Origin of the sequence: Caulobacter endophyticus (assembly GCF_003116815.1) — a bacterium.
GTDB classification, from domain to species: domain Bacteria; phylum Pseudomonadota; class Alphaproteobacteria; order Caulobacterales; family Caulobacteraceae; genus Caulobacter; species Caulobacter endophyticus.
Genome location: NZ_QDKQ01000053.1, coordinates 1 through 90,077 on the forward strand (window position 1 = coordinate 1; position 90,077 = coordinate 90,077).

The 90,077-nt window shown below is 69.1% G+C and carries 77 protein-coding genes, 1 tRNA gene and 4 pseudogenes; 37 read left to right on the plus strand and 45 right to left on the minus strand.

From position 1 onward, the window contains the following. The 8 genes and pseudogenes from DDF67_RS14610 to DDF67_RS14645 form a co-directional block, all read right to left on the minus strand. Positions 1–353 (minus strand): annotated as a pseudogene (locus tag DDF67_RS14610) (hypothetical protein); the annotation flags it as partial. Then, the gene (locus tag DDF67_RS14615) at positions 350–907 is read right to left on the minus strand and encodes a hypothetical protein (protein ID WP_109101604.1); all 558 of its coding nucleotides are present in this window, start codon (positions 905–907) and stop codon (positions 350–352) included. The gene DDF67_RS14615 and the pseudogene DDF67_RS14610, both read right to left, overlap by 4 nt. Before the next feature lie 21 nt (positions 908–928). Further along, positions 929–1,645 (minus strand): hypothetical protein, encoded by a 717-nt coding sequence (locus DDF67_RS14620; protein WP_199229244.1) that lies wholly within the window; start codon positions 1,643–1,645, stop codon positions 929–931. Between the two features lie 66 nt (positions 1,646–1,711). After that, positions 1,712–2,188, minus strand: a complete 477-nt coding sequence (locus tag DDF67_RS14625) for a hypothetical protein (RefSeq protein WP_109101605.1) — start codon at positions 2,186–2,188, stop codon at positions 1,712–1,714. Next, positions 2,185–3,984 (minus strand): OmpA family protein, encoded by a 1,800-nt coding sequence (locus tag DDF67_RS14630; protein ID WP_109101606.1) that lies wholly within the window; start codon positions 3,982–3,984, stop codon positions 2,185–2,187. Before DDF67_RS14630 ends, DDF67_RS14625 begins: the two co-directional genes overlap by 4 nt. After that, positions 3,977–4,546 (minus strand): peptidylprolyl isomerase, encoded by a 570-nt coding sequence (locus DDF67_RS14635; protein ID WP_109101607.1) that lies wholly within the window; start codon positions 4,544–4,546, stop codon positions 3,977–3,979. The genes DDF67_RS14630 and DDF67_RS14635 overlap by 8 nt, the downstream gene beginning before the upstream one ends. Then, complete coding sequence (locus DDF67_RS14640) at positions 4,543–5,625, minus strand: hypothetical protein (RefSeq protein WP_109101608.1); 1,083 nt, start codon at positions 5,623–5,625, stop codon at positions 4,543–4,545. The genes DDF67_RS14635 and DDF67_RS14640 overlap by 4 nt, the downstream gene beginning before the upstream one ends. A gap of 157 nt (positions 5,626–5,782) precedes the next feature. Beyond that, positions 5,783–7,018 carry an MFS transporter gene (locus tag DDF67_RS14645; RefSeq protein ID WP_109101609.1) on the minus strand — a complete coding sequence of 412 codons (1,236 nt, stop codon included), beginning with the start codon at positions 7,016–7,018 and terminating at the stop codon, positions 5,783–5,785. 97 nt (positions 7,019–7,115) lie between these two features. Here DDF67_RS14645 and DDF67_RS14650 point away from each other — a divergent pair, with 97 nt between their 5' ends. The 8 genes from DDF67_RS14650 to DDF67_RS14685 all read left to right on the plus strand — a co-directional run bounded on the left by DDF67_RS14650 (position 7,116) and on the right by DDF67_RS14685 (position 20,804). After that, positions 7,116–8,159, plus strand: coding sequence for a LacI family DNA-binding transcriptional regulator (locus DDF67_RS14650; RefSeq protein WP_109101610.1), 1,044 nt, complete (start codon positions 7,116–7,118; stop codon positions 8,157–8,159). Between the two features lie 147 nt (positions 8,160–8,306). Further along, positions 8,307–11,057, plus strand: a complete 2,751-nt coding sequence (locus DDF67_RS14655) for a TonB-dependent receptor (protein WP_233247665.1) — start codon at positions 8,307–8,309, stop codon at positions 11,055–11,057. 137 nt (positions 11,058–11,194) lie between these two features. Next, positions 11,195–13,480 (plus strand): beta-glucosidase family protein, encoded by a 2,286-nt coding sequence (locus tag DDF67_RS14660; protein ID WP_109101611.1) that lies wholly within the window; start codon positions 11,195–11,197, stop codon positions 13,478–13,480. Beyond that, positions 13,480–14,898 (plus strand): glycoside hydrolase family 30 protein, encoded by a 1,419-nt coding sequence (locus DDF67_RS14665; protein ID WP_109101612.1) that lies wholly within the window; start codon positions 13,480–13,482, stop codon positions 14,896–14,898. The genes DDF67_RS14660 and DDF67_RS14665 overlap by 1 nt, the downstream gene beginning before the upstream one ends. 130 nt (positions 14,899–15,028) lie before the next feature. Further along, positions 15,029–15,535: an RNA polymerase sigma factor gene (locus tag DDF67_RS14670; RefSeq protein WP_109101613.1), complete on the plus strand. Its 507-nt coding sequence runs from the start codon at positions 15,029–15,031 to the stop codon at positions 15,533–15,535. Continuing rightward, complete coding sequence (locus tag DDF67_RS14675; RefSeq protein ID WP_109101614.1) at positions 15,532–16,470, plus strand: FecR family protein; 939 nt, start codon at positions 15,532–15,534, stop codon at positions 16,468–16,470. Before DDF67_RS14670 ends, DDF67_RS14675 begins: the two co-directional genes overlap by 4 nt. Positions 16,471–16,580: 110 nt before the next feature. Then, a complete protein-coding gene (locus DDF67_RS14680) occupies positions 16,581–19,484 on the plus strand; it encodes a TonB-dependent receptor (protein ID WP_109101615.1) in 2,904 nt (967 codons plus the stop codon). 84 nt (positions 19,485–19,568) lie between these two features. After that, positions 19,569–20,804, plus strand: a complete 1,236-nt coding sequence (locus DDF67_RS14685) for a histidine-type phosphatase (protein ID WP_109101616.1) — start codon at positions 19,569–19,571, stop codon at positions 20,802–20,804. 137 nt (positions 20,805–20,941) lie between these two features. On the opposite strand, the gene DDF67_RS14690 is transcribed toward DDF67_RS14685, so the two are convergent. From DDF67_RS14690 to DDF67_RS14700, 3 genes are read right to left on the minus strand one after another with little or no spacing between them, the layout of a single operon-like run. Beyond that, complete coding sequence (locus DDF67_RS14690) at positions 20,942–22,495, minus strand: DHA2 family efflux MFS transporter permease subunit (RefSeq protein ID WP_109101617.1); 1,554 nt, start codon at positions 22,493–22,495, stop codon at positions 20,942–20,944. Between the two features lie 24 nt (positions 22,496–22,519). Next, positions 22,520–23,680, minus strand: a complete 1,161-nt coding sequence (locus DDF67_RS14695; RefSeq protein WP_109101618.1) for an HlyD family secretion protein — start codon at positions 23,678–23,680, stop codon at positions 22,520–22,522. 23 nt (positions 23,681–23,703) lie between these two features. Beyond that, positions 23,704–25,143 carry an efflux transporter outer membrane subunit gene (locus tag DDF67_RS14700; RefSeq protein WP_109101619.1) on the minus strand — a complete coding sequence of 480 codons (1,440 nt, stop codon included), beginning with the start codon at positions 25,141–25,143 and terminating at the stop codon, positions 23,704–23,706. Positions 25,144–25,281: 138 nt separating this feature from the next. Here DDF67_RS14700 and DDF67_RS14705 point away from each other — a divergent pair, with 138 nt between their 5' ends. Beyond that, positions 25,282–25,896: a TetR/AcrR family transcriptional regulator gene (locus tag DDF67_RS14705; protein WP_109101620.1), complete on the plus strand. Its 615-nt coding sequence runs from the start codon at positions 25,282–25,284 to the stop codon at positions 25,894–25,896. A 92-nt stretch (positions 25,897–25,988) separates the two neighbouring features. Then, positions 25,989–26,453 carry a hypothetical protein gene (locus DDF67_RS14710; RefSeq protein ID WP_146198037.1) on the plus strand — a complete coding sequence of 155 codons (465 nt, stop codon included), beginning with the start codon at positions 25,989–25,991 and terminating at the stop codon, positions 26,451–26,453. Here the strand turns inward: DDF67_RS14710 and DDF67_RS14715 are convergent. From DDF67_RS14715 to DDF67_RS25755, 6 genes are all read right to left on the minus strand, one after another. Further along, the gene (locus DDF67_RS14715; protein WP_109101622.1) at positions 26,450–27,091 is read right to left on the minus strand and encodes an isochorismatase family protein; all 642 of its coding nucleotides are present in this window, start codon (positions 27,089–27,091) and stop codon (positions 26,450–26,452) included. The two genes, DDF67_RS14710 and DDF67_RS14715, sit on opposite strands and share 4 nt — an antisense overlap. Before the next feature lie 220 nt (positions 27,092–27,311). Then, positions 27,312–28,505 carry a CaiB/BaiF CoA transferase family protein gene (locus DDF67_RS14720; RefSeq protein ID WP_109101623.1) on the minus strand — a complete coding sequence of 398 codons (1,194 nt, stop codon included), beginning with the start codon at positions 28,503–28,505 and terminating at the stop codon, positions 27,312–27,314. 8 nt (positions 28,506–28,513) lie between these two features. Next, positions 28,514–30,397 (minus strand): hydantoinase B/oxoprolinase family protein, encoded by a 1,884-nt coding sequence (locus DDF67_RS14725; protein WP_109101624.1) that lies wholly within the window; start codon positions 30,395–30,397, stop codon positions 28,514–28,516. A 3-nt stretch (positions 30,398–30,400) separates the two neighbouring features. After that, positions 30,401–32,458, minus strand: a complete 2,058-nt coding sequence (locus tag DDF67_RS14730; protein WP_109101625.1) for a hydantoinase/oxoprolinase family protein — start codon at positions 32,456–32,458, stop codon at positions 30,401–30,403. Positions 32,459–32,599: 141 nt separating this feature from the next. Further along, the gene (locus DDF67_RS14735) at positions 32,600–34,291 is read right to left on the minus strand and encodes a TonB-dependent receptor (RefSeq protein WP_199229245.1); all 1,692 of its coding nucleotides are present in this window, start codon (positions 34,289–34,291) and stop codon (positions 32,600–32,602) included. Positions 34,292–34,393: 102 nt separating this feature from the next. Next, entirely contained in the window at positions 34,394–35,083 is a 690-nt protein-coding gene (locus DDF67_RS25755; protein WP_199229246.1) for a TonB-dependent receptor plug domain-containing protein, read from the minus strand. 181 nt (positions 35,084–35,264) lie between these two features. Here DDF67_RS25755 and DDF67_RS14740 point away from each other — a divergent pair, with 181 nt between their 5' ends. Beyond that, the gene (locus DDF67_RS14740; RefSeq protein WP_109101626.1) at positions 35,265–36,179 is read left to right on the plus strand and encodes a hydroxymethylglutaryl-CoA lyase; all 915 of its coding nucleotides are present in this window, start codon (positions 35,265–35,267) and stop codon (positions 36,177–36,179) included. 152 nt (positions 36,180–36,331) lie between these two features. Here the strand turns inward: DDF67_RS14740 and DDF67_RS14745 are convergent, their stop codons facing one another. The 5 genes from DDF67_RS14745 to DDF67_RS14760 form a co-directional block, all read right to left on the minus strand. Then, the gene (locus tag DDF67_RS14745; protein WP_109101627.1) at positions 36,332–36,745 is read right to left on the minus strand and encodes a DUF2141 domain-containing protein; all 414 of its coding nucleotides are present in this window, start codon (positions 36,743–36,745) and stop codon (positions 36,332–36,334) included. 14 nt (positions 36,746–36,759) lie between these two features. Continuing rightward, positions 36,760–37,935, minus strand: coding sequence for an aromatic ring-hydroxylating dioxygenase subunit alpha (locus tag DDF67_RS14750; protein WP_109101628.1), 1,176 nt, complete (start codon positions 37,933–37,935; stop codon positions 36,760–36,762). Further along, complete coding sequence (locus DDF67_RS14755; RefSeq protein ID WP_158278056.1) at positions 37,932–39,143, minus strand: serine hydrolase domain-containing protein; 1,212 nt, start codon at positions 39,141–39,143, stop codon at positions 37,932–37,934. The genes DDF67_RS14750 and DDF67_RS14755 overlap by 4 nt, the downstream gene beginning before the upstream one ends. 2 nt (positions 39,144–39,145) lie before the next feature. Further along, positions 39,146–40,039, minus strand: a complete 894-nt coding sequence (locus tag DDF67_RS25560) for an SMP-30/gluconolactonase/LRE family protein (protein WP_158278057.1) — start codon at positions 40,037–40,039, stop codon at positions 39,146–39,148. Between the two features lie 79 nt (positions 40,040–40,118). Beyond that, positions 40,119–40,673, minus strand: a complete 555-nt coding sequence (locus DDF67_RS14760; protein WP_158278058.1) for a TetR/AcrR family transcriptional regulator — start codon at positions 40,671–40,673, stop codon at positions 40,119–40,121. Between the two features lie 373 nt (positions 40,674–41,046). On the opposite strand from DDF67_RS14760, the gene DDF67_RS14765 reads away from it, so the two are divergent. Together DDF67_RS14765 and DDF67_RS14770 are read left to right on the plus strand one after the other, a co-directional pair. After that, positions 41,047–43,587, plus strand: coding sequence for a TonB-dependent receptor (locus DDF67_RS14765; protein ID WP_158278059.1), 2,541 nt, complete (start codon positions 41,047–41,049; stop codon positions 43,585–43,587). 86 nt (positions 43,588–43,673) lie between these two features. After that, on the plus strand, positions 43,674–44,987 hold the full coding sequence (locus DDF67_RS14770) for an MFS transporter (protein WP_109101632.1): 1,314 nt from the start codon (positions 43,674–43,676) through the stop codon (positions 44,985–44,987). Here the strand turns inward: DDF67_RS14770 and ku are convergent. The 6 genes from ku to DDF67_RS14800 all read right to left on the minus strand — a co-directional run bounded on the left by ku (position 44,984) and on the right by DDF67_RS14800 (position 53,372). Next, entirely contained in the window at positions 44,984–45,835 is an 852-nt protein-coding gene (gene ku / locus DDF67_RS14775) for a non-homologous end joining protein Ku (protein ID WP_109101633.1), read from the minus strand. The genes DDF67_RS14770 and ku overlap by 4 nt on opposite strands. A 13-nt stretch (positions 45,836–45,848) precedes the next feature. Continuing rightward, a complete protein-coding gene (otsA, locus tag DDF67_RS14780) occupies positions 45,849–47,306 on the minus strand; it encodes an alpha,alpha-trehalose-phosphate synthase (UDP-forming) (RefSeq protein WP_109101634.1) in 1,458 nt (485 codons plus the stop codon). Further along, on the minus strand, positions 47,303–48,082 hold the full coding sequence (gene otsB, locus DDF67_RS14785) for a trehalose-phosphatase (protein WP_109101635.1): 780 nt from the start codon (positions 48,080–48,082) through the stop codon (positions 47,303–47,305). Before otsB ends, otsA begins: the two co-directional genes overlap by 4 nt. 133 nt (positions 48,083–48,215) lie before the next feature. Then, a complete protein-coding gene (locus DDF67_RS14790) occupies positions 48,216–50,012 on the minus strand; it encodes a glycoside hydrolase family 15 protein (protein ID WP_109101636.1) in 1,797 nt (598 codons plus the stop codon). A 29-nt stretch (positions 50,013–50,041) separates the two neighbouring features. Continuing rightward, on the minus strand, positions 50,042–52,195 hold the full coding sequence (locus DDF67_RS14795) for an amylo-alpha-1,6-glucosidase (protein WP_109101637.1): 2,154 nt from the start codon (positions 52,193–52,195) through the stop codon (positions 50,042–50,044). 112 nt (positions 52,196–52,307) lie between these two features. Further along, entirely contained in the window at positions 52,308–53,372 is a 1,065-nt protein-coding gene (locus DDF67_RS14800) for a glycosyltransferase family 4 protein (protein ID WP_109101638.1), read from the minus strand. Positions 53,373–53,643: 271 nt separating this feature from the next. Here DDF67_RS14800 and DDF67_RS14805 point away from each other — a divergent pair, with 271 nt between their 5' ends. From DDF67_RS14805 to DDF67_RS14815, 3 genes are all read left to right on the plus strand, one after another. Then, a complete protein-coding gene (locus DDF67_RS14805) occupies positions 53,644–55,080 on the plus strand; it encodes a L,D-transpeptidase family protein (protein WP_109101639.1) in 1,437 nt (478 codons plus the stop codon). Positions 55,081–55,313: 233 nt separating this feature from the next. Continuing rightward, a complete protein-coding gene (locus tag DDF67_RS14810) occupies positions 55,314–55,994 on the plus strand; it encodes a DUF882 domain-containing protein (protein ID WP_109101640.1) in 681 nt (226 codons plus the stop codon). A 30-nt stretch (positions 55,995–56,024) separates the two neighbouring features. After that, positions 56,025–56,375: a hypothetical protein gene (locus DDF67_RS14815; protein ID WP_109101641.1), complete on the plus strand. Its 351-nt coding sequence runs from the start codon at positions 56,025–56,027 to the stop codon at positions 56,373–56,375. Between the two features lie 3 nt (positions 56,376–56,378). Here the strand turns inward: DDF67_RS14815 and hfsH are convergent, their stop codons facing one another. Genes hfsH through hfsE form a run of 4 tightly spaced genes read right to left on the minus strand, consistent with a single transcriptional unit; the run spans position 56,379 to position 60,977 of the window. Next, positions 56,379–57,161: an oligosaccharide deacetylase HfsH gene (gene hfsH / locus DDF67_RS14820; protein WP_109101642.1), complete on the minus strand. Its 783-nt coding sequence runs from the start codon at positions 57,159–57,161 to the stop codon at positions 56,379–56,381. Next, a complete protein-coding gene (hfsG, locus tag DDF67_RS14825) occupies positions 57,161–58,090 on the minus strand; it encodes a polysaccharide biosynthesis protein HfsG (RefSeq protein WP_109101643.1) in 930 nt (309 codons plus the stop codon). The genes hfsH and hfsG overlap by 1 nt, the downstream gene beginning before the upstream one ends. Then, positions 58,087–59,526 (minus strand): polysaccharide biosynthesis protein HfsF, encoded by a 1,440-nt coding sequence (gene hfsF, locus DDF67_RS14830; protein ID WP_109101644.1) that lies wholly within the window; start codon positions 59,524–59,526, stop codon positions 58,087–58,089. Before hfsF ends, hfsG begins: the two co-directional genes overlap by 4 nt. Before the next feature lie 2 nt (positions 59,527–59,528). After that, a complete protein-coding gene (gene hfsE, locus DDF67_RS14835; RefSeq protein ID WP_109101645.1) occupies positions 59,529–60,977 on the minus strand; it encodes a polysaccharide biosynthesis protein HfsE in 1,449 nt (482 codons plus the stop codon). Positions 60,978–61,117: 140 nt separating this feature from the next. Between hfsE and DDF67_RS14840 the strand changes: the two genes are divergently transcribed. From DDF67_RS14840 to DDF67_RS14875, 8 genes and pseudogenes are all read left to right on the plus strand, one after another. Then, positions 61,118–61,208: transfer RNA gene (locus tag DDF67_RS14840), tRNA-Ser, on the plus strand. A 273-nt stretch (positions 61,209–61,481) separates the two neighbouring features. After that, a pseudogene (locus DDF67_RS14845) lies at positions 61,482–61,643 on the plus strand (phage integrase central domain-containing protein); the annotation flags it as partial. Positions 61,644–61,841: 198 nt separating this feature from the next. After that, positions 61,842–62,207, plus strand: coding sequence for an MmcQ/YjbR family DNA-binding protein (locus DDF67_RS14850; protein WP_146198038.1), 366 nt, complete (start codon positions 61,842–61,844; stop codon positions 62,205–62,207). Next, entirely contained in the window at positions 62,207–62,506 is a 300-nt protein-coding gene (locus DDF67_RS14855) for a putative quinol monooxygenase (RefSeq protein ID WP_109101647.1), read from the plus strand. The genes DDF67_RS14850 and DDF67_RS14855 overlap by 1 nt, the downstream gene beginning before the upstream one ends. Before the next feature lie 268 nt (positions 62,507–62,774). Then, positions 62,775–63,614 (plus strand): DUF1206 domain-containing protein, encoded by an 840-nt coding sequence (locus DDF67_RS14860; protein ID WP_109101648.1) that lies wholly within the window; start codon positions 62,775–62,777, stop codon positions 63,612–63,614. A 231-nt stretch (positions 63,615–63,845) separates the two neighbouring features. Further along, positions 63,846–64,151, plus strand: coding sequence for a PadR family transcriptional regulator (locus DDF67_RS14865; protein ID WP_109101649.1), 306 nt, complete (start codon positions 63,846–63,848; stop codon positions 64,149–64,151). Next, the gene (locus DDF67_RS14870; protein ID WP_109101650.1) at positions 64,151–64,768 is read left to right on the plus strand and encodes a hypothetical protein; all 618 of its coding nucleotides are present in this window, start codon (positions 64,151–64,153) and stop codon (positions 64,766–64,768) included. The genes DDF67_RS14865 and DDF67_RS14870 overlap by 1 nt, the downstream gene beginning before the upstream one ends. Positions 64,769–64,854: 86 nt before the next feature. Then, positions 64,855–65,612: pseudogene (locus DDF67_RS14875) on the plus strand (IS5 family transposase). Between the two features lie 354 nt (positions 65,613–65,966). On the opposite strand, the gene DDF67_RS14880 reads toward DDF67_RS14875, so the two are convergent. Then, positions 65,967–66,272, minus strand: coding sequence for a hypothetical protein (locus DDF67_RS14880; protein WP_109101652.1), 306 nt, complete (start codon positions 66,270–66,272; stop codon positions 65,967–65,969). A gap of 211 nt (positions 66,273–66,483) precedes the next feature. On the opposite strand from DDF67_RS14880, the gene DDF67_RS14885 reads away from it, so the two are divergent. Beyond that, positions 66,484–66,768 (plus strand): hypothetical protein, encoded by a 285-nt coding sequence (locus tag DDF67_RS14885; RefSeq protein ID WP_109101653.1) that lies wholly within the window; start codon positions 66,484–66,486, stop codon positions 66,766–66,768. Positions 66,769–66,966: 198 nt separating this feature from the next. Here the strand turns inward: DDF67_RS14885 and DDF67_RS14890 are convergent, their stop codons facing one another. The 4 genes and pseudogenes from DDF67_RS14890 to DDF67_RS14905 all read right to left on the minus strand — a co-directional run. Then, complete coding sequence (locus tag DDF67_RS14890) at positions 66,967–68,874, minus strand: BCCT family transporter (protein WP_109101654.1); 1,908 nt, start codon at positions 68,872–68,874, stop codon at positions 66,967–66,969. Positions 68,875–68,959: 85 nt separating this feature from the next. Beyond that, complete coding sequence (locus DDF67_RS14895) at positions 68,960–69,856, minus strand: ankyrin repeat domain-containing protein (RefSeq protein WP_146198039.1); 897 nt, start codon at positions 69,854–69,856, stop codon at positions 68,960–68,962. 5 nt (positions 69,857–69,861) lie between these two features. Beyond that, positions 69,862–70,800: a DUF2974 domain-containing protein gene (locus tag DDF67_RS14900; RefSeq protein ID WP_109101656.1), complete on the minus strand. Its 939-nt coding sequence runs from the start codon at positions 70,798–70,800 to the stop codon at positions 69,862–69,864. Between the two features lie 113 nt (positions 70,801–70,913). Continuing rightward, a pseudogene (locus tag DDF67_RS14905) lies at positions 70,914–71,591 on the minus strand (ArsR/SmtB family transcription factor); the annotation flags it as partial. Positions 71,592–71,663: 72 nt separating this feature from the next. Here DDF67_RS14905 and DDF67_RS14910 point away from each other — a divergent pair. Beyond that, complete coding sequence (locus DDF67_RS14910; protein WP_109101658.1) at positions 71,664–73,028, plus strand: MFS transporter; 1,365 nt, start codon at positions 71,664–71,666, stop codon at positions 73,026–73,028. Between the two features lie 49 nt (positions 73,029–73,077). Continuing rightward, entirely contained in the window at positions 73,078–73,260 is a 183-nt protein-coding gene (locus tag DDF67_RS14915) for a hypothetical protein (protein ID WP_109101659.1), read from the plus strand. 6 nt (positions 73,261–73,266) lie between these two features. Here the strand turns inward: DDF67_RS14915 and DDF67_RS14920 are convergent, their stop codons facing one another. Continuing rightward, entirely contained in the window at positions 73,267–73,587 is a 321-nt protein-coding gene (locus tag DDF67_RS14920) for an immunity protein YezG family protein (RefSeq protein WP_109101660.1), read from the minus strand. Between the two features lie 29 nt (positions 73,588–73,616). Beyond that, the gene (locus DDF67_RS14925) at positions 73,617–74,756 is read right to left on the minus strand and encodes a DNA/RNA non-specific endonuclease (RefSeq protein ID WP_199229247.1); all 1,140 of its coding nucleotides are present in this window, start codon (positions 74,754–74,756) and stop codon (positions 73,617–73,619) included. 158 nt (positions 74,757–74,914) lie between these two features. Between DDF67_RS14925 and DDF67_RS14930 the strand changes: the two genes are divergently transcribed. The 3 genes from DDF67_RS14930 (at position 74,915) to DDF67_RS14940 (ending at position 77,943) form a co-directional block, all read left to right on the plus strand. Next, complete coding sequence (locus tag DDF67_RS14930; protein ID WP_109101661.1) at positions 74,915–76,645, plus strand: VgrG-related protein; 1,731 nt, start codon at positions 74,915–74,917, stop codon at positions 76,643–76,645. 144 nt (positions 76,646–76,789) lie between these two features. Then, positions 76,790–77,434, plus strand: coding sequence for a hypothetical protein (locus DDF67_RS14935; protein WP_109101662.1), 645 nt, complete (start codon positions 76,790–76,792; stop codon positions 77,432–77,434). After that, entirely contained in the window at positions 77,431–77,943 is a 513-nt protein-coding gene (locus DDF67_RS14940) for a hypothetical protein (protein ID WP_109101663.1), read from the plus strand. The genes DDF67_RS14935 and DDF67_RS14940 overlap by 4 nt, the downstream gene beginning before the upstream one ends. On the opposite strand, the gene DDF67_RS14945 is transcribed toward DDF67_RS14940, so the two are convergent. The 6 genes from DDF67_RS14945 to sctU all read right to left on the minus strand — a co-directional run bounded on the left by DDF67_RS14945 (position 77,940) and on the right by sctU (position 82,370). Then, the gene (locus tag DDF67_RS14945; protein ID WP_109101664.1) at positions 77,940–78,677 is read right to left on the minus strand and encodes a DUF6683 family protein; all 738 of its coding nucleotides are present in this window, start codon (positions 78,675–78,677) and stop codon (positions 77,940–77,942) included. The two genes, DDF67_RS14940 and DDF67_RS14945, sit on opposite strands and share 4 nt — an antisense overlap. Further along, a complete protein-coding gene (locus DDF67_RS14950) occupies positions 78,674–79,171 on the minus strand; it encodes a hypothetical protein (protein WP_109101665.1) in 498 nt (165 codons plus the stop codon). Before DDF67_RS14950 ends, DDF67_RS14945 begins: the two co-directional genes overlap by 4 nt. Positions 79,172–79,243: 72 nt before the next feature. Beyond that, the gene (locus DDF67_RS14955) at positions 79,244–80,008 is read right to left on the minus strand and encodes a DUF6683 family protein (RefSeq protein WP_109101666.1); all 765 of its coding nucleotides are present in this window, start codon (positions 80,006–80,008) and stop codon (positions 79,244–79,246) included. A gap of 101 nt (positions 80,009–80,109) precedes the next feature. After that, positions 80,110–80,748 (minus strand): hypothetical protein, encoded by a 639-nt coding sequence (locus DDF67_RS14960; RefSeq protein ID WP_109101667.1) that lies wholly within the window; start codon positions 80,746–80,748, stop codon positions 80,110–80,112. 92 nt (positions 80,749–80,840) lie between these two features. Continuing rightward, positions 80,841–81,212 (minus strand): flagellar biosynthetic protein FliO, encoded by a 372-nt coding sequence (fliO, locus tag DDF67_RS14965; RefSeq protein ID WP_101712223.1) that lies wholly within the window; start codon positions 81,210–81,212, stop codon positions 80,841–80,843. An 18-nt stretch (positions 81,213–81,230) separates the two neighbouring features. Continuing rightward, on the minus strand, positions 81,231–82,370 hold the full coding sequence (gene sctU / locus DDF67_RS14970) for a type III secretion system export apparatus subunit SctU (protein WP_109101668.1): 1,140 nt from the start codon (positions 82,368–82,370) through the stop codon (positions 81,231–81,233). 474 nt (positions 82,371–82,844) lie between these two features. On the opposite strand from sctU, the gene DDF67_RS14975 reads away from it, so the two are divergent. The 7 genes from DDF67_RS14975 to sctJ are packed head-to-tail and all read left to right on the plus strand — an operon-like array spanning position 82,845 to position 89,993. After that, positions 82,845–83,333 carry a lytic transglycosylase domain-containing protein gene (locus tag DDF67_RS14975; protein WP_199229248.1) on the plus strand — a complete coding sequence of 163 codons (489 nt, stop codon included), beginning with the start codon at positions 82,845–82,847 and terminating at the stop codon, positions 83,331–83,333. A gap of 12 nt (positions 83,334–83,345) precedes the next feature. Further along, a complete protein-coding gene (locus tag DDF67_RS14980) occupies positions 83,346–85,355 on the plus strand; it encodes a flagellar biosynthesis protein FlhA (protein ID WP_109101670.1) in 2,010 nt (669 codons plus the stop codon). A gap of 13 nt (positions 85,356–85,368) precedes the next feature. Further along, positions 85,369–87,291, plus strand: a complete 1,923-nt coding sequence (gene sctC / locus DDF67_RS14985) for a type III secretion system outer membrane ring subunit SctC (RefSeq protein ID WP_109101671.1) — start codon at positions 85,369–85,371, stop codon at positions 87,289–87,291. A 4-nt stretch (positions 87,292–87,295) separates the two neighbouring features. Then, positions 87,296–88,477, plus strand: a complete 1,182-nt coding sequence (locus DDF67_RS14990) for a SctD/MshK family protein (protein WP_109101672.1) — start codon at positions 87,296–87,298, stop codon at positions 88,475–88,477. Between the two features lie 30 nt (positions 88,478–88,507). Beyond that, positions 88,508–88,813, plus strand: coding sequence for a hypothetical protein (locus tag DDF67_RS14995; RefSeq protein ID WP_109101673.1), 306 nt, complete (start codon positions 88,508–88,510; stop codon positions 88,811–88,813). A gap of 24 nt (positions 88,814–88,837) precedes the next feature. Further along, on the plus strand, positions 88,838–89,239 hold the full coding sequence (locus tag DDF67_RS15000) for a hypothetical protein (RefSeq protein ID WP_058348260.1): 402 nt from the start codon (positions 88,838–88,840) through the stop codon (positions 89,237–89,239). Between the two features lie 10 nt (positions 89,240–89,249). Beyond that, positions 89,250–89,993, plus strand: coding sequence for a type III secretion system inner membrane ring lipoprotein SctJ (gene sctJ, locus DDF67_RS15005; protein ID WP_109101677.1), 744 nt, complete (start codon positions 89,250–89,252; stop codon positions 89,991–89,993). The last annotated feature ends 84 nt before the right edge of the window (positions 89,994–90,077 follow it).

A 90,077-nucleotide genomic window follows, 5' to 3' on the forward strand; every position in this document is an offset into this window, starting at 1 on the left:
GTGCCGCGCAGCGCCGGCGGCAGGGCGGGCGGGTGCGGATCGGGGCGCGGCGCGACGGTGGCCCGCGCGGCGTCGCGTCCCGCGCCCCAGCGTTCGAGCTCGGCCCGGCGCTGGTCCAGCGGCGTGACGGCGTAGCGCGGATCGCCCAGCCCGTCCTGGCCTGTCAGCTGGGCCATCCGGCTTTCCAGCGCCTGTCGCTCGGCCATCAGACGCGCCAGGTTGGGAGACAGCGCGGCCGGATCGGCGCCCGGCGACGAGCCGCGGGACGGGGAGGGCGCCGCGCGGATCGGCGCGGGCGCCGGCGTCGGCGACTTCGCGCGACGCAGGGCGTCCTTCCAGGGCGGATCGCTCATCCGTCGTCTTCTTCCTCGGCCGCCCGTCGCTTCTCCATCAGCGCCCGCACGCGTTCCTCGAACAGCGCCGGCGGCGGGATCGGCACCAGCTTGGTGCGCATCAGGCTCGAGCCTTCGGCGCTGTACTGGTACTTGGCCGCGTAGCTGGCGCTGACGCTGCTGGCGCTGACCGCCCCGCCGCCGCCGAACGGCGTCCAGAAGCCGCCGGCCTTGACCGTCGTGGCGCTGCTGCTGCGCTTGATCTCGGTCTCGGACTTGAACGAGATCGACATCTTCAGCTCGATCACGGTGTCGACGAACTGGTAGAAGGTCGGAGTGAAGCCCAGCTCCAGCAGGCTGTATTCCTTGCCGTCGCCGAACTTGACCATGTAGGTCTTCGACTTGGCGCCGTCGCCTTCCTTCTCCTCGTCGGCGTCCTCGTCGTAGCCGGCCATCAGCCGGGCGATGCGCAACGACACCATGTCCAGCTGCAGCTGGGCGGTCGCGATGCCCACGCCCAGGCGCTGGACCATCTCGGGAAAGGGGACGGCAAGCAGTTCGGTGCCCACGCTCATGGCGCGTTCTCCGTCCGGGGGTTACGGGGTCGGGGGCGAGGGGTTCTGCGTACCCAGCTTCTTGTCGAGCAGGCGGCGGCGGCGCTCGACCTCTTCGTCCAGCTGCCGGCGGATGCGTTCTTCCAGTATGGCCGGAGGCGGGATCGGCACCAGCTTGGTGCGCAGCAGGCTCGAGCCCTCGGCCGAGTAGCTGTATTTCGACGAGTAGCTGGCGTCGACCTGGCTCGTGGAGACCTGGGTCGTGTTGGTCGTGCCGGCCTTGCCGCGGAACAGGCTCCAGCTGAAGCTCGAGCCCTTGGTGGTCACCTGGTTGGTGGCCTTGGAGGTGCGCGTCGTCTCGCTGCTGTAGGTGATCTTGATGGCGATCTTCACCTCGATGATCGTGTCGACGAACTGGTAGAAGGTTGGCGAGAAGCCCAGTTCCAGCATCGACAGGCGGGTGGGCACCCGGATCAGGGTGGTGTCGGCGTTCTCGCCGTTGTCCTCGGCGGCCTTCTTCTGGTCCTTGACGACCTTTTCCAGCGCCTTGGTGTCGCCGCCCGAGATGGCGTTGTCGGCGGCGATGTAGGCCAGGGCGTCGGAGGCGGTCATCAGGTCGTAGCCGAAGAAGATCCGGCTGTCGTCGAAGGTGGTCTTGCCGTCCTCATCGGTCACGGCCTGCAGGCCGCCCATCATCTCGGCCACTTCGATGCTGTTGGCGTCGAGCTTGATCTGGCCCTCGGCGATGGCGAAGGCCATCTGGCGTATCATGTCCCCCATGGGGACGTTCAGAAGCTCTCTCCCGATCGACATGTCTGGTCCTTCCTAGGGATTGGGCGCGGGGGCGGCTTCGCTGATCTTGCGAAGCAGGTTTTCGAGATTTTCGGGGGGCGGCAGGCTGACTAGCCGGGCCGCGATCGAGCTCATGCCCTCGGCGCTGACCGAGAACTTGCGCGCGTAGCTGACGTTGACCGAAGCGGCGACCATGACGAAGCCGGCCTGCACGCCGACCGTGGCGCCGGCCGAGACGCCGAACTCCGTGCTCTCGGTCATGCTGAACGAGAGCTTGGCCTCCACCGTGGCCTCGGTGAAGCTGTAGAAGGTGGGGGTGAAACCAAGGGAGATCAGATTGTGGGTCTCCCCACCCAGCTCGATCTCGGCCTCGGCCATGGCCTTGGCGGTCTCGATGCTGTTGCGGTCGAGCGCCGACTGGGCCTGGGCGATGGCGATGCCCAGGCGCTCGATGATCTGCGGCAACGGCGCGGACAGCAACTGCCGGGTGACGGACGCGGTCTCGCTCATGGGGTGGGCGTCGGCGTGGGCGTGGGGGTCGAGCCGCTGGCCGGGGTCAGGTAGGTCTTGATCTCCTCAAGGAACTCGACCGGGGCCGGCACCGCGACGATGCGGGCCGAGATGCTGCTGTTGCCGTTCACCGACTGCTCGAACTGTCGGCTGGAGCGGTAATCGACGGCCAGGCCGACGGCGACCGAGACCTTGGGCCGGTCGCCGCTGGCGGTCGGCCCGGCGGCGATGCCGGCCAGGGCGCGGGTGATGCTGGCGCCGCCGTCCGCCGACAGGGCGATGTCGTTGGCCGATAGGGTGACGAGGTTGATCAACACCACGTCGCTGGCGTTGACGAAGCTGACCACGCCGCCCTGCCGGGTGGCGCGCACGCCATGGGTGGCGCTGCCGGCGTTGACGTCGCGCGCCAGGTTGAAGGCATAGGCCTCCGGGGTGTCGGCGGCGAAGGTCGAGCCGCCCGAATTGACCGCCGCCCCGCTGACCGCCACCGAAGTCTCCGAAGCGCCGACCTTGACCGCGGTGGCGTCTACGGCCTGGGCGGTGAAGTGGCGCACGATGATGAAGCCGTTGCCGCTGGCCGAGCCGCCGGTCCTGTCGGGCGTTGGGGTGGCCTGCAGCTGGGTTCCGGCGGAGTCGACGACGATCAGCAGGTCGTCGGAGTCGGCCAGCAGCACCTCGGCGCGCCGGAACTGCTGGTTGGCCACCTCGTCGGTGGCGCCGACCCAGCGGTCCTCGCCGCGCGTCTCGGTGCGGCGGATCTGGGCGGGCGGCACGCCGTTGGCCCGCAGGTAATTGGCGACGGCGTCGGCGCGATCCTGGCCCAACTGGGTGTTGTAGGCCTGAGAGGCGACGCGGTCGGTGAAGCCGATGACGTCGACCACAGAGCCGCTGTCGCGCAGGGCGCGGGCCAGCAGCCGAAGCTCCTCGGTGGCGGCGGGCTTGAGCGCCGAGCTGCCGCTGTCGAACAGCGCCAGGCCCAGGGTTCCGCCGCCGGCCGGCAGGGTCGAGCCCGGCGGATCGCGCACCAGCCGGGCGCGAAAGCCGCCCAGGGCGTTGATCTGGGTGACCACGGCGCGGGCGTAGAGCAGGGCGTTGGCCTGACTGCCGACGGTGGCGGTCTTGCCCGAGGCCAGGACGAAGGCCTCGCTGGCGCCGGCCGTCGGCGTCTCGACGATGCGGATGACGCCGAAGCTGGCCTCGCCGCCGGCGTAGAAGGCCACGCCGGTGTCGGTCTTGATCGGGTTGCGGGCGTTGTCGGGGTCGAGCTTGAACTGCGCCCGGGTGTGCTGGGCGACGACATAGGCCCGCTCGAACTTGCCGGTCGGGCTCCGCAACGCCTGGGCCAGGCCCTCGGCGGCGGCTTCCAGATCGGCGCCCGCCGCATCGGTTTTTGTCCCGTCGACCGTGACGCTGGCGGGCAGGCTGCGCAGGGTGATCTGGGCCTCGCGGGCGTTGGCCGGGGCTTGGGGACCGCCCTGGCCGAAGCCGAAGTCCAGCTTGGCGCCGATGCCGAAGGCGCTGGCCTCGCCGACCTTCATGGTCAACTGCATCGAGACCGTCAGGTCGGCGTGCTGGTAGTGATAGAACGGCGGCGACAGGCCCAGCTGCAGCAGGCTCTTGCCGCCGAGGCCCGGACGCGGCTCCACATACTCGCCGACCTGGGCCAGGCTGTTGAGGTCGAGCGCTTTCTGGGCGTCGGCGATCGACAGGCCCATGGCCTTGATGAACTCGGCGACGCTGGCGTCGGCCAGGATCTGGCCGGGCGTCATCCGCTCGATGGGGTTCTCGTCAGCCATGCATCGGCTCCTTCATAAGCGCCGGGGAGTCACAGGCGCGCGCCCTGTCGACGGTGTCGGCGCGCACGGTCCAGTAGCCGTGGACGCGCTGGGCCTCGGCCAGCCGGGCGGCGGGAACGCCGAGCCCGCGGGCTGTCCAGGCCAGTAGATCGCGAGACAGAGGCAGGGCCTCGTCCAAGGCGATGGCGGCTTCGAGGCTCTCGCGCGCCCCGGCCGTATCGCCGGCCTTCAGGCGATTGACGCCGCACCGCTCCAGCAGGCAGGCGCGGTCGCGGCGCTGGAAGTCGCTGGGCGTTCCGTCGCCCAGTTCCGCGGCGGCGCTGCAGGCGGCCTCATGAGCCAGGACCGCGGCCTGCTCGTTGGCGCCGGTGCGCTCCAGGCTTTCCAGCACGCAGTGCAGGTAGTGCCGGGCGAAGATCTGCGGCGCGCGCACGCCATGGGCCAGGCGCAACGCCTCGCGGTACTTGGCCAGGGCCTGGTCGTGGCGGCCCTTCAGCGCCAGAACCTTGCCGGCTTCGGCGACGCCGGCGTGCAGCCGGTGGACGTCGAGAACGGCGGTCACGCGCGGATCTCGGCGAACAGCACCTCGGCGCCGGCCGTCTCCAGGCGATGGCGCAGCAGCTGGGCGCGAGGGCGCGGCATCAGCTCCGTCGACAGGGGAGCTGCGCCGGCCAGGCCCATTCGCGCCAGCACTCCCTCGGGGGCGGACAGGATGTCGAGCGCCTGGTGCGAGAAGGTCTCCAGCTCGGCTCGCACCGTCAGGTTCGCTTCGACGTAGGCCGCCATGCGGCCTTCCAGGTCGGCGAAGGCCACGCCGGCCTCGATCGGGATTGGCAGGGCCTGGCGTAGCAGCTGGAAATCCTCGGCCGGAACGCCGGCCAGCATCTCCAGCGCCGCGGCGCTTTCCGGCGGGGCCGCGACGAGTTCGAGGGTGAAGCGCAGGAAGGCCTGGTCGACGATCCGCACCTGCTCGGGCGCCTTGAGCCGCCGCCACAGGCCGTCGGCCTCGCTGCGGCTCAGATCGAAGACGGTGGCCGAGCCGCCGGGCGCGATGTCGGCGCCGGCGGGCAGGCGCTGGCGCAGGATCCCGACCTGCAGGTGCGACAGGTTGCTGGCGAAGAGGGCGAAGCGAGCTTCGTCGGGGCGGCTGGCGGTCAGGCGCACGGCGCCGGCGGGCAGAGCCGCTTCGAGAGCGCGCACGGTGGCTTCGGTGACCGCCCCCAGGATCACGCCCGGCGGGGTAAGCAGCAGGTCGAGCGCGGCCGCCGGATCCATCCCGAGGAACCGCCCGAGCGCGACGCCCACGGCGTCGGCGGCGTCGAGGTCGATGAGCTCGCCGGCCAGGTCCATCGACGGCGCGCGGGCCGGGGCGGGGCCGGCTGGCGTGACGGCGGCCTCGACGCCGAGGGTTCCGATTAGCTCCGCCAGGCGCGCGGCGTCGGCAGCGGGCAGGCCGGCCAGCAGGCGCGCGGGGGCGCGATAGAGGGCGTCGACCACCGTCTCGACGGGAAGGTCGAGGGCCTGGCTGAGCACCGAGGCGGCGCGAGGCGAGGCGTTGCCGATGCTGGTGATCAGCAGGTCGGCCGCCTCCGGGTTTACGCTTGGGTACGCTACGCTTGGGAACACCGACGACTCGAGCACCAACACCTCCCTCAAGGCTGGTTTCGACCGGGCGATCCACGCTTTAGTAGGCGCGGCGCAGGACTCGTGTCAGAGTTGTAACTCTTTGTAAAGCTCCGAAGCATTGCACGTGGTGAATCTGCGCCATGTGCGATCGGTCGTATGCGGAAGATCGAGGCTAGCGCCTTGCCAGCAAGGCTCCAGCGCCGGCCAGGGCCGCCAGCACGGCGGCCGCGAATACGCCGCGAAGGTCGCCGCCGCCCGAGGCCACGGCTATGCCGAGCAGCGGGCCCAGCGCCTGCGAGGCCGCCACGGCCACGTTCATCACGCCCAGGTCGCGGCCATTACCGGCGCTGTCGGGCAGCACCTCGGCCACGAGGGCGAGGTTGCTGGTCGAATAGACCCCATGGCCGATGCCGAAGACGACCTGGGCGACCAGCGGGCCGGGCCAGCCCGAAACCAGCAGCAGCAAGGCGACGCCCGTCGCGATCAATACGCCGCCGGCGATGACCACCGGTCGCCGGCCCAGCCGGTCCGACAGGACGCCGCTCACCGCCCCGGCCGCCAGCATGCCCAGGGTGGAGGCCGTCAGCAGCAGGCCGAAGGCGGCCTCGGGGGTGACGCCCGGCAGGCGGCTGGCCAGATCGCCCCGGTCCTTGAGGTAGAAGAACAGGTAGAGGGTGTGCAGCGCCACGGCCGTCTCGATCAGCAGGCGCGAGGCGAACACCATCCGGAAGCGGCCATCGGCGAAGGCGGTCAGCCTCAGGCTGGGCCAGGCGATGGGCGCGCGGGCGGGGGCGGGCGGCTCGCGCAGGGTCACGGCGAAGGGCAGAACGAGCAGGGCCGCGGCGGCGATGACGGCGATATAGCGGCTGGTCGCCGACACCAGCAGGGCGCCGACGACCAGGGCCGTGAACAGCTTTGAGGCAGGCAGGGCCAGGCCCGCCCAGGCTGCCGCCGCGCCCTTCTGGTGGTCCGGCACGAGGTCGGGCAGCACTGCGGCCAGCGGCGCGTAGAGGGCGTTGACCGCCAGTTGCAGCACCACGACCGCGCCCAGCATCTGCCACGGGGTTTGGGCCAGGCCTACCAGGGCGAGGCTGAGCGTCGTGGCGATCCAGCCGCCGAGAATCCAGGGCCGACGCCGGCCAAAGCGGCTGCGCGTGGCGTCGCTGAGCGCGCCGAAGGCGATGTGGGCGACGGCTGCGGTGATCGCCCCGACAATGGAGATCTGGCTGAGGGTCAGGTCGCGGGCGTGCGGGGCGACCTCGGCGGCCTTCAGCGGCGCCAGCAGGGTCAGGAACGGTATGAAGGAAACGAAGGCGCCGGCGTTGGCCAGGCCATAGCCGGCGAGGAATAGCCGCGAGCGTCCCGCAGTAGGCTCGGCTTCTGTAAATGGGCGGCCGCCTTGATCCATCCGTGGTTTATGCGATCAGGACAGCCTGCGGTCGAGCTATTGTCAGCCCGGCCATTCGTCACCATCGTGTCGCCCTGCGTTCGGTTCGGAGAGTTCATTGACGGCAAGACGGCCCACCATCGACGACGTGGCGCGCCTTTCGGGCGTCGCGCGGACGACGGTTTCGCGGGTGCTCAACGACGGCCCCAATGTTCGCGACGAGGTGCGGGCCCGGGTGATGGAGGCCGTCAAGGCGCTGGACTACAAGGTCAATCCGCAGGCCCGCTCGCTGGCCGGCGGGGGGAGCCGGCTGCTTGGCCTGGTGTTCGCCTCGGACCTCGAGAGCGAGCCGAACTCGTTCTACCACTCGGCCCTGGAGCTGGGCGCGCTGCGCGGCTGCCTGGAGCTGGGCTATCAGCTGGTCACCCGCCACATCCCGCTGCAGAGCGCCGACCGCGAGCAGCAGGTCTATGACCTGATCGCCACCCAGCGCTGCGAGGGGCTGATCTTCACGCCGCCCTATTCTGACGATGCGGCGCTGATCGCCGAGGTGCTGCGGCGCCGCTGCAGGGTGGTGTCGATCTCGCCGGGCGGGGCGGGCAGGGACCTGGCCGACGGCGTGGGCATGGACGACGAGGCTGGCGGCTACGACATCGCCCGCCGGCTGATCGAGCTGGGCCATCGCCGATTCGCCTTCATGGGCGGCATCCAGGGCCACTTGTCGGCCGACCGGCGCCTCGACGGCCTGATGCGGGCCCTGTCCGAGGCGGGGCTCGGGGCGTCCGACCTGATCCAGGTGCGGGGCGACTTCACCTTCCGTTCGGGGGTGGAGCTGACGCCGCGCCTGCTGGACGATCCGCTGCATCCGACGGCCCTGGTCTGCGCCAATGACGACATGGCCGCCGGAGCGCTTTCGGTGGTTCACGGGCGGGGCGTGAAAGTGCCCCAGGACCTGTCTGTGACCGGCTTTGACGACACGCCGGTGTCGGCCATCGTCTGGCCTCCTCTGACCACCGTGCACCAGCCGCTGAAGGACATGGGCCGCCGCGCCGTGGCCCTGCTGGCCAGCCGCCTGACGGGCGGCCGGGCCGAGGCCGAACCCGAGTTCGACTGCCTCGATCACGCGGTGGTCGAACGGGGCACCGCCGCCTCCGCTCCCTGACCGAACGCTGATCCCCTTGACAAGGCCGACGCGTTGCGGCCTTTGTTGGAAGCGCTTCCAATTTGCGAAAGCGCGGCTTTTCAACGCCGAATCCGCAAGAGACGGGGCGAGGAAGGCCAGGGAAGAGACGCAGTAGGGGAGAGTACCTTGATCCATCACGCCCATTCGGCCGTCCGCGTTCGCGCCGGCGCCCAGCGCTTCAAGCAACTGGCCTACGCCTCGGCCGGGGCTCTTGCCTTGCTGGCCGGCGCCGCCCACGCCCAGGACGCCGCCCCGGCCCAAGACACCGCCGTCGAAGAGGTGGTGGTCACCGGCTATCGCCGCAGCCTGGAGCAGTCGGCCGAGATCAAGCGCCGCGAGGTCGGTGTGGTCGAAGCGGTGTCGGCCGAGGACATCGGCAAGCTGCCCGACGTGTCGATCGCCGAGTCCCTGGCGCGCCTGCCGGGCCTGACTGGCCAGCGCGTCAACGGCCGGGTGCAGGTGATCTCGATCCGCGGCCTGTCGCCCGACTTCTCGACCACGCTGCTGAACGGCCGCCAGCAGGTCAGCGCCGGCGACAACCGCGCCGCCGAGTTCGACCAGTATCCGTCCGAGCTGCTCAACAGCGTCGTCGTCTACAAGACCTCGAACGCCGCCCTGATCGGCCAGGGCCTGTCGGGCACGGTCGACATGCGCACCGTCCGCCCGCTGGACCAGAAGGGCCGGGTGATGACGCTGAACGCCCGCCGCGAGATCAGCGACCTCGACAAGGCCAATCCGGACGGTTCGAAGTCGGGTTACCGCTTCAGCGCCTCCTACATCGACCAGTTCGCCGACGGCACGATCGGCGTGGCGCTGGGCTACGCCCACCTCGACAGCCCTACCCAGGTCCAGCAGTACAAGGCCTGGTACTGGGAGCAGCCGGCCCAGTTCACCGGCGCCAACGCCGGGGCCTACAGCCTGGGCGGCCAGGAAATCTTCGCGACCAACCGCGACCAGGTGCGCGACGGCTACATGGGCGTGCTGGAATGGCGGCCCAACGACAGGCTGCACTCGACGCTGGACCTGTTCTACTCCACCTTCGACCAGACGGAGATCCGCCGCGGCATGCAGTGGTTCTCCAGCCCCAGCACCCCCGACGCCACGGTGTTCCTGAACCCGGGCTTCACCAAGGTCGGCAATTCGATCATCAACACCTCGGGCACGGCGACCAACGTCACCCCGATCGTCCGCAACGACCTGAACACCCGCAAGGATGAGCAGTTCGCCCTGGGCTGGAACACCTCGTACGTCTCCGGTGCGACCACCTACACCGCCGACATCGGCTATTCGAAGGTCGAGCGCCGCGAGCAGATCCTCGAGACCTACGCCGGCTACGGCCCGATCCGCACCTTCGACAACATCGGCTACGACCTGAACTTCAACGGCGTGGGCAAGTACACCACGGGCTTCGACTACGCCGACGCCAGCCGCATGCAACTGGGCGATCCGGCCGCCTGGGGCGGCTGGGGCCACGACGGCGCCATCCGCTTCCCCGAGGTCGAGGACCGTATGTTCACCGGCGACTTCCGCATCGACCACGACGTTTCGGAGACCCGCCTGGGCGGCTTCCTCAGCAGCGTGCAGGCCGGAATCAACTACGCCGACCGCAAGAAGGACAAGACGGTCTCCGACAACGACCTCTTCCTGAAGAACGGCCGCGCCCCGACCACGGTGGCCTCGCAGTACCTGATGACGCCGGCTTCGCTGTCGTTCGCGGGCATCGATCAGGTTCTGGCCATCAACCTGCCCAAGGCCCTGCCGGTCTATTACGACATCGTGCCGATCGGGAACGCCGACGACTACAACAAGGACTGGAAGATCCAGGAGCGCCTGACCACGGCCTACCTGATGGCCAAGATCGACACCCATGTAGGCGTGCTGCCGATCAAGGGCGACATCGGCCTGCAGTACATCTCCACCAAGCAGGAATCGACGGGCTACACCGTCAGCGGCGGCACGGCCCAGGCTCCCAGCCTGGTCACGGTCGAGGACACCTATGACGAGCTGCTGCCAAGCCTGAACCTGACGGCCGAGCCGGTCGAGAACCTCTATGTGCGCTTCGGCGTGGCCAAGACCTCGGCCCGTCCGCGCCTGGACGACATGCGCGCCAGCATCACCGCCGGCGTCGACGCCCTGACCTTCCGCTGGAGCGGCTCGGGCGGCAACCCGTACCTGAAGCCGTGGAAGGCGACCGCCTTCGACCTGTCGATCGAGAAGTACTTCTCGCCGGGCGCCTACATCGCCGTCGCCGGCTACTACAAGGACCTGGAGACCTACATCTACAACAAGTCGGTCGACTACGACTTCTCCAACGTGCCCAACACCGGCACGGTCACGCCGATCGGCAACATCGGCCTCCTGACCCGCCCGGAGAACGGGGAGGGCGGCAAGCTCTACGGCTACGAGATCTCGGGCGCGGTCGACTTCGGCCTGATCAGCCCGTGGCTGAAGGGCTTCGGCTTCGTCGGCAGCATGTCGCACACCAAGACCGACATCCAGCCGGACGGCCCGGGCTCCAGCAACGCGCTGCCCGGCCTGTCGGGCGACGTCTATAACGTCACCGGCTACTACGAGCGGGCGGGCTTCTCGGCCCGGATCAGCAAGCGCCACCGCTCGGCCTTCCGCGGCGAGGTGGTGCAGTTGTTCGCCTATCGCGGCTTCACCCAGGTGCTGGCCGACGAGCAGATCGACGCCCAGATCGGCTACGAGTTCCAGGACGGACCGCTCAAGGGCCTGTCGGCCGTGCTGCAGGTCAACAACCTCGACAACAGTCCCTACCGCACCCGCACCGGCGTGCTCTCGGACGGCACGCTGCTGCCCGAGACCAACGACCAGTATGGCCGGCAGTACATCTTCGGTCTGAACTACAAGTTCTGACCCCTGCTCGCGGAGGGCCGATCCCTTCCCCCGGCCCTCCGCGCTTTTTTCGTTTCGACGCGGCCCGCCTTCGCAAGAGGCGCGGGCCCCCTCGCGCCCGGTTGCGGCGTCCCCCCGATCCCGACACGGAGTAGCCCATGACGACCGCCGCCCAGCCTTCATCTGCCCTGCGGATCCTGCGCCGGACCTCCGCCGCCGCGGCGCTGCTGGCCCTGCTGCCGGCCGCGAGCCTGGCCCAGACCATGCCCACCAAGGACAGCGCGCCGCTGGTCGCGCGCGCCAATGATCCGGTCTGGGCGCGCGCCGACGCGCTGGTGAAGCAGATGACCCTGGACGAGAAGATCACGTACCTGCACGGCCTCTTCCCGCCCAACACCAAGCCCGCGCCGGCCGACATGATCCCCTCGGCCGGCTACGTGCCGGGCGTGCCACGCCTGAAGATCCCGACCCTGCGCGAGAGCGACGCCAGCCTCGGCGTCGCCAATCAGGTCGAGCAGCGCAAGGGCGACACCGCCACGGCCCTGCCGTCGGGCCTGGCGCTGGCCGCGACTTTCGAGCCGCAGCTGGCCTATGAGTCCGGCGCGATGATCGGCGCCGAAGCCCGCGCCAAGACCTTCAACGTGCTGCTGGCCGGCGGCGTCAACCTGACCCGCGATCCCTGGGCGGGCCGTAACTTCGAATATCTCGGCGAGGATCCGTTGCTGGCCGGCGAGATGGCCGGGGCGTCGATCCGCGGCGTGCAGAGCAACCACATCGTCTCGACCATCAAGCACTTCGCCATCAACGCGCAGGAGACCGGCCGCCACGTGATGGACGCCCGCATCGGCGAGGCCGACCTGCGGGAAAGCGACCTCCTGGCCTTCCAGATCGCCATCGAGAAGGGGCAGCCCGCCTCGGTGATGTGCGCCTACAACAAGGTGGGCGGCGACTGGGCCTGCGAGAACGACTTCCTGCTCAACAAGGTGCTCAAGCGCGACTGGAACTATCCGGGCTGGGTGATGTCGGACTGGGGCGCGGTGCACAGCACCACCAAGGCCGCCCTGGCGGGCCTGGACCAGCAGTCGGGCCAGGAGCTGGACAAGCAGATCTACTTCGGCGACGACCTGAAGGCCGCGGTGGCCAAGGGCGAGGTCAGCCAGGCGCGGGTCGACGACATGGTCCGTCGCATCCTTTACGGCGTCATCGCCACCGGCCTGATCGACAACCCGACCCCGGCCAGCGCCCAGCCGATCGACTACGCCAAGAACGCCAAGGTCGCCCAGGCCCTGGCCGAGCGCGGCGCGGTGCTATTGAAGAACGACCGAAACCTGCTTCCCTTGGCGAAGACGGCGAAGAAGATCGTGCTGGTCGGCGCCCATGCCGATGTCGGCGTGCTGTCGGGCGGCGGTTCGTCCCAGGTGCGCTCGGTCGGCGGCGCGCCGGTCGAGATCCCGCTGAATGGCGGCGAGGCGGCCTCGTTCGTCCGCGTCACCTGGCACGCCTCCTCGCCGCTGCAGGCGATCAAGGCGGCCTATCCAAACGCCGAGGTGACCTACATCGACGGCAAGGACCCCGCCGCTGCGGCGGCCGCCGTTAAGGGCGCCGACCTCGCCATCGTCTTCGCCTGGCACTGGCAGACCGAGGCGCAAGATGCGCCGTCGATCGCCTTGCCCGAGAACCAGGACGCGCTGATCGACGCCGTCGCGGGCGCGAACGAGAACTCCCTGGTGGTGCTCGAGACCGGCGGCCCGGTGCTGATGCCCTGGCTGGATAGCGTGGGCGGCGTGTTGCAGGCCTGGTACCCGGGCCAGCGCGGCGGCGAGGCCATCGCCGGCATTCTCAGCGGGGCGGTCAATCCGTCGGGCCGCCTGCCGATGACCTTCCCCAGGACCGAGGACCAGGCCCCGCGCGCCTCGGCCCCCGGCTATGCCGAACAGGCCGCCATCGACGACGCCCGCCGGGCCGGCAAGGAAGCCGGGCCGATCAAGGGCTTCGCGGTCGACTATCCGGAAGGCGCGGCCGTCGGTTATCGCTGGTTCGCCCAGCAGAAGCTGCAGCCGCTCTTTCCGTTCGGCTATGGCCTTTCGTACACGAGCTTCGGCTACAGGAACCTCAAGGTCGAGGACGGCGAGGGGCTGAAGGTCAGCTTCGACGTCATCAACACCGGCAAGGTCGCCGGCGCCGATGCCCCGCAGCTCTACGTCACCGCGGGCAAGCGCAAGCCGATGGTTCGCCTGGCCGGCTTCCAGAAGGTCGACCTGCAGCCGGGCGAGACCAAGCGGGTCACCCTCAGCGTCGATCCGCGCGTGCTGGCCGACTATGACACCGCCAAGCCGGGCTGGACCCTGCCGGCCGGTTCTTATCCGCTCTATGTCGGCGCCCACGCGGGCGACCCGGCCCTGACCGGATCGGCCAAGCTGAAAGCCTGGAGCCGCAAGCCGTGATGCGCATCGCCCTGATCTCGACGGCGGCGGTCCTGGCCCTGGGAGGATGCGTCAGCGTCACCCCAGCGCCCGAACGCGTCGCTCGCGCCTGGGTGACCACCGGCGACAAGACCCAGTTGCTGGCCGAGCAGCCGCCGCTGGCCAGCCTGGCGGCGGGGCAGGGTGGCGACCTGCTGGTCGTGACCGTCGACACCGCCCAGCGCGACCAGTCGATCGTCGGCTTCGGGGCGTCGATCACCGACGCCTCGGCCTGGCTGATCCAGACCAGGATGTCGCCGGCCCAGCGCCAGGCTCTGCTGGCCGAGCTGTTCGGGCGCGGGAAGGGCGGTCTGGGCTTCAGCTTCACCCGCGTGACCATCGGCGCCTCGGACTTCTCGCTCGACCACTACAGCCTGGACGACGCGCCGGGCGGGGCGGCCGATCCGGAGCTGGCGCATTTCTCGACCGCGCGGCCGGAGCAGTACGTTTTTCCGACCGTGCGGGCGGCGCTGAAGATCAATCCGGACCTGAAGGTCATGGCCTCGCCGTGGAGCGCGCCGGCCTGGATGAAGACCACCGGTTCGCTGGTGAAGGGCCAGCTGAAGCCCGACGCCTATCCGGTCTATGCCGAATTCTTCGCCAAGTACGTCAAGGCGGCCAAGGCCAAGGGCGTGCCGACCGACTATCTCAGCATCCAGAACGAGCCGGACTTCGAACCCGAGAACTATCCGGGCATGCGCTGGCCGGCCGCCGACCGGGCGCGGTTCTTCGGCGACAACCTGGGTCCGGTCTTCGCCCGAGAGCGGATCGCGACCAAGGTGCTCGACTGGGACCACAATTGGGACCAACCGCAGCAGCCGATGACCGTGCTGGCCGATCCCAAGGCGAGAGCGTTCGTCGCGGGCGTGGGCTGGCACTGCTATGCCGGCGACGTCGCCGCCCAGGACGAGGTGCGCAAGGCCCATCCCGACAAGGACGTGTTCTTCACCGAATGCTCGGGGGGGCAGTGGGCGGCCAGGTTCGACGAGAGCTTCCTCTGGATGATGGACAAGCTGATCGTCGGCTCCACACGAGGCGGCGCCCGGGGCGTACTGATGTGGAACCTGGCTCTGGACGAAAAGTACGGCCCGCACGCCGGCGGCTGCGGCGACTGCCGGGGCGTGGTGACCATCGACCGGGCCACCGGAGCGGTCGAGCGTAACCAGGAATACTACGCCTTCGGCCACGCCAGTCGCTTCGTGCGGCCGGATGCGGTGCGCGTGGGCTCGCCGGCCGAGGTCGCGGGCCTGAAGACCGTCGCCTTCGTCAATCCCGACGGCGGCCGGGCCCTGATCGTGCTGAACCAGACGGGCGAGGAGAAGGCCTTCGCCATCGTCGACGGCGCCCGGCGCCTGAAGGCGAAGCTTCCCGCGAAGTCGGCGGGGACGTTCACCTGGTGACCTGCCTTCATCCCATGACCTGAAGAGGGGCGGCGGAAGAACTGTCACGAAGCCGTGGTAGCCGCCGCCCCATGCTCCCGAAGGCCGCTTCTTCCGCGCCGGCGCGCCCAGACGCGCCCGATCCCGCGTCATGACCGACCTGGCGTCCCTGCGCGCCCAGCGCGACGAGCTCTATCACTTCATCGTCCGCCGCACCCGTGATCCGGCCGCGGCCGATGATCTGGTGCAGGAGACCTTCGCGCGCCTCTTGACCTACGAGAAGGCGCGCACCGTCGCCGACCGGGCGGCGCTCGGCTATCGCATCGCCCTCAACCTCGTCCGCGACCATTTCCGCAGCCGCAAGCGGCGGCCGACGCAGATGCTGGACGAGGAAATCCCCTGCCAAGCCCCGGCGCCGGAGCAGATCCTCATGCATCGCCAGAAGGTCGAGGTGTTCGGCAAGGTGCTGGACGCCATGCCGCCGCTGCGCCGCGACGTCTTCATCCGCCGGCGCCTGCACGGCCAGTCGACGCGCGAGATCGCTGATGCCCTGGCGATGAACGAGGCCGCCGTCGAAAAGCACGTGGTGCGGGCGCTGGAACAGCTGCACCGCGAGATGAGCAAGGCCGAGCGCCGCGCCGCGGGAGGCCGCCTATGAGCCGCGCCCGCCGCACAGCCGCCCTGTGGGCCGCCCGCCGCATGGACCCCGCCTTCCACGACGAAGCCGGATTCGAGGCCTGGAAGTCGGACGATCCGGCCAACGCCCAGGCCTTCGACCAGGTCTGGGGCGTCAACCAGGACTCGGCCCTGACCGAGGCCATGAGGCTCAGCGAGCAGCGCCGCGCCGCCGGGCGGCGTCGGGCGGGGCCGATCGCCGCCCTGGCCGGCGGGGTGTTGGCCTGCGGTCTGGCCGTGGCGCTGGCCTGGCCTCAATTGCAGCTGATGACCGTGACTCCGGTCGCCTTCGAGACGGCGCGCGGCGAGCATCGCGCGATCGCCCTGGCCGACGGCACCAAGGTCGTGCTCGACGGCGACACGCGGCTGGAGGTGCGCCTGGGCGTTGGCCGCCGCGAGGTGGCGCTGAGCAAGGGCGAGGCCTTCTTCGACGTCGCCCACGATGAAGCCCGGCCCTTCACGGTGAAGACCGCCGCCGGCTCGGCCCGCGTGCTGGGCACGGCCTTCGACCTTGAGGTCAGCGACGAGCGTGGACCCGAGCGGCTGGAGCTGTCGGTGCATCGCGGCCGGGTGCGCCTGGCGCCCGACGGACTGATCCGGCGCACGGCCGTCCTGACGCCCGGCCAGCGCGCCTTCGCCACCGAGGGGCGGTTGTCCAAGGTGCGGACATTCGATCCGTCCGCCGATGACTGGCGCTCGGGCTGGCTGGAGACCGATGGGGTCTCCCTGGGCCGTCTGGTCGAGCGGCTGAACCGCGCTTCGGACCGCCGTATCGTCATCGCCGATACTGAACTGGCCCGTCAGCGCGTGGCCGGCCGGTTCCGGATGGACGAGCCTGCGGCCCTGGTCCGCAACCTGGCTTTGGTCCACGGCTTCGAGGTGCGTGAGGGGCAGGGCGGCTTGGTGCTCAGCCGGTGAGCTGCGTCAGGCGTCGCCGAAACTTCACAAAATTCCCTGTCCTGAACCATGGGGCGGCGACGTCTTCCCCGCCGAAGCCGGCCTGACGCCGCGCATTCGGGGATAGTAAGATGACCTTCAAGACCTGGACCCTGTGGAGCACGGCCTCGGCCGCGGTCCTGATGTCGGCGACGACGGCGATGGCCGCTCCGGCGCCCAAGCCGGCGCTGGCCATACCGGCCGGCGACCTGGCCACGGCCCTGCCGGCCTTCTCGCGCGCCACGGGCCTGCAGGTCCTGGCGGACCCGGTCCTGCTGGCCGGCAAGCGCACTCCAGGCGTGCGCGGCGAGGTCGACGCCGAGCAGGGGCTGAACCAGCTGCTGCGCGGCACCGGCCTGACCTATGTCCGCAACGGCGGCGCGGCCGTGCTGCGTCCGGCCGCCCAGAAGATCTCGACCGCCCCGGCCCCCGCCCGCCGCGCCGAGGCCGCCGCGCCCGTCGCCGCCGCCGAACCGGCCGCCGACGACAGCGCCACGGTCGAGGAGATCGTCGTCACCGGCGGCTTCGCCAACTCGCTGGCCCGGGCGCTAGCCGACAAGCGCAAGGCCGCCAACGTCGTCGACGCCATCTCGGCCGAGGACATCGGCAAGTTCCCGTCCAACAACATCGCCGAGGCCCTGCAGCGCGTGCCGGGCGTGGCCATCACCCGCGACCGCGGCGAAGGCCTGTTCGTCCGCGTCCGGGGCCTGGGCCCCAACTTCCAGATCGTCACGCTGAACGGGCGCAGCGCCGCGGTGAACGAGAACATGCGCGACAGCGGCCAGAGCGGCCGTCAGTTCCGCTTCGACACCCTGCCGTCCGAACTGGTCGCCGGCGTCGAGGTCGGCAAGACCCCGCTGGCCTCGCTGGACGAGGGCGCCATCGGCGGCGTGGTCGACATCAAGACCTTTCGCCCCCTGAACCTGGGCAAGAACACCATCGCCGCCTCGGCCACCGCCAGCCATCCGCAGCTGGCCGGCGCCACCGACCCGCGCGTGTCGGGCCTGCTCAGCTGGGTGAACGAAGACAAGAGCTTCGGCGCGCTGCTGGCGCTCGTCTACGACCAGCGCACCCTGCGCCAGGACCGCGTGACCGGGGTCAGCTGGAGCTACACCGACACCTCGACCACCCTGGGCAAGAGCCTGGCGGCGCAAGGGATCAACCTCTACCCGACCGCGATCCGACCGACGCTGGAACGCGAGGATCGCGAGCGCAAGGGCCTGGTGTTCTCGGCCCAGTACCGTCCGACCGACGCCACAGAGATCACTTTCGACGCCAGCTACACCCACCTCGACGACCACTATGACGAGCTGACCTATTCGGTCGACCAGACGGTCTCGACCCTGGTTCCCGGCTCGGTCGTGGTGCGCGACGGCACGCTGGTCGGCGGCACGGTCACCTCGACCAGCCAGATCGGCCGCGAGGTCAGCGACCTGGCCCACGACAACCTGATGCTGGCCATCAACGGCAAGCAGCGGATCGGCGAGTGGACCTTCTCGGGCGACGCGGCCTACGCCCGCGCCTATTCGGAGACCTCCAAGCCGATCACCCGCACGCGCCTGCTGGGCGCCATCGGCCAGACGACCTTCAACATGAGCAAGGTCGACGACGATGTCCTGCCTAGCGTCACCCTGGCCACGGCGAACCTGTCCAACCCCTCGCTGCTGCCGTTCCGCCGCATCGAGTGGCGCACCAACGACTCGCTGGATCTGGAAAAGGCCATCCAGGCCGACGCCGAGCGTCCGGTCGCGCTGGGTTCGTTCACGCGCGTGGCCTTCGGCGTGAAGTTCCGCGAGCGTGAGCGCACCTATAATCGCGCCGACATCAACTTCACCACCAACCTGGCGGGCAAGTACTTCGACGCCAGCTACTTCGAGGCGTTCCCGGCCGGCGACTTCCTCGGCGAAGTGGGCGGCAGCCTGCCACGCACCTGGGTGATGCCCGATCCGGCGAAGTTCTGGGCCCTGGCCGACAAGACCCAGAAGGGCACCGCCCGCGCCGACCAGCGCAACTCCTACTTCGTGTCGGAAGAGATCCTGGCCGGCTACGGCCTGACCGACATGGACACGCAGCTGTTCGGCCGTCCGCTGCGGGGCCAGTTGGGCGTGCGCGTCGCCCAGACCAAGCAGGTCTCGGCCGGCCACGCCGACAACGGCAGCGCCGCGATCCCGGTGCGCTACGAGAAGACCTATACCGACGTCCTGCCCACGGCGAACTTCGCCATGGACATTACCGACACCCTGCAAGCCCGCTTCGCGGCAGCCAAGGTGATCACCCGCCCGTCGCTGGCTGATCTCGCCCCGCGCCTGACGCTCAACTCCTCGGGCACGGTGCTGACGGCGGTCGGCGGCAATCCGCAGCTGCAGCCGTTCGAGGCCTGGCAGTACGATGCGACGCTGGAGTGGTACTTCGCTCCGGGCAGCGCCCTGGTGGCCGGCGCCTTCTACAAGGACATCACCACCTTCGTTTACAGCCAGAAGACCAACATCGTGGTCGACGGCCAGACCTACCAGCTGACCTCGCCGACCAATGGCGGGCAGGCCAGCATCAAGGGCGTGGAGCTGGCCTACCAGCACCTGTTCAAGAACCTGCCCGCGCCGTTCGACGGCCTCGGCTTCCTGGCCAACTACACCTACACCGACACCGAAGCGACCTACTCGCCGACCCTGAAGGACGAGATGGTCAATGTGGCCAAGAACAGCTTCAATCTCACCGGCTTCTACGAGAAGGACCGCATCGCCGCCCGAGCCAGCTACAGCTGGGTGGACGACGTGCTGCAGGACGTCGGCGGCGCTGGCCTGTCGGCCCTGAACGATGCGGCCTTCGGCTCGCTGGACGCCAGCATCAGCTACAAGATCACCGACAACATCACCGCAGCCCTCGAAGGCCAGAACCTGACCGACGCCGCTCAGTGGCAGTTCGTGAAGGGCGGCTGGTTCGGCGGCTACACCCACTACGGCCGCACCGTCAGCTTCGGCCTGCGCGCCAAGTTCTAGGCCGCGTTTCCTCTTCAAACTCCCCTCGACTGGCCCGCGCGCTCATCCCGCGCGGGCCTCTTTCTTTCGCAAGGAGCTTTGCCCATGCGCCTTTTCGCTCGCCTGGCGCTCGTCGCCCTGGCCGTGCTTTCCGTCACGCCCGCCGCCGCCGACACCCTGGAGAAGGTGGTCGTCGTCACCCGCCACGGCGTCCGCGCCGCCATGTCCAGCCCCGAGCGTCTGGAGACGGCGACGGCCCGGCCCTGGCCGCGCTTCTCGGTTCCGGCCGGCCACCTGACGTCCAACGGCGCGGCGCTTTCCACGCTGTTTGGCGGCTACTATCGCGATCTCTATGTGAAGCACGGCCTGCTGGCCGGCGCCGACTGCGGTCAGGTCTACTACTGGGCCAATGTCACCCAGCGCACCATCGCTACGGCCAAGGCGCTGGGGCAGGGGCTCTCGCCCGGCTGCGCCGTCACGGTCCACACCGTGGGCGAAGGCAAGGTGGACCCGATGTTCGAGCCGGTCGGGGCCGGCGTCATCAAGCCCGACGTCGCCAAGGCCCGCGCCGCCGTCGCCGGCCGGGTGGGCGGCGATCTTGCCGCCTGGAGCGCAGGTCACCGCGACGCCATCGACAGCCTCGACGAGCTACTGATGCAATGCGACGTCGCGCCTTGCCCGGCGCTTCCGGGCAAGCGCCGGGTCTTCGACGCCAAGCCCGGCTTTTCGACCGATGCTGACGCCACGATAGGCATCGAGGGGCCGGAGGCCTTCGCCTCGGGCGTGACCGAGAGCCTGCTGATGGCCTGGGCCGACGGCCAGGACTTCGCGAGCCTGGGCTGGAAGGGGCTCGATGAAGCCTCGCTGCTGCGGGTCTTCCCGCTGCACCAGGCCGAGTTCGACCTGCGACTGCGAACGCCGGAGGTGGCGCGCATCGGCGCCTCGCATCTGGCCGAGCGCGTACTGGAGACCTTGAGCGACGGTCAGGGCGCTGTTGGCGGCAAGGATGCGAAGATGGTGATGATCGTCGGCCACGACGGCACCCTGGCGATGCTGGGTGGACTGCTGGGCCTGGACTGGGTGGCGCCGGGCTACCAGCCGGGCCAGATCGCGCCGGGCGGCGCGCTGGTGTTCGAGCGCTGGAAGCGCGACGACGGCGTCCGGGTGATCCGCGCCCGCTACACGGTGCAGACCCTCTCGCAACTGCGCGAAAAGAAGCCGCTGACCCTGGCCGCGCCGCCAGCCAGCTCGCCGATCTTCGTGCCGGGGTGCAGCGAGGCCAGCCTCGACTGCCCGCTGGACCGTTTCGACGCGGTGGTGAAGAGGGCGACGGCGCGGTAGGCGCTGGCTGTGCAGAAGAGGCCTTGCGTCCTTCGAGGCTGGCCTGTCGCCTCGCGCCTCAGGATGAGAATCTCATTGCAGAGAAGCTCCTCATCCTGAGGCGCCCGCTTAGCGGGCCTCGAAAGACGCAACGCGCCTCAATGCACCGCTGACGTATCAGCCACCCGCGTCGGCTTCGGAGCCAGCCAGACGACCGTCGCGGCGACGACAAACAGCACGGCCATGGCCATGAACACCTGGTTGGTGGCCAGCATCACGCCCTGGCTCTGGACCATGTTGTCCAGCGTGCCGCGCGCCTGGTCGGCGCTCATGCCCAGGCCCTTCAGCTGGTCCATCGTGCCCTGCGCGCCGTTCAGCACGCCTGACAGTTCGTTGTGGTTACGGCTGGCGCCGTCGGCCCACACCGTGGTCACCACCGAGGTCGCAAACGCCCCCGACAGCGTCCGGCAGAAGTTCATCAGGCCCGCGGCGCTGGCGGTTTCCTCGACCCTGACGCTGGCTAGGGCCAGGGCGGTCACCGGCACGAAGAAGAACGGCATGCCGAAGCCCTGGAACAGCAGCCAGTGGGCGATGTCGAAATAGCCCATCTGCTGGTTGGCCTGTGCTCGGAAGAAGGTCATCACCGCCATCCAGATCAGGCCCAGGAACACCAGCTTGCGGGCGTCGAACTTGGCCGACATGCCGGCCGCCAGCGGCGCGACCATGACGGCGGTGACGCCCAGCAAGGCCGAGACGTAGCCGGCCCAGGTGGCCGTGTAGCCCATGTTCTGCTGCAGCCAGAGCGGGTTGAGCACATTGATCCCGAAGAACGCCCCGAAGGCCACGCTGAGGGTTATGACCGCCGCTGTGTAGCCCCGGTGGCGGAAGACCCTCAGGTCGACGATCGGATTCTCCTCGGTCAGCTCCCAGATCAGGAAGGCCGCGAAACCGACGGCCGCGACGATGGCCAGGCCGATGATCATCGGCGAGGCGAACCAGTCGTGCTCCTTGCCGAGATCCAGCATGATCTGCAGCGCGCCGACCCAGACCACCAGCAGGCCAAGGCCCACCAGATCGACCTTCGCGCGGGCCAGCGGCGTCTCATGGCCCTTGAGCAGGTTCCAGGCGAACCAGGCGCAGGCGATGGCGATCGGCACGTTGATCCAGAAGATGAAGGCCCAGCCGACGCTGTCGCACAGCGCGCCCCCCAGGATCGGCCCGAGGATCGGGGCGATCAGGGTGGTCATGGCCCACAGGCCCGTGGCGGCCGCGGCCTTCTCCTTGGGAAAGACGCGCAGCAGCAGGGTCTGCGACAGCGGCATCAGCGGGCCGCCGCAGGCGCCCTGCAGGATGCGGAACAGCACCAGGAAGCCCAGCGACGGCGCCAGGCCGCACAGGAACGAGAAGATCCCGAACCCGATCATGCCGAAGACGAACACCCGCACCGCGCCGAAGCGGGCCGACAGCCAGCCGGTCAGCGGCACGACCACGGCCTCGGCCACGGCGTAGGAGGTGATCACCCAGGTGCCCTGGCTGGGCGAGACGCCCAGGGCGCCGGCGATGTTCGACACCGAGACATTGGCGATGGTGGTGTCGAGCACCACCAGGAAGTTGGCGGCGGCCAGGATCAGGCCGGCGAAGATCATCGCCGGCCCGCTGAGCGGCGCGGGTTCGGACGCCGCCCTTGCGGGGGCGGCTTGAGCGCTGGCCATGACGGCGGTCCTTGCTGCTCGGGTTTAGCCGCGGGTATCGATCGTGGCCTTCATCGAAAGACCGACGCGCAGCGGGTGGGCCTTCAGGTCGGCCGGATCGATGGCGACACGCACGGGCAGGCGCTGAACCACCTTGATCCAGTTGCCGGTGGCGTTCTGGGCCGGGATCAGGGCGAAGGCCGCCCCGGTGCCGCCCGACAGGCCGGCGACCTTGCCGTGGTAGGTGACCGAATTGCCGTAGAGGTCGGCGGTCAGCTCGACCGGCTGGCCGATCTTGACCTTGCGCAGCTGGCCTTCCTTGAAGTTGGCGTCGACATAGGCCGCGGCGATCGGCACCACCTGCATCACCGGCGTGCCGGCGGCGACGCGCTGGCCGACCTGCACGGCGCGCTTGGCCACCACGCCGTCGATCGGCGCGCGGATGACGGTGCGCGACAGATCCAGCTGCGCCTGCTCGAACTTGGCGCGGGCGGCGGCGACTTCGGGGTTGGTGTCGACGGTCGTTCCGTCGGTCAGCACGGCGTTGGCGGCCAGCGAGCCGGCGGCGGCGGCGCGGTTGGCCTGGGCCTGCGCTTGAGAGGCCTTGGCCGAGGCGAAGGCGGCTTGGGCGTTGGCGAAGGCGTTCTGGGCGCGGGTCAGTTCGTCGCCCGACACGGCGCCGGTGGCGGCCAGGGCCTTGCGGCGCTCCAGGTCGACGCGGGCGCGATCCAGGTCGGCCTGGGCCGAGGTCAGGCTTGCGGCGGCGCGGGCCTGGTCGGCGTCGCGGGCGGCGATCTGGGCCGACAGGCTCTGGTCGGTGGCCAGATAGCCGCGCACCCGGCGCTCGGCGCGGGCCAGATCGGCCTGGGCCGAGGCCAGGGCGATGCGGGCGTCGCTGTCGTCCAGCACGACCAGCACGTCGCCGGCCTTCACCACCTGCGTGTCGTGGACGGCGACGCTGCGCACCGGGCCGCCGACCAGCGGCGTCACCTGGGCAACATCGGCGCCGACATAGGCGTTGTCGGTCTCGACATGGTGGGAGCCCACGAGGGCGTAATAGGCGCCATAGCTGGCGCCGGCGATCAGGACGACGGCGGCCAGGCCGAGGAACAGCTTCTTTCGCTTGGCGCCGGCGGCGGCCTTGGCGGTGGCCGCCTTCTTGGCGTCCTGGGCGGGGGCGTCGGCGGAGGCTTCGGAATCGTACATGGGGGAGGGCTCCGGGAAACGGGTCAGGCGGCGCGGTAGCCGCCGCCGAGGGCGCGCACGAGCGCCACGTCGAGGGTGAAGGCGCGGGTCTCGAGGTCGGCGAGCGTCCGCTGATTGGCGATAAGGGCGTCCTCGGCGGTGAGGACCTCCAGGTAGGTGGCCAGGCCCCCGCGGTAGCGCTGCAGGGCGATGTCGTGGGCGGCCGACGAGGCGGCGACGGCCTTGCGGGTCTCGCCGAGGCGGGCGTCGAGGGCGCGGGCGCTGACGGCGGCGTCGGCGACGTCTTTCAGGGCCTGGGCCAGGGTCCCATTGTAGCTGGCCACGGCGGCGTCGTAGTCGGCCGCGGCGCCGCGATAGTTGGCCCGCAGCGCGCCGCCCTGAAAGATCGGCAGGCGCACGGCCGGGCCGATCGAGCCGATCCGCGAGCCGCCCTTGGTCAGCAGGTCGAGACCGAGCGACTGCTGGCCGAAATAGGCCGACAGGTCGACGTTGGGATAGAACTCGGCCCTGGCCTGCTTGATCGACTGGCCGGCGGCCTCGGCGCGCAGGCGGGCGGCGAGCACGTCGGGCCGGCGGCCGATCAGGTCGGCCGACAGGTTGGCCGGCAGGCCAAAGGCTTTCAGCGTCCCCACCTTGGGACGATCGATGGAAAGCCCCCGGTCGGGGCCGGCGCCCAGCAGGGCGGCGAGGCGATTGCGGGTCAGTCCGACGGCTTCGTCGGCGGCGGCCAGCTGGGCGCGGGCCAAGGCCAGGGCGGCCTTCGACTGTTCGGTAGAGCCCTTGTTCTCCAGGCCGTTGGCGGTGCGGTCGACGGTCAGCCGGGCCGTCTGCTCACGGGTCTTCACCGCGTCGGCGGCGGCGTCTCGGTCAGCAAACAGCTGAGCCAGATCCGCATAGGCGGCCGCGACGCTGGTCGACAGGATGAGGCGCGCCTCGGCGGCGTCGGCCTTGGAAGCTTCCGCCTGCGAAGTCGCGGCGGCGAGAGCCGCGCGGTTCTTGCCGAAGAAGTCGAGCTCCCAGGCGAAGTCGAGCGTGGCGCGGCCGGTGTCGTTGTAGCCCTGGGGCACGAAGGCGGCCGGGATGCCGTTGTTGTAGCTCTGCTTGACCGAGGCGTAGGTCGCGCCGGCGCTGAGGCTGGGCAGCGTGGCCGAGCGGGCCTGGCCGGCCAGGGCTTGCGCCTTGCGGACACGAGCTTCGGCGGCGGCCAGGTCGGGCGAGCCGGCCAGGGCCTCGTCGATCAGGGCGTCGAGCTGGGCGTCGCCATAGGCGGTCCACCAGCGGTCGGTCGGCCAGTCGGCGGCGGGCGCAGCCAGGCTCTCTTGCGAGGCATAGGCGTCGGGCGCCTTGAGCGCCTGGGCCGGCGGCAGCTTGGGCACGGCCGCGCAGCCCGCCAGGGCCGTGGTCGCCAGTAGGCCCGCCAGGGCCAGTTTAAGGGGGGAAGTCCGGGGGAGGGCGTTTGCCATCGGATTTGCTCGATATCAAACCGTACAGGACGGTCCAAATATAACTTGACGTGACGACGTCAAGTGAAAAGTGTACGGTCTGGTCCAGAAAACGCCTGGGCCTGGTTAACGGGCCGATCGGAGCCGGGAGGAGGGCGCGTGCGCGTCAAGACCGAGGAAAAGCGCAAGTGCATTCTGGAAGCGGCCAAGGCCGTGTTCCTGGAGCGTGGCTTCCTGGGGGCGAGCATGGCCGAGGTGTCCGCCCGCGCCGGCGGCTCCAAGCAGACGCTCTACAGCTACTTCGCTTCCAAGGACGATCTGTTCGTCGCCACCATGCTGGAGAAGGGCGCCCAGATCATCGATCCGGTGTTCTCGACCTTCGAAACCGAGAATGACCTTCGCTCCGCGCTCAGCCGCTTCGGCCGCGTCTTCCTGGAATTCGTTTCGAGCGAGGAGGTGCTGGCCTTCCGTCGCATGATCATCGCCGAGGGCGCGCGCTCCAATCTCGGCAAGCTGTTCTTCGAGAACGGTCCCCGGCGCGGCTGGACGCGGATGACCACCCGCTTCGAGTGGTTCATGGAGCAGGGGCAGATGAGGCGCGTCGACCCCTGGAGGGCCGCCATGCACTTCCAGGCGCTGTGCGAGTCCGGCGCCTTTTATCGCCTGCTCGAGGGAGTTTTGCCCGAGCTGTCGCCCGAGATGATCGACGAGGCGGTCGACGCGGCGGTCGACGTCTTCATGCGCGCCTATGGATTGGAGGCGGCCGACGGTTGATCGCCGCCTTGCGTCGGGCACGATCCCGCGCAAATCTTCCCTCGTGAGTTGATGGCGGGGCGAGCATGGGCGGCGGCGTGAGGATCAAGGGATTGGCCGCTCTTGTGGGAGCCGCTCTGCTGGCCGGCTGCGCCACCACGCCGGAAGGCCGGTTCGCGAGCCTTGGGCCTTTGCGCGCCGCGCTCAGCACCTCGCCTGAGGCGCTGCAGGCGCGGGCCGATCGCAACGACGCCAACGCCCAGATGGCGCTGTCTCTTCTCTATCATTACGGCCTGGGCGGCGTTGAGCGGGATCCAGGACAGGCTTTCCTGCTGCGTTCGCGCGCCACCGCCCAGCGCGGATCGACCCCGATCACCACCTACATCCCCGGCATCAACGGCAAGCCCGGCCGGGTCTCGATGATCTTCGTGCCGCGCTACGACGTCTCGGCCGCGCAGGCCGCCTCCAATGCCGCCTGTGCAGACGCCCTCGCCAAGGGCGATCGCTCGCCGCAGGCTGTCGAGCCGTGCGGCGGCGAGGCGCGATACGATCAGCTGGCGGCTGGCTGGAGGCGCTAGTTTCCGGCAGCGTCGGCGATCAGCTTCAGGGCTTCGTCTTCCGACACGACCTCGGCGTACTTGGCCTGCAGGTCGAAGAGATTGGCTTCCTGCACCCGCTCGTCGCGGTCGCCGGAGGCTTCGCGCACCACGAACGGGATGAAGCCGTGCTGCAGGGCGTCCAGCGCGCTGGCCCGCACGCAGCCTGACGTGGAAAAGCCGCCCATGATCACGGTGTCGACGCCCATGGCCCGCAGGGTCGAGGCCAGGGGCGTGCCGAAGAAGGCCGAGGCGTACTGCTTGGACAGCACGATCTCGCCCTCGATCGGGGTGATTTCCTTGGGGAAGGCGCCGAGCGGCGAGCCTTCCTGGAAGGCCTTCAGGGCCGGCACCTTGCGATAGAACACCCCGCCATCGCGACCGCCGACGCCGGCCTGGTAGACCACATTGGTCAGGATCACCGGGATGCCGGCCTTGCGCGCGGCCTGCAGCAGTCGGGCGTTGCTGGCCAGGGCCTCCTCGACGCCGGCGTAGAGCGGCGAGTCCGGCAGCAGATAGGCGTCGACCACGTCGATGATCAGCAGGGCCGGGCTCTTGCCGAAGGCGAGGCGCCCGCCGAAGCCGGCCTTGTGGTAGTCCGCGTTCAGGTCTTCAGCCATTTCTAACTCCGCTCATCCCTGCCGGGGCGGGGATCCAAGCTGACTTTCGGTTGTAGTGCGTGGTCCTCGTCCTTCGACAGGCTCAGGATGAGGACCAGTGCGCAGGCCGCAGGATCGTAGGCCGCTGCAGTGGAAACCTCACCCTGAGCTTGTCGAAGCATGCCCTCATCGGGCCGCGCCAGCGGCGCGACCCAATGGGGGCGAGGTTTCGGATCCCTGACTAGACCACCCCTTGCTCGGCGAAGGCCTTCAGTTCGCTCTCGCTCACCCCCAGCTCGCTCCACACCGCCGCATTGTCCTGGCCCACCGCCTGCGAGGCGATGGCGCGGACGACGCCCGGGGTCTTGGAGAGCTTGGGCATGACGTTCTGCATCGGCAGTTCGCCCCATCGCGGGTGGTCGAGCGTGACGATCGACTCCCGGGCCGCGAAGTGCGGGTCGGCCAGCATCTCGGGCGCGCGATAGATCTTCCCGGCCGGCACGCCGGCCTCGATCATCCTGGTCTCGACCTCGTCGACCGTCAGCGTCTTGGTCCACTCTTCGATGATGGCGTCCAGCGCCTTCATGTTGCGGCCGCGGTTGACGTGGTTGACGTAGTCCGGGTGCTGGGCCAGTTCGGGCTGGCCCATGGCCTTGCAGAGGCGCCCGAACACCGTGTCCTGGTTGGCGGCGATCAGGTAGTCGCCGTCCTTGCAGTGATAGACATTCGACGGGGCGATGCCGGGCAGAACCGAGCCCGAGCGCTCGCGGATGTAGCCCATGACCTTGTAGTCGGGGACCAGGCTTTCCATGACCTGCAGCACCGCCTCGTAGAGCGAGCTGTCGACGACCTGGCCCTGGCCGGTGGCGTCGCGGTGGCGCAGGGCGGCGAGAGCCCCGAGGCAGCCATAGGTCGCCGCCAGGGCGTCGCCGATCGAGATGCCCATGCGCGAGGGCGCGCGGTCGGGATCGCCGACGATGTGGCGCCAGCCGCCCATGGCCTCGCCGATGCCGCCAAAGCCCGCGCGGTCGGCATAGGGACCGGTCTGGCCATAGCCCGACACTCGCACGATGATTAGGCCCGGGTTCTCGGCGTGCAGGACTTCGGGGCCAAGGCCCCAGCCCTCCAGCGTGCCCGGCCGGAAGTTCTCGATCAGGATGTCGGCCGTGGCGATCAGCTTGCGGGCCAGGGCCTGGCCTTCGGGCACGCGCAGATTGGCCGAGACCGTGCGCTTGTTGCGGGCCACGACCTCCCACCACAGAGGATAATCGCCGCGGCCCCAGTCGCGCATCGGGTCGCCCTTGCCGGGCGGCTCGATCTTGATCACGTCGGCGCCCATGTCGCCGAGCAACTGGCCGCAGAACGGACCAGCAATCAGCTGACCCATCTCGACGACGCGCAGGCCCTTCAGGGGACCCGTGTTTTCAACCGTCATGACGCGCCTTACTCCGCCGCCAGGGCCAGAGGGGCGTTGCGCCACACGGGCGGGCGCGGCGCGGGCAGGCCGGTGTCGGCCAGGCACGAGGCGCGCAGCTCGTCGAGCGACGGACCGCGGTCGAACACTTCCAGCGGGCCGCGCTCGTCGCGGATCTTGGCGCGCAGGGCCTCGGTGGCGGCCGCATCGGCCTTACCGACGGCGTCGATCACCACGCCGAAGCGCTTGGCGCCCTCGGCGCTGACCAGGCCGCGCGAGACTTCCAGCTCGACCAGCTCGACTTCGCGCTCCAGCGGGTCGCCCCATCCGCCGCCGCCCCAGGTGACGAAGTGCAGCAAATCACCCTTGCCGACCTGGACGCCGTCGCACTTGGAGGGCAGGGCCACGCTCTCGCCATTGGCCTTTTCAAGGCGCTTCCACGAGCGGGCGCCGGGCAGGCCCCCGTTGACGCCCCACGGCGGCACGAACCAGCGGTCGTCGTGGATGGCGATCGTGCCGGCCTCGGTGAAGCGGTAGGTCATGTGGATGCCGTTGCCGCCCCGGAAGCGCCCGGCGCCGCCGCTGTCGGCCACGCTCTCGTAGCGCTCGATGACCATCGGGAAGTAGCGTTCCAGGAACTCGTTGGGCACGTTGGTGAAGCCCGGCCACAGCGAGTGGCCGTCGGCGCCGTCGCCGAACGGACGGCCCGGAATGCCGCCGAAGCCGATCTGGAACAGCTGGAACCACTCGCCCTTGCCGTCGAAGCCCGAGAACATCAGGTGGGGCGAGCTCGAGAAGCCGGCGGCGCACAGGAATTCCGGGGTCTTCTGGCCGAGCAATGCGCCCAGCACGTCGAAGATGCGGCCCAGCGCGTGGGTGCGGCAGGACAGGGCGGCCGGGAACTTCGGCTTCAGCAGGCTGCCTTCCGGAATTCGCACGTCGACGAGGTCGTAGAAGCCGTCGTTGAACAGGATCTGCGGGTCGAAGACCATGATCATGTAGATGCCGAAGAACATCTTGAACATGTTCTCGTTCAGCAGGAAGTTGATCGAGCTGTCCGACTGCGGATCGGTGCCGTCGAAGTCGAGAACGACCTTGTCGCCCTCGCGCCACATGGTGCACTTGATCTTGAACGGACCAGCGCCTTTGCCGTCGTCGCAGATGTAGTCCTCGAACGACACCGGGGCCTCGCCGATCGCCGTCGAGATCAGGTGGGCCATGGCGCGGTGGTTGCGGGCCAGCAGTTCGTCGAGGGCGCTGGCGAAGACGTCGTCGCCGAAGCGCTCGCAGATTTCCACTACCCGGCGGCCGGCCACGCGGCACGAGGCGACGATGGCGTGCAGGTCGGCCTTAAACCACTCGGGCATGCGCGACTGGTGGGCCGCGATGCGGACGATGTCGCTCTGCAGCTCGCCCTTGCGATAGAGCTTCACCGGCGGCAGGCGGAAGCCTTCCTCGAAGATCGAAGCCGCGTCGGTGGGCAGCGAGCCGGGAACCTTGCCGCCGACGTCGGTCATGTGGCCGAACATCGCCGACCAGGCCACCAGCCGCCCGTCGCGGAAGATCGGGGCGATGCACAGCTGGTCGGATGCGTGGCTGATCGCGCCCTCGACCGAGTAGGGATCGTTGACGAGGATGATGTCGCCTTCCTCGATCTCGCCGTCATAGCCCTTGAGGAAGCCGTCGATGAACGAGCCGAACTGGCCCACCACCATGCGGCCGTCGCGGTCGGCGATCAGCGGGAAGGCGTCGCCCTGCTCGCGGATGCCGGGCGACAGCGCGGTGCGGAACAGGGTGGCGTCCATCTCGACGCGGGCGTTGCGCAGGGCGTTCTCGATGATGTCGAGCGTCACCGGATCGACGGTGACCTTGCCGAACGGCGTGGAATTGGTTTCCAGGATGCGCGCGGGCATGGCTCAGGCCTCCGAAACGGGGTTGATCAGGATGACGCCGTAGGCGTCGACGAGCGCCTCGCAGTCGGGCAGCACCAGGGTGGTCGAATCCATCTCGGTGATGATCGCGGGGCCCGGGACGCGGTCGCCGGCGCGGAGTTTCGAACGATCGTAGATGGCGGCCGGCTTCATGCCGCCGTCGGCCCAGACCTCGTGGTCGCGGATCTTGGCGCGCGAGGGATCGCCGTCGCCCTTCTCGATCTCCAGCGAGGGGATTTCCTGCACCTTGCCCATGGCGACGGCGCGCAGGTTCACCAGCTCGTGCTCGGCGTCCATGTTGAAGGTGAAGAGGCGGCGGTGCTCTTCGTCGAAGGCGGCGGCCAAGCGGGTCAGTCCGCCGTCCTTCAGGCCTTCCAGCGTCACGTGCATCGGCACTTCGAAGGCCTGGCCGTGATAGCGGACGTCGATCTCGAAGCGGGTCTCGATCTCGGCGTCGGTGACGCCGTCGGCTTTCAGGGTGTCGCGGATCTGGCCGTCCATCTCGCCGAACAGCGAGAGCACCTCGGCCTCGGTCGCGGCCGACAGGCGCTTGGAGTAGGAGCGGGCGGTTTCGGTGCGCATGCGGGTGGTGGCGTCGCCCAGAGCGCACAGCACGCCCGGCGACACTGGCGACACGGCCGGCCACGAGCCCATCAGCTTGGCCACGGCGTTGACGTGCAGGGGGCCCGCGCCGCCGAAGCCCATCAAAGCAAAGTCGCGCGGGTCGTAGCCCTGCTGCACCGAGATCATGCGCAGCGCGCCGAACATGTTTTCGTTGACGATGTCGATGATGCCGCGGGCGGCCTCATAGAGGTCGATGCCCAGGGCGTCGGCGATGGTCTGCACCGCCGTGCGGGCCGCCTCGCGGTCGAGCTTGAAGGCGCCGCCCAGCAGGTCTTCGGGCAGATAGCCAAGCACCACGTTGGCGTCGGTGACGGTGGGGGCCGTGCCGCCCTTGCCGTAGGCGGCCGGACCCGGCGCGGCGCCGGCCGATTCCGGGCCCACGCGCAGGGCGCGGGTCAGTTCGGGCACCTTGGCGATCGAGCCGCCGCCGGCGCCGACCGTCTTCACGTCCAGCGACGAGGCGCGGACCGTCAGGTGGCCGACGTCGGTGGTGCGCACGCGGCGCGGCTCGCCGTTCTCGATCAAAGCCACGTCGGTCGAGGTGCCGCCGACGTCCAGCGTCAGGATGTTCTTCAGGCCAGAGTTACGGGCTACCCACAGGGCGCCGGTGACGCCGCCGGCCGGTCCGCTCATCAGCAAGGACACGGGATGCTCTTCGGACTTTTCCGACGACATCAGACCGCCGTCCGAGCGCAGCAGGGCGATGCGGCCCTGCATGTCGAGGCCGCGCAGCTTATCGCGCAGGTTCTTGACGTATTTGGACACGACCGGGCGGACCGAAGCGTTGGCGACGGTGGTCAGGGTGCGCTCGTACTCCTGCATTTCCGGCAGGACCTCGTGCGACAGCGAGACCAGCACGCCCGGCAGGATCTCGGCGGCCAGCTCCGCCACGCGGCGCTCGTGCGAGCCGTTCAGATAGGCGTTCATCAGGGCGATGGTCACCGCCTCGACGCCCTGATCCTTCAGCTTGGTCAACTGGGCGCGGACGTCGACCTCGTCGAGCGGGCGGATCTCCTTGCCGACCGCGTCGATGCGGCCCTTGATCTCGACGGTGTCTTCCAGCTTGGCCAGCGGCTCGGGCTTGGGCCAGATGATCCAGGCGGCGAGGCCCCCGGGCACCAGCGAACGAGCGATCTGCATCACCTGGTGGTAGCCCTCGGTGGTCACCAGGCCAACGCGGGCGCCCTTGCCCTCGAGCACGGCGTTGGTGGCCACGGTGGTGCCGTGCAGGAAGACGTCGACGTCCGATGGCTTGACCCCGGCCTTCTCGCAGACCGCGTTGACGCCGGTCATCACGCCGACCGAGCTGTCATGCGGGGTCGAAGGCGTCTTGTGCCGCCAGAAGTCGCCCGTCGCCTCGTTCAGCAACAGCAGGTCGGTGAAGGTCCCGCCTACGTCCACGCCCAATCGGTAAGCCATCGTCAGCCTCTATTGCTGGCGCGCCAACTCCCCCCAGGGTGACGGCGCGACGCCTATGGAGGCGACAATCCCTCGATCGGGCGGCGCGCGCCGGACCGGGGGAGGGGTTTCACCGCTGTGCGGGCGCCGCTCGTTCTGTCGTCAGAACTTCACGGCGAGTTCGACCCCGAAGGTGGCGCCGGCGGCGGGCGAGGCGAAGTTGCCCCCGAACTCCGGCGCCGGGATCACCTCGGTCAGGTACTTCTCGCCTGTCACGTTCTTGCCGAAGGCCGTGACGCTCCAGGCATCCGCTTTCAGGCCGGCCCGCAGGTCCAGCGTCGTGTAGGCGTCGCGGCGGCTCTTGGCATAGTTGGCCCGGCCAAGCGCGCCGTAGCTCAGCTCGAAGACCGTGGGCGCGTCCTGGTCCTGCACGACGTGGAACCAGGTCGGCCCCGTGCCGCGCACGTCGGCCCGCAGGCGCAGGGCCAGGTTATCGGGCAGCGGATGGACGTAGTCGGCCGCCAAGTTCCAGGTGTAGCGCGGCGTGTAGGGCGACTCGGCGCCAATGGTGTCGGGTCGCACGCTGTTCTTGCGGATCTCGCTGTCGGTATAGGCGCCCGAAGCCTCCAGCGTCAGACGAGAGCTAGCCTTGTAGCGCAGACCAAGCTCAGCGCCCTTGATCCGCACCTCGTCGATGTTGGACACCACGCGCAGCAGGCCGAACGGGCCGACGAAGAACTCGAAGAACTGCATGTCGTCGACGTCTGTGTGATAGGCGGCCGCATCGATGGTCAGGCGGCCGTCCAGCATCCGGCCCTTAGCCCCGATCTCGAAGCTGCTGGAGACCTCCTTGTCGAAGTCGTCGCGGATGGTCACCGGCTTGAAGCCGGCCGCCGTACGCACCGGATTGACGAACAGGTTCACCGTGGCGGCGCTGCCCTGGCTGTTGAAGCCGCCGGACTTGAAGCCCACGCCCCAGTCGCCGTAGAGCGTCCAGTCGTCGCTGGCCTTCCAGCGCAGGGCGATCTTGGGCTGGAGCTGGTCGTAGGTCTTCTTCTGGTCCTTGATGCCGCCCGGATTGATCGTGGCGTCCAGGCCCGGGTTCAACGCCGCGCCGCCGGTGTAGGGCGGGCCGTTGAAGTCAATGTACTTGTTGCGCGTCGCCGTCGGCACCAGGTTATGGACCTTGCGCTCCTCGCGGTCGTAGCGCAGAGCCAGCGAGCCTTCTAGGCCGGGCGTGATGTCGTAGGCCAGCTGGCCGAACACGGCCGCCACGTCGCTGCGGAAGTCGTCCCAGTAGAGCTGCTCGGTCGAATAGGCCGAGGACGAGGGCACGTAGAGGGCGCGTGGAACCTCGCCGCCGCCGTCCAGGCCCGTGGCCACGCCCACCTCGCGGTCGATGCGCAGGGCGTAGGCCCCTACCATCCAGCGCAGGGGCTGTTCCGAGCGCGAGGTCAGGCGCAACTCGCCCGAAACGTCGCTCTGGTCGCGCTTCTGGTACTGGTATCCGTCGCAGGCGGTCGGCGTGTAGGGACCGAAGAACGAGCCCGCCGCCGTCGGCGCCAGGTACTGCGGCGCGGGCAGGGTGATCCCCTTGGCGGTCAGGTTGGCGATCGAGGCGGCGCAGGCGGCGCTGGCGTTGAAGAAGCCGAACGAGGCCGAGGTCCCGTCGGCGACCAGGTCGTTGTCGATGTCGGAATAGAGGGTCCAGGCCGTCAGCGTGGCGAAGCCGAGGTCCCGTTCCAGCTTGGCCGAGACCTCCATCGCCTGCTGCTGATTGGTGTGCGGCACGTTGTTCTGGAAGGCGAAGCGGTGGTCGTTGACGTCTTCGTGATAGGACGGCGTGCCCAGCACCGAGGCGAAGGCGGGCAGGGCGAAGACGGCGTTGTAGGCGATCGAGCCGGCGGTCAGCTCGCCATAGCGGGCCTTGAGGTCGAGCTTGGTCTTCTCGTCCAGTCACGCCACGAGGCGGCCGTTCAGGTTGTAGCCCTCGAAGCGGTCGACCGCGCCGCCGCCGAAGTCGCTGCCCCAGAAGCCGTCGGTCTTGCGGAAGTCGGCCGACAGGCTGCCCGAAATCCGTTCGCTGAGCGGTCCGGCTACGCGGATGTCGCCGGAAAAGCTGTCGCGGTTGCCGACGCTGACCTTGCCCGCACCCTCGAAGGTTTCGCCCGGTTCCACGGTCGAGACGATGATCGCCCCGGCGGCGGCGTTGCGGCCATAGACGGCGCCTTGCGGACCCTTCACCACCTCGATCTGGCGCAGGTCGGAGAACTCGCGGTTGAAGGCGGCAGGGTTGGCCATCTGCACCCCGTCGACGACGAAGGCGAACGACGCCTGGGCGTCGCGGGCGCCGTTGACGCCGCGGATATTGACCTGAGCGTCGCCCTGTTCGGCGGCCTGAACCAGGCTGACGCCCGGAGTCAGGGCCACGAAATCGGCGGCGCGGGCGACGCCGGCGGCTTCCAGCGTGCCTTGGCTCAGGGCCGAAACGGCGGCGGGCACGTCACGCAGGTTCTCGGCCCGCTGGCGTGCGGTGACCATCACTTCGTCGACGGCGGTGGGCGTTTCCTGGGCGGACGCGGCGCCCGCCCAACTCAGAGCCAGTAGTGAAACGCCCAGCAGGGCGGCGGTTTTGTTGGTGTTCATCGATCAGGCTCCCCTCCAGTGATCGAGGAGGAGTTTGCGCCGCATACCGGTGTTCGCTGCCTGGTCTCGCCGGCTCCCCGCCTGTCGGGCGCCCGCGGGCGGGGCGCTGGCTTCGCGGGCGCCGCTACGCATCCTCGCGCGCCATGCCTGCCCGCGTCGCGGGCGTCGAGGAGACCGCGCCATGACCGACCGCATCGAGATCGTCGAGGTGTCGCCTCGCGATGGCCTGCAGAACGAGAAGACGATGGTCTCGGCGGGCGACAAGGCGGCCCTCGTGCTGAAGGCCGTCGAGGCCGGCGCGCGCCGCGTCGAGGCGGTCAGCTTCGTCAATCCGCGCGCCGTGCCGCAGATGGCCGACGCCGACGAGGTGATGGCCCGCCTGCGCGGCCAGCAGGACCTGCGCGCGCGCGGCGTGTCGCTGATCGGCCTGGTGCTCAATCGCCGAGGCCTGGACCGCGCCATCGCCGCCGATGTCGACGAGGTCAATTTCGTGGTCGTGGCCAGCGAGACCTTCAATGCCCGCAACCAGGGCGTCCCGATCGCCGAGACCCTGCGCCAGATTTCAGAGGCGCCGCAGGTCGCGCGGCAGGCTGGACTGAAGCTGGGCGTCACCATCGCGGCCGCCTTCGGCTGCCCGTTCGAGGGCGAGGTGGCCGTCGAGCACGTGGCCCGCATCGCCGCCGAGCTGGCCGACTACGGCGTTACCGAGCTTACCCTGGCCGACACAATCGGCGTGGGCGACCCCCTGGCGGTCGAGACCCGCTTCACCGCCGTGCGCGCCGTCGCCCCGGAGACGGTGCTGCGCGCCCATTTCCACAACACCCGCAACACGGGCCTGGCCAACGCCTTCGCCGCCTGGCGCGCGGGCGTGGCCAGCCTCGACGCCTCGATCGGCGGCATCGGCGGCTGCCCCTTCGCCCCGGCCGCCACCGGCAACGTGCCGACCGAAGACCTGGCCTACATGTTCGCGCGCATGGGCGTGTCGACGGGGCTTAACCTGGCCTCGTTGATCGACACGGCCGGCTGGCTCAAGGGCGTGCTTGGCGCACCGGCGCTGCCGGGCATGGTGTCTAAGGCGGGCGGGTTTCCGGCCTAGAAAAACCCCCGTGGGGGAGGCGGCCGAAGGCCGGTGGGGGGACGTTTCCAGCTGCCGCCGCCTTGGCAAGTCGGCAACCACTTCCCCCACCGATCGCTACGCGATCTCCTCCCCCCACAGGGGGAGGTTCCTTTTGGGTCAGGCTGGCTGACCTAGTACTTCAGCCCGACCGCCACGCTAGCGCCGTCTGCGCCGACGTCCACCGCCGAGTCCTCGAACTTCGGCGGGCCGAACCGCGCCTTGGGGGCGCGTGACAGGCCCACGCCGTCGGCGGGCAGGCCAAGGGCGGTCTTCTTCATCACGCCGTCGCCGTCCTGGTCGTGGAAGGCCAGGAACGACCAGCGGCCGGGCGGCAGGTTGGCGAACTTGGCGCTCACCGCGCCCGAGGCGGCCGGAACCTTCACGTTGTAGGGGCAGGACTTCAGGAAGGTGGCCTTGTCGCAGGCCGACACCACGACCTGGCCCTTGGCGTTCTGGACCCCCGAAACCTTGACCTCCACGGAGGCCGCCTGCGCGGCCCCCGTGACGGCCAGCGCGGCGACGAGGACGAGGATGCTCGGTCTCATGCGCGTCGCTCCCGCTACTCGGCCGCGGCCGGCGCGGAGCCGCCGTGGCGCTGTTTCAAGGCCTCGGCCCGAACCCGCTCGCCGTCGACCAGCGGCACGGTCTTGAGCAGGAAGTCCTTGGCTTCCTTCGGATCGGCGCGGTCCGGCGAGGGGATCACCATCGCCCGCTTGCCCTGCACGTCGCGCTCCATGGCGTCGACGTCCAGCGCCCAGCCCTTCTCGATCAGCTCGCGGCGCTTGTTGCGCCAGGCCACCATGATGCCGTCCGACTTCACGCTGACTTCCTCGTGCAGATAGACCGGTAGCAGCTCGGGGCAGACCTTCTCCATGATCACGCGATCCTGCTCGAAGATGCGCAGGGTGCGGCGGCGGCTGTCGCCGTCCCAGATCTTCTGGGTCAGGAAGTTGCGGGCCATGATCCAGCGGGTGATCGTGGTGGTCTCGTCGATCGGCGTGTTGACGTCGAAGATCACCGTCGACCAGGTCGGTGTCGGGCGGATCTGGATGCGCACGTGCGCGCCCGAGACGTGGAAGCCGTTGCGCACCGTGACCATGCTGCGCTTGGCCTTGCGGAAGAACTTCCACATGCCCTTGTACTCGGGCGGCACGAACTTCAGCTCGGCATAGGCCGACCACTCGTCCTGCTCGAGCGTGAACTCGTGCACCTGCGGGGCTTCCTTGTCGCCGAAGCTTGGGTGGACGAAGGCCGCGTGCGAGGGGTCGATGCCGTTCTCGGTGATGCGGGCGTAGTTGGCCTTCCACTCGTAGGTGCCGCGAATGCAGCGCCAGGCCGGGTCATCGAACTCGGGGAAGGGCGGCAGGGGCGGGCGCTCGGCCTCGGGCAGGTCGCCCATGAACACCCAGATCATCCCGTACTTTTCCAGCACCGGATAGGCGTCGACCTTGGCGCGCGGCGGGATCTTCACGCCGGGCTCCTGCGACGGGATCTTCACGCACTTGCCGCCGCCGTTGAAGCGCCAGCCGTGATAGGGGCACTCGATGGCGTCATCGACGACCATGCCGCTGCCCAGCGACGCGCCGCGGTGGATGCAGACGTCAGACAGGCAGCTGACCTTGCCCTTGGAGTCGCGGAACACCACGAACTCCAGGCCCAGCATCTTCACCCGCTTGTGGCCGCCATTTGGAATTTCGTCGCTGTACTCGGCGACGTACCACTGGTTCTTGATCATGGCGCCTTCTCCGGCTGCGGGGCGGCGGGGGCCGCCAGACCGCGAAGAATGAGATTGGGTATCTTGGTGTCGTCCCAGTCGTCGAGATCGACGCCGTCACGCAGGACGACCAGCTTCTGAGAGGGCACGATCCAGAGGCGGCGTTTGCCCCAGCCGTCCAGGAAGATGGCGTCCTCGGCGGCGATCGGCTCGGCCGACACGCTGGCCTTGTCGGGACGTTCTGGCGAGTAGATGCGGTTCTTCACGAACGGACGTCCGCGCCAGACCTGGAAGCCGTAGCCCGGATTGGCCTTGCCCGGCGCGCTCATGGCCGCGACGTAGTCGGCGGGCAGAACCTGCTTGCCCTCGAACGATCCGCCGTTGGCCAGCATGATCCCGATACGCATCCAGTCCTGGACCTGCGAGATCATGCAGCAGTCGCCGTGCGCCAGGCCGCCTTCCTTGGCCAGCCACAGCGAGCCGTCGTGCATGCCCAGCGGCGAGAACAGCTTTTCCGACATGTAGTCGGCGAAGGTCTTGCCGGTGGCCCGCTCGACGATGACGCTCAGCGCCACCGGGTCGGGATTGTGGTGGCCGAACACCGTGCCCGGCGGATGCACGGCCTTGAGAGCCAGGTTGTCCTTGGCGAGATCCGGCGACAGGAAGGTGCGGATGGTGCTCGACCACGGGGCGTAGGAATAGTCCGGCGGCTCCAGGCCCGACGACATCTGCAGGAGATCGCGGATGGTGATCCTCGAGCGCTCGTCGTTCTTCCACTCGGTAATGAAGTCGGCGGCCGGCTGGTCGACTGACTTGATCTTCCCGTCGGCGATGGCCGCGCCGATCAGCATGCCGGTCATGGTCTTGGTGAAGGAGTGGGCCTTCATCACCGTGTTGGGACCGACGCCGTTCCAGTAGCGCTCGTAGACGATCGCCCCGTCCTTGACGACGATCAGGGCGTCGGACTTTCGCGCGCCGGCGTACTCGGCGGCCGCCTCCAGCGCGGCCGGATCGATCCCGGCCGCTTCCGGCGTCGTCTTCGGAAGGGGCGTGGCGGGCGCGCCCTTCACGACGGCGACCGGCTTGTACCAGTCGATCGGCGGCTCCAGCGGATTGACCGTCAGGGCGCGGAAATAGCGGTTCCAGTAGAGCGGCGCGGTCGCATAGGTCGTCGCGCCCGCCAGGACGACGGCGCCAAGGCCGATCAGCAGAATCTTGCGCTTCTTCACTTTCAGGCCGCCTTGGCTTCGACGATCGAGGTGACGCCGAACGGGATGTCCAGCTTGACGCTGGCGACCAGCTCGCCGCTGTCCAGCGCGATCTTGGCCAACTGGCCCGAGAAGAAGTCGCCGGCCCAGAAATGCGCGCCGTCGTCCGTGACGCGCAGGAAAGACCACCCGCGGCCTTCCGGCACGGCGTAGGTGCGCAGCACCGACCCATCCTGGGCCACGCGGCGCACCTCGTTGCCGCAGCTGACCAGCACGTCGTCGTTCGGCGTGGCGGCGATGCCGAACACCATGCCTGGCGGATCGGTGCGCACATAGAGCGGCGGCAGCTGGGCGTCGGCCTCGATGTCGAAGCGATAGACGGTGTGGCCGGTCTCGGAGACGTAGGCGACGGTCTTGCCGTCCGACAGCACGGTCAGGTGGGTGACGCCCAGGAAGCCCATGACGCCGCCATGGTACTCGGGGCGGTAGAAGCGCGTCACCCGGCCGTCGGCGTCGAAGCGCACGAGGCGCCCTTCGCCGGTGAAGGGCGGAGCCAGGCCCGAGAGGTGCTCGCCGGCCAGGGCGCCGCCGTCGGGCAGGAACACCATCGAACCGAGGCCGCGACCGGGCAGGAGAGAGGCCTGGCCCGGGACGCGAAGTCCTTCGGCGTCGATGCGGGTGACGTTCCGGGCGAACGGATCCAGGGCGTTGAGCTCACCGGTGCGGGGATTCACCGCCAAGCCCGAAACCATGCCGAAATCGCCCGTGTGCAGGGCCGCCTTCTGCTGCAGGTCGGGACCCAGGAGCAGAATCCTGGACAGTCCGAGCTTCAGCTTGTCGTCGGTGACTATGGTCGCGGCTACCCAGAGGTCGCCCGCCTGGGGTTTGACGGGGAGGGAAAGAGGGTCGCCGAACATCAAGGTCTCCGCGTGCGGTCAGGCCCGCGCTTGGCGGGATGCTCGGAGACTTTCAAAAGGGGACCGACCGGTCAATTTTCTAGTCGGCGCTATCCGACTGGTGAGAAGTCGCCGCGTCGACCCCGGTCTGGTAGCGGCCCATGACGTGGTCCAGCATGCCCACCACGCGCTCCCAAGCCAAGTCGTCATGCAGGTCGAAGCCGAAGAAATTCGGTTCGAACTTGGCGCGCATGCCCACATACGAGACGGCCGATAGCATGGTCATGGCGATGGCCAGCAGTTCCTTGTCCTCGCTGCGCTGCCCGATGAACAGGCGCTCGTACTCTTCCCAGATGCGGATGCGCACCGCGGTGACCGCGTCGCGCAATTCCGGAGGGCCCGCGAATTCGCCGGCCATGATCGTGGCCACGGCGGGGTGCGCGCGCAGCGACGAGGCGTAGGTCCGCACGAGCATTCGCAGGCGCTCCATCGGCGGTCGCTGGTGGAAGGTCTCCAGGGGCTCGTCCAGCATGTCGGAAAGGCGTGGCCAGATGCCGGTGCGGCGCACCCAGGCGTCGGCGACGCCGCCCAGTCCGCCGAAGTAGTCATATATTTGTTTCTTGCCGACGCCGGCTTCCTTGATTAGGGCGTTCACACCCGCGTCGTGGACGCTTCCGCGCTCCATAAGACGCCCGAACGCCTCTACGATCGCAGCTTCTGTGGCGATCCGGCGCGATTGCCGAGGCTTGGTTGCGGGCGCTACGTCTGTCAGCATGGCGGGACTTTCCTGAACTCCTATCCGATGGACGGACAAACGCTTTATCGCAAGACCTGTATTGGTCCGGCTCCATCATCTTGACCGTCGGGGAACAGTCGCGGGGAACGCGGCGGGGTGTGGTCAAGATTTGAAGAGGGGAGTCATGACCAAGTCGGCAATGAGTATCTATGGCGCGAGCGCGAGCGCTCTTACGCTTCTGATTTGTTCGGGGCAAGCCCTCGCGCAAACGACGACTTCGGAAGAGTCCACGGTGATTGGGGAGATCACCGTCACGGCGCGAAACAAGTCTGAATCTTCCCAGGACATTCCGGTCACCATCAACGCCGTTTCGGCCGAGACGATCGAGCGTCGCAATATTTCTGACATCAGCCGCGTGGCTCAATCGACCGCCGGCCTGACGTTCGACCAGGGCCTTACGCCCAGCGACACGCGCCCGGCGATCCGCGGCGTCCAGGCCGTTCGGGGCCGTCCGAACGTGGCCATCCTGGTGGATGGGGTCGACACGTCTTCGGAAGCCTTCGCCACCGCTGGCGGCGGCGCCCTGGCCAGCTTGCGCTTCGTCGACGCCGAGCGCATCGAGATCGTGAAGGGGCCGCAGAGCGTGCTCTACGGCCGCTCGGCCTTCTCCGGCGCGATCAACTACATCTCCAAGCGTCCGAACCTCGGCGAGTTCGAGGGCAAGATCAGCCTGGAAGCCGGCGACTTCGGCCTGAGGGAGGGCAAGGTCTCGCTCTCTGTTCCGCTGGTGCAGGACAAGCTGGCGATCAACCTGAACGCCGGCGCCTGGGAAAACGACGGCCAGTACCTGAACAGCGTCAGCGGCAAGCGCGTCGGCGGCGGTGAAGCCAAGGGCGCGGCCTTCAGCGTGCTGATGAAGCCGACCGAGAAGCTGACCGTCTTCGCCCGGGTGCAGAGCTCGCATGAAGAATACGACCAGATGGCCCGGGCCTACATCACGGCGGTGAACCCGCTGACCGGCACGGCCAACACCGCCAATTTGGGCGTGGCCGTCACCGATCCCAGCAACAATCGCCCCGGCTTCACGGTCAAGGGCGACCTCAGCGACGCCGCGGTGGTCAAGAGCCAGACCATCGCCTACTCGCTGGATCCGCGCACGGGCAAGGACTTCAAGGGCACGGTCACCGACGCGACCCGCGCCTCGTTCGAGGTCAACTATGAAAGCGACTGGGGCACGTTCACCTCGCTGACCGGCATCACCCGCGGCGAGACCACCCAGATCCAAGACTTCGACAACTCCAACAACAGCCTTAGCGGCAACGTGCTTCCGCTCTATGCGGGCATGGCGCCGTTCTATGGCTCGCTCTACCAGTACCTGGGCTTCCTGCGCGCCTACGGCCTGAACTACTCGACCGTGGCGCCGACCGGCGGCCTGCCGGCCATCGGCTTCTCGGTGATGCTCGACGACGACTTCGACACCAAGCAGCAGAGCCAGACGCTGCGCTGGAGCAAGGATTTCGGCAAGCTGCGGACCTCGCTGGAAGGCCTGTACTTCCACGAGCAGGCCAGCCAGATCAACAAGGACCAGTTCTGGATGCGCGAGGGTTCCGACCCGCGCCTGACCATCCTGACGGCGCTCTTCATGGGCGGCGGCGCCACGGCGACCGGGGCCTTCCAGGCGCCGACCACCACGGCCAAGGCCACGGCGGACTATCCGCTGAAGATCTCGCGCGAAACGGACTCGCTGTCCTGGGCCGGCAGCGTCGAATACGACGTCACCGACGCCCTGACCCTGCGCTTCGACGGTCGCTACATCGAGGAACGCGTCGCCTATCGCGGCAGCCCGTACCAGCCGATGTACTACCGCCTGTTCGGCGTGCAGCTGGTCTGCCTGCAGCAGCTGGGCTGCGCCGCCGGTCCGGCCGGCACCGCCGCCGCGCGGGCCGCCCAACTGGCCAGGACCACCCAGGTCGACAAGAAGACCGTCCGCGCCGACGCCTTCACGCCGAACTTCGTGGCCAGCTACAAGATCACCTCGCGCAACTCGGTCTATGCGTCGTACGGCGAGGGCTTCAAGCCGGGCGGCGTCGATACCACCGGCACCAGCGGCAGCGTCGACTCCACCTTCAAGCCGGAGAAGCTGCAAAGCTTCGAAATCGGTTCGAAGAACGTCTTCCTGGGCGGCGACCTCGTCCTGAACGGCGCGCTGTTCTTCAACCGCTACAAGAACCAGCAGATCGGCACGACCAAGGTTCTGGGCGGCACCTCGGTGCCGTCGGTGGAGAACGCCGGCGAAAGCGAGAGCAAGGGCATCGACCTGACCAGCGATTGGCGGGCCGCCCCCTGGCTGACGCTGAGCAGCAACTACACCTACACCGACGCCGAGTTCACCGACTACAAGGTCCCGACCCCCGGTTACTTCGACCGGATCGAGTCCACCAACGGCGATTACACCGGCAAGGTCGTTCCGCTGACGCCCAAGCACAGCTTCAACATCTCGGCCCTGGTCACCGGCGAGCTGCCGAAGATGTCGAACTGGTCCTGGACCGCCGAACTGTCGGGTCGTTACCAGTCCAAGCGCTACATGACCCAGAACAACCTGACCTGGCTGCCGAGCTACTTCGTCTCGGATCTGCGGGCCGGGATCACCGACGGGTCATGGGGCATCGATCTGGCCGTCACCAACCTGTTCGACGACGACACTCCGAAGAACGCCATCGCGGCGACCGACTTCGGCTTCTTCGATCTGAACAACAACACCCCGCCGCGCTCCTACGTGGTTTCTCTGCCCGAGAAGCGCGCGGCCTCGATCCGCATCAGCAAGACCTTCTGATCTTTCTGATCGCGTGACCTTCAAGGCCCGGCGCCCCTGCGCGCCGGGCCTTTTCCTTGCCCCGAAGTTTTTTCCAGGAGTTCCCGATGGCTGCGCCCAAGAACCCCGAGCGGTTCGGCATACTGGCGATCGAGCCCGGCGTGCGCGCCGGCCACATGTGGACCGCGCTCTACGCGGCCTTCGTCAACATCGGTCTGGCCACGACGGTCGCGGTGATGACGCCCTACGTGCTCAGCGCCAATCTCGGCGTGCCGCTCGACCGCCAGGGCTCTGTCCTGGGGATCCTCAATCTCGTCAACGAGGTGGCGCTGCTGTTCGTGTTCGGCCTGGCGGGGGCCCTGGCCGACCGGGTGGGGCGCCGCGCGGTCTACGCCATCGGCTTCCTGGCCACGGCGGCGGGCTACCTGCTGTTTCCGCTGGCCACCAACATCTGGGACCTGTCGCTCTACAAGGTGGTCTACGCCATCGGTATCGGCGCGACCACGGGCATGCTGTCGACGATCCTGGCCGACTATGTGAAGGCCCGCGATCGGGGCAAGATCGTCGCCATGTCGGGCATCCTCAACGGCCTGGGGGTCGTGATGCTGGCCCTGGCCATCGGCAAGCTGCCATCGGTGTTCGTCGGTCAGGGCATGGACGAGAAGACCGCCGGTCAGGCCGCGCTGGCCATCGCGGCGGCCCTGTGCCTGATTTCGGCGGCCGCCATGTGGCTGGGCCTCAAGCCCGGCGTGGCGACACGCTCGGTGGAACGGGTCAAGCTCTCGACCCAACTGGGCGTCGGCGTCTCGGCGGCCAAGACCAATCCGCGCATCGTGCTGGCCTACGCTTCGGCCTTCGTGGCCCGCGGCGACCTGGCCATCGTCGGCGCCTACGCCATCGCCTGGGGCAAGAAGGCGGCGCTGGAGGACGGCGCGAGCTTGGCCGACGCCCTCGACCAGGGCCGCATCCCGTTCGTCGTCGCCCAGTCGGCGGCCCTGCTATGGCCGGTGGTCGTGGCCCTGATGATCGACAAGGCCCACCGCCTGACGGCCCTGGCCGCCTGCATGCTGCTGGGCGGGGTCGGCTATCTGGCGACGATGTTCATCGACGATCCGCTGAGCAAGGCGGCCATGCCGCTGTTCGTGCTGCTGGGCGTTGGCCAGATCAGCGCCTTCATCGGCTCCCAGGCCCTGATCGGCAAGGAAGCGCCGGAAGAGGGCAGGGGCGCCGTCATCGGCTTCTTCAACCTGTGCGGCGCGTTCGGCATCCTGGTGCTGGGCACCCTGGGCGGCGTGCTGTTCGACGTGATCAGCCCGGCCTCGCCGTTCGTGCTGGTCGGCATCCTCAACGCCGTGGTCGGCCTTGGCTGTATCTATCTTCGCCTGAAGGAGGCCAAGTCGCCGGTGGCGCAAGAGGCCTAGGAGGCCTTCTTCGTCTTGGCGGAGGCGGCCTTCTTCGGGGCCGCCTTCTTCGCTGGGGATTTGGTCGTGGAGGCCTTGCCGCCGAGGCTCTTGCGCAGGGCCTCCATCAGGTCGACCACGTTGGTGTCCTCGGGCGGGGCGGCGGCGACCTTGGTCTTGCCGCCCTTTTCCTTGCGCTTGATCAGGTCGCGCAGCGCTTCCTCGTAGCGGTCCTTGAAGTCCTTCGGCTCGAACGGGCCGTCCTGCTGCTCGATGATCTTGCGGGCGATGGCGATCATCGCCGGATCGGCCTTCCTGGCCGGAATGTCGTCGAACAGGTCGGCCGGATCGCGCACCTCGTCGAACGACCGCAGCGAATAGGCCACCAGCCCCTTGCCGCGCGGCTCGATGGCCAGCAGGCGCTCGCGCGTGTGCATGACGACCCGGCCCAGCGCGATGCGCTTGGCGCCGGCCATGGCGTCGCGGATCACGCTATAGGCCTCGACCGCCAGCTTGCCGTCGGGGACCAGGAAATACGGATTGTCCCAGTAGAGGCGATCGATGTCGGCCACGTCGACGAAGCGCTCGATGTCGATCGTGCGGGTGCTCTCCAGCCGCACGCTCTCGATCTCCTCTGGCGTGACGATGACGTAGCGATCCTTCTCGACCTCGTAGCCCTTGACCAGGTCCGAACGCTCGACAGGGCCGAGGTCCGGATCCGTGGCGACCATCCGGATGCGGTTGTGAGTCTTGGGGTGCAACAGGTTGAACCGCACCTCGCCGCCGGGATTGGTCGCTGTGTAGAGCGCCACCGGGCAGGTGACGAGCGAGAGCCGCAGATGGCCCTGCCAGGTGGGACGTGGGGCCATCTGCGTGTCGCTCCTACTTCTTGGCCCCGGCGAGCACCTTCTTCACCGTGGTCACGGCTGGCTCGTCCGGGCTCTCGGTGTTGGCCGCCTGGACCGTGGGATCGCCCTTCAGGGCGGCCACGAAGTCGTCGCGCCAGGCGGTGACGTCCTGACGGGTGACGTTGTCCATCAGATCCTCCCAGCGCCGCTTGCGCTCGCCTTCGTCCATGGCGAGCGCCTGGGCCAGCGCGTCCGAGATCTCCTCGGGGCTGTTGGGATTGATGATCAGCGCCTCCTTCATCTGGCGCGCGGCGCCGGCGAAGCGCGACAGGATCAGCACGCCCGGGTCCTCGGGATTCTGCGAGGCCACGTATTCCTTGGCCACCAGGTTCATGCCGTCGCGCAGGGGCGTGACCAGCGCCGCCTTGGCCGCGCGATACACCCCCGCCAGCTCGTCGCGCCGATAGGAGCGGTTGAGATAGCGGATCGGCGTGAAGTCCATCTCGGCATAGGCGCCGTTGATGCGGCCGATCAGGCCGTCCAGCCGGTGGCGGATGTCCTGGTAGGCCTCGACCTCGTCGCGCGACAGCGGGGCGATCTGCAGCAGCATCACCTCGCGCCGGGCGTCTTCGTGGTCATGCAGGAACCGCTCGAAACCGAGCAGACGTTCTTCCAGGCCCTTGGAGTAGTCGAGGCGATCCACGCCCACGACCATCTTGCGGAACACGCTGTGCGCCGCCATCCGGTCGTAGACCCGCATGGCGCGCGGGCTCTTGGTGATCCGCGCGAAGTCGTCGGCGTCGATGCCGATCGGGAAGGCCCCGGCCTCGGTGATCTGGCCAAAGGCGCGCAGGCGGCCGTCCTCGGTTTTCTCGCCGCCGACCTCGTTGAGCACGTAGCCCTCGAAGGCCTGCAGGCTTTCTTCCGTCTGGAAGCCCACGACGTCGTAGTGGAAAAGCGCCTCCACCAGCGGCCGGTGGCGGGGCAGGGTGACCACCAGCTGGTGGGCCGGCCAGGGGATGTGCAGGAAGAAGCCGATGCGGTTGGTCACGCCCAGCCGCCGCAGTTCCCGCGCCATCGGGATCAGGTGGTAGTCGTGCACCCAGATGATGTCGTCCGGCTCGATCAGCGGGCGCAGGGTCTCGGCGAAGCGCTTGTTGACGCGGTCATAGCCCTCGCCGAACGAGCGGTCGTAGGCGGTCAGGTCCACGCGATAGTGGAACAGCGGCCACAGCGTCTTGTTGGCGTAGCCGTTGTAATACTCCTGGTAGTCGCCTTCCTCGAGGTCGACCGTGGCGACGGTCACGCCCTCGATGCGCTGCATGTTCAACTGGCCGGTGAACTCCGGCGTAGTCTTGCCGCTCCAGCCGAACCAGATGCCGGAATATTCGCGCAGCGCCGCGGCCAGGGCCATGGCCAGGCCGCCGACGCTTTCCTCGCCCTTGCCGGACGGCGGATTGACGCGGTTCGAAACGACGATCAGGCGGCTCATCGGGCGGCCTCCTGGGCGACCGCGTCCAGCCAGGCGTGAACGGCCTCCGGACCGTCGAGGCGATAGCTGGCGGCGGTGGGGCGCTCGGGACCGACCAGCACGCCGTAGCCGCCCAGGCGACGGGCGGCCTCGAAGCCGTCCTCGTCGGTCAGGTCATCGCCGATGAAGATCGGCAGCGCGCCGTCGAAGGCCGGCTCGCGCAGCAGGGCGGCGACGGACGAGCCCTTGTCCTGGCCCGGCGTGCGCAGTTCGGCGACCATGTCGCCCAGTTGCAGGACGAGGCCAGTCTGGCGCTTCAGGCGCTCGGCCGCCTCGATGACCGCGTCGGCGGCCGACGGCGTGTTGCGGTAGTGCAGGCCGACGCTCAGGTGCTTGTCCTCGAAGATCAGGCCGCGATCGCAGCGGGCCAGGTCGGCCAGCACGTCGCGGGCTTCAGCGAGGCCCTCGTGCGGCTGCGCGCGGAACACGCCCTCGGGGGTGCGGCGCTCCAGGCCATGGACGCCGGCCATGTAGGCCAGGCTGTTTGCCCCCAGGATGCGGGAAAGATCATCCAGCGAACGGCCGCTGATCACGGCCACGCGGTCGTCGAAAGCTTCGCGCAGGCGCGCGATCAGCGCCGCGCGGGCGGCGTCCGGACCCACGTCGTCCGGACGGGGCATGATCGGCGCTAGGGTCCCGTCGAGGTCGAGGAACAGCGCCGAATTGGCAGGAATACTGGTGGGCGGCGACGGAAGATCCGACGACGCAAGCCGAGCGGCAGACCCGTACGTGGTCATGCAGTTAGGCCCCTTTCACTATGGAACTCAGCCGCCAACAACGCCCCGACGCCAGGTTCGATCCGCCTGACGTGGCGCTCGGGGGGTCACGTTTGACTGACCAAAACGTGAGGGCGAAGGGGTTGACCTAGCTTCAGCGTACCGAAGTCCAGGGCCTGCTGAGCAGCGCCGCGCAATTGATCAGACCAACCAACGAATAGGTCTGCGGGTAGTTGCCCCACAGCTCCCCGTCCTCGAAGCCGATGTCCTCCGACAGCAGCCCGGCCGAGGTGCGGCGGTCGAGCATTTCCTGGAACAGGGCCCGGGCTTCCTCGACGCGGCCCTCCAGGTAAAGCGCCTCGACTAGCCAGAAGGTGCAGATGTTGAAGGCCGTCTGCGGCGTGCCGAAATCGTCGGGCAGGGCGTAGCGCAGCAGGTAGGATCCCTTGCGCAGGCCAGCCTCGATCGCCGCCACCGTGGCCTTGTTGCGCGGGTCGTCGGCGGCGATGAAGCGCAGATCGACGAGCTGCAGCAGGCTGGCGTCCAGCTCCTCGCCGCCGAAAGTGGCGGCGAACCGGCCCAGCGTCTCGTTCCAGGCATGGGTGTCGATGGCTTCGCGCACCTTGGCCGCGCGGTCGTTCCAGAACTGGGCGCGGTCGGCCAGGCCCAGCTTCTCGGCGACATTGCCCAGGCGGTCGCATGCGGCCCAGCACATCACCGAAGAGTAGGTGTGAACATTGGCCCGGCCGCGGAACTCCCACAGGCTGGCGTCGGGCTGGTCATGCAGTTGGAAGGCCCGCTCGCCCACCGGCTCAAGGGCCTTGAAGTCCTCGATCGTGCCCGGCCGCAGCAGCCGCTCGTCGAAGAAGGCCTGGGTCGAGGACAGGATGATCTGGCCGTAGACGTCGTGCTGCTGGTGCTCGAAGGCCTGATTGCCGATCCGCACCGGCCCCATGCCGCGATAGCCGGGCAGGTCAGGCGCGAAACGTTCGATCAGGGCCGGCTCATAGCCCACCCCGAACAGCGGCTGGATGTGGCCGCCGGCCGCCCGGTCGACGATGTTGCGCAGGTAGGAGAGGTAGTTCTCCAGGATGTCGGCCGCGCCCAGCCGGTTCAGCGCCTGGACCACATAGTAGGCGTCGCGTAGCCAGCAGTACCGATAGTCCCAGTTGCGGCCGCTGTTGGCGTGTTCGGGGATCGAGGTGGTCATGGCCGCCACGATCGCTCCGGTCTCCTCGTGCATGCAGAGCTTCAGGGTGATGGCCGCGCGGATCACCGCCGACTGCCAGTCCAGCGGCACTGCCAGGCCCCGCACCCAGTTCAGCCAATAGTCCTCGGTCTGCTGCAGCATCCGCGTGCAGGTGGCCCCGACGTCGGCGTCGAAGCCCTCGTCGGCGCCCAGGAACATCGCCAGGGTCCGCTCAACGCGGAAAGTGCGTTCTTCCAGAATGTGGGAGACCGGGCAATCGGTGGTCAGCCGCAGCGTCATGTCCGAGCACAGGTAGCGGATGTGGTTGGAGCCGTTGGTGTGCTCGGCCAGGCGCGCGCCCCAGTTGGCGGTCGGGCGCAGGCGGATGGTGGCGCGGCACACGCCGCTGATCGGCCGCACCAGGCGGATGAAGGCGGTGGGGCGATAGATGCGGCCGAACTGCTGGAAGCGGGGGGCGAAGTCGATGATCTCCAGGCTCGCGCCGTCGGCGTCGGTGACCACGGTGCGCAGGATCGGGGTGTTGCGCAGGTAGGCCTGCTCGATCTTCACCGCCCCGTCCACAACCACGTCCCACAGGCCCTTGCCGCCCTCGAACGGCGGCTCGAGGCCCCCCAGCAGGGTGCTGAACACCGGATCGGAGTCGATGCGGGGCATGCACCCCCACACGAAACGGCCGTCGCGGTCGATGAGGGCGCTGACCGAGCAGTTGCCGATCGGAAACAGGTCGAGGTTCTGGGGCATGGCTTTTGTTCTTCTTGGAATTTTCGGGATCAGCAGCGGGTCAGGATCGGCACCGTCGAGCGTCGTCCGCCCTGTACGGTGACGTGCCGGCCGACATGCTCGAAGGCCAGGTCCGTCAGGCGATCGCCGACGCCCAGGTTCTCGATCGACAGGCTGTCGATGCCGATCGGCAGGCGCGGCTCCTGGATGCGGATCTCGCCCGCCCAGCCGTCGACCGTGATGCCCAGGCAGGCTTGTAGCATCATGAAGGCCGAGCCTGCGGCCCAGGCCTGGGGCAGGCAGGCGACCGGATAGGCCACCGGCGGCTCGCCCGGCTGGCGAGGGAAGCCGCAGAACAGCTCCGGCAGCCGCATCTCGTAGTGGGCTGCGGTCTCGAACAGGCCCGAGGTCATCCGAACCACGCCGTCGCGATGGCCGTAGCGGGCCAGGCCCATGGCGCAGATGGCGGTGTCGTGCGGCCAGACCGAGCCGTTGTGATAGCTCATCGGATTGAAGCGCGGCTCGCCCTCGGCCAGGGTCCGTACGCCAAAGCCGTTGTTGAACGCCGCCGACAGCAGGGTCTCGGCCACCTTGGCCGCGCGCTCGGGCGAGGGCAGGCCGCAGAACAGCAGGTGGCCCGGATTGGAGCCGCGCACGCGGCAGGGCTTGCCGTGGCCGTCGACGGCCATGGCGTAGAAGCCCTTGTCCTCCATCCAGAACCGCTCTTCGACCATGGTCCGCAGGTGCTCGGCCTTGGCGCTCCAGCGCTCGGCGTTTTCGGTTTCGCCGCGCCGGCGGGCCAGATCGGCCATGCCCTTGAAGGCGGCGAAGGCGTAGCCCTGCACCTCGACCACGGCGATGGGGCCGTCAGGGAACTTGCCGTCGGCGTGGAAGACGCTGTCCTCGCTGTCCTTCCAGTTCTGGTTGGAAAGGCCGGTGTCGGCGCCGCGGGCGTAGTCGATCAAGCCGTCGCCGTCGCTGTCGCCGAACTGTTCGATCCAGGCCACGGCCGCCTGCAGCGCGTCCCACAGGCCGTCGATGAAGGCCAGATCACCGGTGCGCTCGGCATAGGCGCAGGCCAGGGCCACGAACAGCGGCGTGGTGTCGACCCCGCCGTAGTAGCGCCCGAACGGCAGCTCGCCGAGCCTCGTCATCTCGCCCTTGCGGGTCTCGTGCATGATCTTGCCGGGCGCGCTGTCGCGGAAGGCGCTGACCTCCTCGGCCTGATGTTCCGCCAGATAGGCAAGCACGCCCTTGGCCAGCCGGGGCTCGATCCAAAGCACCTGCCAGGCCGTGATGATCGCGTCGCGTCCGAACGGCGTCGAGAACCAGGGAATGCCGGCATAGGGGTAGGGGCCGGTCTCGAATTCGGTCGTCAGCAAGGCCAGGTCCGCCCGCGATTTCTCCAGCCAGTCGTTGAACAGGCGGCCCGAACTCTTGAGGCGCGCCCCGCGCCGACGGCGGCCGCGCATGTCCAGGCGCGCGCGGGCCGCGGCGGCCCGCCAGCGTTCGCGGGTCGGCGGATGGTCGGGAACGGGGCCCACCTCCAGATAGAGATCGAAGTGGCTGTCGGGCGTCAGCATGAACATGAACTCGGCCCGCTGCGGGGTCAGCCGTCCGGGCGGTTCGGAAAAGGCGATCACGCTGTCGCGGCGCAGCTCGTCCAGGCCCTGATAGGCGAAGTGGACGGAGCGGCCGTTCAGTTCGGCCGGCAGCACCCGGCCCCTGGCCTTCCGCTTGGAGCCGCGCACCTCGAACATGTCGTGAAAGTCGGCGTCGTACTCCAGGGCCACCGGCAGGATGACCATGTCGCGGCTGTAGTTTACGAACCGCAGGCGCTCGTACAGCCGCTCGGACCACAGGAACCGCTTGCGCTCCACATGGATCGCGCCGTGCGGGGCCGAAGCGCCGCCGAGTGAAGGCAGGGTCTGGTTGGTCGAGTGCGAGGTGAAGAAGACGTTGTCCTGCGAGACGCTGGCGCTCAGCAGGGCTGGCGGCCGTCCGCCGATCAGCAGTCGCAGCCGCGACAGCAGCCGCGTGTCGTCGTGAAAGAGGCCGTCGGCGGCCCCCAGCACGTCGCCGAAGGCGTCGGCCACCAGGAAGGTGTCGCGATCCTTGAGAGCGAACAGCCGGTAGGGCACGCGCGGTTCGCCGGTCTCGCCATGCTCGCCCGCCGTCACCGGGGTCGGCGCCAGATCGTCCATCTCGTTGCCCCTTGTCTAAACGCGATCAGCGGCCGCGCCGGGGAGGGCGCGGTCGCTGAACTTGAAAGCTACAATGCGGCCTCAACCCGGCGGGGCTGGGCCGCCTTTAAGGTCATGCGCTCTGGGCGAGCGTCAGGCGCGGCGGCTGGGCCGCCTTGTCCAGGCGCGCATAGATATCCTCGTACCGGCGAGCCATGGCGTGGGCCGAGAACCGGGTCTCGAAGCGCTCGCGCACTGTCTGGCGCGACAGGTCGGGCAAGCGGCGCAGGGCCGCGACTGCCTCGTCCTCGTCGTCGACGATGAAGCCCGTGACGCCTTCCTCGATCACTTCCGGCACCGATCCCCATTGGTAGGCGATAACCGGCGTGCCGCAGGCCATGGCCTCGATCATCACCAGGCCGAACGGTTCGGGCCAGGCGATGGGGAAGAGCAGGGCGTCCGCACCGCCCAGGAAGGCCGACTTCTCGGCGTCGCCGATCTCGCCAACGAACTCGACCAGCGGATGGTCCAGCAGAGGCTCGACGACGGTGTGGAAATATTCCCGGTCGGCGGCGTCCACCTTGGCGGCGATCTTCAGCCGGCGACCCAGGCGCTTGGCGATGGCGATCGCCCGCTCGGGACCTTTCTCCGGCGAGATCCGCCCGAGGAAAGCCAGGTAACCCTCGGATTTCGGGTGATATTCGTAGATCTCCGCGCACATGCCGTGCAGCACCGTGCCGGCCCAGTTGGCGAAGGGCAGGGGCAGGCGCTGGCTATCGGAAATCGACACCAGCGGGAACTGCGGCCAGCGCCGGTAGACCCCAGGCAGGTCCTTCAGATCGAGGCGCCCGTGCAGGGTGGTCAGGGTCTTCTCCGCCATGTTCTCGAACAGCGGGAAGTGGATCATGTCGGTGTGGAAGTGGATGACGTCGAATTCGTCGGCGCGCCGGCGAACCTCGGCCAGCATGGCGATGTGGGCGGCGAGGTCGGACTTGAGGGGAGCGGGATCGAGGCGAATGGCCTGGTCGCGGACGACCACGAGGTCGGCCTTGGTGCGGGCTTCGGCGGAAGCGAACAGGGTGACCTCATGGCCGAGGTCGACAAGCGCGTCCGTCAGGTGCGCGACCACCCTCTCGGTGCCTCCGTAGAACCGCGGCGGCACGGCTTCATACAGGGGCGGAACCTGGGCGATTCTCATTATGGCTGGTCCTGACAAGGACGATTATGGCGCAAAGGCGCCGTCGTCGAACTGCAAACCGCGAGTGTGGCGTTAAGGTTCCGCAACGTCAGAAAGAACCAAACGGGGACCTTGGCCGTTGGACTTTCACGATACTCGCGTTGACGACCCCGACGCGGAATTGCCATTTGAGAAGCGCGCGGAAGACCCGCGCGCAACATGCGTGCGAGACCCGTCGACGGTGAGAAAAAGCCTGAAAGTTTCGACCGCCCTGCTAGGGGCGGCGCTGTGGATGTCGGCGGCTCCGGTCGTTCTCGCTCAAGCTCAGGTCCGGGCTCCCCGCGCGCCGCAGCAGGCGCCGGTGACCGTGCCCGCGCCGCCGGCCCTGCGCGCCGACCAGATCGACCTGCTGGTCAAGGCGCTGAACGACGCCCCCTCGCATGGCTTCGAGCCCGGCGCCTTCGCGCCCGATCGCGCCCTGGCCCTTCTGGACTCGCGCAACGCCGCCGATCGCCAAGCCGGGGCGACCCAGCTCGTGGCCCTGACCATGCGCTACGCCAAGGCCGTGCACAGCGGCCGCCTGGCGGCCGCCGACTTCGACGGCGATTGGGGCCTGCGCCCGGCCGCCTACGATCCGGCGCCCGGCTTCGCCGCCGCCGTTCAGAACGACCGCGTGGCCGGCTGGCTGGAAGACCTGTCGCCGCCCTATACCGGCTACCAGACCCTGCTGAAGGGCCTCGTCACCTATCGCGACCTCGCCGCCAAGGGCGGCTGGGCCGTGATCCCCGAGGGGGCGCCGCTGAAGCTCGGCGACAAGGGCGATCCGCGCATCGCCCAGCTCGAGGCGCGCCTGGCCATCGAGGATCCGACCATCGCCGTCGACAAGGCCCCGGTGTTCGACGAGGCCCTGCAGCAGGCCCTGATGCGCGCCCAGAAGCGCTTCGGCCTCAATCCCGACGGCGTGCTGGGCAGGGGCACGCTGGCGGCGCTGAACGTCCCGGTGCAGCTGCGCATCGACCAGATCGTCGCCAACATGGAGCGCTGGCGCTGGTTGCCCGAGGAGCTGCCGGCCGACCGCATACAGGTCAATATCGCCGCCGCGGTGATGAGCGTCTTCCATCACGACGCCCCGACCCTGACCATGCGCGCTGTCACCGGCCGTCCGGGCGACGAGACGCCGATGCTGCAGTCGCAGATCCACTCGATCGTGCTCAATCCGCCGTGGAACGTGCCCAGCTCGATCGCGACCAAGGAGCTGTGGCCCAAGGAGCGCGCCAATCCGGGCTACCTCGCCCGCAACGACTTCATCGTCATTCCCACCGAAGGCGGCGGCACGCGCCTGCAGCAGAAGGCCGGCGACAAGGCGGCGCTGGGTCTGGTGAAGTTCGACTTCAACAACCCTTACGGCGTCTACCTGCACGACACCCCGTCGCGGGCCAAGTTCGCCAGCTACAGCCGCCTAGCCAGCCATGGCTGCGTGCGCCTGGAAAAGCCCATCCCGCTGGCCAAGCAGCTGCTGGACGGCAGCGCCGAGTGGACGGCCGAGAACGTCGACGCCACCATCGCCTCGGGCAAGACCGTGCGCGCCCAGCTGCCCAAGCCGATGGCCGTCTATCTGCTCTACTGGACCGCCTATGTGACCCCGGACGGGCAGGTGAATTTCCGCGACGACCCGTATGGATGGGATCGTTCTCTGGTGCAGCGTATCGCCGCATCCAATGCCGTCTGACCGCTTGCCTTAGGCGGCCAAGCCGCTGTCTTTGCAGCACTTGAAGCGTGGCCTGAGCAGCGAATGCTCAGGCTTTCGGCGGCTCCGCGTCCATCGGGGCGGCTTGACCCGACGGCCCTCGTCAGGCCTCTTTTGGCGCGTAAGTCTTTCCGATCGGGAAAGTTTATCGTGTTCCAAGTGAGCGCGGGCGGCCTCTTTGGCGGCCTGACGCAGTCAGTCGGGAAAGCGTATCTATGATCGAACGACGCAAGCTCCTGGGCCTTGGCCTGGGTGTGCTGGGCGCCAGTGCGGTCGGGCCGATGGCGGCCTTCGCACAGTCCAAGTTCGGCCCCGGGGCCGATCCCATCGCCGACCTGCTGATGAAGCAGGGCGACCTGGGCAGTGCGGCCGAGGGCATGCCTGAGAACGGCCTTCCCGAAGCGCCGGTTCCCGTCGCCGAGCCGAAACGCATCATTTCCGCCGAACCGCGCTGGGTGAAGCTGCACAACGTGCACACCCAGGAAAAGCTGGAAGCCGTCTATTTCGACAAGGGCGAATACGTCCCTGACGCGGTCCAGGCCCTCGACAAGGTCCTGCGTGACTATCGCACCGGCGACGTCTCGCCGATGAATCCCAAGCTCTACGACATCATGGCGGGCCTGGCGGCTCGCACCGAAAGCAAGTCGCACTTCCAGATCATCTCCGGCTATCGATCGCCCAAGACCAACGCGATGTTGCATGCGCGCAGCGGTGAAGTCGCCAAGCGCAGCCTGCACATGGACGGCAAGGCGATCGATCTCTATCTGGAGGATGTCTCCCTGGATCGGCTGAGGACTGCGGCCCTCGACCTGAAGCAGGGCGGCGTCGGGTACTACCCCGTCAGCAATTTCGTTCACGTGGATGTCGGCGCGGTCCGACGCTGGGTCGGCTCCTAGGATCGGAGCCTTCCCCTTAGGGAGCTCCAGATGGCCAAGGCCGAACGTCGCGGCAATCCGTTGGGATGGATCGTCCTGGGCTTCGTCGTCGGGGCGGTCGCCGCCCTGGGCGTGATCCTGGTGGTCAGCGCCGGGGTCGGGTTCGAGAGCTCCGGCTACGAGGAAGGCGCGGAAATCCGCACCACGGCCGATGACGCCGCCAGCGCGGCCGTTTCGCGCACTCCCGCCGCCCAGGCCGCGCCTGCCCCGGTCGCGCCCGAGCCCGAAAAGCCGCCGGTCGTCGAGGCCCCGCCCGCTGCGCCCAAGCCTGCGCCCGAAGTCGACCCGCAGATGGCCGACGACGCGGCGGCGGCTGGCATGACGTCGCGGACCCGACAGTAGGCGCTACAGCCCGATCCGGCGCGAGCCTTCCGCCACGGTCACCACGTCGAAGCCGGCGTTGACCGCGCCGTCGACCAGCCGCTCCAGCGCCTGCACCGTGCAGCCCCAGGCCGACGGCTGCTCGGCCACGTCGTGGGTGTAGAGGATCAGCCAGGCCTTTCGCCGGTGGGCCTTGTCCAGCCAGTGCAGGGCGACGTCCTCGCCATCCGCGCCCTCGATGCCGACGGCCGGGGCCTGGTTGAGGTCGGCGCCGTTGGCGATCAGGCCGTGGTGCAGGGCCCGCAGGGTCTTGAAGCGGCCGGCCAGCGCCGTCTTGGCCGGGGCGGCGACGTCGCCGTACGGGTAGGCGAAGCTCACCGCGTTGCCCACGCCCCACGATGCCAACGCTTCCGTGTTCTGCGCCACGTCGGCCAGGGCGACCTGCGTGGTCGCCTGGCCGCAGTCGAGGTGGCTGAAGGTGTGACAGGCGATCTCGTGGCCGGCCGCGTGCAGGCGGGCGGCGTCCTCGCCGGTGGCGTAGCGGCCCATCGGCCCGTCGCGCCCGGTCAGGCCGGCGGCGAAATAGTAGGTGCCGCGAAAGCCGCGGCTTTCCAGCACCCGGGCGCCCGCCTCGCAGGCGGTGGCCGGCGCGTCGTCGAAGCTGAACGAGACCATCGGCCGCTCCAGCTTCACCTGCGCCGGACGGCGGTGCTGCAGGCGGATCAGCCGGCGGCGGACCTTGCCGTTCAGCGAGCGGTCCGGCTCGTAGGCGTCGACCTTCTCGTAGGTTTGTTCGACTGCGGTCATCACACGGCGTCCGAATAGAGGGCGGCCCGGTAGAGCCGCATGGAGAATGCGCGAAGCGGGGTGGGCAGGCTCTCGGCCAGGGCGATCGCCTTCAGCCACGGCCGCCAGGTCCCGCGCAAGGGAACGGCCTTCAGGGCCTTGGCGACCTTGTAGCTGGAATAGGCGCTGACCACGTCGCGGTGGGCGGCCACCACGCGGGCGAAGTTGGCGGCCGACTGCTCGTACTTGGCGGCCATCACCGGCGCGGGATCCAGGCCCAGGTGCGTGGCGGTGTTGTCGATGTGCAGGATCGGATGGGCGCGGGCCACCCGCATGGCCCACTCCACGTCTTCCCAGCCCCAGCCGGCGAACCCCTCGTCGAAGGCGATGGTCTCGAAGACGTCGCGGCGCACCAGCAGGTTGGAGGTGAAGACGTGCTTCTCCGGCGCCTGGGCCCGCTGCGGGGCTGGCGTGCAGTCGCTTTTCAGCGCCATGGCCCGGTGCAGGGCGTGCTCGGGCCGGATCGGCGTCTGGTCCAGGGTGAAGCCGCCGAAGGCCACCGGGGCGTCGTCGTCGGCCACCGCCAGCCAGCGCGCCAGGAAGTCCTTGGGATCGGGCAGCATGTCGCTGTCGAGGAACAGGAGGTGCCGGCCGCGGGCGTGGGCGGCCAGGCGGTTTCGGCCCTGGGCGCGGCCGGCGTTGCGCGACAGCCGCACGAAGCGGGCGGGGCGCTTGAGGCTGCTGATGATCTTGCCAATCCGCGTAGCCAGGGCCTCGTCGCCGCCGCCGTCGTCCAGCACCACGATCTCGGCGGCGTGGTCCTTTCCGTCCAGGGCGCGCAGCAGGGCGGTTGGATCGTCGCGATAGGTGGGGATCAGCACCGACAGGCGCGGCGCAGCGCCCGCCCAGGCGGCGTTGTCGAAGATCGTCTCGGTGATCGGGGCGCTCATGCGGTGCGGAACCTGCGGGTGATGACGGCCAGCCTCGCGCGCGCGCCGCCGGCGTCGAGCAGCAGGGCCGCGCCGCCGAAGGTCGCCGCGCCGAGGCCCGCCTTGAGGATCAGTTCGAACAGGCCGCCGATATCGGGCAAGGCCAGCACCACGGCCGCCATCAGCCCGCAGGACAAGCCTGTCCTGGCCAGCGCCTCCCACGGTATCGGCAGGGCGCAGGCCTGGCGACCGAGCACCCCGGCGGCGATCGCGCCGAGCGCGTAGCTGGCGGTGGTCGCCCACAGCGCGCCGGAAAGGCCAAAGCGCGGGATCAGGATCAGGTTCAGCGCCAGGTTGGCGCCGGCCGGGATCGCCATGCAGACGCTCAGCATCGTCGTGCGGCGTCCCAGGGTGAAGGCCTGCAGCAGGTAGTAGGTGGTCACGCCCGACAGCCAGCCGCTGGCGGCGATCCATGGCGTCACGCCCGCGGCGCCCTCGCGCAGGGCCGGGCCGATCATCACCTCGGTCAGGGGGCGAGCGACCAGCGCCAGGCCCACGGCCGCTGGCAAGGTCAGCAGCACCATGAAATCGGCCTGCTCGCGGGCGCTGTCCTCCAGCGCCGGCTGGCCGCCACGCTCCAGCGCCGCGACCATGGCCGGACCGCCGGCCATGCCCAGCCAGATGAACACCACGTCCAGGGTGCGAGAACCCAGTGAATAGCCGGCGTGGTAGACGCCGACCGCGCTCTCGTCGAGGAAGGCGGCCAGCAGGAAGCGGTCGGTGGTCGACAGCACCAGCGCCAGGATCAGTGAGAACGCCACCGGCAGGCCGTAGGCGGCGTACGCCTTGGCCATCGCCTTGTCGAAGGTTCCGCCCTTCAGGCGCTTCAGGTCGGTGGGCAGCACGAACACCAGGCACAGCAGGGCGACCGCGCCCGTTCCCATGATCGGCGCGGCGCCGCCCAGGCCCCACAGCGCCAGCACCAGGCCCAGGGCGAAGCCGCCGACGGTCTGGATCACGTCCAGCAAGGCCGCGCCCGACACCTCGCCGGCCGCGCGGCGGCGCTCCTGAGACATCTTGGCCAGGCTCTTCACCGCAGCGGCCGCGAAGGCGGCGGCGATGGCGACCTTCAGGGCCGGGGGCATCGGCCAGAACCGCAGCACGACGGTCGCCAGCACCGGGATCGCCAGCGCGGTCAGGATCCACAGCCGATAGAGCGTGGCGAAGTGGTCGGGCAGGCGGCCGTCCTCGTCGGCGCGGGCCAGGAACCGGGCCATGGCGGCTTCCGTCCAGGTGAGGAACGCCGTCTGGGTCAGGCTCAGCACCGAGAACGCCAGCGCGTAGATCCCGTACTCGGCCGGAGACAGGATCTGCGTGAACAGCACGATCGTCAGGAGGCCTACGACCCCCTGGGCGATGTTGACGGGCAGGTAGCCCAGGACGCCGCGCCAGAACATGGTCAGCGCACGGCGGTGTTGTCGCCCAGCAGGCAGGGGACGGTCATCAGGATCACGTACAGGTCCAGCCAGAACGACTGCCGCTCGATATATTCTACGTCGTAGGCCACGCGCTGGCGCACCAGTTCAGGGGTGTCGACGGCGCCGCGCGAGCCCTTGATGGCCGCCCAGCCGGTTACGCCGGGCTTCATGCGGTGGCGATGGGCGTAGGTGGCCACCAGCTTGGCCGACTCCACGTCGCCGGTCATCATGCCGATGGCGTGGGGGCGGGGCCCCACGATCGACATCTCGCCCGACAGCACGTTGAACAGCTGCGGCAGCTCGTCGAGGCTGGTGCGGCGAATGAACTTGCCGACCCGGGTGACGCGGTCGTCGTCGGCGCTGATCTGGCGAGCGGCGCGGGCGTCGGCCATCTCGTGACGCATCGAGCGGAACTTCCAGATCAGGATGGTCTCGTTGTTGAAGCCGTGACGGCGCTGGCGGAAAAAGATCGGACCGGGGCTGTCCAGCTTCACGGCCAGGGCCACGCCCAGCATCACCGGCGCGGCGACGATCAGGCCGATCCCGGCGATCACGAGGTCCTGCGCGCGCTTGACCATCGCCCGGCGGGCGTCGGTCGGGGCGCCCGACAGGTCGGCCAGGTGCGCTAGCGCGGCGTCGCGGTCGGCGTCGCCGCCGACGTCGACGATCATGCTGACCGGGTTGGGAAGTTCCGACAGGCGCTCGACCAGTTGGCCGACGCGGGCCTGGGCGGTGGATTCGACGGCGATCACCACGCGGTCGACGAAGGGCATGATGCGGTGGTCGACCAGGGCCTTGGTGTCGCCCAGCACAGGCACGCCCAGCACGGCCTCGGGGGCGCGGGCGGCGCGGTCGTCGAACACGCCCAGCACATTGACCTCGCCGGTGCGCAGGGCCGCGGCGATCAGGCGCTCGGCGTTGGTCGTGGCGCCGACCAGCACGATGTTGGGCGTCAGCTTGCCGATCCGCCGGCCATGGCGCACCACGGCCCACCAGGCCGCATGCACCGCCAGGAAGGCGGGCAGGGCGGCCAGCACCCAGCCGGCGGCCGCGAGCGAGCCGGCGACAAGGGGTGTCAGCACCACGGCCTGGACGGCCAGCGCCGAGGCGCCGATCGCCGCGCCGACCCTCAGCAGGTGGCGAGTCAGCGGCTCGCGATGGGCGAAGGCGTAGGCCTCGAAGCCGTGCAGCGCGATCAGCAGCACCACGGCGCCGACCAGCGGCGCAGCCAGGCCGCCGTCGCGGGCCAGCCACAGGGCGAAGGCGGCGGCGAGAATCGAGTCGACGATGCGGAAGGCGCGGGTGAGGTTCTGGATCTGCACCCGGGCGCGGGCCGGGGTCAGTCGTTCCGGCCGAAAGGGGCCCCGCCGGCTTTGTGCGGCGGCTGACGCTGGGGAAGCGTCCGCGGGGCGGGCGAGGGCGGAACTCATGATCGCTCTTGGGCTTCTGCGCACGGGAGAACGGGGTTCAACCTAGCGTGGCCGTCTGAGCGTCGCGTTAACGCGATTTTCCTTCACGCCTCGATTGTCATTCGCGAGCGAACAGGCTATCGAACCGCTCCCTCTCAGGAGGAGACGTGGCCGAGAGGCTGAAGGCACCGCTTTGCTAAAGCGGCATACCTCAAAAGGGTATCGAGGGTTCGAATCCCTCCGTCTCCGCCATCCCCCCTTCCATAGCTGTCCACCGCCGCCCGGACGGGTTCGGGAAACCCTTGCCTCATAAGGGAAAATCGCGAGAACGTTTGGACGCGTCCATCGCAATCCAGCACCGTCGACGTCGGGACCGTGGGCAGGAACTGGGGTAGCGATGGCCCGGATTCCTGAACGACCGGCCGCGCTGCAGATTCGCAGAATCGATTCTCCAGGCCTCTATTCGCTGGCGGCCTATGCCGACCGCTCGTCGGCAAGCTCGCCGTCGGTGATGTCGGCGCCGATCAGGTCCTGGAGCCGACCTGGGCGACCAAGGCCGAGACCGCCAGCCGTCTGCGCGGCCGCATCGAGAACGTGCTCGATTGGGCCGCCGCCCGCAGATATCGGCAAGGAGACAATCCCGCGCGCTGGTCGGGGCGCCCGGACAAAATCCTTCCGGCTAGGTCCGCTCGTCGAGGATCTTCAGCAGGCTGTTGAGAATGGCCGTCGCCGCTTGCCTGCAAAGGCGCTAGCGTGCTGCGTGTAGACGCGGCTCGGTGGGGCTTGGGGCGTCAGCGGGGATCGACATGGGGCGTTTTCTGCAGTTGCCGGCGGGCGAGCGGCGCCTCGGGGTCAGAAGGGCGGCGCATGACGCGAGAACACATCATGACGCCGGACGCCTTTTCGAGCTTGGCCACGCGGCTAAGTCCCGCCGTGAAATCCCATCGGGTGCTCGACACGGTTCAGTTTCGGCTAGGCGGTCGCGCCTTCGCGACGCTCGGTTGGCCAGAGGCGGGCAGGGCGGTGGTCAAGCTCAGTCTCAAGGACCAGGCCGCGGCCTTGGCGCTCAGTGACGCGGTGAGCGTTGATGCGAGCCGGCCGCGCAATTCGGGCCTGACCTTGATCCGGCTCGAACGCATCGACGATGACGCCATGGCCTACATCCTGACCGCCGCCTTTAGCGAGGCCTATGCCAAGGCCGCGCGTTCGCAGCCCGCGCGCGGCCGCGCGGCGACGCTGGGTGTCGGCTGATGGGTAGGGGGGTCAAGATCGTCGCCTTCCTGGCGGCGCGCGAGGGCAGGGCGGCCGAGTTGGAGGCGCTGCTGGCGGACCTGGCGATCGCCAGCCGGGCCGAGCCGGGAAATCTGCGCTGGGACGTCTGGCGTGACCAAGCCGACCCGAACCGCTTCATGCTCGACGAGCTCTACATCGACAACTCCGCGGTGGCGGCCCATCGCGCCAGTCCGCATTTCGCGTCCTATCTGGCGCGGATCGGCGATCTGGCCGAGCGCACCGCGTGGGTGCTGGATCCGGCCAACCTCGGCCGGTGACGATCTGTTGTGAGGGCCCCAAAACGCACAAAAGACTAGAGTGGCGCGAGAAGGGAGGACCGGCTGTTAAAGAGCCAGAGAAGGTCGGTTTCGGATGCGGCTGCTCAAGCCGGCCCTGGACCGCGACGTTGACGGCGGTATCGAGGTCACCTTTGCGCCGACGGGCGTGATTTGCATCATCAAGGGTCTGTAGGGGCCCTCTTGGTATAAGTTGACGCCTTCAAGAGCGCGCCGGGAACAGCTGCGCGGGCAATGCCGTTGCGGCGCAATGGGCGATCTTCCGCGCAATATTCTTAAACCCGGCCCTCTTCGCAGTCTGCTGGAACGGATGGCCCGACTAGGCTATGCGGCCCGCGGCGCCGTCTATATCGGGTTGGGCTGCCTGGCCATGCTTGCGGCGCTTGATGTCGTACCCCGTGCACGTGGTGCTACGGCCATGCTGGCGGCGTGGGCCGCCTGGCCGCCGGGCGTCGTGCTCATCGCCATCGTCGCCGCAGGGCTGGCCGGGTTCGCCGCATGGCGAAGCTTGCAGGCGGTGTTCGACGCCGATCGGCACGGGAATTCACCCAAGGCTTTTGCCATCAGGGCGGGACAAGCGCTTAGCGGCGCGATCTATGCCGGCTTGGCCTGGTCGGCGCTGGAACTGCTCGACGAGATTGAAGACGTCGGAGAGGCCGACGAGGAGCAGACCGCCGACGCGACCGCCGCGGCCATACTGTCGTTGCCCTATGGCGACACATTGCTCCTGCTGGCCGGCGTCATGCTGATGGGCGCCGGTGTCGGAGGTATCGTCCAGGGGGTGATCCAGGACTTTGCCAAGCGCTTGGATTGTCGGCCGGTCACCTGCCGACGCCTCGTGCCGCTCGCGCGTTGCGGATATGTCGCCCGAGGCTCGACGACCCTGTTGGTTGGCTTGTTCTTTTCTATTGCCGGATTGCACGCGCGTGCCGGCGAGGCGCGAAGCTTGGGCGGCGCCCTGCAGTCGCTCGAAGCCCAGCCTTTGGGATCCTCGCTTCTGGGGCTGGTGGCGCTGGGCCTCGTCGCCTTCGGCGTGTTCGGCTTCGCCGAGGCGTTCTATCGACGCATAAGGCCGCCGGAGTTGGATTAGATGCGCTTTGGAGCCCAGCCGTGATCGAGGTCTGGGTGGTCGCGGTATGGACCCTCGCCACAGGGGCGGGTGTTGACCAAAACGGACACTTGCTGGCTACGGCGATTTGATTGCCCGGAATGGGCCGCCCAACGAACTTCGGTTTACGACCCGTCGGACCCTCTGGGACGGCTTTGTATAATCGACGCTGCAGGGCGTTGACTCATCTCGATATATATCGAATATGGATCTATGGCATCGAAACGCAAACCTTCAGCAGCGGCTCAGACACTGCTCGCGGCCTTCCTCGCAGGTCCGGCCAACTGGCGTTATGGCTACGATCTGACAAAGGAGACGAAAGTAGGCGCGGGCACGCTCTACCCTCTCCTTGATCGCTGGGCGCGTCAGGGATTGCTTGAATCTGAGTGGCGCGCCGCCGACGCCCCAGGACGCCCCGCGCGACACGCCTATCGCCTGACGTCGGCCGGGATCGTTTTCGCGCGGACCTGGGCAATATCGCCCGCCGTAGTGGAAAATCTGAAGCCGAGCATGGCCTGATGCGCAAGTTGGCCAAGCATCTAGTCGCTCATGCGGCGGCCGTGATCGCTCCCCTGCGACCGACGCAGGCCCGCGCGATGGTTGCCGAACTCGATCATATCGAAAGCGCGAGCGACGCTTTCGATTTCGCGCTGGGCTGCGTTGTCGCCGCTTATAGCCAGCGGATGAGCGTTCTCGCCGCTCTGGCTTTCTCCGCTCGCCTAGGTACAGCCCTCGCGGCGAGTCTGTTCGGCCTGCTGCATATCTTTCAGCCCTGGTCCAACGTCGCCTTGAAAATGCGGCTGCTTGCGGATCCCGGTTTTACCGCCTGCGGAACGCGTTGCGAAAGCTGGGTACGTATTGTCGGCGACCTGCCGCTCAGTCATTGGCTATGGCAGCAAGGCGTCATGGCTGCGTTTGGCGCGTTGCATCTCGTCGCCGCTGTGCTGCTGCTGCGCGGCAGTATTGGGCGCCTCGCCTGGACGAGCATGATGGTCGCCGTGCTTGCGCTCGCCATGCCGGCGTTTGGAGGCGGCGGCATCACGTTCCCGGCGATCTACATTCTTCTGATCGCAATGATGTTGGCCCTGGGGCACGGCCTGGCCAAGCTGGAACATTGGAACTTTACGCGTCGCTAGACGGCTAGGACCTAGGGTCCGTACTCAATAAGCGCTGGCGGTAGTGCGAGGTTGCTGATTCAAGGCTTCTGAAAAGGAGCCTTGAGATGACCAGGCAGGTTCAGTGGCTTAGCGACGAGGAGTGGGCTCGGATCGAGCCGCTGCTGCCGCGCGGACGCAAGGGCGCGCATCGCGTGGACGATCGCCGCGTGGTCTCGGGCATCGTCCACATGCTCAAGAGCGGCGCGCGCTGGCGCGACTGCCCGCCGGAGTTCGGCCCCTACACGACGGTCTACAACCGCTTCAACCGCTGGAGCCGCCAGGGCCTGTGGCTGCAGATGTTAGAAGCCCTGACAGGGCACACGGGCATCTACGGGGCAGCGATCGACGCCACCCACATCAAGGCTCACCGCTCGGCGGCCGGCGCAAAAGGGGGGCCTTCCTCCAAGCCATAGGCCGTTCACGCGGCGGCCGCACCACCAAAGTTCACGGCCTGGTCGATGAGCGCGGTAAGCCGCGGGTGCTGCTGCTCAGCGCGGGGAACATCAACGATATCAGCATGGCGGCCGCCCTGATCCAGGCCGCTGGGCCATTCCGTCGTCTGCTCGCCGACCGCGCCTACGACGCCAACCACTTCCGCCAGAGACTGGCCGAGCGCGGCGCCGAGGCGGTTATCCCCTCGACCACCTCGCGCAAGGTCCCCATCCCCTACGACGCCAAGGCCTACAAGGATCGAAACCGCGTCGAGCGCATGTGGTGCCGGCTCAAGGACTTCCGACGCGTGGCCACTCGCTATGACAAGCTGGCTAGGAACTACCTCTCCGGCGTCCTCATCGCCGCCCTCTGCGCCTACTGGCTCAATTGAGTCCAGACCCTAGGGCGCGTTAGCGCAGAAGCGTCCGCCATCCACCCTTCTCGGAAGTTGCTGGCGCCCGCCATGGGCTATCCAGCGCCACGTCTCTGGCCGGTCGTCGTCGCGGTGTTGGCCTCTGGTCGGCTGGCGCCTGATGGCGGCCTTCGGGACCACCTGTCGAAGCGCGCGCCAACACCGGACTCCGGCTTTGGCGGGTGTCCTCTGTCCGCGACGGTCTTGGTTGGCCTGAGGGTGTTCGTGGCTCGCGCCTACGACACGAAGATCATCAGCCGCGCCGAGGTCGAAAAGCGCGGCCTGGAGGTTGGCGAGTACGAGGACCTGGAGCCTGCGCCCGCGCGCGACCGTCTAGGTCTTCGGCTCGGCCAGGCGCGCCAGCACCCTGTAGCGCTCGGCAAGCTGTCCAGCGAGCGGGGCGATCCTGGCGCGCGCGGCCGGGTTCTCGCGGCAAAGATCGGCGGTCACCGCCGCCACCAGGTCAAGATCGGGATGGGCCAGGCGGCGCTGCTGGTCGGTGAGCCGGCGCAGATAGCGCGGATCGGCGTTGGCGGGGTAGTCGGCGATCGCCTGGCCGACCTCGGCCGCCATCTGGGCAAGGCGCGGCGCAAGGCCGGCCGCCTGGGCGGCGCGAAGGAAGTTGTCGAGATCGGACATGGCGCCGGGCTAGCAAATTGGACTTAAGGTCAAGTTTCGCGGGCGTTCGCGGAGGAAAGCCGTCCACCGTTTTTGCATCGCCATGGCGTGCGCGCGAGACGCGTTTTGTCTCAAGTCGGCAAGGGCGGCGGTGACGCTAGGGAACGATCGGCCCTGCCACTCGCTAGCCGTCTTCGTCACGGCGATTTTAAGCCCCCTTACGGAGACTCCCATGACCGACTATCCCGCGCTCACACCCGCTCGTCACCGCGTCAGGGCCAAGGCCGAGCTCGACGGCGCCGCCGCCGGCGCGCGCGAGGCCTACACGCATCTCAAGGCCGGCGCCGAGGAACTGATCGAAGGCGGCCGCGATCACTTCGCCGACGCGCGCGAGGTCGCCCAGGCCAAGGTGCGCGAAAAGCCGTTGCTGGCCCTTACCGCCTCCCTGGGCGTGGGCATCCTGCTGGGCCTGCTGCTGCGCGGTCCCCGCACCGTCTACGTCCGCGTGCCCGGCTAAACGACGCCAGGTCAGGCGCGTGAGGCCAGCCTCGCGCGCCTGACCAAGGCGCTTGCTCCGTCCATGGAGGCCAGGTGGTCTGGTCAGTTGCGGCGCGCGCCTATGTGAACCGGTCAGCTCGGGCCGTCCCTGGATGCGAGACGCCGCCGGGAGGAAATCGGGCGGCGATTCGGGGGGCGGAGAATCTCCCGCTGACGCCTAAGCCATCCGCCAGCGTTGAAGATGATCCAGAACGTCGCTTACCAGCTGGTCCTGGGTGAATCCGGTCACATCCCGGGGCCGGACGACGTCGGCAGAATGGGCCATCAGGCGCCATTCCATCGTCCGGCGACCTTCGGGGGCGTCGAGCGCGGTGAGCGCCGGGCGCGGCCGCGCACGGGCGGCCAGCCGATAGTGGAAGACCTTGGCGCCTTCGCCGACCGAGGCTGTGAGGGCCAGGCCGTCATCCTCCTTGGTCAGGGCGGCGGTCAGGCCCTCGGCCTCCAGCCCGGCTCGCACGACTTCCAGCGCGGGAACGCCCGCGCGGTCGATCTGCCGTTGGATTTCGCGACGGCTGGCGGGCGAGAGAATGCGCTTTATCTGTTCAGCGAGCGGCGGGGTCTCGGTGTCTATGGTCCGTCCGGCCACGTCGGCGTTCATCTGCCGCACCAGGCCGATCGACAGCAGGATCATGATCACCGCGAAGGGCAGGGCGGCCACCAGGGTGGCGGCCTGCAGAGCGCCCAGCCCGCCGGCCAGCAGCAGCACGGCGGCCACGAGGCCCAGGAGCACGCACCAGTACATGCGCTGCCAGCGCGGCGTGTCGTCGGCCCCGCCCGAGGCCATGGTGTCGATGACCAGCGCACCGGAGTCGGCCGAGGTGACGAAGAACACCGCCACCAGCAGGATCGCCAGGCTTGAGGTGAAGGTCGTGCCGGGCAGTTCCTCGAAGAAGTGGAAGAGGGCCGTCGACAGGTCGGCGGTGACAGCGCGCGAGATCGCGCCCGCGGCCTGGCCCATGTCCAGGCTGATGGCGGTGTTGCCGAAGACCGTCATCCACAGGAAGGTAAAGCCGGCCGGGACTAGCAGCACGTTGAGCACGAACTCGCGCACCGTGCGGCCGCGAGAGATGCGGGCGATGAACATGCCCACGAACGGCGACCAGGCGATCCACCAGGCCCAGTAGAACAGAGTCCAGTCGGCCATCCACGCTCGCGGCTCGTAGGCGTAGAGGGTGAAGGTGCGGAGGATGAAGTGATCCAGATAGGCGCCGAAGTTCTGCACCAGGGCTTTCAGCAGGAAGCCGGTCGGGCCGATCGCCAGCACGAACAGCATCAACAGGATGGCCAGGATCAGGTTCAGCTCCGACAGACGCCGTACGCCCTTGCCGACGCCGCTCATCATCGAGGCTGTGGCTGCCGCCATGACCACGGCGATCAGGATCACCTGCACCCAGGCGTTGTTGGGGATGCCCAGCAGGTAGCTCAGGCCGCTGTTCATCTGCGCCACGCCGAAGCCCAGCGAGGTGGCGATGCCGAAGGCCGTACCCCAGATGGCGAAGATGTCGACGGCGTCGCCGATCGGTCCGTTGATCCGCTTGCCCAGCAGCGGCGACAGGCCCGAGCGCAGTGTCAGGGGCAGGCCCTTGCGGTGGGCGAAGAAGGCGAGGCTCAGACCGACCACCGCATAGATCGCCCAGGCGTGCACGCCATAGTGGGTGAAGGTGATGACCATCGCCTCGCGCGCCGCCTCGAAGCTGCGCGGCTCCACCTCGGGCGGGTTTATGTAGTGCTGGATGGGCTCGGCGACGCCGAAATACATCAGGCCGATGCCCATGCCGGCGGCGAACAGCATGGCCAGCCACGAGACGTACGGAAAATCGGGCTCGGAGTCGTCTGGACCCAGTTTCAGCGCGCCCGTGGGGCCGAGCGCCAGGAACAGGACCAGCCCCAGGAAGCCGGCCACGGCGGCGACGTAGAACCAGCTGAAGGTGTCGATCACCCAAGCCTGGGCGGTTTTGAAGACGCGGTCGGAGAAGTCCGGTGCGGCGACGGCGAAGACGAGAAGCAGCCCGATGATCAGGCTGGCGCCCCAGAACACACGAGGGTTCATCTTGGTGGTCAGCATCGGCCAACCTTAACGGCGGGAGCCCCTGCACGCCACCCGAGGAGCGGCGGCATGTTCGGAACGCGGTTCGCTCAGGAGTATGCCGTCAGCGCGGCCGCTTGTCGCCGCTTTCGGTCCAGAACCGCCGCATGCGGGCGGTGACGTCCTGCGGCGGAGCAGTCTTCCAGCCGGCGGCGCGGGCCTGCTGGGGGGGCCAGGCGCCGGTCAGGACCAGGTGTCGAGTTTGCTTGGCGTCGGGGCCGCCGGGAATGGCCCAGCCGGCCTTCTTCAGCGCCTCGACGACACGCGGACGGGCGGCCTGTTCCTCGGGCTCGCCGGGGCGCATGGGGCCAGACAGCACCGTTCCGACCGTTTCGCCGTTGCTGCCCACCGCCCAAGGGTCGGCGCCTTTCTCCAGCAGGAGTTCAGCGATGCGGAAGTTCTGCTGCTCCACCGCGATGCGCAAGGGCGTGGCGCCGGTGGCGTCGTGGTCGTTCACCTTGGAGCCGTGCTGCAGCAGCAGGCGCACTGCCCCTAGAGAATTCAGGCCGGTCGCGGCCTTCAGCGGCCAGTAGGCCTCGCGCCGCTGCGGGCTGGCGCCAGCCGCCAATAGTTGGGTGGCAAAGGCCGGGTCGGTGGCGCGCAGGGCCAGGCTCAGCGGAATGGCGTCGCCGGTTCCGTCGGGCGAGACGCCGAGGTCCAGCAAGGCCGAGAGCATCGGTTTGTCGCAGCGGGCGATGGCCAGGCTCAGCAGGTCGCCGTTGGGGCCGCCGCGCGTGGCCTTCAGCGCGGGATCGGCGCGCAGGCGGCGCTGGACCTCGCCGACGTCGCCCTTCAGCACGGCGGCCATCAGGTCGCGACCGGCCTGGCCGTGATCGGCGGCGGCCAGGGCGGCGCGGCTGTCGGGCAGGGCGGTTCCGCCCACGAAGCAGGCGGCGAGCGCGGCGTCCGTCATCATCACCATCGAGGCCGCCAGGGCGGCGATTGCTGCGGGTCGGATCACGGGCCTCAGTTGGCCGTGGCGCGATAGGCCGCGTCAAGGCTCGACGACAGCCAGGCCTGTCCGTGCAGGTCGCCCAGCGAGGCGTCGCCCGCCGACTGGCCCTCGGGCCCGACCGGGGTCAGCACGTGCCGCTCGCCATAGGCCGGCGGAGCGTCGGCCACCAGGCCGCCGATGATCGCGCCGGGAATGCCGCCGATGATGCCGCCCAGGCCCGCGCCCAGCCAGCGGTCGCCGCCGTCCTGCACCCGGCTCAGCGGATCGCCGTCCAGATAGTAGGCGTCGACCTGCGGGGCAGAGGCGCCGCCCGCCCGGGCGGCCTCCAGCGTGTCCTCGTGCAGGCCCGCGGCGTTGAAGGTGTCGGCCGGCAGGCCCGAGGCCACCGCCGCCGCAGAGGCCAGGCCTCCGCCCAGCGAGTGGCCGGTCAGGGTGACGTCCTCGCCCGCTGTGCGCAGGCGCTCGCCGATCACCAGGGCCTTGTCGTAGTGGCCGGAGTCCAGGCCCAGGCCCTGCTGGAAGTTGTTGCGCCAGTCCTCGGCGTTCTGGCTGCCGCGGAAGGCCACGACATAGTCGCCCTGGGCGTCGACATAGACCCGCGCCCGGAAGCTGGAGCCCGGCTCCTCCAGATCGGTGGGATCAAGGCCCAGCCGCGCCAGGTCGTCGGCGCTGGCCACTTCCCAGCCGGCCGGCGGGTTGGGCTTGTCATTATAGACGTCGGCGGCCAGGGCCATGTGCACCCGGGCCTCGGCCAGCTCCGCCGACTTGCCGCCGCCGGCCGCGAAGGCGGAGATCCGCACGTCGGCCTGGGCGGTGGTCGTGATCGCCGGGCGCGAGGCCGGAGCGTCCCACTCGGCCGCCACTCGGGCGTCGACCGCGACCTGGGCGCTGGCGCTGGTGTCGAAGCGGTCGCTCGCCGCGCTGATGCCCGATCCGCCTTCGATACGCATGACCCTGTCCCTCGGCGTCCTCGTCAGGACCGGGATGCTGCGCGCCCGAGGTCTGTGGGGATAGTTGGGGAATTCCCTAGTGCGGGATCAGGCCGCGACCCGGCCGTCGTCGCGAGGCTCACGTCCAGCAGATCGCGCAAGCTGCTCGCGCCCTTGGGTGTCAGCCGCACCGCGCGGCCCTTGTCTTCCGGCGCCAGCCAGCCGCGCGCGCTCATCGCCGCCAGCAACTTCACGCCCAGCGGCCCGGCCAGGTGATGCCGTCGTTCGGTCCAGTCGAGGCACCGGCGCGCGACGCCGCGCGGCGAGGACAGGGTGGAAACCTCGATCCCCAGCTCGCCAAACCAGGCCCGGCCCTCTTCCGTGACCTCGTAGAGCTTGTCGTCGGCGGGGGCGAGTAGGCCGCGTTCCACCAGGGCGTCGGCGACCTTGACCCCCAGCCGCCCGGCCAGATGGCCATAGCAGCAGCGGGCGTCGCGCAGGGCGCGGGCCTTGGGCGAGCGCGGTATCTCCAGCGACCGCACGGGCGCGGCGATCGCCGACAGCGCCTCGATGGCGTGCGCCACCTCGGGGGAGGCCAGGCGGTAGTAGCGGTGGCGGCCCTCGCGCTCGACGCTGAGCAGCCCGCCTTCCACCAGCTTGCTCAGGTGATTGCTGGCGGCCTGGGCCGTGACGCCCGCCGCCCAGGCCAGGGCCCCGGCCGGCTGGGCGCGGCCGTCCTGCAGCGCCAGCAGCATGGCGGCGCGGACCGGGTCGCCGATCAGGGCGGCGGGGCTGGCGATGTTTGCGTCCATGGGCTCACTCTACCCCGAACGTCGACGCAATGGTTCATCGACGCGTGTAGCATCCGGCGGCGCGGACGGCGCATGACGAGGGCCATGAGCACCAAGACCTCCCGCCTGCCGTGGATCACGGCCGCAGCCAGCTTCGGCTTCCTGGTCACCCAGCTGGACGTGACCATCGTCAATGTGGCCCTCGACGCCATCGGCGACGCGTTCGATGCGCCTAACGCCCAGCTGCAATGGGTGGTCGACGCCTATGTGCTGGCGCTGGCGGCCATGCTGCTGTCGGCCGGAGCGATCGGCGACCGGGTCGGACCCAGGCGGGCCTTCCTGGCGGGGCTGGTTCTGTTCGGCCTGGCCTCGGCCGCCTGCGGCTTCGCCGACAGCCCCCTGAGCCTGATCCTGGCCCGCGTCGCGCAAGGAGCGGCCGGCGCGCTGCTGATCCCGCCGTCCCTGGCCCTGATCGCCCACGCCGCCCACGGGGACGATCGCCTCCGCGCGGCCGCCGTTGGCTGGTGGACGGCCGCCGGCGGGGTGTCGATCGCTGCCGGACCCGTGCTGGGCGGCCTGCTGGTCGAGACCCTGGGCTGGCGCTGGGTGTTCTTCGTCAACGTGCCGCTCTGCGCGATCGGCGCGGTGCTGGCGCTGCTGGCGGCGCCGGCGACCCCGGCCAGGCCCAAGGTTCCGTTCGACCTGCCGGGCCAGGCCCTGGCCGTGGCGGCCGTCACCCTGCTGGTCGGCGGCCTGATCGAGGGCGGCCATCGCGGCTGGGGCGGCGCGCCGCTGGCGGCCCTGGTCGCCGGCTTGGTCCTCGCGGGCGCTTTCGTGATGTTCGAGCGCAATGCCCGCCATCCGGCCATGCCGCTGTCGGTGTTCCGTAGCCGCCCGGCCTGGAGCGCCGTGGTCGTCGGCTCGGCGCTGAACTTCACTTATTATGGCCTGATCTTCGTGCTCGGCCTCTACATGCTGCGAACCCTGCACTGGACACCGGGCAAGGCGGGCCTGGCCTTCCTGCCGCTGACGGCCACCTTCATCGTCTCCAACCTGGCCAGCGGCTCCCTGGTCGGACGCTTGGGCGCCCGGGCGGTCACCAGCGGCGGGGTGCTGGTCGCCGCCTGCGGCTACGCCCTGACGGCGCGCCTGGGCCCGGAGAGCGGCGTGCTCGACATGCTGCCGGGCTTTGCTTTGATCCCCGGCGGCATGGGCCTGGCCATTCCGGCCCTGACCAGCGGCCTTTTGGCCAATGTCGACCGCCACGACGCCGGCGCGGCCTCGGGCGTGCTCAACGCCTGCCGACAGGTGGGCGGGGCGGCTGGGGTTGCGATCTTCGGGGCGCTTTCAGGGGCGAGCATGGCCACGGGTCTGCGAACCTCGGCCATCGTGGCGACGGCGATGCTGGTCGCCGCGGCCGCCGTGCTGCTGGCGCCGGATCGCCGGCGTCGTGGCTAGGGTGTAACCTCGCTCATCGGGCCAAGCGCCGGGCGAGGAGAGGGGCAGGATGGAGCGTTTCGAACGCCCCCTTGAAGGGCCCGGCAGCGAGCGGCGTCTGAAGACCATACAGGGACGCTTCCGCGTGGCGTCGGCCAAGGGGCGTCGCAATCCCTACTTTCCGCTCGTGGTGATCGGCGTGTTCGCGGCTTCGGGCCTTGCGAGCTGGCTGCTGCTGCGGCTGGTCTGGTAGGCGGCCTTACGCCGCCGCGTAGTCGTACTTCAGGTCGAAGGCGCCGTCCGACTTCAGCGAGAACACCGCCTTCGACCACGGCTCGTGGGCGCTCGACGCGGTGATGCGGTGCAGGTTCCGCAGCGCCTTCGACACCGTGTAGTCCAGCTTGCGCACGTCCAGGTCGGCCACGTCGCCGGCGGCCTTGGTGTAGTCGCCGGTCAAGCCCACCGAGCCGTCGATGACGTCGACATGCAGGCGGATCTCCGACCAGGGCTCGGCCACGCTGTCGGCCAGGGCCTGGCCGACGTGGCGGTAGATGCCTTCGGGGCTGTCGATGTCGGCCATGGAATCCTCCGGGAGGCGTGGACGCTAATCTAGTCGTTGAAGAAGGTGCGGGTCGAGGGCTTGCCGTCGATGACGTACTCCACCCTGAACGCGTCGGGCCGCTTGGAGTCGCCTTCGAACACCGCCTTGATGTCGACGTCGACCTGCTTGCCCTCCTTCAGGGCGGCGGCCCATTCGTTCTCCATCACCTTCCAGCCGCTCTTGTTCAGCGTGCCGTCCATGGCGTGGTAGTTGATCTGCTCGCCGGGCCCGTTGAAGATCGCCGCGATCAGGTGGCCGCCCTCGTCGCCGTCGACCCCGTCCTTGATGCCGCCTTCCTGGCCCGCCTTGGTCTGCTGGTAGCCGTTGCGGTCGGCGTGCTTCAGGTCGAGCGTGCCGGTCACCTGCTCCACGCGGCCGCTGGCGTCGGTGGAGTAGGTGTAGCGGCCGCTGACCACGTAGTCGGTGTTGGGCGCCAGTTCGCCGTTCAGCTTGGCGTTCCAGCCGCCCTTGGCGCCTTGATCCAGCTCGACGCGGGGACGGGCCGACAGCGCCTCGTCCAGCTTGCGGCTGGCGGTCTCCAGCGTCTGGCGGGCGCTGTCGGGCAGCTTGTCCAGCGGCAGGGCGTCGATCGCGCCCTTCAGCTTTTCGAGCGCCGGCTTGGCGGCGGCGGCGAAGGCGCTGTCGACCTTGGCCAGGTCGGCGGCCTTGCTCACCGTCTCGGCCCACTTGCCAAGCTTGCCCAGCTTGGCCGCGTCGCCGATGTAGGGAACCATGCTGACGGCCGACAGGCCTGCGCCCAGGAAGTCGCCGCGGAACAGCGAGATCACCCCGTTGACGCCGTCCGAGATCGGCGTCGGGTCGAACAGGCCCGCGACGTCCAGCGCCATCTGGCCAAGGTCGAGGATCAGTTCCTGCTTCTGGGCCGCCGTGGCCGCGTCCATGTCGTCGGCCAGGCGCTTCTGGTCGGCGGGCGACAGGTCGGCCTCAATCTCCGTACGCAGGCTCTGGGCCTTGGCGGGATCGGACTTGGCGATTTCCGAAAGCTGCCCGGCCAGTTCGCTGGTGTTCAGCTGGCCGCCGGTGCGGCTGGCCGCCAGCAGGCCGGAAGCCTCGGTGGAGACGCTGGCGGCGCTCGATGCGACCCGCGTGGAAGCCCCAAGGGACTCGGCCGCGTTCAGTCCGGACATGGATGCCTCCGTTGCGCCTCGACTGGCGCGACGATGGCCGGGGGCAGGGGGCGCCGATAGCTGGGGGCGTCCCTAGCTAGGGATAACCCTAGTTATGCGGCCGGCGGGCCGGGACTAGCGTCCTCTCCATAGGAAAGCGTCCGTACCAGGAGTGCCCGATGACCGCCGTGTCCCTCAACACCCAGTCATCCGTTTCCAGCTCCGGCGGCGGCAGGTCCAACGACTACGTGGTCAAGACCGGCGACAGCCTGTCGTCGATCGCCGACAAGCACGGCGTGTCGCTGGACGCCCTGATCCGCGCCAATCCGCAGATCACCAATCCCAACCTCATCCGGCCCGGCCAGGAAGTGACTGTGCCGACGGGCGCGGCGACCGAGCCGCGCAGCTACACGGTCGAGGCGGGCGACAACCTCTCCAGCATCGGCGCCGAGTTCGGCGTATCCTGGCAGTCGATCGCCCAGGCCAACCGGCTGTCGAACCCCAACCTGATCAATGTCGGCCAGGAGCTGCAGATCCCCGGCGGCGGGGCGGCGGCGCGGCCGGCTCCCTCCACGGCCGACGCGACCCCGACCTCGCCGACCGCCACGGGCCAGGCGACCGGCGTCCTGCCGTCCACTCAAGGCATGAGCGACGCGCAGAAGTACGAGCTCTATTCGGGATACGTGAACGCCTATGGCGACGCCCAGGCCAAGGCGGATCTGGCCGCCGGCAAGCAGGTGATCCTGGGCCTGCGCACCGAGACCAGCCTGAACGCCAACGGCGGCAAGGGCGCTTATGACGACCGCGTCGTTGTTCTGCAGAAGGGCGGCAAGGTCCAGGAGTTCGCGGCCAACACCGAGCCTTCGGCCCAGTACGACGGCCGTTACGGCGCCGACTTCAACGGCGATGGCCGCAAGGAGCTGGGTCGCATCGCCGAGGGCACGGTCACCTTCCAGAAGAGCACGAGCTCCAGCCTCGGCGACGTGCTGCGCCCGACCGAGAGCCACGCGATCCAGCGCGACACCAACCACGACGGCCGGATCGACGACAATGACGCCAAGGGCAAGGGCGTCAGCACCGACAACTCGTTCCTGTTCCACGCCGGCGGCAACTCCAACACCGGCTCGGCCGGCTGCCAGACGCTGAAGCCCGGCGACTTCCAGGCGTTCTGGAACGGCCTGGGCGGCCAGAAGACCTTCAACTACGTGCTTGTGAACGTGGACAAGCAGGGTCCGCCCGGCGGCGCGACCACCACCACGCAAACGGAAGCCTCGGGCGACGCGCGCATCGGCGCCCTGTCCGAACAGTACGAGACCGGCGGGCGCGGCCCGGGCACGGTGTCGAGCGGGGCGGGCGATCCCGGCGGCGTCTCCTACGGCACCTACCAGCTGGCCGGCAATCGCAACCGACCGCAGGAATTCCTCGCCGCCGAGGGCCGCCAGTGGGCCGCAGAGTTCGGCGGCGCCTCGCCCGGCTCGGCCAGCTTCACGGCCACCTGGAAGGCGATCGCCGCCCGCGAGCCCGAGAAGTTCGAGGCCGCCCAGCACAACTACATCCAGCGCACCCACTACCAGGTGCAGCTCGACACGGTCAGCAACGCCACGGGCCTGGATCTTTCGACCCGCTCGGCGGCGATCCGCGACGTGGTCTGGTCCACCTCGGTGCAGCACGGGCCGGAGACGGGCGCCATCGTCAAGGCGATGGCCAGGGTTGCAGGGCAGGGGCTCTCGCCCGCCGACGGCAAGGCCTACGACCGCGCCCTGATCAACGCCATCTATGACGAGCGCGGCAAGCGTAACGACGCCGGCCAGCTGGCCTATTTCACCAGCGCCTCGGCCGCGGTGCAGGTCTCGGTCGCCAACCGCTTCGCCAGCGAACGCCAGGACGCCCTGGCCATGCTGGGCCGCTGAGAACCGCCGTGGCGGGCTGGCGTTGATAGCGCATGGCCTGCTCCGGATCACCCGACGATGAAGTTTGCTCCCCCAACCCTCATCGCCCTCGCACTGGCCGTTGCCGGTTGTGAGCGACCGGCGGCGGCCGATCCCCCCCTACCCATGGCCGCCGCCGGCACCGCTGACGCCTCCGTGCAAGGTCCGGCCGGACGATATGTGATGGGCGGCCAGCGTCGCGGCGTGCTGACCCTGACTCCCGATGGCGAGGCCTGGCGCATAAGCCTGTCGGGCGGCGCGCTCTCCGACGGCGCGGCCACGGCGGCCGACTGCGAGCTGCAGGCCGAGGGCGCGTTGAGGAACGGCAGGATCGAGGGCAAGGTCGTGCCCTTCGAGGGGGCGAACATCTCGCTCAGCGCCGCCGACCTCGCGACCCGTCCGGCCAAGGCCGAGGTGACCCTGAAGGCGGAGACGGCGATCGTGACTACGGATTTCCAGGGCTGCGGCGTCGGCGCCGACCTTTCGGGCCGCTATGTGCGCCAGGCGCCGGGCGCGATCTCAGAGGGCGACAGCGTGGCCGACCTGTCCGCCGCCCTGCCGGACGCGCGGCTGACGATCCTCGACGGCTATCCCTGGGCCCGTTTCGCCATCGAGCGCGACGGCAAGCGCCTGGCCGTCGTTCAGTTCGACGGCGAGAACGAGGAGCTGGCCGACGGCCGCAACAGCCAGCAGGCGATTGGCGCGCAGCTTGGCTGGAGCGCGCTGAAGCCCGCCTTGCGGGTCGTCAAGGTCGAGGGAGGCGCGTCGTGATCCGTCCCGTAGAGCGCAGCTCGGGCGTCGACCTCTCCACCTGGACGCCGTCGACCACGGCGGCGCGGGCCGGGGTGGCGCGGCTGGCGATCGAGGCCATGGCCACCGTCGTCGGCGCGGCCCTGGTCGATCCCCTGCGCGGCGGCGATCGCGGCCAGGCGGCCGCCTTCGTCTGGGCCGAGCACGGCCAGTCGAGCATGGCCCAGGTGGGCGCCGACCTGCGGATCCTGGCCGCCCAGAGCGGCCAGTCGGTGGCCGGCCGTCTGTCGGCGACCTCGCCGGTGGACGCCGGCCGCATCGAGCGGGTGCTGGCCGATTTCGCCCGCGAGCTTCGCGCCCAGGCCGCCGACAAGCCGCACCTGACTCCCGCGGCCATCGTCGAGCCGCTGCTGCGCTCGGTCGCCGCCGGCCTGCAGCGCGAGCCGGCCCCAGGCGCTGCGCGCGGCGACGTGGTCGAGCAGTTCGTGCGGATCATCGACGGCGCGACTGCGGAACTGAAGGCCGTCTAGTTTCTGGCGAAGCCGCGTCCGGTCAAGCTCAGGCGGCGCAGATCCACGCCCATCTCGCTCTTGAAGCGCGCCACCGCCGCGTCGCCCAGCCTTTGCAGGCTGGCCTGGTCGCCGCGCTTGAGGGCATCTACATAGGCTGCCTGCTGGGCCAGGAAGTTCAGCATCAGCACCTCGGCGAACTCCTGGCGCTGGGCTTCGCCGAGGCGCGCATAGGCGGGGTTTGACGTCATGATCGCCCGCACCTGGTCGCGCACCGCCAGGGTCTGGGCGCGGTTGTTGTCGCCGCGATTGGCGATCATCCAGTTCAGCACCCAATAGCCGGCCAGGGCGTCTGCGGCGTCGCCCGGCCGCAGGCCGTCGGCAGCCACCAGCTGAGCCCAGTTCTGAACGGGATCCCGCGCCTGCATGGCGGCGGCGATCTTGCGGCCGCCTTCGGCGCCGGCCTGGCGGGTCATGTGCTGGGCGAACTGCGCGCGCACCTTGGCGCTGACCTGCGGCGAGGCGCGATAGCCGGTCGAAGCCTGGGCCTGCCTCGCGGGCGCCGGCGCCGGCTTGTGCGTCTGCTCCACGCTTTGGGCGATTACCGTGTTCATCGCCGAGGTCTGCAGGCCGCCGGCGCCGATGGTCGAGCCCATGTAGCCGAGGTCGGGAAAGCCCTGGGCCGACGCGCCGCCGGCCAGAACCAGCATCAGCGCGATCGTAGCGCCCGTCGCGATCCCGAGGCGGGCGCTCAAGTCTTCGGCTCCGAAGGCGCCGTCGTATCGGTGCGGGTCAGGTTGGCCAGGGCCGCGGCCGGGCGATCCAGCTTGTTGTGGACCGAAAGCGTCACGTCCATCCAGGCCTGGCCGCGCATCTGGCTCCACCACTCGTCGTGGACGGCGGCCTGGAAGTCGCCGTTGACCCGCTCGGATCGAGTCTCGACCACCGGGTCGGCGACGGTGTCGGCGGTGTCCTCCACGACGCCCACCGTGTCGTCGACCACGCCGCCGACGCCGTCCAGCAGGCCGCCCAGGCCCTTGGCCAACAGCGCGCCTTCCAGGGCGCCGCGCTGGGCGGGCGGCAGGCCTTTCAAAGCCTGAGCGGTCTGCGCCGGACCGGCGGCGGCGAAGGCCGCGGCGTCTACTTCGCCGGTGCGCTGGAAGCGGTCGACGGCCTCATCCAGGCGGCCGGGGCGCGGCGAAGGCGCGGCGGCGGCGCGGGCCGGGGCGGAAGGGTCTTGCACGATCATGGCCGGGGCCTCCTCGAGTGCAGCCTGCGCCGGGCTCGTCGCCGTCGCTATTGGGGTTTTCCCGAGCAGGTATCAGCGCACGAAGCCGGCCTCGGTCAGCTTCAGCTGCCGCAGGTCGACGCTCATCTCGTTGCGGAAGCGCGCCACGGCGGCTTCCGACAGCTGGCGGCTCAGCGTGGTGTTCTTCTTGGCGTTGGCGTCGGAGAAGGCCGAGCCCTGGGCCACGAAGTTCAGCATGAACACCTCGGCCATCTCCTGCTTGCCGGCGTCGTCGAGGCGGGCGAAGGCTGGGTTCGAGCCCAGGGCCCGCGAGACCTGGCCGCGCACGCCCTGCACCTGGGCGCGGTTGGCGAAGGGCACGTTGTTGGCGATCTGCCAGTTCTGCACCCAGTAGGCGGTCATGGCGTCGGCCACGTCGCCGCGGCGCAGGCCGTCGACCGAGACGTGCTTCTCCCAGGCGCCCAGCAGGTCCTTCTGCTGCACCGCCTGGCGCAGGCGCTCGCCATTGGCCGGGTCGCGCTTGGCGACGAAGTCGGCGAACTGGCCGCGCACGCGCGTTGAGACGGCGGGCGAGGGGCGATAGCGGGTGCTGACGGCCCCGGCGTTGCGCTGCTGGGCCGACAGGCTGGCGCCGGGCACGGGCCTGGCCGTGGTGGAACGGGTGCGGCCGCCGCGCTGCACCGTCGAGCCCAGCACGTTGTTCATCTGGCCCACCGACATCATCGACGAGCCGAAGTCCATGTACTGGGTGCCGATGCTGGAGAAGTCCTGCGCCGCGGCCGGCAGGCCGATCATCAGGGCGACAGCGCTGAGCGCGGGAACGAGGCGGCGGGTCATCCGGTGTGCTCCACTGTTTTTCCAACCCTGACGTGCAATATTGACAAGAAAACGACAGGCGGCCAGATGGCCGCCTGCCTTTTCTACTGTAGCGCTTGAGCTTAACCCTTGCGGGCGAGGGTCGAGCCGGCTTCGCCGATGGACTTGATCGAGTTGTTCAGGGCCTGGCTGACCATGTTCATCTCCTGGCCCAGGGCCTGGATCTCGGCGGTCAGCTGGCCGTACTTGGAGTCCTTGGAGTCCAGGCCGCCCAGTTCGTCGGTCTTGGCCTTCATCTGACCCATCTTGCCGTCCATCACCTTGCCGAGAGCCTTGGCCAGGGCGACCAGGAAGCTGTCGCCCTTGGACGACTTGCCTTCGCCGCCGTCGCGGACGCTGTCGAGGATGGCGCTGGTCCAGCTCTGGGCCACGTCCTCGGCGGTGCGCTGCAGGTCGCCCTGTTCAGCCGGGCTGAAGCCGAAGGTGTCGGCGGCGTTCTGCACCGAGTCGGTCAGGCTCTGGGCAGCGCCGCCCGGATTGCCGGTGGCGGCCTGGAAGACGCCCTGGGCCAGGTCGATCACGCCCTGCGGCAGACCCAGCTGCTGACCGACCTGCTGGATCACCTGGCTGGCGACCGAGCTGATGATCTGCTGGAAGATCGACTGGAAGGCCAGCGAGGTGCCGCCGGTGAGCGCCGCCAGGGCGACGGTGCTGAACAGGCTGCCGATGTTGAGACCGCCGCCGCTGAAGATGCCGGACATGTTTCGAACTCCGCGATTTGAAATCTGTCGTCTTCGGTCCCGCGTTCATCGCTGCGACCTGACGCCGCAAGACAACCATTCCGGATCGATCGTCAGTAGTCGGGTCGTTCCCTAGCTAGGGTTTTCCCTATCAGCCGGCGCATGGCGGCCGAGGGCTGGGCCGCGCGCATCCGGGCCTCGTCGGCGGCGCGGGCTTCGGCGGCGATCTCCTCGGGGCTGCGCGTGCGGCGGTCCAGCACGGTGATCTGGCCGGCGGTGACGCCCAGCAGGAACACCTCGTCGCGATAGGCCACCAGGGTCAGCCGTTCGCGCTGGCCCACGGGCAGGGCCCGCAGGTAGCGGATCTGGTCGTCGCTGGCGGGGCCGGCCTGCACCCGCTTGAGCAGCTTCAGCGAAAAGAACGCCAGGCCCAGCACGATGGCCAGGGCGATGGCGACGGTCAGCAGGTCGAGAATGGCGCTCACGAAGGCTCCGTCTGGCGGCTAGGGCAGGGGCGGGAAGCTGGGACCGGGCGGCGGCTCGTCGCCTTGGGGCCTTGCGGCCTCCTCGGCGGCGGCCTTTTCCTGATCGTCCTTCAGGCGGCGGGCCCACAGGATCACCTCGGCCACGGCGGCGAACAGGTCCTGGGGCACGATGTCGTCGATGGCCGCCTTGTCTCGCAGGGCGCGGGCCAGCTCGACGTTGCGGATGATCGGCACGCCCGCCTCCTCGGCCGCCTCGCGCATGGTCTGGGCGATCGGCCCTTCGCCCTTGCCCAGCAGCACCGGAGCGGCGTGCTCGGCCGGATCGTAGGCCAGGGCGCAGGCGATGTGCGTGGGGTTCACGACCAGCACCGAGGCGTCGCGCGCGGCCTGGGCGGCGTTCTGCTGGGCCCATTCCTGGTGCAGCTGCCGCCGGTGGGCCTTCACGTGCGGATCACCCTCGGAATCCTTCATCTCCTGGCGAATGTCGCGCCGGCTCATCCGCATCTTCTTGGTGAAGCTGTGACGCTGGTAGGCGAGATCCAGCAGCGACACGAAGACGAACAGCAGCACCGTCCCGGCCAGCAGCTTGAAGGTCAGTCCGCCGTAGGCGGAGAGGGCGCCATCGGCCTCGCCGGCCGGCAGGGCCATCAGCTTGTCGAACGACAGCGCCACGATGATCCAGGTGAAGATCCCCAGCAGCAGGGTCTTGGCCAGCGACTTGGCCACCTCGAACAGGTTGTCGAGGCTGAACATGCGCTTGAGCCCCTCGCCGGGGTTCATGTGCGACATTTTCGGGCTCATCTTCTCGAAGGTGAAGACCGGCCCCACCTGGCCGAATTCCGCCAGCGTGCCGAAGATCGCCACGGGCACGAAGGTGATCGCCGTCAGCAGCACGAAGGCCTTGCCGGCCGCCGCGCCGGCGATCGGCCAGGCCTCGGCGAACGGGCGGTCCATCACCGCGAAGACTTCGTCGAAGAGCCCGCCCAGCCGGTCGAAGGCGAAGCCCGCCGTCATCGCCCCCAGCAGCAGCCACACCCCCAGCACGGCGGTCGAGGTCAGGTCTTTGGACTTGGGAACGTCGCCCTTCTTGCGGGCGTCCGACAGCCGCTTGGGTGTCGGCTTCTCGGTCTTGTCCCCGCCGTCGTTCTTTTCAGCCATAGCGTGTGTTCTGGCGTCGTCGCGATGGGCGTCGGGCGTTCGCCGACCGGTGAGATTCCGACAAAGGCTCCAATCATGGCTAAAAGGCGGCGAGCTTAGCCATAGTAGTGGTTAAGCTGAGCAATAGAATTTGTTGTCTGGTAAGCAGTATACAGAGTATGAAAATTGTTTTAATTCCTAGGTTGACAGGATTGATCGGCGAAAGTTAGCTTTTGGATGGGTAGTATGCACAGGCGGGGCGCTGCATAGAGGGATAAATTTATGCGCAAGTTCCGCGTAGTGGCGTCGAGCGTGTGTTTAGTCTTATTTTCTTCAAGTCCAGTGTTCGCATATGAATGCGTGACCGCCGACGGCTTGAAGTTCAGCAGCGCTCTTCCGATCAATGAAAAGTTCTCGCTGGCGCGCATAGATTGCGTTGAGGAAACACAACCGACAGGGGTGTCCGAACAGCTCCGTCTCTATGACGCACCCCAGATGGCGACCGCCGTTATCTCGGCTGGACGTGTCTCCCCGGCGCCGATCACCATCAGCCGGACCGCTCGCGGCCCCTCCCTCTACGCACCGCTCGTCGCCGCCGCGGGCCGCGACTTCGACATCGATCCGGATCTGTTGCAGGCGGTCATGCACGTGGAGTCCCGGGCCAATCCGGGGGCGGTCTCGCCCAAGGGCGCCCGCGGCCTGATGCAGATCATGCCGGCCACCGCCAAGCGCTTCGGGGTGCGGGATCCGGCGGTCGAGCTGGGCGATCCGATGGTCAACATCCGCACCGGCGCGGCCTATCTGAAAACCCTCCAGGGCCACTTTGGCAACGACCTGGAACTGGTGCTGGCGGCCTACAACGCCGGCGAGGGCGCGGTCATGAAATACGGCCGCAAGATCCCGCCCTATCGCGAGACGCAAGGATACGTCGCCAGCGTCCTCGACCGCTATCGCGGCCTGGTTTCAGCCCGCGGCGGCTTCTGAGGACCATTCCCCATGAGCGTCGAAGGCTATCTCAAGCGCCTGCAAAGGCGTCCGCGCCAGGGCGTCATGGCGCGCTTCAGCGACCTGTTCCTGGTGGCCGGCGTCGTGGCGATCGTCGCCCTGATGATCCTGCCGCTGCCGGCCCTGGCGCTCGACGCCCTGGTGGCGGTCAACATCTGCTTCGGCGTGATGCTGCTGCTGATCGCGATCTACATCTCAACGATCGTCGAGTTCTCGGTGTTCCCGAGCCTCCTGCTGATCACCACGCTCTACCGGCTGGCCCTTTCGATCGCCACGACCCGGATGATCCTGATCGAAGGCCACGCCGGGCACATCATCGACACCTTCGGCACGATGGTCGCCGGCGGCAATCTGGTGGTCGGCCTGGTGGTGTTTCTAATCATCACCGTCGTGCAGTTCATCGTCATCGCCAAGGGCGCCGAGCGGGTGGCCGAGGTGGCCGCGCGCTTCAGCCTCGACGCCATGCCGGGCAAGCAGCTGTCGATCGACAGCGACCTGCGCTCGGGCATGATCGACAAGGACGAGGCTAAGCGCCGCCGGCGCGTGCTGGAGATGGAGAGCAAGCTCCACGGCAGCCTCGACGGCGCGATGAAGTTCGTCAAAGGCGACGCCATCGCCAGCATCATCATCGTAGTCATCAACCTGCTGGGCGGCCTGACTATCGGCATGCTGCAACAGGGCCTCGACTTCGGCTCGGCCATCCACAAGTACTCGATCCTGACCATAGGCGACGGCATGGTCACCCAGATCCCGGCTCTGCTGGGCGCCATGGCCGCCGGCCTGATCGTCACCCGCACCACCGACGAGGACAGCGAGACCCACCTGGGCGACGCCATGCGCCGGCAGTTCGCGGCCAAGCCCCGGGTGTTCCTGGTGGCCGGCGGCATCTGCTGGCTGATGGCCCTGGTGCCCGGCTTCCCGGTCGTGGTCTTCCTGCTGCTGGGCGGCGTGGCCATCGTCACCGGCGCGCTGCTCGACGTCGACATGCGCGCTCGCCTGACCCGCAGGATCGCCCCGGCCCGCGCCGCGGCGGAGGAGGCCAAGGCCTCGCCGGCCGCCGCCCGCACCAAGGTCACCGAAACCCAGCCGGTCGTGCCGCTGCTGCTCGAACTCGACGGCGAGGGCGTGCGTCGCCACGAGGCCGCCGTCATGACCCGCGGCCTGGAGGAAGTGCTGGAGGAGTTCGAGCTGCGCCTGGGCGTGGCCCTGCCGCGCGCCTCGTTCCACTACGGCGAGGCCCCCGGCGCGCCGCGCTGGCGCCTGCTGGCCTTCGAGGCTCCGATCGGCGCCGGCGAGCTGGCCCATCCGGCCGACCTCTCGGAGCTGCAGGACGCCGTGCGCCAAGCCCTGCGCCGCAATGCGGGCCTGTTCGTCGGCATCCAGGAAGCCAGCAACCTGCTGACCCGCGCCGGCGCCGAATATCCCGAGGTGGTCAAGGAAGCCGCCCGCGCCCTGCCTCTGGCCCGTATCGCCGAGGTCATGCGCCGCCTCGCCGAGGAAGAGGTGCCGCTGCGCAACCAGCGCGACATCCTGGAAGCCCTGGCCGACGCCGGCCAGCGCGAGAAGGACCCGCTGGCCCTGACCGAGTTCGCCCGCGTCGCCCTGCGTCGCCAGATCAGCCACCGCTACGCTCCCGACGGCGAGCTTCGCGCCGTCGTGCTGGAGCCGGCCCTGGAGCAGCACCTGCGCGAGGCCATCCGCACCGGCGGCGGCGCCCAGCAGCTGGCGCTGGACCCCGAGATGAGCCGCCGCGTCACCGAGGCCCTGCTGGCCAAGGTCGACGAGACGGGGGCCACCGTCGTCCTGGCCGCCATCGACCTGCGCCGGCACGTGCGCAAGCTGATCGAGGCCCGCGCCTTCGATCTGGGCGTCCTGTCCTTCCACGAACTGCTGCCGACCCTGCGGCTGGACGTGGCCGGCCGCGTGGCCTTCCCGCGCGAGCCCCTCACCGTAGTGCCCAACGATCCCGACCCGCCGCCGCCCGAGTCCGCGGCCGCCTGAACCCGGAGACAGAATGTCGCTTCCGAAGGATCCTGCTGCTGTTCGCTCTGCCTACCTGCGCAGAGCCGCCCGCATCGGCGTCGCCGCGGCGGTGGCCGCCGCGCTCGCCGCGACCGCGCCCCAGACGTACGCCGGCGAGGTTCCGCTGGGCGCCCGCAACGTCGACCTGACCGCGCGCGAGCAGCCGATCGCCCAGTTCCTGCAGAACTTCTACAACCAGATCGGCGTGCCGGTGGTGATCTCCTCGCAGGTCACCGGCACGATCAACGGCGTCTTCCGCGGCCCGGCCACCAAGATCGACGCCGACATCTCCAAGGCCTTCGACCTCGTCACCTATTACGACGGCGGCGCGGCCTATGTTTACACCGCAGCCCAGCTGTCCAGCCGCAGCTTCCCGATCTCGGGCTCGGCCTCGCGGCGGGTCGACCGGGCGGCCCGGCAGCTTGGCCTGCTCGACAACCGCAACACCCTGCGCGCCACCGGCGACATGCTGGTGGCCACGGGCGCGCCGCGCTTCCTGCAGCAGGTCGACGAGCTGGCCCGCGGCGGCGTCCAGGCCGAGGCCGCCTCGCCGACCCTGCAGTATCGGGTCTTCTACCTGCGCTACGGCTGGGCCGACGACGTGAACCTGACGGTCGGCTCGCGGCAGGTGACCATTCCGGGCGTGGCCTCGATCATCCGCTCGCTGGTCAGCTCCGATCCCAATGAGCGGGCCGGCGCGGCCGCCCGCAGCGAGAGCCCCATCCCCGCCGCAGTCCAGGGCCTGCGCGGCCAGGGCCTGGCGACGCTGGGCACGCCCAATCCCGGCGGCGCCTTCTATGGCGGCCAGGACGGGCAGGGGACCCTGGGCACGCCGCTCGCCAACGAGCAGACCGGCGTCTACTCGCCCCAGAACCCCGTCCGCGTGCAGGCCGACACCCGCCTCAACGCCGTCATCGTCCGCGACGTGGCCGAGCGCATGTCGGCCTACGAGGAACTGGTCCGCGCGCTGGACGTCGAGCCGCAGCTGCTCGAGGTCGAGGCGGCGATCATCGACATCGACACGACCAAGGCCCGCGACCTGGGCGTCAATTGGCGCTTCGACGACGGCAACGGCGGCATCCAGTTCGGCCGCGGCCCCGACGCCCCGGCCGGCCTGGAAGACGCCAACCTGGTGCGTGGCAACACCTCGCCCAAGTCGGCAGCCGGTCTTGTCGCCTCGACGATCATCGGCAACGGCGACTATTTCGCCGCCCGCCTCAACGCCCTTGAGACCGAAGGCGTGGCCCGCGTCGTGTCGCGGCCGCAGATCGTCACCCTGTCGAACGTCGAGGCGGTGTTCGAGAACAGCCGCGACTTCTACGTCCGCCTGGCCGGCGAGCGCGACGTCGACCTCTTCAACGTCACCGCCGGCACGACCCTGCGCGTCACCCCGCACGTCACTCGCGACGGAACCCAGACCCGCATCCGCATGCTGGTGAGCATCGAGGACGGTTCGCTGACCAACGCCAGCGTCGACGACATCCCCGTCGTCCGCCGCGCCGCGCTCAACACCCAGGCGCTGATCCAGGAAGGCCAGAGCCTGCTTCTGGGCGGCATGACCGTGCAGTCCGACACCACCGGCTCGCAGAAGATCCCGGTGCTGGGCAACATCCCGGTCTTGGGCAACCTGTTCAAGGTGCAGTCGCGCAGCAGCGGCCGCATCGAGCGGATGTTCCTGATCACCCCGCGCCTGGCCTCGATCGCCGCGCCGCGCTCCACCACGCCCGCCGGCCTGCGCTACGACGCGCCGGCTTCCGGGTTCGAGAGCGCGCCGCTGCCGGCCGCGCCGACCCTGCCGTCCAACCGCAAGCCCGCCAAGGTCGCCCCCGGGGCGCCCGCCCAGATGCTGCCGCCGGCTCCGCCCCCAGCGCCGGAACCCTACGGCACGATGAAACCCATCCCCAATCCGAGCTAGGCCCATGACCGATCAAGCCCTGCTGTCCGAAGAGCCGACCGAAATCCCCGCCGCCACGCCGTCCGAGGCGCTGGTCGTCAAGGTGCTGTCCGGCCGCGTCGCCGGCGCCCTGCTGCCATTGCCGGCCGGCGAGAGCGCCGAGCTTGGCCACGGCTTCGACGCCGACATCGTCCTGCGCGACCCCAGCGCCAGGGGCGTGCGCGTGCGCCTGACCGCCGGCGAGGAGTCCGCCGAGATCGAGGTGGTCTCCGGCCAGGTCGAGATGCTCGGCCACCGGCTTGAGGCGCCGGCCCGCGCGGTGCTGCCCTGCTACGTGCCGCTGGTCGTCGGCGACAACGCCCTGGCCCTCGGCGTCGAGGAAAGCCCGCGCTGGCGCGAGGCCGAGCGCCTGCTGGCCGCTTCGGCTCAAGGCGAGACCGCCGCGCCGTCGGAGGAGGAGGGGAGCGACCTCTTCGAGGACGGCCGCAGCCTGCTGCGGCGCACGCTGGATCGCGGCGTGCGGGTGGTCGGCTCGACGCCGCACCTCGTTCCCGCCCTGGTGTTCGGCGCCGCCCTGGCCTGCGTCACCTATGCGGTCGCCAACGTGCCCCGGTTCGGCGGCCAGGAGGCCAGTCCCTCCAAGGTCCACGCCCTGCTGCGCCAGGAAGGCTACGGCGCCCTGGCCGTGCAGCCGCAGGCCGACGGCAAGCTGGTCATCGCCGGCGTGCTGAACCGCGACGCCGAGAAGGCGCGCCTGGCCCGTCTGGTCAGTTCGCGCGAACTGCCCGCCCGCGTCGAGGTGGTGACCAGCGAAGGCCTGGCCCAGAACGTCGAGGATGTCTTCCAGGCCAACGGCCTGGCCGCCACCGCCCGACCCAACGGCCTTGGCCGCGTGCAGGTGCAGGTCACCGGTCCCGCCCAGGACGTGGCCAAGGTGGAGAAGATCGCCCGGCACGACGTCAAGGGCCTGCGCGACCTCGATGTCGACCGCGCGGCGGGCGGCGACCGCTTCGGCGCGGTGTTCGACCAGGGCCCCGGCAAGCGCGTGGTGGCGGTGGTCGGCGGCGACGCCGGCTACGTCGCCACCGCCGACGGCGCCCGCTACTTCGCCGGCTCCACCCTGCCGACGGGCGACCGCATCGTGGGCGTCGAGAGCCAGGCCGTCGTCGTCGAGAAGGACGGCGCCACCACTCGCCTGATGTTCTGACAATCCAACCCGATACGAGGAGAAACGTCCATGTCCGACAGCAGCATTTCCGGTTTCGGAGCCTCCGTCGCCCCCGGCATCCTGGGCTCCAACAACAAGAACCGGCCCGGCAGCTGGTTCGAGGCCATGGCCCATGCCTGGGGCCAGGTGCTCGACCAGCAGGCCGTGCGCATCACCGAGCTTTCCGACCAGATCGGCCCCGGCGGCGAGGACAAGCCCTCGGTCATGGCCCAGCTGACCGCCGAGAGCCTGCGCATGAACTTCATGGCCAACTCGGAATCCACCTCGGTCGACAGCGTCGGCCGCGCCCTCGAAACCATGGCCCGCAAGAACTAAGCGCGTCTTTCAGGAGAGGACGCCATGTCCTTCGATCCCGTTTCGGCCGCCGCCCTGGCCATGCCCCAGGAAGCCGCGCCCCAGGTGACCCAGGTCGGCTACGGCGCCAGCCTCACCGACGCCGTCCAGTTCCAGAACGCCCTGCACACCGCCGGCGCCTCGCAGGTCGCGGGGCTTGGCGGTCCCGAGGCCCTGGCCCCGGCCATGAAGGGCGTCTTCAACCAGCTGGAGTTCGTCAACAGCCAGGCCTCGAACCTGGCCGCCCACGCCAAGGCCGCCGAGGCCAAGGGCGCGGCGATCACCCCCGGCGAGATGATCGGCCTGACCGTCCAGTGCCACGAGTTCATGTTCAACTGCCAGCTGACCTCGAACATCGCCAACCGCACGTCCGACGGCCTGCAGCAGCTGTTCCGGCAGCAAGCCTAGGGTGACGGCCATGCGCAAGATCTTGCCCGCCGTGCTCGTGGCCGCCGCCCTGGGGCTCTCGGCCTGCGCCGAGAAGGAGCTCTATGGCGGGCTCACCGAGCGCGAGGCCAACGAGATGGTCGCCGTGCTGCAGAACGCCAATGTCGCCGCCTCTAAGAGCAGCAAGGACGGCAAGGTCTGGGCGCTGAAGACCCGCGCCGAGCAGTTCTCCTCGGCCGTGGCGGTCCTGCACGACCAGGGCTATCCGCGCGACAAGTTCGAGAGCCTGGGCGAGGTCTTCAAGAAGGAGGGCTTCGTCTCCTCGCCGATGGAACAGCGGGCGCGGCTGATGTACGGCCTGTCGCAGGAGCTCAGCCAGACCATCTCGTCGATCGACGGCGTGGTGCAGGCCCGCGTGCACATCGCCGTGCCCGAGGCCGATCCGCTGGCCGAGCAGCAGAAGCCGTCCTCGGCCTCGGTGTTCATCCGCCATAACCCCGACGTCGATCTCTCCGGCCAGGTGGGCTCGATCAAGGCGCTGGTCACCAACTCGATCGAGGGCCTGCCCTACGACAAGGTGACGGTGGTGATGTTCCCGGCCAAGCCGGTCATGGCCGCCGCGCCCGTCTCGCCGATCCGTTCCTTCACCATGCCGGCCATCGCCATTCTGGCGGCGATCGGCGGAGTGGGCGCCTATGTCTTCAGCCGCACCAACCGGGGCAAGCCGCGCCGCAAGCTGAAGACCCTGGCCGAGTCCGGGACGCCCGTCGCATGAACGCCCGCGCCGACCGCCAGCGCCTGGTCGCCCAGGCCCGCCTGCTGGGCGCCGTCGGCGCGCCTGCGCCGGTCGGCCCGCGCG

Bases quoted from the DNA above. Each gene is read 5' to 3' on its own strand.
- DDF67_RS14615 (WP_109101604.1), bottom strand. From the start codon at position 907: ATGAGCGTGGGCACCGAACTGCTTGCCGTCCCCTTTCCCGAGATGGTC.
- DDF67_RS14620 (WP_199229244.1), bottom strand. From the start codon at position 1,645: ATGGCCTTCGCCATCGCCGAGGGCCAGATCAAGCTCGACGCCAACAGC.
- DDF67_RS14625 (WP_109101605.1), bottom strand. From the start codon at position 2,188: ATGAGCGAGACCGCGTCCGTCACCCGGCAGTTGCTGTCCGCGCCGTTG.
- DDF67_RS14630 (WP_109101606.1), bottom strand. From the start codon at position 3,984: ATGGCTGACGAGAACCCCATCGAGCGGATGACGCCCGGCCAGATCCTG.
- DDF67_RS14645 (WP_109101609.1), bottom strand. From the start codon at position 7,018: ATGGATCAAGGCGGCCGCCCATTTACAGAAGCCGAGCCTACTGCGGGA.
- DDF67_RS14660 (WP_109101611.1), top strand. From the start codon at position 11,195: ATGACGACCGCCGCCCAGCCTTCATCTGCCCTGCGGATCCTGCGCCGG.
- DDF67_RS14665 (WP_109101612.1), top strand. From the start codon at position 13,480: ATGCGCATCGCCCTGATCTCGACGGCGGCGGTCCTGGCCCTGGGAGGA.
- DDF67_RS14670 (WP_109101613.1), top strand. From the start codon at position 15,029: ATGACCGACCTGGCGTCCCTGCGCGCCCAGCGCGACGAGCTCTATCAC.
- DDF67_RS14675 (WP_109101614.1), top strand. From the start codon at position 15,532: ATGAGCCGCGCCCGCCGCACAGCCGCCCTGTGGGCCGCCCGCCGCATG.
- DDF67_RS14680 (WP_109101615.1), top strand. From the start codon at position 16,581: ATGACCTTCAAGACCTGGACCCTGTGGAGCACGGCCTCGGCCGCGGTC.
- DDF67_RS14685 (WP_109101616.1), top strand. From the start codon at position 19,569: ATGCGCCTTTTCGCTCGCCTGGCGCTCGTCGCCCTGGCCGTGCTTTCC.
- DDF67_RS14690 (WP_109101617.1), bottom strand. From the start codon at position 22,495: ATGGCCAGCGCTCAAGCCGCCCCCGCAAGGGCGGCGTCCGAACCCGCG.
- DDF67_RS14695 (WP_109101618.1), bottom strand. From the start codon at position 23,680: ATGTACGATTCCGAAGCCTCCGCCGACGCCCCCGCCCAGGACGCCAAG.
- DDF67_RS14700 (WP_109101619.1), bottom strand. From the start codon at position 25,143: ATGGCAAACGCCCTCCCCCGGACTTCCCCCCTTAAACTGGCCCTGGCG.
- DDF67_RS14715 (WP_109101622.1), bottom strand. From the start codon at position 27,091: ATGGCTGAAGACCTGAACGCGGACTACCACAAGGCCGGCTTCGGCGGG.
- DDF67_RS14720 (WP_109101623.1), bottom strand. From the start codon at position 28,505: ATGACGGTTGAAAACACGGGTCCCCTGAAGGGCCTGCGCGTCGTCGAG.
- DDF67_RS14725 (WP_109101624.1), bottom strand. From the start codon at position 30,397: ATGCCCGCGCGCATCCTGGAAACCAATTCCACGCCGTTCGGCAAGGTC.
- DDF67_RS14730 (WP_109101625.1), bottom strand. From the start codon at position 32,458: ATGGCTTACCGATTGGGCGTGGACGTAGGCGGGACCTTCACCGACCTG.
- DDF67_RS25755 (WP_199229246.1), bottom strand. From the start codon at position 35,083: ATGAACACCAACAAAACCGCCGCCCTGCTGGGCGTTTCACTACTGGCT.
- DDF67_RS14740 (WP_109101626.1), top strand. From the start codon at position 35,265: ATGACCGACCGCATCGAGATCGTCGAGGTGTCGCCTCGCGATGGCCTG.
- DDF67_RS14745 (WP_109101627.1), bottom strand. From the start codon at position 36,745: ATGAGACCGAGCATCCTCGTCCTCGTCGCCGCGCTGGCCGTCACGGGG.
- DDF67_RS14750 (WP_109101628.1), bottom strand. From the start codon at position 37,935: ATGATCAAGAACCAGTGGTACGTCGCCGAGTACAGCGACGAAATTCCA.
- DDF67_RS25560 (WP_158278057.1), bottom strand. From the start codon at position 40,039: ATGTTCGGCGACCCTCTTTCCCTCCCCGTCAAACCCCAGGCGGGCGAC.
- DDF67_RS14770 (WP_109101632.1), top strand. From the start codon at position 43,674: ATGGCTGCGCCCAAGAACCCCGAGCGGTTCGGCATACTGGCGATCGAG.
- ku (WP_109101633.1), bottom strand. From the start codon at position 45,835: ATGGCCCCACGTCCCACCTGGCAGGGCCATCTGCGGCTCTCGCTCGTC.
- otsA (WP_109101634.1), bottom strand. From the start codon at position 47,306: ATGAGCCGCCTGATCGTCGTTTCGAACCGCGTCAATCCGCCGTCCGGC.
- otsB (WP_109101635.1), bottom strand. From the start codon at position 48,082: ATGACCACGTACGGGTCTGCCGCTCGGCTTGCGTCGTCGGATCTTCCG.
- DDF67_RS14790 (WP_109101636.1), bottom strand. From the start codon at position 50,012: ATGCCCCAGAACCTCGACCTGTTTCCGATCGGCAACTGCTCGGTCAGC.
- DDF67_RS14795 (WP_109101637.1), bottom strand. From the start codon at position 52,195: ATGGACGATCTGGCGCCGACCCCGGTGACGGCGGGCGAGCATGGCGAG.
- DDF67_RS14800 (WP_109101638.1), bottom strand. From the start codon at position 53,372: ATGAGAATCGCCCAGGTTCCGCCCCTGTATGAAGCCGTGCCGCCGCGG.
- DDF67_RS14805 (WP_109101639.1), top strand. From the start codon at position 53,644: ATGTCGGCGGCTCCGGTCGTTCTCGCTCAAGCTCAGGTCCGGGCTCCC.
- DDF67_RS14810 (WP_109101640.1), top strand. From the start codon at position 55,314: ATGATCGAACGACGCAAGCTCCTGGGCCTTGGCCTGGGTGTGCTGGGC.
- DDF67_RS14815 (WP_109101641.1), top strand. From the start codon at position 56,025: ATGGCCAAGGCCGAACGTCGCGGCAATCCGTTGGGATGGATCGTCCTG.
- hfsH (WP_109101642.1), bottom strand. From the start codon at position 57,161: ATGACCGCAGTCGAACAAACCTACGAGAAGGTCGACGCCTACGAGCCG.
- hfsG (WP_109101643.1), bottom strand. From the start codon at position 58,090: ATGAGCGCCCCGATCACCGAGACGATCTTCGACAACGCCGCCTGGGCG.
- hfsF (WP_109101644.1), bottom strand. From the start codon at position 59,526: ATGTTCTGGCGCGGCGTCCTGGGCTACCTGCCCGTCAACATCGCCCAG.
- hfsE (WP_109101645.1), bottom strand. From the start codon at position 60,977: ATGAGTTCCGCCCTCGCCCGCCCCGCGGACGCTTCCCCAGCGTCAGCC.
- DDF67_RS14850 (WP_146198038.1), top strand. From the start codon at position 61,842: ATGACGCCGGACGCCTTTTCGAGCTTGGCCACGCGGCTAAGTCCCGCC.
- DDF67_RS14855 (WP_109101647.1), top strand. From the start codon at position 62,207: ATGGGTAGGGGGGTCAAGATCGTCGCCTTCCTGGCGGCGCGCGAGGGC.
- DDF67_RS14860 (WP_109101648.1), top strand. From the start codon at position 62,775: ATGGGCGATCTTCCGCGCAATATTCTTAAACCCGGCCCTCTTCGCAGT.
- DDF67_RS14865 (WP_109101649.1), top strand. From the start codon at position 63,846: ATGGCATCGAAACGCAAACCTTCAGCAGCGGCTCAGACACTGCTCGCG.
- DDF67_RS14870 (WP_109101650.1), top strand. From the start codon at position 64,151: ATGCGCAAGTTGGCCAAGCATCTAGTCGCTCATGCGGCGGCCGTGATC.
- DDF67_RS14880 (WP_109101652.1), bottom strand. From the start codon at position 66,272: ATGTCCGATCTCGACAACTTCCTTCGCGCCGCCCAGGCGGCCGGCCTT.
- DDF67_RS14885 (WP_109101653.1), top strand. From the start codon at position 66,484: ATGACCGACTATCCCGCGCTCACACCCGCTCGTCACCGCGTCAGGGCC.
- DDF67_RS14890 (WP_109101654.1), bottom strand. From the start codon at position 68,874: ATGCTGACCACCAAGATGAACCCTCGTGTGTTCTGGGGCGCCAGCCTG.
- DDF67_RS14900 (WP_109101656.1), bottom strand. From the start codon at position 70,800: ATGCGTATCGAAGGCGGATCGGGCATCAGCGCGGCGAGCGACCGCTTC.
- DDF67_RS14910 (WP_109101658.1), top strand. From the start codon at position 71,664: ATGACGAGGGCCATGAGCACCAAGACCTCCCGCCTGCCGTGGATCACG.
- DDF67_RS14915 (WP_109101659.1), top strand. From the start codon at position 73,078: ATGGAGCGTTTCGAACGCCCCCTTGAAGGGCCCGGCAGCGAGCGGCGT.
- DDF67_RS14920 (WP_109101660.1), bottom strand. From the start codon at position 73,587: ATGGCCGACATCGACAGCCCCGAAGGCATCTACCGCCACGTCGGCCAG.
- DDF67_RS14925 (WP_199229247.1), bottom strand. From the start codon at position 74,756: ATGTCCGGACTGAACGCGGCCGAGTCCCTTGGGGCTTCCACGCGGGTC.
- DDF67_RS14930 (WP_109101661.1), top strand. From the start codon at position 74,915: ATGACCGCCGTGTCCCTCAACACCCAGTCATCCGTTTCCAGCTCCGGC.
- DDF67_RS14935 (WP_109101662.1), top strand. From the start codon at position 76,790: ATGGCCGCCGCCGGCACCGCTGACGCCTCCGTGCAAGGTCCGGCCGGA.
- DDF67_RS14950 (WP_109101665.1), bottom strand. From the start codon at position 79,171: ATGATCGTGCAAGACCCTTCCGCCCCGGCCCGCGCCGCCGCCGCGCCT.
- DDF67_RS14955 (WP_109101666.1), bottom strand. From the start codon at position 80,008: ATGACCCGCCGCCTCGTTCCCGCGCTCAGCGCTGTCGCCCTGATGATC.
- DDF67_RS14960 (WP_109101667.1), bottom strand. From the start codon at position 80,748: ATGTCCGGCATCTTCAGCGGCGGCGGTCTCAACATCGGCAGCCTGTTC.
- sctU (WP_109101668.1), bottom strand. From the start codon at position 82,370: ATGGCTGAAAAGAACGACGGCGGGGACAAGACCGAGAAGCCGACACCC.
- DDF67_RS14975 (WP_199229248.1), top strand. From the start codon at position 82,845: ATGGCGACCGCCGTTATCTCGGCTGGACGTGTCTCCCCGGCGCCGATC.
- DDF67_RS14980 (WP_109101670.1), top strand. From the start codon at position 83,346: ATGAGCGTCGAAGGCTATCTCAAGCGCCTGCAAAGGCGTCCGCGCCAG.
- sctC (WP_109101671.1), top strand. From the start codon at position 85,369: ATGTCGCTTCCGAAGGATCCTGCTGCTGTTCGCTCTGCCTACCTGCGC.
- DDF67_RS14990 (WP_109101672.1), top strand. From the start codon at position 87,296: ATGACCGATCAAGCCCTGCTGTCCGAAGAGCCGACCGAAATCCCCGCC.
- DDF67_RS14995 (WP_109101673.1), top strand. From the start codon at position 88,508: ATGTCCGACAGCAGCATTTCCGGTTTCGGAGCCTCCGTCGCCCCCGGC.
- DDF67_RS15000 (WP_058348260.1), top strand. From the start codon at position 88,838: ATGTCCTTCGATCCCGTTTCGGCCGCCGCCCTGGCCATGCCCCAGGAA.
- sctJ (WP_109101677.1), top strand. From the start codon at position 89,250: ATGCGCAAGATCTTGCCCGCCGTGCTCGTGGCCGCCGCCCTGGGGCTC.